The sequence below is a fragment of the Streptomyces sp. V1I1 genome (assembly GCF_030817355.1).
GTDB lineage: Bacteria > Actinomycetota > Actinomycetes > Streptomycetales > Streptomycetaceae > Streptomyces.
This window is the reverse complement of sequence record NZ_JAUSZH010000001.1, coordinates 5,415,436-5,530,778: the sequence shown is the minus strand read 5'-3', so window position 1 is coordinate 5,530,778 and position 115,343 is coordinate 5,415,436. Positions and strand designations below refer to the sequence as shown.

Genomic DNA, 115,343 nt, shown 5'->3' with positions numbered 1-115,343 from the left:
GCGACTGGCCGGGCACGGCCGTCCGCGGCCTGACGGAGGGTTTCTACGGACAGCCCTGGAGCCATCAACAGCGTCTGTCGCAGCTGGACTTCATGGGCCGTACCAAGCAGAACCGCTACCTCTACGCGCCCGGCGACGACCCCTTCCGGCAGGCCCGCTGGCGCGACCCGTACCCCGCCGCGCAGCGCGCCGAGTTCCGCGAACTCGCCGAGCGCGCCCGGCAGAACCACGTCACGCTCGCCTGGGCCGTCGCGCCCGCGCAGGAGATGTGTCTGGCCAAGAACGGCGACGTCAAGGCACTGACGCGCAAGATCGACGCGATGTGGGCGCTCGGTGTGCGCGCCTTCCAGCTGCAGTTCCAGGACGTCAGCTACAGCGAGTGGCACTGCGACAAGGACGCGGACGCCTTCGGCTCGGGCCCGGAGGCCGCGGCCAGGGCACACGCGCGGGTCGCGGGCGCGGTGGCACGGCATCTGGCGGACCGGTATCCGGGGGCCGAGCCGCTGTCGCTGATGCCGACGGAGTTCTACCAGGACGGCGCCACCGAATACCGGCAGGCGCTCGCGAGCGAGCTGGACAGCCGGGTCCAGGTGGCGTGGACGGGCGTGGGCGTGGTGCCGCGCACGATCACCGGGCGCGAACTGGTGGGTGCGCGGGACGTGTTCAAGCACCCGCTGGTCACCATGGACAACTACCCGGTCAACGACTACGCACAGGACCGGATGTTCCTCGGCCCCTACACGGGCCGCGAGCCTGCCGTGGCGAGCGGTTCGGCCGCCCTGCTCGCCAACGCGATGGAGCAGGCGTCCGCCTCCCGCATCCCGCTGTTCACGGCCGCCGACTACGCCTGGAACCCGAGGAGCTACCGCCCCCAGGAGTCCTGGCAGGCCGCGATAAACGACCTCGCGGGCGGCGACGCGTCAACCCGTGAGGCGCTGCGCGCGCTGGCCGGCAACCACGCCTCCTCGATCCTCAGCCCCGCCGAGTCCGGCTACCTGCAGCCGCTGCTGAAGGACTTCTGGTGGTCGCGTACGACGACGGACGTGGCGGCCAGGGACCGGGCCGCGGTCTCGCTGCGCGCCGCGTTCACCGTGATGCGCGAGGCCCCGCAGCGGCTGAAGCGGCCCGCCGACGGCCGTCTGGGCGACGAAGTACGGCCGTGGCTGGAGCAGTTGGCCCGGTACGGCCGGGCCGGCGAGCTGTCCGTCGACATGCTGCAGGCGCAGGCCCGCGGCGACGGCGAGACGGGCTGGCGGGCCTCGCTGGACCTGGAGCCGCTGCGCAAGAGGCTCGGGGCGAGCCGGGTGACGGTCGGCAAGGGCGTGCTGAACCCGTTCCTGGACCGGGCGGCGAAGGAGTCGGCGGCCTGGACGGGCGCGGACCGCGTCAAGGACACGGCGGGCGACGACACGGTGTGGCTGGACCGGGCGAGGCCGGTGGCGGCGGTGACGGTGATGTCGGAGCCGACGCGCGGGGCGGCGGTCTCCGGGGCCGCGAGCGGGACCCCGGGCGGTGGCGCGGGCTCCGGTGGCCGCCTTGAGGCACACGTCCCGGGCGAGGGCTGGCGCACGCTCGGCCCCCTCTCGGCGAGCGGCTGGACCCACGCCGACGCCAAGGGCCTGCGGATGGACGCGGTGCGGGTCGCGTCGGACGGGGACGAGCCCGTCGCCGTACGGTCCGTGGTGCCCTGGTTCGCCGACGAGCCGTCGGCCGGCCTCGATCTCGTACAGGGCGAGACGGACGCCGAGATCGGCGGCGGTCCGCAGCGGGCGGGCATCCGGCTGACCCCGCGCCGCCCCGCCGAGGTGCGCGGCGCGCTCACCGCGAAGGCTCCGGCGGGCATCAAGGTGTCGGTGCCGAAGGAGACGACGGTGCCGCGTGGACTGCGTACGACCGTGCCGGTCGAGGTCACCGTCCCGGCGGGCACTCCGGCCGGGGAGTACCGGGTGCCGCTGTCCTTCGGAGGCCAGGAGCGCACGCTCACGGTGCGTGCCTATCCGCGCACCGCGGGCCCCGACCTCGCACGCACCGCGGGCTCCGTCGCCTCCTCGTCCGGCGACGAGACGGCAGACTTCCCGGCGGCCTCGGCGATCGACGACGACCCGAAGACCCGCTGGTCCTCGCCCGCCGAGGACGGCGCCTGGTGGCAGCTGGAACTGAAGCGGCCCGCCCGGGTCGGCCAGGTGGTGCTGCACTGGCAGGACGCGTACGCGACGAAGTACCGCGTCCAGGTCTCCGCTGACGGCCGCATCTGGCGCACGGCCGCCACGGTGACCGACGGCAGGGGCGGGCGCGAGGCGGTCCGCATGGACAGCCGCGACACCCGCTTCATCCGCGTCCAGGGCGATGCGCGCGCGACGCAGTACGGCTACTCACTCTGGTCGGTGGAGGCATACGCCGTCGCAGAGTGAGCGAGCCGTTACAGCCCGGACAAGGGACGACGAAGGCCCGGATCTTAGGCAGAAATGCCGTCGATCCGGGCCATCGCGTCGTCCGCGCCGTACGGCTGCAGGTATGGCAGCCAGCGCGGATCCCTATGCCCGGTCCCGATGATGCGCCACGCGAGCCCGCTCGGCGGGGCGGGCTGATGGCGCAGCCGCCACCCCAGCTCCCGCAGATGCCGGTCCGCCTTGACGTGATTGCAGCGGCGGCAGGCCGCCACCACGTTGTCCCAGACGTGCTGTCCGCCGCGACTGCGCGGAATGACATGGTCGACGCTGGTTGCGACGCCACCGCAGTACATACAGCGCCCGCCGTCGCGGGCGAAGAGTGCTTTGCGGGTGAGAGGAACAGGCCCCCGGTAGGGGACCCGCACGAACCGTTTCAGACGTACGACGCTGGGGGCGGCGATGGCACGGGTCGCGCTGTGCATGAAGGCGCCGGATTCCTCGAGGCAGAGAGCCTTGTTCTCCAGGACGAGGATGAGCGCGCGGCGGAGCGGTACGACGCCGAGGGGCTCGTACGACGCATTGAGGACCAGGACGTGCGGCACGGTGGATGCCTCCTTGTACGCCGGCGGCGCGTGGCTCGCGCCGGGACGATCTGCTCTCAGTCTCTCCTCATGCCAGGTCCGAGCGCCACCACGTGCAGGTAACGGGCTCGAGGTGTTTTCGACCACATGCCTTCGACGTGCCGTGACGTGCCTCGACATGCCTTCGACAGGTTCATCCCCAGGTGAGCCTCGTCTCTCCCTCGAACAGCGCACCGGAACACACCGGATGCCCCGTTAGGGTGGTTGGTCTGCTACCGCAATGCCTGGAGGTTCCCCCCGTGTCCTGGTCCGTCCTATTGGCCGCCGATCCGTCACCCGAGCCCGTCTCGCTCGACGAGGCCGCCAAGCAGGCCGGCGACGCCGCGGGCTGGGTGGAGGAGAACTGGTCCACCTGGCTGAACACCAGTCTGCGCATCGCGCTGATCCTGGTGGTCGCGCTGGTGCTGCGCATGCTCCTCCGCCGTGCCCTGACCAAGCTGATAGAGCGGATGAACCGCTCCGCCCAGGCCGTGGAGGGCACGGCGCTCGGCGGTCTGCTGGTCAACGCCGAGAGACGCCGGCAACGCTCCGAGGCCATCGGATCCGTACTCCGCTCGGTCTCTTCCTTTGTGATTCTCGGCACCGCGGGCCTGATGATCCTCGGCGCTTTCAAGATCGACCTGGCCCCGCTGCTCGCCTCGGCGGGTGTCGCGGGCGTGGCGGTCGGCTTCGGCGCGCGGAATCTCGTGACGGACTTCCTCTCGGGCGTCTTCATGATCATGGAGGACCAGTACGGCGTCGGCGACAGCGTGGACGCGGGCGTCGCCTCCGGCGAGGTGATCGAGGTCGGCCTGCGCGTGACGAAGCTGCGCGGCGACAGCGGCGAGATCTGGTACGTACGCAACGGCGAGATCAAGCGCATCGGCAACCTCAGCCAGGGCTGGGCGACGGCGGCGGTCGACGTCATGGTCCGCTCCTCGGAGGACCTGGACCACGTCCGCTCGGTGATCGGCGAGGTCGCGGACGACCTGGCGAAGTCCGAGCCGTGGAACGAGCAGCTGTGGGGCCCGGTGGAGGTGCTGGGCCTGAACGAGGTGCTGCTGGACTCGATGACGATCCGGGTCTCGGCGAAGACGATGCCGGGCAAGGCGCTGGGCGTGGAGCGGGAACTGCGCTGGCGCATCAAGCAGGCCTTCGACACGGCGGGCATCCGCATCGTGGGCGGCTTGCCCCCGGCGATCGAGGAGGCGTCGGCGCTCGACCCGACGGCGGCGATGGCGGCACCGTCGGCGTACGCGTCGGCGACGTCGCCACAGTCGATTGCGGCGACGCCGATCGCGCCGCCGGCGAACCTGTCGAAGTAGCTGGCAGTGACAGGGCCCCTCCCGTGGCGGAGGGGCCCTGTCCTGTTTTCTGGTACTACGGACTCTCGTAGGTCGGGAACTGTCCGGTGTCGATAACCCAGGCTCCGGCGGTCATCGTGTCGCCGAAGACGTAGTCGTGCCTGGACCGGTACCGGAAGCCCTCCGCCCCGGGGCCGGGGTCAGTGAGAACCGCGGCCGTGCCCTTCCGGGGGTCGATGATCACGTAGACGGGGATCCCCATGGCCGGGTAGTCCCGAGCCTTGTCCTCGTAGTCATTATCGGGATTCGAGCGCGAAACGATCTCCGCCACCATCAGTACATCGGCGGGATCCACGTAGGCGTCGTCCTCGTCCAGGGCGGACTCGGGGAGCACAAGCAGGTCGGGCCGCCGCATGCGCTGTATGGCCGGCGACTCGATCTCCGGCCCACTGTGAGCGACGACCCCGGCGTGGGTGGCGAGCAGCTGGGCATCGAGTTGTCGGCGCAGCCGCAGGGTGATGAGCTCGTGCCGCTTACCCGGACTCCTCATCAACGTGATGCCCGCGTCATCGATCTCGATGGCCCAGACCGGGGGCTCGATGGGCAGTTCGTCGGCGACGGTGCGCAGACGACCGTAGGTCTTGGCGTCCATAGGGACTCCTCGCGGTCCGGCCTGCTGGGTCCCGACTTCGTGAGGGGCGACTCGGATGAGCCGCCCCCGGGGCCATCAGGTTTCGGATGACCGCACGGAAGCACGCTTCGGTAGTCGAGCGCCACGGCTCTCGGCGACGCGCAAGGCGTCCCGCAGCGCCTCAACCAGTCGGGACGAGAGAAAACGGAGCTCACTGCTGTCGGCCCGGGGCTCGTCGACCTGGCCGGCGGAACCGCCAGTATCAGACGCACTCTCCAGCGCACCAATTCCGGCGGCCTGACCGCCCTCCCGACGAAGACCAAGAGCTCGGAGCGGCGCATCATCCTGCCGACGCCGTGCCAGCGCTCCCTCGAACAGCACCGCGACCGGCAACTCCAGGGACGTGAGGCGCTGGGGATGGGCTGGAAGGACAGCGGCTGCGTGTGTACGTGAGCTACTGGCCCCCGATGGACTCGCGGCACCGCCGCACCTCAGAGATGGTCGTCGACCACTCAGAAATTTGGTTCCCGTCCTCGTCAACCAAACTTCGAGCCTCCGCATATCGCCAAGGCTCTTGCGGATTGAACTCTTCTTCGAGGCCATCCAGGAAGATGATCGAGTTTTGCACGTGGACAGCTTCCCCTTCCCGGTAAATGGGCCAGCAGAAGATGAAGTTAGCGGTCTCCGGGTCCGTGATCGAAGAGATGAGGCACGAGGTCGAATTCTCGCTCGCCTCAAGCTCCCTCAGGGCTCTCTCCCAACTTCGAGAGTAGTCAGCCACCGTCCAGAAGCTCAGGTCCATCGGGAATGATTCTGAGAAATCCCCGACCGTGACCCTACCGGCGACCTCGGAAGGCAACGAGACGCCACCCTCCGACGCGGGATCACCGATCACTTCGATCGCGAATCGGCTATTCCTTGAGATAGCCGCCGCTCCGCCTCGCCCCTCACCCCTCACCGGGGCTCTCCCATGGTGCTCTGACTACGCCGTCTGAATCCGGCACCACGGCGCACCACCCAGCCAAGACCACATCCGCCAGCATGAACGAAAATCCCCTGCCCGTTACTTCGGCGAGACTATCGGCCCCCCCTGGGTGGGCGCGGTAAATGAGCTGGCCAGGCGTGAGCGGGGCTTCGAACGCAGTGAAATCTTCGTCCAATAGCCCCGCGTCGAGCCGCAGGTCCGGGTTTGCGACAACGCAGAGGAGCGAGCGAGACCGTACAGCCTGTGCCACCTCCGCTACATTTCCCGCAGTCACCCGGAACCATCGGCAGCCGTAAGCGCCGTGCGCCCAGCGCTCACACAAGAGCACTAGCCCATCGGCCGCCGCTCGAACCGAGCCCCAAAACTCGTCATCCACGACGCCATCGACAAGTCTTGACTCCTCCTCAGGATCCGGTTCCGAGGCGCGCCACTCAAGAGACAGGTTGTCGCCAGCGAGCCCGGTAAGCGAATTGGCTACCGCTGGATCCATTGAGAGATGGATCGCCCCATCCCATCCCGACTCGACGCGAAGCCGCCCCGGTGTGATCAGTCGGCAGTACGGTCCGAACCCAGCCGCCATCCGCTCAGCGAGATCTATCGCCTCCGCCGGGTTGGCCTGCATCCCGTTGCGGAGCCTCCAGTACCGGTCAGGGAGCGGTTCGCTGACCAGCAGCTCACTGACCTCAAGACGGTCAGCTCCGCATTCCTCGATCACCACGTTGAGCAACCTCCGCAAATCCGCCGCGTAGGCACTCCAGGCCGGCGCCTCTGCCAGGGAGGCTCGCACATGCTGGTCGCTCGGGCTGACGACAAGCTCGGCTGTCATTTTGCTAGCCACTTGAGACCCAACACCTCTCCTGTCGGGGATACATCCAGCCCATACGTTCCATCCCGAGCCGAATCCTTCGTCGACTGGAAAGGATTACGGAAGCTGGCACCCTTGAATACCGCCTGCTTGTTATGCCCGGTCCGATCGTAGGTGATATACCGAGGTTGACCGCCTCCAGCCTTCTTGTTCTCCCAAATTGGGGCCCCGCCTGCAGACTTCATTTTGGTCTTCGTGTACCCCAAGAAATTCGCAACATCGTCAGACTGTGCACGCGTGAGCGACTGCCGTCAGCCGGTTCAACCCAGGTACGGCTTCTCGCGGTGTTCCAGGAAGTGCTGGAGCCTGAGCCGTTGGGTGTGGTGCATCGGCAACTGCTCGATCTCTTCGGGCGGCACGAACCGGAGTTCGGTGGACTCGTCGGAGATTGCCAGCCGGCCGCCGGTGATGCGGGCGGTGAAGCAGACGTTGAACTGGCGGCGGACCTCACCGTCGGTGTAGGCGATGATGTGTTTCGGGTCGGTGTAGGTGCCGACCAGGCCGGTGATCTCGACGTCGAGGCCAGTCTCTTCTTTGACTTCGCGGACGGCTGTGCTGGGCAGGGAGTCGGTGAGGTCCATGCCGCCGCCGGGCAGGGCCCACAGGTCGTTGTCGCGTCGGCGCTGGAGGAGGATGCGGCCGTGGTCGTCGGTGACGACGGCGGAGGCGGCGACGACCATGCTGTTCGGCTTGGGCGCGCTGGGGTCGTCGTAGTATTCGGTTCGCGCCACGGTCAGCCTTCCTCTCGTACGGGGGTTGCCGTCGCCCACACGGCGTCGAAGCTGTCGGCGTAGGTGTCGAACATGCCGCCCCTCTCGTGTCGGCGAAGGTGCCACACCGGGGCGGCGTAGGCGTTGACACCCCAGACGTGTGCATTGACGAGTTGCTGGTCGTCGGCGCGGTAGAGGGAGTTGTAGAGCGTGGTGGCGTGGGTGCGGACTTCGATGCCGGGGGTGCCGGCGAGAGGCCTGTAGTGCATGAGCGCGAGGCGACAGCGGGATTCGATGCCGTGGCCGAAGCGTTCTTCCCGCCCGCGGGCTTGGACGTTGTCGCTGTCGGGGTCCCCGATCGCGATGCGGACGGTGCAGCCTTCGGCGGCACGTTCGCTGAGGAGTTCGTTCAGCCTCGGGTAAGCCTCGTGGAGGAAGACGGCCGCGTAGACGAGGATGTCGATCCGTTCCCGGGCTTGAGCCATGAGGTCGGTGAACGCCGAGACGGGGATGTCGGCCCGCTGCTCGTAGAGCGCCACCAACTCAGGGCTGATGGCGCGGGCGGGGCGGGCCTGGCGGAGCGCCGGCCAGAGTGCGTGCACGTCTTCTCCCAGGGCCTTGGCCGCCTGGAGGGCGGTGGCACGACGTGGGATACGCCCGAGGTTCACCCAGCGCTCGACCGACTTGGGGTCGACCTCGACCTGCTGAGCGAGTACGGCGTACGTCCAGCCTCCCGCCGCCATGACGGCTCGTAGTCTCTCGTTCGGCACGAGTCTCCCCCTTCGTCTCAGGACGGCACTAGGGACGTTCTACACGGTGCGGAACGTCCCGAAGTGGGCTTTGGTGGAGGTTCCTTCGTCCCGGTGACCGGCGTGAGGATCGGTGCCGACCCTGCGGCACCAACAGGCCCAGGGGCGCGCATCAACGCCGCCGAGGAGCAATCAACGTGCGAAAGAGCGCCACCCCATGTGTTCCCGCCTTGCGACTGGACGCCCGCTCGCGCGCCGCCTCGCCGGGGTGGTCACGATGACGGTCCCCACCCCTGATGCCGACGGGCACACCGTCTCGCCCGATGCCGGCGCCCTGGTGGTCGACCGGCGGAGCGGCAAGGTGGGAGTGGTGATGGGGCATGTGGGGCCGTACGTGCAGCTTCGGCCGCCGCGCGGTGGCCGGGAGTGGGACGTGCCGCCCGAGGACGTACGTACGCCGACTCCGACGGAGGAGTTGAGCGCGAAGGTGGCCGTGGCCAACCGGAGGTGGGGACGGTGACCACTCGCTCGGTCCTGCGCTACGAGACCTGGACGCTCCAGCCCGACCGCGAGCCGGACGCGGAGCCGGTCCTGTACGCGATGCAGTGCGCCGTGGACGGCGAGACCTCACCGGCAAGCGAGGACTTCGCGGAACCGCAGGACTGGGTGCTGCGGCACTGCGGTCAGAACCCGTCCCACCACACCTACCGGGAGATCATCACCCGCCCGTGGCGGACCTGGCGCCAGACGTGACCCGCCTCGCTCGCCCAGGCGCCGCACCGCGCTGACCCACCCGACTCCCGTCCCTGACGGGCGCAGCCGATCGAGGCTCCCCCGCACTCGTCAGCCCCGGCAGGGACGGGCCCTCACGTGCGTGCCGGGCCCATGGTCATGAGTGCTCCGCCTAATACGCAAAGAGGGGGCCTGACATGGAAGCCGTGACGAAGTACGCGCCGGACGCGCTGCTGGTCGTGGTCGTGCTGGTGGGTGTGTGGCCGCTGTGGACGGTGGTGCGCTACGTGCGGGCCGACCGGGGCACGCAGGTCAGCATGCGGCAGGCCGTCCGGGTGCGTTGGGGCTGGGTACGCCTCGCGCGGATGGCCGGGCTGACGGTCACCGACAAGACCCCGGGCCTCTTCGCGCAGATCACTGCGTCTAAGGACGGCCCCACCCCCGCGCCTCGGGTGCTGACGCCGAAGATCAAGGTCAAGCCCGACCCGTTCGGCGTGATCGTCCAGGCGCGCACGCTGCCGCAGGTCGGGCTGGAGGAGTACCAGAAGTCGGCGCGGTTCTTGGCGGACGCCTGGCGGTGCACACGAGTCTCGGTGCTGCCGGACGGCCCCGGCCGGGTGGTGATTCGTGGCGTGCGCTCCGACCCGCTGACCACGCCCACCAGGCACCGGCCCACCGGCCTCCCGCCTGCGGATCTGACGCGCTGGGAGCTGGGGGTGGACGAGTATGCCGCCCGGGTGTGCGTGTCCCTGGCGAACGTGCCCGGGGTGACGGTGGCCGGCGTCCCCGGCGCGGGCAAGACCTCGGGGGTCAACAAGTTCGTCTGCGACTTCGCGCCGTCCCCGTCCGTGCAGCTCGCGACCGTAGACGGGAAGGTGTCGCGGGCTTCGGAGGGCGACTACGCCGACCTGGTCAAGCGGATGTTCGCATTCTGCGGCGACGACCTCGACGAGGCGAACGCGCTGTTCAAGCGCCTGGTGGAGTTGCGCAAGCGGCGCTCGGCGACCATCCGGGACGTGCTGGGCGTGAAGAACATGTGGCACGTCGGGCCCTCGCCGGAGTGGCCGCTCACGGTCCTGATCATCGATGAGGCGCACACGTTCTTCCGCGAGTACAAGGGCAGCGACCCGGCGACGAAGCGTCTTGCCGCGCTTACGGCGGAGAACGCCCGGTTGGTGGAGGACCTGGTCAAGAAGGGCCGCAGCGTCGGCATCCTGGTGATCCTGATCAGCCAGAAGACAACCGGCGACGCCATCCCCACCTTCATCCGCGACGTGTGCCCCATCGGGCTCTCCTTCGCGCAGAAGACGGTGGAGGCCGCGGTGGCCGCGCTGGGCGAGGACATCCGCAACTGGCCCGACGCCAGCCCGGTGACCTTGCAGGACCCCGCCTACGTCGGGGTCGCGGTGATGGCGATGCAGGGCCGTCCCGGCTACACCCGCATCCGCACCCCTTACGTCTCGGACGCCGACGCGGCCCGCGTCGCCGAGGAGACCTCGCACCTGACCGCTGACCCGGACCTGTGCCTGGACGCCCTCCTGCACTCGGCCGGCGGGACGGTAACGCCCGCGCCCTCGCTCACCAAGTGATCCTGAAACACCTGCACCGGAAGGGAGGTTGAGGTCATGGCGGAGGAACGGTTCACCCGGCGCACGGTAACCGTGGTCATGGCGGTCATCGCGGCTCTGGCCTTCGTCTTCTCCTTCGGCAACGTCTGGGCGCTTGCCCTGCGGCTCGGTGTCCCCCGTCCGATCGCGCCGTTGATCGCCCCCATGGTGGACCTGTCCGTCGTCGGGCTCCTGGTCGCGCTGCGATTCCTCGCCCTGCGCGGGGTGTCCAAGGCGGAGTTGCGGGCCGGTACCCGGCTGTTGCACCTGTGCGGCCTGCTCACTCTCGCCCTGAACACCGCCGAACCCCTGCTGGCCGGACGCTACGGACGGGCCTGTCTGGACACCGTCGCCCCACTCTTGCTCCTCGGCTGGGGCCACGTCGGCCCCACACTCCTCGCCCACTTCCACACCCCCACCGCCCCCACCCCGCACCTGGAGCGCACCAGCGCCCCTGTCTCCGAGCCGGTGCCCACCGAAGCACCCGCACCTCCTGCCACCGACCCGGTCGCCGTCGCCTCGCCGACCGAGGAACCACCGACCGCCACGGCTCCCACCGCCGTCGCCCAGACGGCCCGGCCTGCCTCCGGCCCGGCCCTGCCCGCCGCCCTGCTGGACGCGGCCCGGCGCATCTCGGACACCCACCGCGCCGAGTACGGAACCCCGATCACCGCCGCCCACCTGGGCGCGCGCATGGGCATCGCCCTGCTGGTGGCCACCGCCGCCCTCGCTCAGCTCTGAGCCCCGGCCCCCACCGGCCGCATCTCCCTCACGTCACTCCACGCCCATCCGATGGGCCTGGTTCGTCATGCCCCGAGCCGCACCAACACGCCTACCTGACGGGCTGGTTGCTGCTCGGGGCCACCCACCCGAACTGAAGGGACACGCCCCGAATGGTCACCCTGGACCTGCGTCACGTGGCAAGCCCCGCCGTACGGGACCTGCTCCACCTGGTCAACCACCCCGACTTCGACCGCGCACACCAGCAGATCGAACACCTCGGCGGCTGCACCGAACCCGTCCGCCTCACCGGCCGCACCACCACCGTCGACACCACGACGGGTGAAATCCTGCGCACCTACGCCTTCTCCGAGGAACCCACCGGCAGCCTGCTGACCACGTGCGGCAACCGCCGCGCCTCGCGCTGCCCGGCCTGCTCCCGCCTCTACGCCGCCGACACCTACCACCTCATCCGCGCCGGCCTCTCCGGCGGCAAGACCGTCCCCGACTCCGTCCGCACCCACCCCCGCGTCTACGTCACCCTCACCCCGCCGTCCTTCGGGCCCGTCCACAACCGCCCCACCACTCCCGGCGGCGACATCCGCCCCTGCCGCTGCCGCAAGCTCCACGAACCACACGACGCCCTGATCGGGACGCCGCTGAACCCGAAGACGTACGACTACACGGGCGCGGTCCTGTTCAACGCCCACGCCTCCGCACTGTGGGCCCGCTTCACCACCTACCTGCGCCGCGAGATCGCCGCCGGGCTCGGCATGACCCAGAAGGCCGCCCACACGGTGCTGCGGGTCTCCTTCGCGAAGGTCGCCGAGTACCAGCAGCGTGGCCTGGTCCACTTCCACGGCGTCATCCGGCTCGACGGCCCGGACGGCAACAGCTAGCCTCCACCGCCGTACGCCACGGTCACCATGCTCACCGACGCGGTCCGTGCCGCCGCCGCGCGGGTCCGCATCACCATCAAGTCGGATGCGGTCAACCGACGCGAACTCGGCTGGGGCGAACAGCTCGACGTATCCGAGATCACGGCCTTCGGCACCGACGCCGAATTCACCGACCAGGCCGTAGCCGCCTACGTGGCCAAGTACGCCACCAAGTCCGCCGACGCCTCCGGCGTCCTCGACCGCGCCCTGTTCTGCCGCCCCTGCCAGGGACGCGGCGCCACCCTCCTGCCCCACGGCACCCCGCTCCCGTGCACCGCATGCGGCGGTACCGGCCAGGCCCGGCCGCTGTCCCGCCTCGCCGTCGCCCGGCATGTGCGGCAGATGATCCGCACCTGCTGGGAACTGGGCCGCCTGCCGGAGTTCGCCGAACTCAAGCTCTGGAAGTGGGCGCACATGCTCGGCTTCCGCGGCCACTTCTCCACCAAGTCCCGCTCCTACTCGACCACCCTGGGCGCACTGCGTGACGCCCGCCGCACCTGGCGCACCGAACAGGCCCGCGCCCACGCCGGCCTACCGGAGCCCGACCCGACGACCACGCTCGTTGTCGGCCACTGGAGCTACCTCGGCTTGGGCTACAGCCCCGGCGCGGGACTCCTCGCGGCCAGCGTCTGGCATCCGCAGGGAACTGGGACGGCGCTTCGCGTCCGAAGGGGGCTGTTGATGGCCTCGCCCCCGCTCGCCGTCCTCCACCGCGCGGAGGCGGTGCAAGTGCTGGATCTGCTGACGGTGCCCCAGGTGATGGCCCGCCTCCAGCTCGGCCGCTCCGCCGTCTACGACCTGCTCCGCACCGGCCAGCTCGCCTCGATCACCCTCGGCCGCGCCCGCCGCATCCCCACCCACGCCCTCACCGACTTCATCCGCACCCGCCTGGAACAGGAAGCCGCCTGATGACTCAGCCCCGAGAAACCAGCCCCTCCCGCCGCGTACGCGCCAACGGCGACGGAACCGTCTACCAGCGCAAGGACAGCCGCTGGGAAGCCGCCGGATACGTCCTCGCCCCCGGCAACACCCGCAAACGCATCCGCGTCTACGGCACCACCCGCAAGGAAGCCCTGGCCAAGCTCACCGAGAAGATCGCCGCCAGCAACCGCGGCCTCCCCGCCCCATCCGCGCAGGGCAGCCTGGCCACGTACCTGACCTACTGGCTGGAGAACGTCGCCGTCCACCAGCTCCGCGAGAACACCCACACCCGCTACACCGCCGTCGCCCGGCTCTACCTCATCCCCGGCCTCGGACGGAAGAAGCTCGCCAAGCTCACCGCCAAGGACGTACGCACCTGGCTCAACCAGCTCCGCACCACCTGCCAGTGCTGCGCACGAGGCCTCGATGCGGCCCGTGATGAGCCCCGCTGCTGCTCTGCCGACAAGTGCTGCTCCAAGCGGCTCTCACCGCTGACCCTGGCCTACGTCCACTCCGTGCTCAAGTCCGCCCTGGAACACGCGGTACGCGAGGAGGAGATCCCGCGCAACGTCGCCCGCAACGTCCGTACCGGCGCACCACGGCCGCGCCGCTTCGAACCACTCACCACTGAAGAGGCCCGCGCGTTCCTCGCCGCGACCAGCAATCATTCGCTGAACGCACTGTTCGAACTCGCCCTGCGTACCGGGCTGCGCAAGGGCGAACTCCTCGGACTGCGCTGGGAAGATCTCGACCTGGTCGGCGGAATCGCCAGCATCCGCCGCACCCTCCAGCGCACCAACAGCAGCGGCCTGACTGCCCTACCGACGAAGACGCAAAGCTCGGAGCGGCGGATCGCACTGCCCACGCCGTGCCTGCGCTCTCTCGAACAGCACCGCAGCCGACAACTCCAGGAACGCGAAGCGGCAGGCGAAAGCTGGCAGAACAGCGGCTACGTCTTCACCCGGCCCAACGGTGCCCCAATCGAAGGAACCACGCTCACCCGGCACTTCACCGCCCTGCTCCGTCGTGCCAGGCTCCGCCGCATCCGGTTCCACGACCTCCGGCACTCGACCGCGACCCTCCTCCTGGAACAGGGAGTCGAACTCGTCGTGATCAAGGAACTCCTCGGCCACGCCCACATCGGCGTCACCGCCACCGTCTACGCCCACGTCCGACTCCGCCTCCAGCGCGACGCCATCGATCTCCTCGGCCGCTCCCTTCATAGCCCCGCCGAAGCCGTCAACCGGCCCGATGAAGGCGACGAATCGCCCCTCCGTGCCGCACCCGTCCGCTGACGTTGCCGTCAACTACTGCCGTCAAGAGCACCAGAGGCCCCGCCGGATTCAAGAATTTCCGGCGGGGCCTCTGGCTTGTTCAAACTGACAACTCCTGCTGCGCCTCGGCGTACGAATTAGCCGGGACAAGCTCGGACATCTTCCTGAAGAAGATCATCCCAGCCGCTTTGACAGCCTCCAGGAAATCCGCGGATGACGCATTTACTGTCTTAGTTTCTTCGCCAATTTTCGCGGTCACCAAGACGCGAGACCCTGCGACCCGGAAGGAGAGCTTGATCGGCTGATCCGGGAAATACGTCTCCGCATAACCCGACGACTGCATTTTCGCCACCATCTCGGCGATATAACACCAGAGCTGGTCAACGTAGTCCCACTCTTCAGTGCCGATGATTTCCAATCCATCAACGGATAGCCGAATGGCACCTTCGATGTAGTCAAGGTCGGGCGGCGGGGTACGGCAGGCTTCCACCTGCACGAACCCACCGTCCGCGCCCTTCAGGAACGTCTCAATCTCAACCACGTCTCAGGTCCTTCGATGATGGTTATTCCGGATAGAACTGGCCCACTCGACCTTTATTCATGCCGAGTACGTAATCGACGCCGTTGACGTTCCCGCGAATCTGATACATGCCTTGACTGCCTCGCTGAACCAGCGTATCGCGGTTCTGTCGCATGACTTGACCGATAGCACCTTGGACGTCATCAACACTCATGCTCGAATCGAAGAAGGATTGCGTCTTCTTCACCGAGCCATCCCAATACTTCGGGTGATGACGAGTGAGGATGTGCTCCATTCCCTTCTTATCCAGCAAGAGGGACTGATTCCCGAACTGGAACCGCTGACTGCTCCAGTCCCGGAGAGCGGGAAGGCATCCGCCACTGTTATGAACCAGAACCGGCGTCTGCCCAGCGAGTACATAGTACGTGTGGAGGTCGTCAACGGTGAGGTTGTATGTGCGGGCGTGCTTACTGAAGGGGCGGTTGGCCTGGACGGTAAGTGTGGTGCCGTCGTCCGTGAGGAGAGTCATGCCGGGTTTGAGCTCGCCGGCTTCGATCCATTGGCGTTCAGACGGGGACCAGAAGGGGTGCTCGTGGGTGGCGGTGAGGTTCTCGAGTCCTACGTCTGTCTCGATGGTGAGCTCGTTGAAGTGCTTGTCGTGCTCGGTGACGATGAGTTGGGTGACTTCCCGCGGACCGGTCTCACCCGTCTCCGGGTCGGTCGCCAGAACCTTCTCTCCCACCTTGATGTCTTCGATGTTCTTGGACGAGCCGTCGGCCATCTTGACGCCTGTGCCTGCCAGGAAGCACTTAGTGCAGGCGCCAAGCAGTCTCGACAATGCTCCATCGGCAGAGCCCTTGGCTCCGGAGGCTGAGACTGTTCCTGCGGCTCCCTTGCCGACCGGACCGGAGAGGAGTCGGCCTATTCCCCAGCCGAAGAGGGCTATGAAGTCTGAAACTACTGCTTCGACGCAGTCGCCCTTGCCTCTCACGCAGTTGATGTTTGCCTGAACGCCCCAGGGGTCGTTGCCTACCTCGAGGAGCCCTGCGCTCTTGGCGCTTGTGCACAGGCCCGCTGTCTGTCCAGTGCCTCCGCCCGCAGCGAAGCACTTGTCCTTGGCCCACCTCTGGACCAGCTGGTCGTAGGAGTCTCCTGGCCAGGCGTACGGCATGGCACGCAGTTCGTCTTCGGTGGGTACCGTGAATCCCGCCGAACTCGTAGGTGCAGTGCCCTGGCTGCCGCCACCACCGCCACCGCCTCCACCCGTGCCACGGGGGGTTCCGTCGTCGTTCTTTCCGCCGTCGGGGTCCCCTGCCGTTCCGCCGTCTGGGCGCGTCCAACCCGCGCCGTCGTTGCAGCTGTCGCACCACAGGCCAGTGGCATCGCTGGATGTGACGGGGGTGTTGTTGGCGTAGCTGTAGCCGTTGAGGGATTGGTGCTGGTCGAGGGCGAGGACGGGGTCAACGCTTATGAATTGGCCGATTCCGGGGTCGTATTCGCGGGCGCCGATGTGGGTGAGGCCGGTGGTGTTGTCGGCCGGCTTACCCAGGAATGCCTTGTCGTCGGGCCACGCCGTGGGCTTCGTGCCGCGAGGGGCGCCGAACGGCGTCGAGTAGCGCTTGGTCACCGCCAGAGTCGTCGCGTCGATCGCCAGGCTGGAGGTGCCGTGATGGTCGCCGGCGAGGAAGTTGAGCTTGGTGCCGGCAATCCCCACCGTTGCCGTGCGGACCGCGATGGTCTGGCCGGCCGCCGAGTAGTAACGGGTGCCGGAGAGTGTCTTGGTCGTGCCCTTCGTGGCGCGCCTTCGGTCGACAGGGTCAGACCTGGCCGTGCGTAGCCGCTCGCATCCTTGATCTCATTGCCGGTGGACGGGCCGGCGTTCCAGTCCGCCACGAGCGCGGTCGCCTGGCCTCCGGCCTGCGCAAGTGCCGAGACCTCCGCTACATCCACCGACCGAAGCGCTCGCTGCCAGACCGCTGCCTCATCCACGTAGCCGTGGAAGTACCACTGATAGAAGCCGTCATCCTTGGTCCGGCCGATCTGAAGGCCCTTGGCGGATGTCCACGGTTGGTACGCAGCAGCCTCGACGGAGAGATTCACGGGCTGCCCCTGGGATCGGCCGTTGACGAAGAGCTGGACGGTGTCATTCGTCCTGTCCGTGTCCCTCTTGGTGTCGAACACCCCGGCCAGATGCGTCCACACGCGGGCAGGCGGGTTCGCCGCATCGCCATAGGAGACGACGTCCACTGTGTCGCCGCGGTCCTGAGCACCGCGGCCGAAGGCCCACTTCTTCTGCTTGGCGGAGTAGTACAGCTCGAATGCCGCGTCCTGTGCCCCGGGTGCCGAGAGCACAACCTGATCCGACCCCGTACCGGCGAGATAGGCCCAGGCCGAGACCGTGAACGAATCCTTCGTGTCGACTGCCGGTCCGGCTGTGGCCGCGTACGCCTTGCGCTTGGCCGGGTTTGTGCTGTTCAGGTCGAGCGAGTAGTCACCGCTGCCACGCCTCGCCCGCTCCGACCAGGTCGCGCCACCCTTGAGCGTCGCGTCGTGGCGCACTGTGCCCTCGGTGGCGGTGTCCTTGGTGGTGCTTCGGGTCAGCCGGACGGTCGGCGAACTGCCAGTGCCCAACCGCGCCGGCCGCCGGCTTCACGTTGAACCTGAAGTACGCGGGGGCGCTCCACCGTTCTCCCCAGTCCTTGGCCCGCACTTCCAGAGTCTGAATGCCGGCTTCGGGCGGGACCACGGCGTGTGACGCTTCGGCTCCGCTGACCACTGTGGATCCATGCTCGCCCTGCAACCTCACGACGTACGCCGTGACATCCGTCGTCCCCGTCTCCGGGTCGACGTCCGCCTCATTGGGCCGGAACGTGAACGTCCCCGCCAGCCCGGGCTCGCCCCGCCCGACGCAGTCATTCGCCGTGCACTCCGTGTACGTGCCGTCGCTGGTGATCCGCGGCACCAGCGGCACCGGGTCGTCGACCGGGTCGTCCCCCGCCCCGAAAGCCGGAGTCGAAAGCACCCCCGCCATCAGCACGGCACCCACCAGCGCCCCCAGGCACGAGCGCCTCGCCATCTACGTAAACGCATGACTGATCCCCCCTCCAAGGGCCTCCCCAGACCCTTCACGGAACGGACGACTACTTGAAGTCCGTCGGCGCACCCTAGATCACAAGGCGGGTCCTGATCGACCACATATGCCGAGGGCGCAGGCTCCTGCGATCCGAGCTTCCGCTCAACCCAGGTAACGCTTTGGTTGCCTAGAACGCGCTGGCCATTGACGCCCGCCTGACGTGCGGCTTACTTTCCTCTCACCGAATAGGAAACTTTCCTAACAGTGCATTGGGGAAGTGGGCAGCCGAAGGGCAGGTGCACCCCGTCGTGGCCGGAACCACACCCAGTACCCCGGGTACTCCCGGAACCCCCGGAACACCGGGAACCCCGCGCGTCCTGCGCGCCATGAACGACCGGGCCGCGCTCGACCTGCTGCTCGAGCACGGGCCGCTCTCCCGGACGAAGATAGGGAAACTGACCGGCCTCTCCAAGCCCACCGCCTCCCAGCTGCTCGCCCGGCTCGAGGCCGCCGGGCTCGTCGTCGCCACCGGTACCACCGAGGGGCGGCCCGGGCCCAACGCCCAGTTGTACGCCGTCAATGCGCGAGCCGCCTTCGCCGCCGGGCTCGATGTGACTCCGCAGCGGATCCGCGCCGCCGTCGCCGACATCACCGGCGCCACCGTCGGCGAGTTCGAGCTGCAGACCCCCGGGCGGCGCGCCGAGAGTGTCGTACGGCAGGTCACCGAGGCGCTCGACGGGGCGGTGAAGGCCGCCGGGGTCACCCGCTCCGACGTGCACCGTCTGGTCATCGGGACGCCCGGCGCCTTCGACCCCTCCACCGGGCGGCTGCGTTACGCATCGCATCTCCCCGGCTGGCACTCCCCCACCCTCCTCGACGAGCTGGCCGCCGTGCTGCCGATGCCCGTCGAGTACGAGAACGACGTCAACCTGGCCGCTGTCGCCGAGCAGCGCCTCGGCGCCGCGCGCGGGCATGAGAACTTCGTGCTGCTGTGGAACGAGGAAGGCCTCGGCGCCGCCCTCGTCATAGGCGGCCGGCTGCACCGGGGCTTCACCGGCGGCGCCGGCGAGGTCGGTTTTCTGCCGGTACCCGGCACCCCCCTCGTACGCCAGGTGACCAAGGCGAACAGCGGCGGCTTCCAGGAACTGGCCGGTGCCCAGGCGCTGCCGCGGCTGGCCCGCGGGCTCGGGATCGAGGGCGTCGGGCACGGCCCGCACGCCGAGGTCGCCTCCGCGCTGGTCTCCCGGGCGATCGGCGCCGACTCGGGTCCGTACTGCGAGCTGCTCGACGCGTACGCGACGGGGCTTGCGACCGGTCTCGCCTCCATGGTCGCCGTGCTCGACCCCGAACTCGTCGTCCTGTCCGGCGATGTGATCACCGCCGGCGGGGAGCCGCTGCGCGAACGCGTACAGGCGGAGCTCACCGAACTCGCAGCGTCAAGGCCGCGGCTTGTGCTCGGTTCCGTACGTGAACACCCGGTCCTGCGCGGGGCGTTGGAGAGCGCCCTGGTCACCACGCGGGACGAGATCTTCGACACCTCCCGCTGAGAGACCACTGAGAGGCCGCTGAGCGACCGCTGAGCCACCGCCGAGAGACCGCTGAGCCACCGCCGAGACCGCCGAGACCGCCGACAGACCGCTGAGAGACCCGCGCAATCCCCTGCCACCTCGACCCGTCACAGGGAGACCCCGCCATGTCCACACGCACCCGGAACACGGCCGCCGCGCTCGCCGCGACCGCCGCGATATCCCTCCTCGCCTCGGCCTGCACGGGGTCGACCGACACCGCCGCGAACGACGACCCCAAAGCCAAGACCACCATCACCTTCTGGCACGGCTGGTCCGCGCCCAGCGAGGTCAAGGCGATCCAGGAGAACGTCGCGCGCTTCGAGAAGGAGCACGCGAACATCAAGGTCAAGGTCGTCGGCAATATGACCGACGACAAGATCAACCAGGCGCTGCGGGCGGGCGGTTCGAACGCCCCGGACGTCGTCTCGTCGTTCACGACCGACAGCGTCGGGAAGTTCTGCGCTTCCGGTGCGTTCGTGGATCTGAAGCCGTTCCTGGACAAGTCGAAGATCGACCCGGCCAAGGTCTTCCACAAGCCGCTGCTGGACTACACGCAGTTCGACGGCAATCAGTGCTCGCTGCCGCTCCTCAATGACGCGTACGGCCTCTACTACAACAAGGACGCGTTCAAGGCGGCCGGGATCACCGCCCCGCCGAAGACCTGGAGCGAGTTCGAGAAGGTCGCCGAGAAGCTGACCAAGTCCAAGGGTGACAGCTACTCGCAGCTCGGCTTCATGCCGAACTACCACGGCTACGAGACGACTCCGATGCACTACGTCTCGCAGTGGGGCCCGACGTACTTCGACGCCGACGGCAAGTCCAACATCGTCAAGGACCCGGCGTTCTCGAAGATGCTGACCTTCCAGAAGGGCCTGGTCGAGAAGTTGGGCGGCTTCGCCAAGCTGGAGAAGTACCGCAACACCTTCGGTGACGAGTGGGGCGCCAAGCACCCCTTCCACACCGGTCAGGTCGCCATGCAGCTCGACGGCGAATGGCGGCTCGGCATGGCCAAGGAAGCGAAGGCGAAGTTCGAGATCGGCACCGCGCCGCTGCCCGTCGCCGACGACCAGGCCGCCGACTACGGCAAGGGCTATCTCTCCGGCACGATCATGGGCATCGCCTCCACCAGCAAGAAGCAGAACGCCGCGTGGGAGCTGGTGAAGTACATGACCACGGACACCGCGGCGGTGGTGGCCTTCGCCAACGGCATCCACAACGTGCCTTCCACGATCGAGGCGCTCAAGTCGCCGCAGCTGAAGATCGACCCGGAGTTCAAGACCTTCATCGACATCGCGCAGCACCCGAAGTCCAGCACCACCCCGGCCAACGTCGACGGCGGCGCGTACCAGGTGACCTTCCAGGACTTCGGCTACCAGTACGAGGCGGGGAAGGTGAGCGACCTGAAGGCCGGTCTGGAGAAGACCGCGCAGCAGATCGACACGGACATCGCGAAGGCGAAGTAGCACCGTGACGACGCACACTCTGCGGTCGAAGCGCCGTCGCTCGACGCTTCGTACCGCGGCCTTCATGTCGCCCTGGCTGATCGGCTTCAGCGTCTTCTTCGCCTACCCGCTGATCTCCACCATCTACTTCTCCTTCATGAAGTACGACGGCTTCCGGCCGCCAGTCTTCAACGGCCTGGACAACTGGACGTACGTCTTCAGCGAGTACCGGATGTTCTGGCCGGCTCTGCAGAACACCCTGTGGCTGGTGCTGGTGATGGTCACCTGCCGGGTCGTCTTCGGCCTCGGTGTCGGGCTGCTGATCACCAGGATCAGGACGGGCGCGGGAGTCTTCCGCACCCTGTTCTATCTGCCGTATCTGGCGCCGCCGGTCGCGGCGACGCTCGCCTTCGTCTTCCTGCTCAACCCCGGTACCGGACCGGTCAATTCGATCCTCGACTCGATCGGGCTGCCCACCCCCGGCTGGTTCACCGACCCCGCCTGGTCCAAGCCGGCGCTCACCGCGCTCGCCCTGTGGGGCATCGGCGACCTGATGGTGATCTTCATGGCGGCGCTGCTGGATGTGCCGAAGGAGCAGTACGAGGCGGCGGAGCTGGACGGCGCGACCGCCTGGCAGCGCTTTCGGTTCGTCACCCTCCCGAACATCTCGCCGATCGTGATGTTCGCCATCGTCACCGGCGTGATCCAGACGATGCAGTACTACACACAGCCGCTGGTGGCCGGGAAGGTCGCCTCCGGAATCATCGGCGGCAGCGGGCAGCAGTTCGAGCCCGGCTACCCCGAGAAGTCGACGTTGACGCTGCCGCAGCTCATCTACAACCTCGGCTTCCAGCGCTTCGACTACGGCTCCGCCGCTGTCATCGCGCTCGTTCTGTTCGTGCTCTCCATGGTCTTCACCGCGTTTCTGATGCGACGGCGCGGCGGCCTGATGCAGGCAGGTGGGTGACCGCCATGACTCAAGTACTCGACAAGCCCGGCCGGCACGGAACGCCTGCCGCGCCGCCGACCGCCGCTTCTCAGGCCGGGCGCACGGCGCGCCGCAAGGCGCTGCTGCACTGGATCGCCGTGCACTCAGTGGGTATCGCGGCCGCGCTCTTCTTCGTGCTGCCGTTCGTCTTCGTCGTCCTCACCTCGCTGATGAGCGACCAGCAGACGCTCACCCGCGATCTCGTCCCGGCGACGTGGGAGTGGGACAACTACACCCGGGTCCTGGACACCCCCGGCTTCCTGACCTGGTGGAAGAACACCCTGCTGTACGCGGGTCTCGGCACCGTCCTGACCGTCGTGTCGTCCATCCCGGTGGCCTACGCGCTCGCCAAGTTCCGCTTCCGCGGCCGCAATCTGTCGATGATGCTCGTCATCTCGATGATGATGCTGCCGCCCCAGGTGATCATCATCCCGATGTATCTGTTCTGGGCGAAGCAGCTGGACCTGGCCGGCACGCTCTGGCCGCTGATCATCCCGATGGCGTTCGGCGACGCGTTCTCGATCTTCCTCCTGCGGCAGTTCCTGCTCACCATTCCCAATGAGTACCTGGACGCGGCGAAGGTCGACGGCTGCGGTGAACTCCGCACGCTGATCAAGGTGGTGCTGCCGATGGCCAAGCCGGGCATCGCCGCCGTCGCGCTCTTCCAGTTCTTCTACGCCTGGAACGACTACTTCGGCCCGCAGATCTACGCATCGGAGAACCCGGCGGCGTGGACTCTGAGCTACGGCCTGGAGTCGTTCAAGGGCGCGCACCACACGGACTGGAATCTGACCATGGCCGCGACCGTCCTGGTCATGGCCCCCGTGATCCTCGTCTTCTTCTTCGCCCAGAAGGCGTTCGTCGAGGGCGTCACACTGACCGGAGTGAAGGGCTGATGCACATATGAAGCTCGCAGTCGTGGGTGGCGGATCCACCTACACCCCTGAGTTGATCGACGGCTTCGCCCGGCTGAGGGACACCCTCCCGATCAGCGAACTGGTGCTCATCGACCCCGCGGCCGACCGCCTCGAGCTGGTCGGCGGCCTGGCGCGGCGGATCTTCGCCAAGCAGGGTCACGACGGGAAGATCGTCACCACCTCCGACGTGGACGCGGGCGTCGCGGACGCCGACGCGGTGCTGCTGCAGTTGCGCGTGGGCGGACAGGCGGCCCGGAACGAGGACGAGACCTGGCCGCTGGAGTGCTGCTGCGTCGGGCAGGAGACGACGGGCGCGGGCGGGCTCGCCAAGGCTCTGCGGACCGTCCCGGTCGTCCTCGACATCGCCGAGCGGGTGCGGCGTACCAACCCTGATGCCTGGATCATCGACTTCACCAACCCGGTGGGCATCGTGACCCGGGCGCTGCTGCAGGCCGGGCACAAGGCCGTCGGGCTGTGCAATGTCGCCATCGGCTTCCAGCGCAAGTTCGCGAAGCTCCTCGAAGTAGCCCCGTCCGACGTCCACTTGAACCATGTGGGCCTCAACCACCTGACGTGGGAGACGGGTGTGCGCATCGGCGGGCCCGACGGCGTGGATCTGCTCCCGAAGCTGCTGGCCGAGCACGGCGACGCGATCGCGGACGATCTGCGGCTGCCGCGCCAGTTGCTGGACCGGCTCGGTGTCGTCCCCTCGTACTACCTGCGCTACTTCTACGCGCACGACGACGTCGTACGCGAGCTGAGGACCAAGCCGTCGCGGGCCGCCGAGGTCGCGCAGATGGAGAGGCAACTGCTCGAGATGTACGGCGACCCGGCGCTGGACAGCAAGCCGGAGCTGCTCGCCAAGCGCGGCGGCGCCTTCTACTCGGAGGCGGCCGTGGACCTCGCGGCCTCGCTGCTGGCCGGGGGCGGCAGCTCGGTGCAGGTGGTGAACACGTACAACAAGGGCACGCTGTCCTTCCTGCCGGACGACGCTGTGATCGAGGTGCAGGCGCGCGTCGACGGCAGCGGCACCACACCGCTCGCCGTGCCCGAACTCGACCCGCTGTACGCGGGGTTGATCGCCAATGTGACGGCGTACGAGGACCTGGCGCTGGAGGCCGCCCTGCGCGGCGGCCGCGACCGCGTCTTCAAGGCGCTGCTGTCGCATCCGCTGATCGGCCAGTACGAGTACGCCGAGCCGCTCACCGACAAGCTGATCGCGCACAACCGGGAGCACCTCGCGTGGGCATGACCGCACGTGGCGTCCTGGCCATCGACGCCGGCAACAGCAAGACCGACGTCGCGGTGGTCGCGGCCGACGGGACCGTCCTCGGCAAGGCCCGCGGCGGGGGGTTCCAGCCGCCGGCCGTCGGCATCGAGGCGGCTGTCGACGCCCTGGGCCATACGGTCGCGGCCGCCGCGACCGCGGCCGGTGTCACCGCGGCCGGTGTCACCACGGCCGATGTCACCACGGGCGGTGTCACCACGCTCTCCGAGCCGTTCGTCGCGCATGTCTCGGCCTGCCTGGCCAACGCCGATCTTCCAGTCGAGGAACTGGAGTTGGCGGCCGCGGTGCAGGCTCGCGGCTGGGGGCTCACGACCGAGGTACGCAACGACACGTTCGCCATCCTGCGGGCGGGCGTGGATGAGCCACGGGGGGTCGCGGTGGTGTGCGGCGCGGGCATCAACTGCGTCGGCATGCTGCCGGACGGCCGTACCGCGCGCTTCCCCGCGATCGGCCGGATCTCCGGTGACTGGGGCGGCGGCGCGGGGCTCGCGGAGGAGGCGCTGTGGTTCGCGGCGCGGGCGGAGGACGGACGCGGCGAGCCGACGGCCCTGGCCCGTACGCTGCCCGCGCACTTCGGCCTGGACTCCATGTACGCCCTGATCGAGGCGCTGCACCGGGGGCGGATCCCCGCGGCGCGCAAGCACGAGCTGACGCCGGTCCTCTTCGCCACCAGCGCGGAGGGCGATGCGGTCGCCCGCTCGGTGGTGCACCGGCTGGCCGAGGAGGTCGTCGCCCTGTCCACGGTGGCACTGGCGCGGTTGGATCTGCTCGACGAGGAGGCGCCGGTGCTGCTGGGCGGCAGCGTGCTCGCGGCCAGGCACCCGGAGTTGGACGAGCACATCGGCAAGCTGCTCGCGGCCAAGGCGCCCAAAGCGGTGATCGAGGTGGTGACGGCACCGCCGGTGCTCGGCGCGGCCCTGTTGGGCATGGACCACATCGGGGCCTCGCCCGAGGTCCGCGCCGGGCTGCGCGCGCACTACGCGTAGCCGCTACGTCTCCAATCGCCGGACGGGCTGACGTCACGCCCGTCCGGCGATTGGCCATGCCCGACATCCGTGCTGCCCAACGTCCGTGCTGCCGAACATCCGTGCTGCCCAACGTCCCTGCTGCCCAACATGCCTGCAACGGGAACCGATCAAGGTCCTGAAGCGTATTCATGGTGGGGAGAATGGCGGGGGAGACGGGGCCTGACGGATCCTGAATTGCTGCGACAGGACAAGATCCAGTCAATCCTGCTGTGTATGTCAGTCACTGCGGCCATACTGCTGGCCGGGGGACGTCCCCCGACCCGCCGGGGGCGGGCCGACGTCAGCGACCGAGGGGGAGGTCACGTGACATACCCGCCGACTGTGCGCACCGCGCCCCAATCGGCTCCGACGCATGCGCCGGCACAGCCGCCGGCCACGCCGCCCGCCCACCGCGGCGCCTGGGCCGAGGGCAAGAAACGGCTGCGCACTGCGGCGACGACCGAGCCGGGGCGGCTGCAGATCATCGGGGCCGTTCTGGCGGCGCTGGTGGTGGCGTTCGGCGCGGTGACGGCGTTCGAGATCTCCGACCGGGCATCCGCGGCCGACGACGTGGTGAGCCGGAGCCAGCCACTGAGCGCGGACGCCGCGTCCATCTACCGCTCGCTGGCCGACGCGGACACTGCGGCCTCCAGTGGCTTCCTGGCCGGCGCCGAGGAGCCCCGCGCTGCCCGTGAGCGGTATCAGAAGGACATCGCGCTCGCTTCCCGGCTGCTGGTCAAGGCTGCGGCGAACACAGACAGTTCGAGCGAGTCGGGCCGCCAGATAGCCGCCCTCAACGAGCAGCTCCCCCGCTACACCGGCGTGATCGAGACGGCCCGCTCCTACAACCGGCAGGGCCTGCCCCTCGGCGGCGCGTATCTGCGGTTCGCGAACGAGCAGATGACCCGGGATCTGCTGCCCGCCGCCCAGAAGCTGTACGACGCGGAGACGGCCCGGCTCGACCGGGATGACGACAACGCCCGCTTCTGGCCGGTCTTCTCGCTCGCCGTGGGTGTGGTCGCGCTGGCCGCCCTGGTGTGGGCGCAGCGCCGCAACTACCAGCGGACGAACAGGGTGTTCAACCACGGCCTGCTCGCCGCCACGGCGGCCGCCACCGTCGTGCTGCTGTGGCTTGCCGTGGGACACACGGTGGCCCGCGCCGAGCTGAACGCCGCCGAGGCGCACGGCCAGAAGTCACTCAAGGTGCTCAACGACGCCCGGATCAGCTCCCTGAAGGCGCGGGCGAATGAGAACCTGACGCTCGTCGCCCGGGGCGCGGTGCTCACCGACGACGGCAAGAGCGACAAGTACGAAACGGACTACACCACGGGCATGAAGAAGCTCGGCGACCGGCTGAGCGAGGCGCAGAAGCTCGCCGACGACAAGGAAGGCCTCGGCCCCGTCGAGGCCGCCGTCAAGGGCGTGTCCGAGTGGAAGGTCCGGCACGCCAGCGCCAGCACCACCGACAAGGCCGGTGACTACGAAGGCGCGCTGGACAAGGTCATCGGGCCCAAGGTCTCCACCGGCCAGTCCTTCGACCAGGTGGACGGCGCGCTGGCGACAGCGCTCGCGCACGAGCAGCGCGAGTTCACCCGCGCCGCCGAGGACGGGCGCGGCGCGCTGACCGGGCTGCCGGTCGGCGCCGCGGCACTGGCAGTGCTGGGTGCGGCGGGCGCCGTGCTCGGCATCAACCGCAGGCTTTCGGAGTACCGGTGAGAGGAGGAGCGATGACGGACCTGAGGACCAGGTTCCGCGGCTGGGGCGGCGTCGCGGGGATGGCCGCTGCCTGTGCGCTGACCGCCGCCGTCACGCTGCTGCCGCTGTCCCATGGCGGCGCGGACGCCCTCGGCTCCGGCCTGGACGGCCAGAGCGCCGCCTCGGCGACGCCCGCCAAGGCCGACAGCTGTACGGAACCGGAGCGCTCCCTGTCGCCGTCAGCGGCGAACGGACCGAACATCGACGCGATCGTGGCGCGGGGCAAGCTGATCGTCGGCGTCGACCAGAACAGCTACCGCTGGGGCTACCGCAATCCGGCCACCGGCGGCCTCGAAGGCTTCGACATCGATCTCGCCCGGGCCATCGCCCAGGACATCCTCGGCAAGCCGGACGCCATCATCTTCCGTGCCATCCCGACCAATCAGCGCATACCCGCACTGAACAACGGCACGGTGGACATCGTCGTCCGCACGATGACGATCAACTGCGCACGGATCAAGCAGGTCGCCTTCTCCACCGCGTACTTCCAGGCGGGCCAGCAGGTCCTCGCCTCCAAGGGTTCGTCCATAACCGGATACGACAAGTCCCTCGCCGGGAAGAAGGTCTGCACGGCGGAGGGCTCGACGGCGTACGACGCGCTGGAGAAGGACTCCTTCGGCGCCACGTTCAAGGACAAGCACGACGGGCAGCCGGGAGACGAGGACGTGCTCACCGTGTCCAACCAGCTGGACTGCCTGGTGCGGCTCCAGCAGGGCCTCGTCGACGCGATCGTGACGGACAACGCCCTCGCGGCCGGCCAGGCGGCGCAGGACCCGGCGGTCGAGCTCAAGGGCGGCAAGCCCTTCACCACCGAGTACTACGGCGTGGCCACCAAGCTCGGCAAGGACGACCTGGTGCGCCGGGTGAACAAGGTGCTTGACGAGTACCGCAAGGGCGCCTGGACGCAGGCGTACAACAAATGGCTGGTGGCCGATCTCCCCGGGATAACCGGGCCGCCGGCGCCGAAGTACCGCGCCGGCTGACACAGCCGGCGCTGAACGAGCTGAACGAGCTGAACAACTAGTCCTGCAAGGAACACAGGAAGAGCAGAGAGGTGATCGATGGCCGCGGCGGGACCCTCCCCCAGCTCCGCGGGGGGACCCCCAGGCCCGGTGATGGACCGGGACGAGGTGGACCGTGCGCTGGCGCGGCTCGGCGCGGAGCACGAGGCGATCGAGACCTCGCTCCTCGCCCTGCAGGACCATGCCGGCCGCAGACTCCTCGAAGGCGCCGAGCTGACGGGCGTCACCAAGGACCGCTGGGCCTCTGCCGAGCAGGCGATCAGCCTGCTGTGGGAGTACTTCGACGCGTACACCGCCGCCCTGAACGACACCCGTGAGCTGCGCGCCAGGCGTCGCTGGCCGAACCGCGAGGACCTGGTGGAGCTGACCGACCGGCTGCGCGGCCGCAGTGTCACGATCGCCGGCTCGGCCACCCACACCGCACCCTCGATCACCGGACCCGCCAAGCTCTCCCAGCAGTTCACGCTCGAAGAGCTGGTCGCCAGGATGAACGAGCTGTACGCGGGCTCGCTGGACATGGTGGTGACGGCCGACTCGGTGTGGTCGGCGCTGCCCGCCCGGATAGATCTGCTCTCCGCCGAGCTGCAGCGCACCCGCTCGCTCGCGCACTCCGTCGGCGTACGGCCCGGGGAGCACCCGGCCGGCGACGAGCTGGAGTCGATCACCCACGAACTGTCCACGCTGCGCGCCCAGGTGATCTCCGACCCGCTCGCCTTCTGGCGGCCCGCGCTCGGCAGTTCGGCACCCGGCGGCGGCCGCCCCGACACCGACCGCTACGACCGTGCGGCGCGCGCACTCGAAGACATCCGCCGGGAGATCGAGGCCGTGCTCCGGGTCCGGCAGGACTCCGAGGAGCGGCTGATCCGGCTGCGCGACGTGCTGTCGCGCGCCGACCGTACGCTGACCGAGGCGCGGTCAGCGCGCGGCGAGGTGCTGGCCAAGATCGCCGCCTCCGAGGTGCCCGCGGTCAGCGGCCCGCCGACCGCGCTGCAGGAGCGGCTCGCCACCGCAGCCGAGTACCGCAGGCACTCACAGTGGCACCGTCTCTCGCCGCTGCTCGAATCCCTGGAGCGCGAGGCGGAGGACGAACTGCTGCGCGCCCGTGAGTCTTTGACGGCCGTCACCGCCCCGCTCGCGGTCCGCGCCGAGCTGCGCGGCCGTCTCGACGCGTACAAGGCGAAAGTGGCCCGGCACGGGATGGCGGAGGATCCGCTGCTGATCGAGCGGTACGACGCGGCCCGCCGGATGCTGTGGAGCGCGCCGTGCGATCTGCGCGTCGCCGAGCAGGCGGTGCTGCGCTATCAGCAGGCCGCCGCCGAAGTCCTTGTCCCGAGACAGCCGGGACCGTCCGGGCTCAATGACCGCAGGGGGGATTCGTGAGCGAGACCAAGAACTGCCAGCGCCCCGGCTGTGAGGGCTCGTACGAGGACATGGGCGGCGGTGAGCTGTACTGCAACATCTGCGGCCTCGCGCCCGTCGTCGCGTCCAACGGGATGGTGTCCTCGCAGCCCACCGGCATCACGGGCGGCGGCCGGGACTCCGGCTCCGGGCGGAGCAGTTCGCGCTCGTCGCGGGCCTCGTCGCGCTCGTCGACGTCGCGCCGTTCCGTGTCCGGGCGGCTTTCGCGCTCGCTGTCCGGGAGCAGCACCTCGTCCCGGTCGGTCTCGGTGCGCAGCTCCGGCAGCTCCACAGGCGCGTCGGGGCGCAACCGGCTGGGCGCGGGCCTGGTCTCGGTGCCGGACGTACCGCGCCCCGAGCCGCGTACCGCGGTGATGGAGAACCCCGAGGTCCCCGAGCGCAAGCGGTTCTGTTCGCGCTCCGACTGCGGGGCCCCGGTGGGGCGTTCGCGCGGGGAGCGTCCGGGGCGTACGGAAGGGTTCTGCACCAAGTGCGGCCACCCGTACTCCTTCGTGCCCAAGCTCACCGGCGGCGACATCGTGCACGGGCAGTACGAAGTGGTGGGCTGCCTCGCCCACGGCGGCCTGGGCTGGGTCTATCTGGCGGTGGACCGCGCGGTATCCGACCGGTGGGTGGTGCTCAAGGGCCTGCTGGACACGGGCGACCAGGACGCGATGGCCGCGGCGATCTCGGAGCGCCGCTTCCTCGCGGAGATCGAGCACTCCAACATCGTCCGGATCTACAACTTCGTGGAGCATCTCGACCAGCGCACCGGCTCGCTCGACGGCTACATCGTCATGGAGTACGTCGGCGGCAAATCGCTGAAGGAGCTCGCCAACGAACGGCGCGACCCGGCGGGCAAGCGCGATCCGCTGCCGGTCGATCAGGCGTGTGCGTACGGCATCGAGGCGCTGGAGGCGCTCGGGCATCTGCACAGCAGGAACCTGCTGTACTGCGACTTCAAGGTCGACAACGCCATCCAGCAGCAGGACCAGCTCAAGCTCATCGACATGGGCGCGGTCCGCAGGATGGACGACGACGAGTCCGCGATCTACGGCACGGTCGGGTACCAGGCCCCGGAGGTCGGCGAGGTCGGCCCATCGGTCGCCTCCGACCTGTACACCGTCGCGCGCACGCTGGCCGTGCTGACCTTCGACTTCCAGGGCTACACGAATGTGTTCGTGGACTCCCTGCCGGACCCGGAGAACATCAAGGTCTTCCAGACGTACGAATCCTTCTACCGGCTGCTGGTACGGGCGACGGACCCGGATCCGGCGCGTCGGTTCGCCTCGGCGCAGGAGATGGCGGAGCAGCTGACGGGGGTGCTCAGAGAGGTCGTCGCGATCCAGACGGGCCGCCCGCGCCCTGCGCTTTCGACGCTCTTCGGGCCTGAACTGCGCGTCACGGACACGCAGTTGTTCGCGGAACTGACGGAGGACGTCTCGCGGCTGGGCTGGCGTACGACGGCGCCCTCGGGCCGCGGCCGCGGCAAACGCTCCGCGGCGGCAAACGGCCCGGCTGCGGTGGGTGGCACGGCGGTGGGCGGCGGTCCGGCCGCGCACCCCTGGGGCGCCGGGAATCCGGCCGGCGGAGCCGGGAACGCGGGTGGCATGCCGGTACCGGGGGCGGGTCCGGGGCAACCGGGCGCCGGATACGCCGGATACCCCGGCGGCGGAGCGGCCAATGCCTACGCCGCACCGATCCCCGCCCCCCGCTCCGCCGAGCTCTCCTCCGCTCCCCCGAACCTCGCCCTCGCCCCGCATGTCGCCGTGCTCGACTCCCGGGCGACCTCGCTCGCCCTGCCCGTGCCGCGCGTCGACCCGGACGACCCCAACGCCGGTTTCCTCGCCGGTCTGATGGCCTCCGCGCCCGCCGAGCTCATCGCCGCGCTGCACTCCGCGTCCGCGGCCTCCCCGGAGACCCGGCTGCGCGAGCTGCGCGCCCGCCTGGAGATGGGTGAACTGGACTCCGCCACCAGGGCTCTCGCCACCCTGGAGAGCCAGCACCCCGACGACTGGCGGGTCGTCTGGTACCGCGGCCTCACCTCGCTGGTGACCGGGGACAACGAGGTCGCGGCGCTCTCCTTCGACGCGATCTACGACGCGTTCCCCGGCGAGCCGGCGCCCAAGCTGGCGCTCGGCGTCTGCGCCGAGGTGCTCGGCCAGCTGGACAACGCCGGTGAGTACTACCGCCTGGTGTGGACGACCGACCCGAGCTATGTCAGCGCCGCGTTCGGCCTGGCCCGGGTGCAGCTCGCGGCGGGCGACCGGCCCGGAGCCGTACGGACGCTGGAGTCGGTGCCGGAGTCGTCGATCCACTACACGGCCGCGCGGGTGGCTGCCGTACGGGCGAGGCTGCGGCGACGCGCCGCGCACGACCCGCTGATCGACGACCTGTCGGCGGCCGCCGCGCAGGTGGACGCCCTGAAGGACTTCGGTCTGGACGCGGTGCGCCGCGCGCAGTTGTCCACAGAAGTACTCGGCACGGCCCTCGACTGGGTACTCTCCGGTAGTCCCGGAGCCCCGCCGTCCGGACAGAGCGTGCTGCTCGGCAGCGAACTGGACGAGCGCGGCCTGCGCTTCGGGCTGGAACGCTCCTACCGGGTGCTCGCCCGGCTCGCCCAGCGTGGCGAGGAGCGGATAGACCTGGTGGAGCGGGCGAACCGCTTCCGCCCCAGGACGTGGGTGTGATTGATGGCCTCGCAGATTGACCAGCCGGCCGCCGGGTCGACATGCCCAAGCTGCGCCGAGCCGCTGGAAACGGGTGACCTTTTCTGCGGTGCGTGCGGGTACGACCTTTCCGTCGTGCCCGCGCCGCCGGACGACCACCCGACCATGGCCATCGGCACGCCCGTCGAGTGGCCGTCGGCGACCGGGACGGACAGCTCGGGCACGCCCGCGTCGGCGCATCTGCCCGGAGATCTGCCGGGCACGGACTCGGGCGGCGGCCCGCTGCCCGCCTCCGCCGTGCGCTACGACGACCCGCCCGCCTCACCGAACGACTCACCACCCGTCTCGCCCGCGGACCCGCCCAGCGCCTCCTCCAGCGGCGACTTCGAGCTGCCCGCGCCCGACGCGGGCACCGCCGTCGCCGCCGACCCACGCGCCGTGGACCCGATCACCACCCCCGAATCCGGCACCAAACTCTGTGTGGCCTGCCGCGCCGGCCATGTCGACACCGACGGCTACTGCGAGAACTGCGGCCACGCCCAGCCCCGCGAGCGCGACCACATGGAGCAGGAGCTCGGCTCGGTCGCCGCCGTCAGCGACCGCGGGCTGCGCCACCACCGCAACGAGGACTCGTTCGCGGTGTCGTCCACCGCCCTGCCCGACGGCTCGCCCGCCGTCGTCGCGATCGTCTGCGACGGGGTGTCGTCGGCGACCCGCCCAGACGAGGCCTCCGAGGCCGCCGCGAGCGCCGCCAATGAACTGCTGCTCGAGACGCTGCCACGCGGCACCCACCCCCAGCAGGCCATGCACGAGGCGATCGTCGCGGCCTCCGAGGCGGTCAACTCCCTTGCCAGGGAACCCGGTGAGGGCGAGGCGATGGAGCACGACCCGCACCGCCACCAGAACGCGCCGGCCTGCACGATCGTCGGCGCCGTGGCGGCCGGCGGTCTGCTGGTCGTCGGCTGGGTCGGCGACAGCCGCGCCTACTGGGTGCCGGACGACCGCAGCGGCCCGCCCGCCCGGCTCACCGAGGACGACTCCTGGGCCGCCCAGATGGTGGCGGCCGGCCTGATGAGCGAGGCGGAGGCGTACGCCGACGAGCGCGCCCACGCCATCACGGGCTGGCTCGGGGCCGACGCGTACGAACTGGAGCCGCACACCGCCTCGTTCAAGCCGGACCGTTCCGGCGTGGTCGTGGTCTGCACGGACGGCCTGTGGAACTACGCGGAGGGCGCCGAGGACATGGCCCAGGCGATCCCGGTCGATGCGGCGGGCCGCCCGCTGCACAGCGCGCAGGTTCTGGTCGGCCACGCACTCGACGGCGGGGGCCACGACAACGTAACAGTGGCCGTCCTGCCGTTCGCCGTGCCGCACCAAGGGGCAGGATCGGCCTACAACAGGGCTTGAGCCCCCTTATGTCCGCCGAGTGGCCGCTTGTCGCCGCCTGTCACCGCCTGTTGCCGCTCGCGGACCTTCGTGTCATTTCTCTGCCCGAGTGGAGCCTCAAGGAGCAAATCAGATGGCCAATTTCGCCAAGTCACAAGTGCCGCAGTTCTCCGTCGAGGTGTACCAGAACGAATATCTGCCGGAGGGCGGCCGCGAGGTGAACGCGATCGTCACCGTCACCTCCACCGGAGGCGGCACCAGCGGCCGGGCTCCGCTCGCGGGCGCTACGCGCTCACCTGCCTACATACCGGGACAGGCGCCGGGCGCCGCCGTTGTGATCATGGTCGACTGTTCCGGCTCGATGGACTATCCGCCGACCAAGATGCGCAACGCCCGTGATGCCACGGCGGCCGCCATCGACACGCTGCGCGACGGCGTCGCCTTCGCGGTGGTCGCGGGCACGCATGTGGCGAACGAGGTCTATCCGGGCGACGGCCGGCTCGCGGTCGCCGATCCGGGGACCCGCGGCCAGGCCAAGGAGGCGCTGCGGCGTCTCACCGCGGGCGGCGGCACCGCGATCGGCACCTGGCTCCGTCTCGCCGACCGGCTCCTCGCAAGCTCCGATGTCACCATCCGGCACGGCATCCTGCTCACCGACGGCCGTAACGAGCACGAGTCGCCGGAGGATCTGCGGGCCACCCTCGAAGCCGGCGCGGGCCGCTTCACCTGCGACGCCCGCGGCGTCGGCACCGACTGGGAGGTCAAGGAGGTCACCGGCATCGCCTCCGCGCTGCTCGGCACGGCGGACATCGTCGCCAACCCGGCCGAGCTGGCCGCCGACTTCACCAGCATGATGGAGAACGCGATGGGCAAGGAGGTCGCGGACGTGGCGCTGCGGCTGTGGACGCCCGTCGGCGTGGAGATCAAGTTCGTCAAGCAAGTGGCGCCGACGGTCGAGGAGTTGACCGGACGGCGTACGGAAGCCGGCCCGCGGGCCGGCGACTATCCGACCGGTTCCTGGGGCGACGAGTCCCGCGACTACCACGTGTGCGTGCAGGTCCCGGAGGCCGGGATCGGCCAGGAGATGCTGGCGGCCCGGGTCTCGCTGATCATTCCGGCCGCGGACGGCGGGGCTCCGCAGGTGCTGTCGCAGGGTCTTGTACGGGCGGTGTGGACGGACGACATGGTGGCGTCCACCTCGATCAACCCGCAGGTCGCGCACTACACAGGCCAGGCCGAACTGGCGCAAGTCATCCAACAGGGGCTTGATGCCCGCAAGTCGGGTGATTACGACGGCGCGACCGCGAAGCTCGGCCGTGCGGTGCAGCTCGCGGCGGACTCGGGCAACGAGGACACGGCGAAGCTCCTTTCGAAGGTGGTGGACGTCGTCGATGCCGCGACAGGTACTGTGCGACTGAAGGCGAAGGTCGCGGAGGCTGACGAGATGACGCTCGAAACGCGCTCCACCAAGACGGTTCGTGTGAAGAAGTAGCCGGCACAAAGGCCGACAGAAACACAGAAGTGAAACGGCCCTCGGGCCGGACGAGGAGAGGGGGAAGCGCCGACATGCCGACCTGCCCGAACGGACACCAGTCGGGTTCCGACGACTGGTGCGAGATCTGTGGCCACCGCATGGCCGGTCCTGGCGCTCCCGCGGGTGCCGTTCCGCCGCCCCCTCCCCCGCCGCCGGCCTACGGCTACCCAGGCCCCGGCGACCCGAACGCCACCGCCCAGGCCGAGATCTGCCCGCAGTGCCGCACCCCGCGCGAGGCCATGGCCCCGTTCTGCGAGGAGTGCCGGTACAACTTCCTCACGCACACGGCGACGTCGTACACCCCGGTGGCCCCGTCCCAGCAGCAGCCGTCCGGGCTGAACCTCCCGCCAGGCTTCCAGTCGCAGCCGGCGCCCGCGCCCGTGCCGCCGCCTACTTCTGTCCCGCAGCAGCCTGATCCGTACGACTACCAGGGCTCGCGGCCCTCGCAGATGAACCGGCCGGCCGAGCCGCTGATGAGCGACCCGTCGGAGCAGCAGCAGCCTCCGCAGGCGTTCCTGCAGCAGGGGCCGCCGCCCCCGCCGCCGTCGTTCCAGCAGCCGCAGCAGAGCCCGCACAGCCCGCCCCCGCCGTCCTTCCAGCAGCCATCGGCGCCGCCCGTGCCGCAGCAGCCCCAGCAGACGGGCGGCGGGGACGACTGGATGTTGTCCCCGCCCTCGCAGCAGCCGCAGGCACCCCAGGCACCGCAGCAGCCGCAGGCGTTCCAGCAGCCCCAGGCACCGCAGCAGCCGCAGGCGTTCCAGCAGCAGATGCCGCAGCAGTACGCCCAGCAGCCCGGCCCGCCTCCTGGCCCGCAGCAGGGGCAGCCGGGTCAGCCCCAGGGGCAGCCGGGGCCGCAGCAGCCGCCCCAGTACCAGACTCAGGCCCCGGCGGGCTGGACGGCCGTCATAGCGCCCGACCGTGAGTACTTCCTCGCGATGATGCAGCGCAGCGGCCCCGACGCCACCGGCCTCAACCTGCCCGCGTACTCCCCCGAGCAGCACCTCCCGCTCGGCGGCAACCAGATCACGATCGGCCGCCGCCGGCACTCCACCGGCGAGTCCCCCGACATCGACCTGTCCGTCCCGCCGGAGGACCCGGGCGTCTCGCACCAGCACGCGGTGCTGGTCCAGCAGCCCGATGGCTCCTGGGCGGTTGTCGACCAGAACTCCACCAACGGCACCACGCTCAACGGCGCCGAGGAGCCGATCCAGCCCTATGTCCCGATCCCGCTGAACGACGGCGACCGGGTCCACGTCGGCGCCTGGACGACCATCACCATCCGTCGCGGCTAGCTCTGCCCGTAAAGCGGCTGGCCCCGCCCGTACAAACAGGTCAGCAAAAACAGTCAGCCGGACGGACGCCCGAGCGGCCATGCGTAGGGCCCCTCGGGGTCGTCCAGCCAGGCCCACTGGTGCTGTCCGCTGACTGTGACCCCGAACCGGTCCCGCTGCGGGCGCCGCTCCCGCTCCCACAGCGAGAGCGCCTCGTGCGGATCGAGGCTGCCCGCGGTCAGTGTCAGCAGGAAGCGGAAGAGATCGTTCTCGACCGCGCGCCTCGGCAGCCCGCCGGTGTGCCCCTCCTGGGCGAGCCCGCCGCCGCGTAGCGGCACGAAGTACGCGGACGTCCGCAGGAAGTGCCCCTCCGCGGTCCGGCCGCGGCTGTCGTCGCGCACCCGCAGCGCGATCAGCCCGGTGGAGAGCGGGGCCAGGATCCGCGCGCCCGGTCGGCACTGCGGCAGCCAGTCGAACGGCACGGACGCCAGCGTGCAGGTCGCGATGACGCGGTCGAAGGGCGCGCGCTGCGGGCAGCCGCGCACCCCGTCGCCGGTGATCACAGTCGGTTGGTAGCCCGCGGCCGCCAGATGTGTACGCGCGGACTCGGTGATCTCCGGGTCCACGTCGACGGTCGTCACCAGCTCGTCGCCGAGCCGGTGCGCGAGCAGCGCCGCGTTGTAGCCGGTGCCCGCGCCGATCTCGAGGACGGTGTGCCCATCCCGTAGCTCCAGCTCCTCGAGCATCATGGCCATCAGCGAGGGCTGGCTGCTGGAGGAGATCAGCTCGCCGTCGCGCACCCGGGTGGCGAGTGGCCCGTCCGTGTAAGCGCCGCGCAGCCACTGGTTCCGCCGCACGGGATCGGGGTCCTCGCACCACAGACGCTCGTACGCGCCGCCCCGGCCCACGAAGTAGTACGGCACGAACAGATGCCGCGGCACCTCCTCGAACGCCGCCCGCCAGGCCGGATCGGTAAGCCCGCCCTCGGCCACGATCACCCGCACCAGCGACCGCCGCGCCTCGGCGGCCGGCTCGGCATACTGCTCCAGATCAACACCCATGCATCCACTGTCCTGCGGCGCAGCGCCTGAGGCGAGCACCCGATCGTGGATGGTCCTAGGGCCTCGGTCCTCGGCCGGTGAATCTGAGACGATGGTCAGGTGAAAGAGATTCCGCGCGGCACGCTTCAGGAGCAGACCTTCTACGAACAGGTCGGCGGCGAGGAGACCTTCCGGCGCCTCGTCCACCGCTTCTACCAGGGCGTCGCCGAGGATCCGGTGCTGCGGCCGATGTACCCGGAGGAGGACCTGGGTCCGGCCGAGGAGCGGCTCACGCTGTTCCTGATCCAGTACTGGGGTGGGCCCCGCACCTACAGCGACAACCGCGGCCACCCGCGGCTGCGGATGCGGCACGCGCCGTTCACCGTCGACCGGGCCGCGCACGACGCATGGCTGAAGCACATGCGTACCGCCGTCGACGAGCTGGGCCTGTCCGAGGAGCACGAGCGGACACTCTGGAACTACCTCACGTACGCCGCGGCCTCCATGCTGAACACCGCGGACTGATCAGCGTCGGAACCTGGGCGATCTGCCCGGTCACGCACGCGTGCGAGCGGGTCAGCCGGGCCTGGTGGGGGTGACGCTCAGCCCGCCGAGGCCGTTCTTGCGTACGGCGATCGACCCGAAGGGCGTACGCAGTCTGAGCCACGCGCCCGTGGACAGCAGCGCGACCGGGACTCCGGGACGCAGAAAGCCGAGCGACTGGGCGGCGTGCACGGCACGCAGCGGCAGCCCGGTTCCGCCGACGGTGCGCGACCATATCTCGCGCCCGATCCGGTCCCGCTCGGCGCGCGTACGCCGCTCGGCGGGCAACTGCTCGTCGCGGGTGCGGAATTCAGCCACGGCCGCGGCCACCGCGCCCCGCATCGCGGTCACTTCGGGCAGCCCGGGCAGTTCCCGCCAGCCGCCGCGCGGCGGCAGCATGCCCGCCCAGGGCGGCCCGGTGACGGCGGCGGGCACGGTGAACTCCGCCCCGCCGAGGGACTCCAGCAGCTCACCGGCGGAGACGGTGACATCCAGCTCGACTCGGTCACCGAGCCTGGCCGTACGGATCGCGAGCACCTCGAAGGAGGGCGGACGCCCGAAAACGGCGAGCGCGCCACCGCCGGCCTGGAGCCGGACGGCGGCGGCGCGGTCGTAATGGATCAGCCGGGCGAGGAAGGCTGCGAGATCTTCAGCCTCCCCCGCGTCGGCGAAGTGCAGACTCTGCACGGGCACGCTCATACCGCGAGAGCACCCTCGTCGGCGTCGGCGTTTTCGTTGGCGTCGTCGAGGTACTTCTGGAGGAAGGACTTCTCCTCCGCGCTGATCCGGCGCGGACGCGCCGCGCCCAAGTCGTACGGCACGACGATGGTCGAGGCCCGCACATACACCTGCGAGGCCCCTTCCGCGTCCTTGACCTCGTACGCGATGGTCAGCGACGCCGCGCTTATGTTCGTCACCCACGACTCGATGATCACCGGCTCGTGCCGGTGGACCAGCGGCCGCTTGTAGTCGATCTCGTGCCGGGCAACGACGGACCCGCCGGAGAACGACGGGGAGCCGTCCCCCGGCGCCAGCCGGAACATGAAGTCAATGCGCGCCTCTTCCAGGTACCGCAGGAAGACGACGTTGTTGACATGCCCGAAGGCATCCATGTCCGACCAGCGAAGGGGGCAGCGGTAGATGTGCCGGGCCATGTGTGAACCTCAGCCCCGGGTCAGCTTCTTGTACGTGGCACGGTGCGGACGGGCGGCGTCCGGGCCGAGCCGCTCGACCTTGTTCTTCTCGTACGAATCGAAGTTGCCCTCGAACCAGAACCACTTGGAGTCGCCCTCGTACGCCAGGATGTGCGTGGCGACGCGGTCGAGGAACCAGCGGTCGTGGGAGACGACCACGGCCGCACCGGGGAACTCGAGCAGGGCGTTCTCCAGGGAGGAGAGCGTCTCGACGTCGAGGTCGTTGGTGGGCTCGTCGAGGAGCAGCAGGTTGCCGCCCTGCTTCAGGGTCAGCGCCAGGTTGAGGCGGTTGCGCTCACCGCCGGACAGCACGCCGGCCGGCTTCTGCTGGTCCGGGCCCTTGAAGCCGAACGCCGAGACATAGGCGCGGGACGGCATCTCGACGTGGCCGACATTGATGTAGTCGAGCTCGTCGGAGACGACGGCCCACAGGGACTTCTTGGGGTCGATGTTGGCGCGGCTCTGGTCGACGTAACTGATCTTGACGGTCTCGCCGACCTTGATCACACCGGAGTCGGGCTCCTCCAGCCCCTGGATCATCTTGAACAGCGTGGTCTTGCCCGCGCCGTTCGGACCGATGACGCCGACGATGCCGTTGCGCGGCAGCGTGAAGCTGAGGTCGTCGATGAGGACCTTGTCACCGAAGGCCTTGGAGAGCTTCTCGACCTCGACGACGACACTGCCGAGCCGCGGGCCCGGCGGGATCTGGATCTCCTCGAAGTCCAGCTTCCGCATCTTGTCGGCCTCGGCCGCCATCTCCTCGTAACGGGCAAGACGAGCCTTGGACTTGGCCTGCCGCCCCTTCGCGTTGGAGCGGACCCACTCGAGCTCCTCCTTGAGCCGCTTGGCGCGCTTGGCGTCCTTCTGGCCCTCGACCTTGAGACGCGTCTGCTTGGTCTCGAGGTACGTGGAGTAGTTGCCCTCGTAGCCGATCGCGCGGCCGCGGTCGAGCTCCAGGATCCAGCCCGCGACATTGTCGAGGAAGTACCGGTCGTGGGTGATGGCGACGACGGTGCCGGCGTACTTGGCGAGATGCGCCTCAAGCCACTGCACGGACTCGGCGTCCAGGTGGTTGGTGGGCTCGTCGAGGAGCAGCAGGTCGGGGGCTTCGAGCAGCAGCTTGCACAGGGCGACGCGACGCTTCTCACCACCGGAGAGGTTGGTGACGGGCCAGTCACCGGGCGGGCAGCCGAGCGCGTCCATGGCCTGCTCGAGCTGAGCGTCCAGGTCCCAGGCGTTGGAGTGGTCGAGCTCCTCCTGGAGCTTGCCCATCTCTTCCATCAGGGCGTCGGTGTACTCGGTCGCCATCTGCTCGGCGATCTCGTTGAACCGGTCGAGCTTGCCCTTGACCTCGGCGACGCCGAGCTGGACGTTCTCCAGCACGGTCTTCGACTCGTCCAGCGGCGGCTCCTGCAACAGGATGCCGACGGTGTAGCCGGGCGAGAGGAAGGCGTCGCCGTTGGAGGGCTGCTCCAGACCGGCCATGATCTTCAGCACGGTGGACTTACCGGCGCCGTTGGGGCCGACCACACCGATCTTCGCACCGGGCAGGAAGCTCAGCGTCACGTCATCGAGGATGACCTTGTCGCCGTGCGCCTTGCGCGTCTTGCGCATCGTGTAGATGTACTCAGCCAAGAGAAACCGTCCGGCAAGAAGTGGGTGGGCAGATACACCCCATCTTGCCGTACGTCCATCCCCCGACGGAAACCGGTGGCCGGCTCCGCCCCCGGAGATCACCCCACGGTGAGGCCGTGGCCCTGCTCCACCGTCACCCACCACAGCGGGTCGATCATGGCGCTTCCCGACCGCACGACGACGCGTCGATCGGCGCCCACGCCGCCAAGGTCTGGGTGACCTCCCACCCCACCCCCGCGATCCGGCCGAACAGCAGGCAGCTCAACGCGACGGCCCCGGTGCGCGCTTCGCACCGGGGCTGTCGTCAGCGCAGTGTGAATCAGCGCTTACGCATGGTCACTACTCGCCGGCCGTCGCCCTCTTCCTGCGGAGGAAGAAGACCGCGCCGCCGCCGATCACGACGAGCGCGATCGCGATGCCCGCGATCATCGGGGTGGCGCTGGAGCTGCCCGTCTCGGCGAGGTCGCCGCCCCCGGAACCCGAGGACGTGCCGCCGGCCGAGGCCGGGCTGGGCTGGGACGACGGGGTGTCCGTGCCCGGGCTCGGGGTGCCGGTGGTCTTGCAGTCCAGCACACCCTTGAAGTTCTTCTTGAAGCCGTCGGGCCCGGTGATGGTGAAGTCGTACGCCTGGTCCTCGGCGACCGGAACGGTGACCGTCTTGGACTCCCCGGCCGGGATCGTGTGCTTCAAGCCCGCCAGCTCGAAGGTGAACGGAGCGTCGCCCTTGTTCTCCGCGGTGATGTCCACGCCGCCCTTGGCGCAGTTCTTCTTCGCCGAGAGCGCCGGTATCGCGCCCGCCTTGGCCCAGGTGGCCGTCGCGTTCGCGGTGACCGTGGACTCGCTGGAACCGGCGAGGATCTGGGTCTGGCTCTTGGTCACTCCGGCGAACGCCCGGCCGACCGGCACGGAGGTGGTCGCCTGCGCGGTCAGCGTCGCCGAACCGTCCGCGGCACCGGCCGGCACGTCGAAGTACAGCTGAGTGCCGTCGACGGCGGAGGTGACGGGCTTGCCGGCCGCGTCGGTGACCTTGATCCCACTGGCGGCCGCGTCGGCCGGCGGGGTCACGGAGACCTGCCCGGCGTCCGTGCGGACCGTCACGGGACCGAGCCGCCCGCCCGCCTTGCCGGAGACCGCGTTCGGCTCCAGGCTGAGCGAGGCCTTCGGCTCCGCGACGTCCTGGGCCTGCTTCTCCAGCCAGTCCGCGAGCTTCTCAGCCGCGGGGTCGAGCGCCTCGACGTCCGCCTTGTCCGAGTAGCGCCAGATGGCGACCTGAGTACCGGCCGCCGCGGTGCGCTCGCTGAGCGGGCCGCTGTCCGCGTCCTTGGCCAGCGCGCCCAGATCGTCGACCTGGGGGTAGGAGTGCTGCAGGATCCAGCGGATCTTGCCCGCGTTCTCGTTGCCGCCCAGCGACGTCTGGTTCCAGGGGGTCTCCAGGTACTTCGCCTGGTCCTGGGTCGGGTTGTGGATGTCGATGCAGTACGTCTTCAGCCGACCGCCGCCGTCGACAGTCATCTCGAAGAGCCCGGCGGCGATTTCGCGATTCTTGCCGTCCGCGTGGAGCACGGCACGGTCAAAGGTCTTCAGCCCATCGAGAGTGGCGACCGCGCCACCCTGGTGCTGGACACCGTCGTCGGCGGCTGCCGCACCCACGCCGGCTATGGAGCCGGTCGCGATGAGGCCCGACATCAAAGCCGCGGCTGTGAGACGACGAACAGCGCCCCGCCTGCGTACAACTGACGCAGAGAACAAAGCAAACACAGAATTCCCCTCCGAGCGAGGTCCTTAGTTCGCGTACGAGCACGTGTTCACGTCGGATCACGTGCGCGTGTGACGCGTGGGGGGAGTGCCTCGCCTGCAGACTCAAGTGCCCCGTGAGTACGCGGGAATCCTATGGACGCCGCGCACCCCAGTCCCCCGTCATACCGTCAGACAACCATTCCGACTCGGAATCGTTATCGACGAACGTCATCGACGCTCGCACCGAACACGGTCGTACCCCCGTTTCTGAATCGACAAATCCACCCAACTCCAGGTCAGGCCACAGGCGTCGGCGTCGCCTGCACCTCCTCGGGCGTGGGACGGTGCGCGAGATTCGGTTCCGCCTTCACCACCCGCCGGAATGCCGCCGTCCCGCGCGTCAGATCGTGTCCCACCGCCACCGCGTCGATCTCGACGGACGTCCTGCGCTGCCCGTCCCGCTCTTCCTCGCGCACCTTCAACCGCCCATGGACGAGAAGAGGTTCACCGACAGAGACCGACCCGGCCAGATTTATGGCGAGGGACCGCCAGGCGAAGACCGTGTAGAAGCTGGTGTGCCCGTCCGTCCAGCTTCCGCTCTGCCGGTCGTACCGCCTCGGTGTCACCGCGAAACGGAATCGCGCCATCCCTCCGGCCGCCGATTCCCGGTACTCCACATTCGTGGCGACATTGCCCACCACCGTCACCATCGTGTCGTTCACGACGGCCACCTCCCCCTCCGGTTGCCTGGCCCGGTCTGTCCTGAACCGATCTCCATGCTGGACCGGCCGGGAAGATCCCGCCGACGCCTGTGGACCACCGCTCCGTTGTGGAAAACCCCGTCACCCCAGAAGCCGGACCGTCCCGCCCCCGCCAATCCCCGAACCGCCACCGGCCCTGCCGGCCCCCGCCTTCCCCGACACGGTCGCGTACTGCTCCCGCACTTCCCGGTAGCGCATGAGCTCCCCGGCGATCGGGTCGAGCACCTTCGCCCGACCACACCCGGACGCCGCCTCCCGCAGCCGCCGCTGCGCGTCCTGCCCGTACCGCCGCGCCGGCCCTCGTACAGCCGCCGCACACGCCCACTCCACCAGCGGCCCGCCCACGATCCCGGCGACCATCAGCAACACCGGCGGCAGCAGCCCCGGCTTCAGTACGCCGATGATCTGGCCCACCAGCCACAGTCCCCCGAAGATCTGAACCAGCGTCATCGACGCCTGCGCCAGCACCGCGGCCGGCCACCACGCGGGCCGCAGCGGCCGCCCGTTCGTCGCCGCCGCCTCGCGCGCGGCCAGTTCGTCCAGGGCCTCCGGCAGCCCATCGGCCCCGCGCACCGCCGCCTCGCGCACCGCCTGCGCCCACGGCGCGGGCAGCCCGGCCGCCGCCTCGTCCGCGACCGTACGCACCGCCTGCTCGACCCGCTGCCGTGCCGTGAGCTCGTCCTCGACCGGAGCCGCGGGCTCCGGCAGCCCGCTCCCCGGCGTACGCATGCGCTCGTACCAGCGCCACAGCCGCAGCCACGGCGTCCCGCACGCCCGGCTGGCGTTTCTGCGCCACTCGCGCTCCGCCGCCTCACCGGCCGCGTTCGCGCCGATCGCCTCCGCCAGCCGGGCCGCGAAGTCCTCGCGCGAGCGTTCATGGAGGCCGGTGTGCCCGTCGGCGAGGTACACCGAACGGAGCTTCGCCGCCGCCGCGTCGACATCGGCGGACAGCCGGCGCGCTGCGGCATTGCGGTCCTGTACGAACTTCCCGATCAGCTCGCGCAGTTCGCCGACCCCCTCCCCGGTCAGGGCGGAGAGCGCGAGCACGGTGGCGCCCGGCTCGCCGTGTTCGCCAAGGGCCATGCCGTCCTCGTCGAGGAGCCGGCGCAGATCGTCGAGCACCTGGTCGGCGGCCTCGCCGGGCAGCCGGTCGATCTGGTTGAGCACGACGAACGTGATCTCCGCATGCCCGGCGAGCGGCCGCAGATACCGCTCGTGCAGGGCGGCGTCCGCGTACTTCTCCGGGTCGACGACCCAGATCACCGCGTCCACCAGTGCCACGACCCGGTCCACCTGCTCCCGGTGTCTGACCAGGGCCGAGTCATGGTCGGGCAGATCGACCAGCACCAGCCCGTACAGCTCCTCGTCGCCGCCCGCCAGGGGCCTGCGCCGCAGCCGTGGCGGGATGGCGAGCCGGTCCAGCAGCCCGGCCGCGCCCTCCGACCAGGTGCAGGCGATCGGCGCGGCGGTGGTGGGTCTGCGCAGCCCGGTCTCCGAGAGCGGCACTTCGGCGAGCGCGTTGAAGAGCGTCGACTTCCCACTCCCTGTCGCGCCCGCGATGGCGACGACGGTGTGCCGCGAGGAGAGCCGTTGCCGGGCTGCGGCCTCGTCGAGGACGCGTCCCGCCTCGGCGAGGGTCTTCCCGTCCAGCCGGGTCCGCGAGAGGCCGATCAGTTCGCGCAGGGCGTCCAGGCGTACCCGCAGCGGCCCTACGTACGGCCCGCCGATCGGCACATGCACCTCGCCCCACGGGTCCTCCTCGGAGTCCGTCCCGTCCTCCCCCGCTTCGTCCCAGCCGTCCGCGCGCCGGGCGATCAGCCCGTCGTCCCAGCGGCCGCCGTCCCCGTTCTCGTCGTCAGTGTTCTCGTCGTCAGCGCGTTCGTCCGTGATGGCGGTCACCGCCGTCACCTCTCCTTCTGCAGTACGGAAAGCGCGGCGATCAGCTCGGCCTGCGGCTCAGGGGTCACTTCGAGTGCGTCGAGGGGTGCGAGGCGGCGGTCTCGTTCGCTGTGCAGTACGCCGTCGATGTACGTCGCCATCAGCTCGCCGCCCTTGTCGCGCAGCTTCAGCGCGCCCTGCGCCCCGATTCGTTCGGCGAGCCGCTCCCCCGCGCCGCGGGCCCTCCGCCCGCCGAGCAGCGCGGCCGCGACCAGTGCGGCCACCGCCTCGGGGTCGGGTGACACACTCATCTCCAGACGACGCACCTCCTCCTCGGCGAGCTCCTCCAACTCCCGCCGCCAGCGGCGTACGGCGATCCCGATCCGCTCGGCCGTCTCCAGATCCAGCCGCCCCTGGACGACAACCGCCCGCGCGGCCGGCTCGCGCCGCCACGCCTCCTGGACGCGCTCGTCGGCGGCGGCGACGGCGCACTGCAGCAGCGCGGACAGGCTTCCGACCAGCGAGTCCAGCAGTTCGCCCGCGGAGCTGTCGCGCGGATAGCCACGCCAGCGGGTCCGCGCGTCCCCGGCGAGCACCGCCCCGCCCCGGAGCTGCTTGCGTACCCGCTCGCGCTCCTTCTCGTACGCCTCCTCGACCGCGCCCGTGAGCCGTACGGCCGCCGCGTACTGCCCCGCCACCGCCGCCGCGAGCTCGGGCATCCGTGCGTTGAGCGAGTCGATCACACCCGCCGCCGTACGCCCCAAGGTCTGCTGTCTGGCCGCCGGGTCCTGCGCCCGGTGGGCCAGCCAGGCGTAGAGGGGAGCCACGGCGGTGGTGGGCAGCAGCCCGCGGCCGGCGCCCGCCGACTCGGGCAGCTCCGGGATGGTGAACCGCGGCACCTCCCCGAGACCGGCCTTGGTCAGCAGCGCCGCGTACTGCCGCGAGACATCCGTGATCACCTGGTGCGGCACCCGGTCGAGCACGGTCACCAGCGTGGCGTTGTACTCCTTGGCCGTACGCAGCAGATGCCACGGCACGGCGTCCGCGTACCGCGATGCCGTCGTCACCAGCACCCACACATCGGCGGCGCAGATCAACTCGGCGGCCAGCAGCCGGTTCTCGACGACGAGCGAGTCGATGTCGGGTGCGTCGAGGAGCGCGAGCCCGCGGGGCAGGGTGGCGGCTGTCTCGATCCGCAGGGAGTTCTCCTCCTCCCCCTCCCGCCCGCCGTCCTCCGCCCCCTCGGCCTCGTCCTGCTGCGGCAGCCATACACGCGTCAGCTGCGGCAGCACCCGCATCCCCGCGAACCAGTGATGATCGTCGGGGTGGCACACGAGCACCGGCGTACGCGTGGTGGGCCGCAGCACCCCCGCCTCGCTGACCCGCCGCCCCACCAGCGAGTTGACGAGCGTCGACTTCCCGGCCCCGGTGGATCCGCCGACTACCACGAGCATCGGTGCTTCGGGCTCCTTGAGCCGGGGCACGAGATAATCGTCGAGCTGCGCAAGAAGCTCTGCGCGCGTCTGCCGGGCGCGCGGGGCACCGGGAAGGGGAAGAGGAAGACGCACGGCGGCGACACGGTCGCGGAGGGCGGAGAGTGCGTCGATCAGCTGAGGCCGTGCATCCAAGGTCACCACATGCGAAGAATGCCCAATTTTGGCGGCTTTTTGAAGCGTATGGACCTCTCTGCGCGCCGGTCGGACAGACGGGACAGACGGGACGAGTGGGGCGCAGGCATAACGAGTGCACAACACCCGAGACGTGAGACGTCAAAAGCGCTGCAGGAATCGCACCTGCCTGCGATTATCGGTTCGCTTCACCGAACCTCCACATCGTGCCACGCAGGTGAAGCAACCGGGTCAAGGCGATCGGAGCCCTATCCTTGTCCCCGGCAAGGTTCACGGACGACCCACCAGGGGCTCCAGGCCACCGAGGCCACGATCCGGCCCCCGTAGCTCAGTGGATAGAGCAGGCGCCTTCTAAGCGCTTGGCCGCAGGTTCGAGTCCTGCCGGGGGCGCTCTTCCCGACCAATGCCCGGCCCTCCTCCACGGAGGGCTTTTTTTGCAGGTCAGGGCAGTGTAACGAGACAGGCGCAGCCGGGACGTAAGCAGCGGGCCCACCCCGAGTGATCACGGAGTGGGTCCGGGGTGTCCGGCTGGTCCCGGGTTTCTGCGGTTCGCTCAGTCGAACCTCTGTCGAACTCTGTCGAATACGTGTCGAAGGTCCGTGGGACGGCTCAGTTCCCTTGGAACAGGCCGGGGGATCTCCTCGGGTGCTGGTGGCTAGGCACTGAGACCTCACCGACCGTCCCGCCGGTTGTTTGCATCGAGGGGGTCGCTGTCCGCCCGGGGAAATACCCGCCGGGTGCCGATCCGATGTGGCCATGCATCCTGGCGGGATGACGGAGGGCCGAGAGCAGTACGTGAAGGTTCACTTCCACCTTGAGATCGAGGACGACTGGCCTCCCGCCTCGGTGGAGAGTCTGTGGGCAGTCGACCAGGGCGACGGCACGGTGAAGTTGGACAATGTCCCGTGGTTCGTCCGTGGAGTGGCATGCGGTGACGTCGTCGCGACCCAGACTGATTTGGATGGCCTGCGATGGGCCGGTGACGTGGTCCGTCGTTCGGAGAACTGCACCATCCGTCTGATCGTGTTTCGCGATGGCGGTTCGGGCGCCGCGCGGCAGAGCGTGCTCAACGCCTTTCACCAGTTGGGCGTCTTCGGCGAGGGAATCGAGAAGTTCGGCATGGTCTCTCTGGACGTCCCTCCCACTGCGGACCTCGCCAAGGTTCAACGGCTGCTCAACCACGGCGTGGCGGAAGAGTGGTGGGACATGGAAGAGGGGAGTATCACCGCAGCGTGGCGTGCGGCCGCATCCAACTGGCAGCCGGCCCAACCCTGAGCCGTCTCTGGGCCGTCCGAGGTCGCTCGACAGCGGCCAAGGATGACCTATGACGAACAATCAGGAACCGTCGGCCCACTCCCGGAACACCGAAAGCGGTGGCGGCCAAGCTCGCCCGTAAGACCCAGGGCATTGAAGAAAGGCCTCAGGAGAGACGTGCAGGAAGGCGACAGCAGCGACCGCATCAGGGTGCACTTGTGAGTAGGAGGCGGTACGTGGCCAGAGGTGTACCGGGCGGCTACCGAATCTGGGACAACAGGGGGCGTCGGTGGTGGGGTGACCACTACCAACTCTGTCCTGATGATCTCCTCGTCGAGCTGAACGGCGATGCGAACTACGAGAAGATCACCGACCTTCTCAAGCGATACAGGGCTCAGAAGCGATAGACGCTGGTCGTGGCACCCCACATTGGCAGGCGCGGCCGTTTTTCGGCGATCGTGACTGACACCCAAGGCGCGGGGTGCGCGGAATGTGAACCTGAATGCTGATGTTGTCGTCTTGATGAGTGATTCGTCCCCTGATGCCGATTTCCCCCCGATCGAGCGCGAGTCCGTCCGCGAGCGGCTGGCGGCCGACCGTGCCAGCACGAGCGCGCAGATCGCGGCATTGAGGCGTGACTTCGACGGGATCGTCGAGGCCAATGCCCTGGTGGCGATCGACGACGAGCACGACCCGGAGGGGTCGAGCACCGCCTTCGAGCGGGCCCATGTCGCCGCGTTGCTGGCACAGACGCGCGACCACCTGGCGGATCTGGATCGGGCACTGGAACGGCTGGAGCGAGGCGACTACGGGCGTTGCGAGGGGTGCGGCGAGCCGATCCCGGCGGAACGTCTGGAGGTGCGCCCGGCGGCGAGCACCTGCGTGCGCTGTGCCGCGGCCCGCCCTCGCTGACCGGGGCCGACGTAGCGGACACCGTAGGCGCCGGACCGCTCCCGATGATCACGAGGTGGGTCCAGCACTGTCTGGCTGTCACCGGGTTTCTGCGGGGCCGCGGAGAATACGCGGTGAAGTCTCGCGGGGCCTCGGCCGGCTCTACCTCACGGGGATCCGGCAGGTCGTTCCGGCCTCGATGAGCGCCTTCAGGTCCGAGATGCGCCCGGGCACCCGCGCGCAAGACCGGACCTGGCACTTGTCCCACAGCCTGTGTCGGCGGCGCTCCGTTTCGTTGAGCCACTTCGTGATGCAGGCGCGAGGCAGGCCGTACACCTCCCGGCATTCCCGCCCGGGACCCTCGCACTCCTTGGGAGGCGTTTCGCAAGGCCCCAGGACCTAGTTCGGCGAGCCGCTCGGCGCCGGTCTTCTAATGCGGCGTCGGCGTCTTTGTCGTCTTCTTCGTCGTCGTCGACGTCGGCTTCTTCGTCGTCTTCTTCGTCATCGTTGACGTCGGCCTCTTCGTCGTCTTCTTCGTCATCGTTGACGTCGGCCTCTTTGTCGTCTTCTTCGTCATCGTCGACGTCGGCCTCTTTGTCGTCTTCTTCGTCATCGTCGACGTCGGCTTCTTCGTCGTCTTCTTCGTCGTCGTCGACGTCGGCTTCTTCGTTATCTTCTTCGTTGGCGTCGGCGCCGGCGTCAGCGCGAGCTGCGCACTTCCCGCCGTCAGCGCCCTATCCTGTTCCGCGGTCACTGAAGGATGGTTGGCAGCCACTCCCTGCGCCATCACCGCCGGCGCGAGTGTCAGGGTTGCCGCTGCGACCATGGGGCTTAGGGCTAGTGCGAGATATCGTGTCGCGCGCATAGTTGTCCCATTTCCCGGAGAGAGGTGTGCGCAGGGGGCGCTCGTCTGGGTCGGGTGAGATTGCGATGCCGCAGTGGAGCAGGCTGGAATTCTCACTAGCAAGAGTGAGGCGCCCTTGCGACCGTTGCATTCTGCCGTGGCGCCAGCTGCTCTGCTTGGCGAGCCCCTGGCAGGGGCGCCAGCAATTCGACCGTATCGAGCCGCGGGCGACATGTCTACTTTTGGGCTAGTCTCCGGAATTTGACAGTCGGCGCACGGGGGGAACTCGGCAGCGCGCCGCCGCGGCGCCTTGAACCCCTGGCAGCGTCTCCGGTTCCACCTCGAACCCGCCGAGGCGAGGGCGCGGCCGAGTTGACCAGGGCTCCTCATGACTGGGGGCGCGGGCGATTCGCCGTGCGGAACCTTCCGTTCGCATTGGGAAGCAACGCAAAGAGCACGATCGACGTCTTGATCAACGGCAAGCGTTGGAGCGGGTGTCTGCAGGCACCCCTTCAGGCCCCCGTAGGCAGCGAAGCGGGGTGCCGGCAGGGGTTTCCGCCTCCCGTACCAGTCGTCTATACACTGCATGTATAGACGCTGTGTATAGTCGCCTGCCTCATCAAGTCCTCTGCAACGACCACCCCCTTCTGACCTGCTCGCTCACGAACTCTCATGCCCCCTGGCCAGAGCCCGGAAAGCAGAAAGGCACCCATGTACAGCAAGGCCTTCGCCGCCGAATATCAAGGCGCCCTCCAATCAATGTCGGTGAACGCCTCCTTGGCCGACGTACTGGCCAAGGGGACCGAGCAGTTGCGGGAGGCCAAGCTCTCGGGTTCCCTGCAGGAGGTCGCGCGGTCCGGGCTTGCCGTCGCGGAAGCACATCGCCGCCTGGGTCACGTCAAGGAGGCCGATCGGGCATGGAAGGCGAGTTACCGCACCGCGCGCTCGGTCGGTGACCTGGGGGCGATGGCATGGGCGCTGTGGAGCGGCGGCACGCTGGCCCGTCAGCGGGGCGCCCTGGCTCTGGCCCGCCGCCTGCTCGGGCTCGCCGCCGAAATGGGCGAGCGCGGTGGTGACGTCGTAGCCCGGGGCTACTCGCTCGCGGGGATGGCGGAGACCGGCCGGATCCAGGGTGACTACGAGGCCGTCCGCGTCCTTCACGAGCAGTTGCTCGCCGAGGCCCGGCGGCGCGGCGAGGCCCGGCACACAGTGTGGGCACTGGAGGGCATCGCGCAAATACACCGGAACACCGGCTCGTACGACACCGCACTCGCCATGTTCGAAGAAGCGGCTGAGATAGCCGAGAAGGCAGACGACAGGCGGGGCCGGGCGTGGGCACTGCGCGGCATCGCCGACATCGTGTCCGCACGGGACGACGAGCCCGATCGCGCCCTGGGTCTGCTCTCCGAAGCGGAACTCATCTGCCAGGAGATGCACTTGACCAGTGCTCTGGCCTACAACCACAAGATGCGCGGCAACGTGCTCTTCCGCGCCCGCCGTTACGAGGAGGCTCAGCAGGCGTACGAACAGACCTTGGCGGAGTTCCGCGCCATCAGCGAGCCGCGTGGCGAGGCGCTGGCCCGACTGGGGCTGGTCAAGACACTCGCCCATCTAGGGCGGGACCAGGCGGAGACGGCCGCGGATCTGGACGAGTTGCGCCTCGACCTCGACCGGATCGGTCTGCACCATGCCCGCGACATGGCCGACAAGGCCCGGGCCGACCTCGGAATACCGCCCACATCCCCCGGGATGGGCAAGAGGGGCGGTCTGCGATGACCCTGCCAATGGCGGCCAGCGACGTGAAGGCAGCACCGCAGTCGACGGCACCGCACTCGACGGCACCGCGGTCGACCGCACCGCACCCGACCGCGCCACAGCCGACAGCACCGCAGATCCTCGCCCGCTGCCGGGAACTCGTGCGGCCGGCCCTGGCCGCGGCCATTGAACGCCTCCACCCCTGGCCCCGCGAGATGGCCGCGTTCTCCCTGGGCTGGTGCGAGGTGGGCGGCAAGCCCGGATCCGGTGCTCATGGCAAAGGCGTTCGCCAGGCCCTCACCGTGCTCTGCGCCGAAGCCGCAGGCTCGCCCGGCGAGAGCGCCGTCGCCGGCGCGGTGGCCGTAGAGCTGATCCACACCTTCTCGCTCCTGCACGACGACATCATGGACGGCGACGAAACGCGTCGGCAGCGGGAGACCGTATGGAAGGCGTACGGCACCGGGCCTGCGGTTCTCGCAGGAGACGCGTTGTTCGCCCTCGCCCTGGAAACGCTGGCCACATCGCAGAACGCCAACAGTGGCGCCGCGATACGGAAGTTGTCCGAGGCATTGAACAATCTGGTACACGGTCAGGCGGAGGACCTGCTCTTCGAAGCCCGCCCCTGGACAGGCCCGCATGCCGTGCAGTTGCACGAGTATCGGTCCATGGCGGACCACAAGACCGGTGCCCTCCTGGGCTGCGCCGCCGCCTTGGGCGCCGTACTCGCCGGAGCTCCGTCGTCCACCGTCACCGCCCTCGCCCAGGCAGGGCAGCACCTCGGCGTGGCATTCCAGGCGGTCGACGACCTGCTCGGCATGTGGGGAGACCCCGAAGTCACCGGCAAACCTGTTCACAGTGATCTGCGCCGGAGGAAGAAGACCTTCCCCGTCCTCGCCGCACTGACCACGAACAGCCCTGCCGCCCCGCGCCTCACCGCGCTCCTGGAATCTCCGTCTGCGCTGGACGAGGTCACTGTCCGCCACGCCGCGGAACTCATCGAGGAAGCCGGCGGGCGCTCCGCCACCCTGGACGAGGCCAGTCGCCACCTTGACATTGCCTCCGCCTGCTTGCACAGCGTCCCGCTGGCGCCGACGGCTGTCGGCGAAATCCTCACGCTGCTTCCCTTTCTCATCACACGAAGAATGTGAGGGGCTGCCGCCCGGAACGCTCCGACCACCCGTCAGTCGATCCACCCTCTGGCGGAAATCCGGGAGGTGGTCTCCCCGGCCTCTTGGCTGCCGGTATGGCCGGCGGTCTCTCGGCCGGGGTGACCACCCATCGGGTGGGGGGCGGCGAACGCGGACGCTGTCGCGGTGGAGACGGCGCTAACCGCGCTCATCGGCCGCCCCTTCTCCGCAGACGCGGGAAGAACCAGCAGCGCGATGGCTACCGCGAGGCCCTCGCCCGCCCCCGATTTGTCATGCATCTGGACAGAGGCTGAGGCCTGTGCTGTCATGCCAACTGCCCCTCCCTTCAACGTTGCAGACGGCTCATCGGCGTACACGCGCAAGCCCAAGCCCCCGTCCCCCCGAGGTCAACGGCAGGAGCGCCCCCCCATGCCGCTCAACCGACGCCACTTCCTCCAGACGGCCGCCCTCGCCCTCGGCCCCGTCGCGCTCACCGGCCACGCCGCCCTCGACGCCGCCGCGGTGCCGAAGCGAGCGGCTCTCATACCTCCCGTCTCCCTGCTGGCGCCCGGCAGCATCACGGCTCGCGGCTGGCCGGCCAGGCAGCTCCATCCATCTTGACAACGTTGCCAAGACGCAGGGCCAGTTCCCACCCATGGTGGCTCCTCCGATGGAGTCTCCACCGTCCCTGCCGGGGGTCTAACAGCCCCTACGAGCAGCCTCTACGGGGTGCGTCGCGCAGCGTTCTGAGAGCGCTCTCGGAAGACTGACTTGCCATCAACCCACAGGAAACGACAGAAGGGTTCACCACAGTGATACGCACATCAGTGAGACGCACCTTCGGATTACGCATCGGCATGACCGCGCTGCTCGTCCTCGGCGCGTGGGGCGGGGCGTCGCTCACCCCCGCCGCCGCGGCCCCCCAGCCCCGGCTCTCGGCCGGTCTGCTGACCGCCATGCAGCGGGACTTGGGCCTCACCGAGCCGCAGGCACGCGAGCGGCTCGCGCAGGAGCGGGCAGCAACCGCCCTCCAGGGAAAGGCGGAACGGGCCGCGGGCGCCGCGTACGGCGGCTCCTGGTTCGACGCGACCACCGGCAGACTGACTGTCGCCGTCACCAGTCGCGGCAGTGCTTCGGCCGTACGGAGGACAGGCGCGGCGGTCCGGCTCGTACAGCACAGCGCGAAGGAGCTGGACGCGGCCAAGGAGCGCATCGACCAGCAGGCGGCGCACTCCGCGCAGGGCGCGCCGCGCGGGGTGAGCGGCTGGCACGTCGACCCGCGGGCCAACCAGATCGTCGTCGGCGTCGTCGCATCCCGCCGCGACGACGCCGATGTCCGGGCCTTCGTCGACCGCGCCCGCTGGGCCGGGCCGGTGCGGGTCGAAGCGGCCATTGGCCAGGCACCGGCCACCTTCGCCGCCGGAACCGTGGGCGGCGACCCGTACTACACGGGCAACGTCCGCTGCTCCATCGGCTTCTCGGTCCACGGCGGCTTCGTCATGGCCGGGCACTGCGGCAGGCCCGGCGACTTCGTCCGCGGCTGGGACGGCTCCGGCATGGGCACCTTCCAGGGCTCGTCCTTCCCCGGTGACGACTACGCCTACGTCGGCATCGGCCACGGCTGGTGGACCGTGCCGGTGGTGCTGGGCTGGGGCACCGTCCCCGACCAGCTCGTACGCGGCTCGGCGGAGGCCCCGGTAGGCGCCTCGATCTGCCGCTCCGGGTCCACCACCCACTGGCACTGCGGCACGGTGCTGGGCAAGAACGAGACCGTCAACTACAGCCAGGGCGCGGTCCATCAGATGACCAGGACCAACGTCTGCGCCGAACCCGGCGACTCCGGGGGCTCGTTCATCAGCGGCGACCAGGCACAGGGCGTGACCTCCGGCGGCTGGGGCAACTGCGGCAGCGGCGGCGAGATCTGGTTCCAGCCTGTGAACGAGATCCTCTGGCGGTACGGGCTGACGCTGCACACCGCCTGACGCACGGCTGAGAGCTCTCGACGTACGAGGGTTCTCGGGGGCTTGACCAGGTCGCCGCCCGGCCTGGTCAAGCCCACAGGCCGGTAACGCCGGTCAGCTCATGAGGAACACCGCGTCCCAGGCGTCCTTGCCCAGCAGGCGGCCCCGGCGGGCATCGGCGTAGGAGGTCAGGACGAGAGCGACGCCGGCTGCGCCGTCGATCACGCCGGGGCTGTCCAGGCGGGTCAATTCGGCGCCGGATCGGACCACTTGGCGGTAGCCGAAGGCGGAATCGGGGCGCAGAGCGGACACGAGTGCGTCCGCCGCGCGGTCGGCGCCCTGCCACAGCTCCGGGTCACTCGTCTCCACTGCCAGGCGCACGACCGCCTGGAGCACACCGGCCAGGCCGTGGCAGAAGCCCGGGTCCTCTCCCGTCAGCTCGTCCAGCGGCCGGCGCAGGATGCCCTTCATGGCGGTGACGGCCAGGCTGGAAGCCTCACGGTCCGCGAGGACCTGTCCCGCCAGGTAGAGGGTCCAGGCGATGCCTGACGTCCCGTAGCACCAGCCCGGCCGGGCACTCGCCTGGGCAGCGGACCCGGCAGGCCGCGCGGTCGAGGTCTCCTCGTCGAAGGCGACGCGCCCCGGCCAGGACACGCCCCGGTCGTCCACGCGCGCCCACTCCCGGAGCCAGTCCGTGATCCGGCGGACGGCGTCGAGGGTGCCCGGCACGCGATAGCCGGCGAGGTGGGCGAGGGACAGCAGGGCCAGCGGACCGCAGATGCCGTGGGCGGCGCCGACGTTGAAGTCGCCGCCGGGGAAGGCTTCCCGGTCCCGGGGGACCACATAGCCTTCCGGGGCGCACCACCAGCCGGGCACCTCACTGCCGTTGACGTCAAGCGGGTGGGTCAGCGCGACAAGGAAGCCGAGTACGTCCGTCAGTACCCGCGCGCACTGCTCGTCCCCGTGGTCGGCGGCCAGCATGAGGGCGCGGCCCTGGCCTGCGAGGCCTGCTATCACGTCGTAGTCCAGGTACGACAGGCCGGGTCGCTCGTTCCGGCGTTGCCGGAGGCGGGCGAGGCGGTGCTCGGTGAAGTCGGCGTGCAGTGCGGCGCTGCGAGCCAGCAGACGTGCGTAGCCCCCGGTGTCGGCGGCGCGCAGCAGGGCGGGGAGGATGAGGTTCCCGGCCGCGGCGGGTCCCGTCTGCGGGGCCGCTGCGACAGCCGCGGCCAGGTGAGCGTGGGCGACCGGGGACCACCGGGCGTCGTCGCGGGCGCAGCGGGTGTGCAGCATGCTGATCCCGGCGTGGCCGAGCAGCACGGATGCCGGCTGCCAGCCGGGGAGCATCAGCGCGCTGGGCACATCGGCGAATGCCCGGCCGCTGGTACGGGCCACCCGGCCCGGGTCGCTGAGCAGTTCGGCGACGGTGTGCACGGTTTCGCGCGCCGTGTCGCACCGGTCCTGCAGACGGGTCATCGGCCGTGCCTCTTCCTGCTCAGGCGGAGCGCGAGGCCCTCCCGGGCAGTCACATGCGCGAGGACCTCCTCTTCGCGACGGGGGCCGAGGAGCCGGTTGCAGTGCATGTGCGCCAGGCTCATCGCGACCGACGCGCGGCGCCCGGGCCCGGGCGGGACGGTGGCCAGGACATCGCGCAGCCGGGTCAGCGCGGCATCGCGGGCGGCCCATGCCCCGGCGAGATCGGGCGTCCCCGGCATCGGGGGGCGTGGCCTGTCGTACTGGTCGAGTGAATCGGCCACCACTTCCTTCGTGAGGCGTGGCACATCGGAGCGCCGGGCCAGGAAACGCTCGTCGCCGAGCCATTCCAGGGCCTCATCGGCCGAGCCGAGTCGCGTGAGGATGTCGAGGATGCCGAGCGCCGCCAGGGTGACCGGGGCGATTTCGGAGCCGCCGGCCGGCGGGGTGGCCAGGTGACCGAGCACGGCGGCGCTGTCCGCGTGGAAGACCCGCTCGGCATGCCCCATGGCGGCTGGTCCGCCGTACCGTTCGATCTCGGGGTCATAGGTGTCCAGCACCAGCCGGTCGGCCAGTCCCGCGTCCCGCAGTTCCTCTGCCCAGTCCCGCAGCGCGGGCAGGAGGACCGGCCACAACCCGTCGGGTTTGCCGTGGAAGCGAAGGCGCAGATGCGGGTCGGGGTCCGCGTACCGCAGGAAGAACCAGGTGTCGGCGTTGGCGGCGCACAGCTCTGAGGAGCCGGTGAGCTGCGGGAAGTGCTGGGAGAGCACCTGTTGCTGGAGGGCGTCGGGGACGTAGATCTTGGCGTACAGCCACTCCCCTCCCGGCATGCTGGCGCACAGCGCGCGGTCACGGGCGGGAGCGGACCGAACCGCCGCGGGGGCCTGAACCGGCGTCGGCGCCTCAGCCGATGGGGTTGCCTGAACCGGCGTCGGCGCCTGAACCGGCGTCGGCGCCTGAACCGGCGTCGGCGCCTCAGCCGATGGGGCTGCCTGAACCCGCGGGGCGGATACGGGCCGCCGGGCGAAGAGCGGGAAGACGAACTCGCAGGCGTGGGCGCCGTCCGGGCCCGCGAACCACCCGGTGGCCCGGGGACCGCCGTACCGTTCGACGACCAGCAGGCCCTGCGGGCGCTTCAACTCCTCGTGCAGGACCAGGAGATGAAGCGGATCGTCGAGATCGACGGCGACGCGGTTGTCCGCCCTGGTGAGCAGGGTGTGCCTGGGGATGCCCCAGCGCTGCCGCCACCGCGCGACCTCCTCGCGCCAGGCCTCGGCTCCCCCTTCGGTCCGTGCGGCCGCGTCCCGCAGTGCCCGGTCGGAGAGCCAGCGGGCGGGCGACAGTACGGTCCTGCCGTACCGCACGCGGGGCAAGGCGGGGGCGGAGGCCCAGGCGCCCCAGTTCCAGGGAGTGCACCAGTCCTGCCCTTCGTGGCCGATGTCGAGCAGGAAACGTGCCACGTGCGGGAGGTGGCCGCTGCTGGGGTTGAGCATCGAATACGACACCGGGCGCACCGGCAGGCCGGTCGCGGTGTGCACCATCCTCAGGCCGTCCAGGTCGGCGTGGACGGCGAGGTCCTCCAGTCGCAGGTCCGTCACACCGTCCGCGGCGGCGGGAGCTGTGCCCAGCGGTATGCGGTGGGGCAGCCACTGGGGAACGGTGGCCACGTTCGCGGAACGGGCGACCCGGGGGCGGTAGGCGACGGTCGCGGTCAGCTCCCCCTCGGCAGGGGCCCCTTGGCCCTGCCGGATCACGTCCCGGACACGCACGGCATGCTCGCCGAGCACCGGAGCGAACCGGCTGAAGGTGGCGCCGGCCAGTGGTGAGCCGGGGTTCGCTCCGAGGACGAGCCGGAAGTCGCCCGCGCACAGGGCCTGCCAGCTGTCGGCGACGACCTCGGCGCCCAGCTCCAGGGATGGCGGGGTCCGCCGTGGGTCGGTCGGGGCCAGGTCGGTCAGCGTCTCTTCGTCGAGCTCGACCTCTGCGGTGTTCCGCCGGCCGGCGGCCAGCAGCAGTTCACCCAGCACCTGGTCGCGGTGGAGGGCCCGCGGGTGCGGCTCGGGTGTGGCGGCGGCGTCGGCGAGACCCCGGCGGTAGGCCTCGGGCAGTCCGAGACCGCGTCCTTCGTCGAGGAGTTCGAGCACCGGTACGGCCCGGTCGGTGCCGTACCGCTCGAGGAAGGCGAGGTGGTAGTCACGCAGCTGCGGGCTGCCCGCCCGGATGAGCGAGGTCCGCCACAGTGCGGTGGCCGCCCGCTCGGCCTCCCGGCCGACCTCCGGCGGCAGGACGAGCCGCGCGTCCAGCCCGAGATCCGACTGAACGAAGTCGTCCGCCGGATGCAGCGCCCGCATACGGGCGGTCACCGCGCCCAGCGTCGGACCGCGTTCGGCCGGCGACGCGGCGTCCAGCTCGGACAGCGCTGCCCGGATGCCGGCCAGCGCATGCGGCACGGGGTGGTCCAGGCCGTGGAGGCGGTCGAGCACATGGTCCAGCGGGGTGGTGCAGTCCGGCGGCGGCACAAGGTCGCTGAGCAGGAAGCCGTTCTGCACGAGCTGCGCTACGGTGCGCACCACGGTGTCCCTGGACGCTTCGGGGAAGCGGTCCGACAGCCGCTGGACCAGCTCGCTCCAGGCGAGGGGATCGGCAGCGCACTCCAGGACGTACTGGACGACCGCGGTGAGGCGCACCGAGTGGGCCAGCCGCCGGGATCCGGTGGCGTCGTGGTGGTCGACGAGCACCAGTCGGCCGTCCCGGACCGTACGCAGCGGATTGGCGGCGAGCCGGGACCGTTCCCGGATGCCCGGTGCGGTGAGCACGGTGGCGAGGACGCCGTCCAGCCAGGCCGCGTCCGGCCGGCTCAGAGTCCGGTGGCCGGTGCCCACTTCCCGTACGGGCGACGGGCCGACCCCGGCGAGGGCCACTCCCGCGAAGAAGCCGAAGGGCGTGGGCCGGTGCGTCATGCGGAGGCGGTACTTGACCAGGGAGATCACGACGCGGCGGAGTCTCTTGCGCTTGAGCGGTTCACCCGCGAGCAGCTTGCTCACGTCATCGGCGAGGCTGGGGCTGGCCAGCCGCACGGCCGCCATGAACGCCGGGTCGGCGGCGAGGCGTTCGGCCTCCGCCCGCAAAGTGGCCTCGTCACCGGGACCCGCCCCGGCGGGGACGCGCGGCCTCGAGGGGTTGTCCTCGGGGTGGTCTTCGAGGTTGTCCTCGGGGTTGTCTTCGGGCACGTCGTCGCAGGGCAGTGGCAGAACGGCCGCCCGCAGCAATGCCGTCCCGGCGGCCTCGAATTCGGTGTGGCTGCTCATCCGCACGTGTCTGTCCCCGGTCCGTCTGCGCGATTCGCTGGGCATGGTGGTGGCGCGCCGGGCGGCACGGCGGTGTCCCGCCGTGCCGCCCGGCTCCGGCCAACTGCTCAGCAGTGCCAGGAGGTCACCGGACAGGAGAGACAGGTGCCCGTTCCCGTGAAGGACTTCGCCTCCATCGCCGGAGAGTCCTGAACCATGGCCTCAAGGTCCAGGTCGAGGTCGAACTCCACCTCTGCGGTGATGGCATTCGCCATGTTTTCCTCCCAAGGGATCGCGGTCGTCCCGGTGGTTCCTGTTCGTCGAACCACCGGTCACGCCGTTGTGCGAGGCCAAGGTCTAGGCGGGCGGTCCAAACCGCCCCTTAAGACTCCCTAATGGTGCGGCGCGCAGGGTCGGAAGAGTTCGACGATCACGCTTGGAGGCTCTTCGATGATCCGTACGTTGGTGCCGGATGCCGTCAGCTGCATGGAGGCGTTCGACGACCGGGAGCCGGCTCCGCTCCATCCGCAGGAGGCGGCGCTGGTCGTGCGCGCCGTGCCGTCCCGGCGCAACGAGTTCGCCACCGCGCGGCAGTGTGCGCGACGCGCGCTGACGCGGCTGGGCGTGCCGCCGGGGCCGCTGCTTCAGGATCACCGAGGGGCACCCTTGTGGCCGCAGGGAGTGGTCGGCAGCATCACACATTGCGACGGGTACCGGGCCGCCGTGGTCGCCCGCGCAGCCGATGTCGCCTCGCTGGGCATCGACGCGGAACCGGCTCTGCCGCTCCCGCCGGGTCTGCTCGAAGCGGTCGCGCGTCCCGAGGAGCGCGCGATGGTGCGGTCACTGATCGCGCGCCGTCCACAGGTGAGGTGGGAGCGGCTGCTGTTCAGCGCCAAGGAGGCGGTGTACAAGGCCACGTATCCACACCTCGGGCTGGCGCTCGAATTCACCGACGCCGTCGTGCGTTTCACCGAGCACGGCCGTTTCGAGGCACGGCTTGTCGTGGGCCGGGACGGTACGCCGGAAGGAGATCCGGTCGGGGCGTTCCACGGCAGGTGGTACGCCGGTGCGGGGCTGGTGGCCACCGCGGTCACGGTTCCGCTGTCTCACGACGTACGGCAGGACGTACGGCAGGACGTACGCGGCACGAAGCCGACCGCCGACGCCGCAGGCAGCCGCTAGACCGCTGTTAGGGCCGCTTTAGACAGCTCCCCAACGATGACCCGCGTCGTACCCGACGTACGGGGAGAGCTGGGGATGGTCGAGAAGACGGACGACACGTTGCAGTCGCTGCACGCACGGGGCCTGATTGCCGCCGAGTACCCGCGGGTGCGGGCGCTGGTCGACGCGATCGCCGGGGAAGGCGGTCCGGACGAGCTGCGCCGGGCGGGAAATCTGCTGGCCCGTGTCGGCGCGGATGCCGTGCTCGACGAGCACCCGGACGCCCCGGCCGTGTCGGTGGCGTTCACCGGGCACGGCACGGTGTCCGGCCTGGTGGCGCCCCTGACCGCCGAACTGGCCAGACACGGCCTGCTGCTGAAGTCCCACGTTGCCGACTTCGACAGCTATGTCTTCGACCTCTCGGCCTCCGGGAGCGAGCTGTACGCGGCGAAGCCGGACGCGGTGGTGTGCCTGCTGGATGCCTCGGTGGTGTTCGACGAGGTGCCGGTGCCGTGGACACCGGACGACGTGCGCCTGGTCTTCACTCAGAAGCTGGAACTGCTCGACAAGCTCGCCACCGTCTTCGAGAGCGTGGGTCACGGCACCTTGGTGTTCAACACGCTCCCACTGCCCCGCAGTTGGTCGGCCCAACTGGTCGGTCTGCACGACCGGGCCCGCCTCGGCGCCCTGTGGCGTGAGGCGAACGCGCGACTGCTGCGTCTGATGGACGAGCATCCGGCGCTGGCCGTCCTCGACCTGGACCCGGTGATCGGCGGGGACCTGCCGCTGCGCGACGCCCGGCTCGGGGTCTACACCAAGACGCAGCTGTCCGGGCAGGCGCAGGCGGAGTACGCCCGTGAGGTGGCGCACCTGCTGCGCGGGACGTCGGGGCGCGCGAAGAAGTGCCTGGTGCTGGACCTGGACAACACGGTCTGGGGCGGGATCCTCGGCGACGACGGCATCGAGGGGATCGAGGTCGCCGAGAGCTACCGCGGCGAGGCGTTCCGCGGGCTGCAGAAGGCCGCGAAGCAGATCGCCTCGCAAGGGGTGCTGCTCGCCGCGGTCAGCAAGAACGACCTCGACCCGGTTCGCGAGGTGCTCCGTACGCACCCGGACATGACGCTGCGCGAGGAGGACTTCGTACGCGTCATCGCCAACTGGCGTCCCAAGCACGACAATCTGCAGGAACTCGCCAAGGAGCTCAACCTCGGCGTCGACAGCTTCGTGTTCGCCGACGACAGCCCGTACGAGTGCGGTCTGGTCGCGCGTGAGCTGCCGGACGTGGCCGTCCTGAGACTGGACGACGACCCGGCGCTGCACGTCGAAAAGCTGCTGCGGGACGGCTGGTTCGACGTACGGGACATCACCGCCGACGATCTGAAGCGGCCCGAGCGCTACCGCGAGGAGCTGGACCGCAAGGACTTCCTGCACAGCTTCTCGTCGCTGGACGACTATCTGCTGGAGCTGGACGTCCAGGTGCGCCTCGCGGACGCCACCGGTCCCGAGATCCCTCGGGTGTCCCAACTGACCTTGCGCACCAACCAGTTCAACCTCACCACCCAGCGGCTGCAGCCGGCCGAGGTGAGCGAGCGGGCGGCCGCCCCGGGCTCGCTGGTGCTCACCATCCGCGCAGGCGACCGTTTCGGCGACAACGGGATCGTCGGTGCCGTACTCGCCCACCGGGAGGGTGAGGAACTCCTCATCGACAACTTCCTGCTCAGCTGCCGGGTGTTCGCCCGCGGCATCGAGCAGGCCTGTCTCTCCGCGGTACTGCTGCACGCCCGGGAGCAGGGCCTGCGCGCCGTGCGCGCCAGTTACCGGCCGACGGCCAAGAACGGCAAGGTCAAGGACTTCTACCCCGGCAACGGCTTCCGGCCGGAGGCTGAAGGGACCGACGGCGCCGCGACCACGTTCCGCCACGACCTGGCGGAGATCGCCGAGCCGCCGGAGCACATCCGGCTGACCCAGAGCCTGGGAGGGCTGCACCAGTGAAGACCATCGAAGAATTCCTCTCTCTCGTCCACGGCGAGATCGGGCTGTCCCTGACGCCCCAGAGCGTGGGCAGCGGCTTCGACGAGCTGCCCGGCTGGGACTCGTTGCACCTGCTGACACTGCTCACGGCCATCGAGCGGGAGACCGGGCAGCGGGTATCCATGCCGGAGGTGCTCGAGGCGACCAGCCTGCGCGACATCTACGAGCTCTCCGTGCGGAAGGTGGAGACATGAGGGGCGGCACGGGCGGGGCGGCCGGCGCCGTCGCACCGCCCAGCCCCTCGCCGTATCTGCTGCCCCGGCAGCCGGATCCTGGTTCCGCGCCGTTGCGTCTCTTCTGCTTCCACCATGCGGGGGGAGCGGCTTCGTCGTTCGCCGACTGGCAGCCCCGGCTGGGCGGTTCGGTCGCGGTGGTGCCGATTCAGCTGCCGGGGCGCGAGCACCGCACACGCGAGCCGAGGCTGCACGACTTCGGCAGGCTGCTCGACGAACTGGACGAGGCGCTCGACCCGCTGATGAACCAGCCGTACGCGCTGTACGGGCACAGCATGGGTGGCCTGATCGCCTACGAGCTGACGCGGCGGCGGCTCGCCCGCGGCCGGCCGCTGCCGAAGCAGCTGCTGGTGGGCGCCTGCCCGCCGCCGCACGCCCCGCGCGCTGAGACCGCGCCTGAGCAGCTGTCGGACGACGAGCTGACCGCATGGATGACCGGTCTGGGCGGGATTCCGGAGCTGGTGCTGCGCTACCCGGACTGGCTGCGGCTCTCCGTCGCGCTGCTGCGCGACGATCTGCGGCTGGCGCACAGCCGCCTCGGCCCGGGCGAAGAGCCGGCCGTTGGTCATCGGCCGCTGTCGGTTCCGATCCAGGTGCTTGCGGGAGCCGGAGACTTGCTGGTGACGCCGCGTCTGGCAAAGGAGTGGGCGCGCCACACCACCGCCGACTGCCGGGTGTTCACACTGCCCGGCGGCCACTTCTTCCACCGGTCGTCCCCCGCCATCGTGCTCCGGTTGCTCTCCTCGCTGCTCACCGCCGGCGGCGCCGTCCGGCTCTGAAGGCGTTCTGCCGGCTTGCCGAACCTGCTGCTTGCTTGCGGACTCTTCTGCTTGCTTGCCGACCCTTCTGCTTCTGACCCCTGTGACTTCTCCGACCTCTGCGACTTCTGCGACTTCTGCGATCTCTGCGATCTCTGCGATCTCTGCGACTTCTGTGACTCCTGCGGAACCGAAATTCGGACGGTAGACGATGACTGCTGTACCCAATCCCGTCGTACTGTGGCCGGTATCGGCGCCCGGACCCGCTTCGCTGCGTGCGCGTGCCGCGGCCGCGGCGGAGCTGCTGGACTCTGTCCCCGCCCTGTCGCCCGCGGCGGCGTCCGCTGCTCTGGTGGCCGCGGACCGGGCCGCCGGACAGCGGGCCGTGCTTCTCGGTCGGGACCGCGCCGAACTGCTGGCGGGGCTGCGCGCGCTGGCGGCCGGCGGGGCCGAGGAGGCCGCCGCCGAGGGGCTGCGCGAGGGCCGGGCGGCGGACTCCGGCGGCGCCGACGGCGCCGTCTTCGTCTATCCGGGCTTCGGCGCGCACTGGGACGGGATGGCGGTCGACCTGCTCGACGGCTCCAAGGTTTTCAGGGAGAGCATCGAGGCGTGCTCCGAGGCGCTGGCATCCCTGGTCGACTGGGACCTGGTCGATGCGCTGCGGGGGGCGAAGGATGCGCCGCCGCTGGAGTCCGCCGCGGTGGTGATGCCCGCCCTGGTCGCCGTGATGGTCTCGCTCACCGCGGTATGGCGGTCCCGTGGCGTCGAACCGGTCGCGGTGGTCGGGCACAGCATCGGCGAGATGGCCGCGGCGCACGCCTGCGGAGCGCTGTCGCTGCCGGACGCGCTGCGGATCGCGGCGGTGTGGGGCACTGCCCTCACCGAGGAGCGCTCGGGCCGGTGGGGCATCGTCGCCGTTCTGCTGCCCGCCGATGAGATGCGGACCCGGCTGGCTCCCTGGGGGGACCGCCTGGGCATCGCCGCGGTCAACGGTCCCGGCTCGGTGACCGTCTCGGGCGACGAGGACGCCCTGGTCGAACTGCTGGAGACGCTGGGCGCGGAGGGGATACGGGCCCGCCGTATCCGCGCCGACTTCCCCGTCCACGTACAGCAGGTGGACCCGATCATGGACCGGCTCGTCGAGGGCCTGCGGACGGTACGCCCGGAAGAATCCCGTATTCCGTTCTACTCGACGGCACGCGGCGAGCGGCTGGACACCCGGGAGCTGGACGGCGGGTACTGGGCACACCAGCTGCGCAGCCCCGTGCTCTTCGAGTCCGCCGTGCGCGCGCTTCTCGCCGACGGCCACGGGGCCTTCCTGGAGGCGAGCCCGCATCCGGTGCTCAAGATGGCGGTCGAGGACATTCTGGAGGACTCGGGCCGGGCGGACAGCGCGGTGGTGACCGGTTCGCTGGTGCGGGGGCGGGACGGGCAGACGGCTCTGCTGACCGCGTTCGCCGAACTGTACGTACACGGCGTGCCGGTCGACCTGGCAAAGCCGGCTGAGGACTCGGCTTCCGGCGACGTTCCGGGCGGCACTCCGGATGGCGGGGAAGCGGTACGTCTGGAGCTGCCCGAGTACGAGACCGGGGGCGACGACATCGACGGCGTGAAGCCGCTCACCGCACTGCGCGCGGAACTGGACTCCCTGTCCACGGAGCGCCGGCGGCAGGTGCTGCTGGATGTCGTACGGGAGCAGACCGCGGGAGTGCTCACGGCCGCACCTGGCAACCCGGTCCAACCCCGGCAGACCTTCCGCGACCTGGGTCTGGAGTCGGCCTCCGCCGTCGAGTTGCGCAACCGGCTGGCGCGGCTGCTCGGCGTGAGCCTGCCGGTCGCCGTCGCATTCGACCGCCCTACGCCAGAGGCGCTCGCCGCACACCTTCACACCCTGCTCTACGACGCGGCCGCGGCGCAGAAGACCGGACGGCCGGTGACGGCTGCCCCTGGCGAGCCGATCGCGATCGTGGGTATGGCATGCCGCTATCCGGGAGGCGTCACCTCACCCGACGACTTGTGGCAGCTGGTCGCCGAGGGCACCGACGCCATCGGCGCCTTCCCCGAGAACCGGGGCTGGGACGAGAACCTGTACGACCCGGACCCGGCGGCGGTCGGCAAGTCCCTGACCGACCACGGTGGATTCCTGTACGAAGCCGGCCAGTTCGACCCCGCGTTCTTCGGCATCAGCCCGCGCGAGGCCCTGGCGATGGACCCGCAGCAGCGGCTGCTGCTCGAGACCGCCTGGGAGACCTTCGAACGGGCGGGTATCGACCCCGCCGCGCTGCGCGGCAGCGACACCGGCGTTTTCGCCGGTACGTACGGGCTCGAGTACGGCCCGCGGCTCACCGACGCGACGGCAGGCGTCGACGGCTATCTGCTCACCGGGCAGCTCGGCAGCGTGGCCTCGGGCCGTATCGCGTACACCCTGGGCCTTGAGGGACCTGCGCTCACCGTGGACACGGCATGCTCCTCGTCGCTGGTGGCCCTGCATCTGGCCGTCCAGGCGCTGCGGCAGGGCGAGTGCTCGCTGGCACTGGCGGGCGGGGCCGCGGTCATGGCCAGCCCGGGCATGTTCGTCGAGTTCAGCCGTCAGCGGGGTCTTTCTCCCGACGGACGGTGCAAGGCGTTCTCCGCCACCGCCGACGGCACCGGCTGGAGCGAGGGCGTCGGCCTGCTCCTCGTCGAGCGCCTGTCGGACGCCGAACGGAACGGTCACCCGGTTCTCGCGGTCATCCGCGGCACCGCCACCAACCAGGACGGCGCCAGCAACGGCCTGACCGCCCCCAACGGCCCCTCCCAGGAGGCCGTCATCCAGCAGGCGCTCGTTGCGGCACGGCTGACTCCGGACCAGGTGGACGCCGTGGAGGCGCACGGCACCGGCACGACGCTGGGCGACCCGATCGAGGCGCAGGCCCTGATCAATACGTACGGCCGCGAGCGGGACGCCGAACAGCCGTTGTGGCTGGGCTCGTTGAAGTCGAACATCGGACACGCGCAAGCCGCGGCCGGTGTCGGCGGTGTCATCAAGATGGTGATGGCCATGCGACATGGGGTACTGCCGCGGACGCTGCACGTCGACCGGCCCACGGACCACGTCGACTGGTCCGACGGCACCGTCAGGCTCCTCACCGAGGCGCAGCCGTGGGAGCCGGACGGGGACCGGCCGCGGCGGGCGGGCATCTCGTCGTTCGGGATCAGCGGCACGAATGCGCACGTCATCATCGAGCAGGCACCTGAAGTGGCTGAGCCGGTACGGGAGTCGGCCTACCTGCCGTGGCTGCTGTCGGGGAAGACCGAGGACGCGCTGCGCGAGCAGGCACGGCAGCTTGCCGCGTACGTCACCGAGCACCCCGACACCGAACCGGCCGGGGCACTCGCGGCTCGTACCCGCTTCGACCATCGCGCCGTCATCCCCACGGACGACCGCGGCACCCTGCTGGCCGGACTGCACGCTCTCGCCTCAGGGACCGACGCACCGGGCCTCGTCACCGGCACCGCGACCACCGGCAAGACCGCGTTCCTCTTCACCGGCCAGGGCAGCCAGCGCCTGGGCATGGGACGCGAACTCTACGAATCACACGTAGAGTTCGCGGACGCGCTGGACGAGATCTGCGCACTCTTCGACTCCCACCTCGACCGGCCGCTGCGCGAGGTGATGTGGGGCGAGGACGCGGATCTGCTGAACCAGACCCAGTACACCCAACCCGCCCTCTTCTCCCTCCAGACGGCCCTGTACCGGGCGCTGGAACACCACGGGCTGACGCCGGACTTCCTGATCGGCCACTCGATCGGTGAGATCGCCGCCGCCCATGTCGCGGGTGTCTTCTCGGTGGACGACGCCGTCGCTCTGGTCGCCGCCCGCGGCCGTCTCATGCAGTCCGCCCGCAACGACGGCGCCATGATCGCGCTCCAGGCAACCGAGGACGAGGTACTGCCCCACCTCACTCCGCAGGTCGGCATCGCGGGCCTCAACGCCCCCGGATCGCTGGTCGTCTCCGGTGACGCGGCGGACGCGCTGAAGATCCAGGAACACTTCGCCGCGCAGGGGCGTAAGACGACCCGCCTCAAGGTCAGCCACGCCTTCCACTCCCCCCACATGGACGACGTACTGGAGGAGTTCCGCGCAGCAGTGTCGGGACTGGCCTTCAGTCCCCCGGCCATTCCGGTCATCTCGAACGTCACCGGACTGCCCGCCACCGGCGACGACCTCACCACCCCCGACTACTGGGTACGCCACATCCGCCAGGCCGTCCGCTTCCACCCCGGCATCCAGCATCTCGAACAGGCCGGTGTCACCCGCTACCTCGAACTCGGACCCGACGGCACCCTCACCGCCCTCGCCCAGCAAACCCTCACCACGACGGCCACCCTCACCCCCGCCCTGCGCAAGAACGCCCCAGAACCACGCACGTTCACGGACGCCTTCGCCCGCCTCCACACCAGCGGCCACACCCCCACCACCTGGAACCCGGACCGCACGCCGAGTGATCCGGGCAGCCTGCCCACCTACCCCTTCCAACGGCAGCACTACTGGCTCGCCCCCACCACCGCCGCATCCGACGTCACCTCGGCCGGCCTGGTAGCCCCCGGCCACCCCCTCCTCGGCGCCCTCATCACCCTCGCCGACACCGACCAACTCGTCTTCACCGGCCGGATCTCGACCCGTACGCACCCCTGGCTCGCCGACCACACCATCGCCGGCACCACCCTCCTCCCCGCCACCGCCTTCATCGACCTCGCACTCCACGCCGCAAGCCACACAGAAACAGGCACGGTGGGGGACCTCACCCTTCAGACCCCTCTCCCCCTGTACCCCGGCACGGCCGTCTCGCTCCAAGTGACCGTGGACGCGCCGGACGTGAACGGCCGGCGGGCCATGGCCATCCACTCCCGTACCGACGACACCGAGCCCTGGACCCAGCACGCCACCGGCACACTCACCCACAGCCAGGCCACCCAGGAGCCCATCGCCTGGCCACCGCCCGGCGACCCCATCGACCTCACCGACATCTACGACCGCCTCGACACCAACGGCTACACCTACGGCCCCACCTTCCAAGGCCTCACCGCCGCCTGGCGCGACGACGACACCCTCTACGCCGAAATCACCCTCCCCCAGGGAACCGACCCCGCCGGCCACACCCTCCACCCCGCACTCCTCGACACCGCCCTCCACCCGCTCGTCGACGGTGCCGAGGGGCTGCTCCCCTTCAGCTTCGGCGGTGTCACTCTGCACTCCGTCGGCGCCACCCGGCTGCGCGTCAGCGCGGTGCCGTCCGCAGAGGGCGGCGTGACACTGCGGCTCGACGACCCCACGGGCGCACCGGTCGCGAAGATCGAGTCGTTGGTGCTGCGTGAGGCCTCTGCCGAGCAGCTGCGTGGCACCGGCCGGCGGAATCCGCTGTTCACCGTCGCCTGGCAGGCGTCCGAGGTGGATCCGACGGCCGCGGAGGAGGGCCGCTGGGCAGTGCTCGGCGCCGGTCCGGAGGCCGGGGAACTGGCCGCCGTGCTCGATGCCGACGCGTACGAGAACGTTGCCGCGCTGCGTGCCGCGCTGGACGCGGGCGCGGCAGCTCCGGATGTCGCGGTGTACGCGCCCGGCGCCGTACCGTCGCCGTCCTCCCTCGACGACGGCCTGCTCGTCGCCGTACGTCATGCCGCGCACGACGCCCTCGCCACCGTCCAGGCGTTGCTGGACGACCAGCGGCTTGCGGACTCCCGTCTGCTGGTGCCGACGCGGAACGCCGTACCCGCCGGCGCGCTGCCCGTGTCCGGTCAACCGGATACGGCGGCAGCCGGGCTGGTCGCGTCCCCCCTCTGGGGACTCCTGCGCACGGCACAGTCGGAGTATCCGGGCCGCTTCGTGCTCGTCGACCACGACGGCACACCCGAGTCGCTGCGTCTGATGCGTGCCGTCACCGCGTCCGGCGAACCTCAGTCCGCGGTGCGCGGGGGCGAGGTGCGGACACCTCGTCTGGTCAGGGTCGAGGATGATCCCCGGGAAGTGCGGCCGCTCGCGCCGGAGGGGACAGTACTGATCACCGGCGCGTTCGGCCGGCTGGGGAAGCTGCTGGCCGAACATCTGGTCGCGGAGCACGGCGTACGGCATCTGCTGCTCACCAGCCGCCGCGGCACCGACGCCCCAGGTGCGGCCGAACTGGCCGCGCAGCTGGCTCAGTCGGGTGCGTCTGTACGTATCGAAGCCTGTGACACCGCGGACCGCGACGCTGTCGCGGCCCTGCTGGCGACCGTCTCCGAGGCGCATCCGCTGACCGCCGTCGTGCACACGGCCGGTGTGCTCGACGACGGCGTGGTCACCGCGCTCACTCCGGAGCGGCTGGACGCCGTGCTGCGCCCGAAGGCCGAGGCGGCGCTCCATCTGCATGAGCTGACCCTGGATCTCGACCTGTCCGCCTTCGTCGTGTATTCCTCCGTGTCCGGGCTGATCGGCGCGGCCGGACAGGCCAACTACGCGGCCGCGAACACGTTCCTCGACGCACTCGCCCACCACCGCCACATCCTCGGCCTGCCCGCCACCTCCCTCGCCTGGGGGCTCTGGGGCGAGGGAGGCATGGGCGAGAAGCTCAGCGGCTCCGACCTGGCGCGGATGGCCCGCTCCGGTGTTGCCGCGATGTCCGAGGACGACGGTCTGGCGCTGTTCGACAGGGCCTTCGGCCGTCCTGAGCCGCTGCTCGTACCGGCCCGGCTGGATCTGGCCTCGGTGCGCGCCCGCGCGGAGGCCGGGGCAGTGCCACCGCTGCTGCGTGGTCTGGTCCGTGCGCCGCTGCGCCGGGCAGGCGCCTCCGCCGCGGGCGCAGACGGCGGCATCGCCGAGCGGCTGGCCGGACTCGGCGAGGCCGAGCAGGACAGCGCCGTCATGGAAGTGGTCCGTGCGGAAGCTGCCGCCGTGCTCGGCCATGCCTCTGCGGACGGGGTCGACGTCTCGGCCAGTTTCAAGGATCTCGGCTTCGACTCGCTGAGCGGGGTGGAACTGCGGAACCGGATCAACTCCGCGGCCGGGCTTAGGCTGTCGGCCACGCTGGTCTTCGACTACCCCACTCCGCGGGCTCTGGTGAGCCATCTGCGGGAACGGCTGACAGACGGCGGCGCCCGGAAGAGGGCTGCGGCACCGGCCGTACGGGCCACCACGGCCACGGACTACGAGCCCATCGCGATCGTGGGTATGGCCTGCCGCTATCCGGGCGGGGTCGCCTCGCCAGAGGACCTGTGGCGACTGGTCGCCGAGGGCACCGACGCCATCGGCCGGTTCCCCGAGGACCGCGGCTGGGACCTGGACAACCTCTACGACCCCGACCCCGAGGCCATCGGCAGGTCCAGCACGAACCAGGGTGGATTCCTCTACCGGGCGGGCCAGTTCGATCCCGCGTTCTTCGGCATCAGCCCGCGCGAGGCCCTGGCGATGGACCCGCAACAGCGGCTGCTCCTCGAGACCGCCTGGGAGACCTTCGAACGGGCCGGCATCGACCCGGCCGAGGTGCGCGGCAGCGACACGGGCGTCTTCACCGGCACCATGTACCACGACTACGCGCCGCCCGTGCAGCTGATGCCGAAGGAGCTGGAGGGCATCCTGCTGACGGGCAACACCGGCAGTGTGGTGTCCGGCCGGATCGCGTACACGTACGGGCTCGAGGGCCCGGCGATCACGGTGGACACGGCGTGCTCGTCGTCGCTGGTGGCCCTGCATCTGGCGGCCCACGCGCTGCGGCAGGGCGAGTGCTCGCTGGCCCTGGCGGGCGGCGCGACAGTGATGGCGACGCCGGGCACGTTCGTGGAGTTCAGCCGTCAGCGGGGCCTTTCCCCGGACGGACGGTGCAAGGCGTTCTCCGCCACCGCCGACGGCACCGGCTGGAGCGAAGGCGTCGGCCTGCTCCTCGTCGAGCGACTGTCGGAGGCCGAGCGCAACGGCCACCCCGTTCTCGCGGTCATCCGCGGCACCGCCACCAACCAGGACGGCGCCAGCAACGGCCTGACCGCCCCCAACGGCCCCTCCCAGGAACGCGTCATCCGGCAGGCCCTCGCCAACGCCCGGCTGACCGCCGACCAGGTGGACGCGGTGGAAGCACACGGCACCGGTACCCGCCTCGGCGACCCCATCGAGGCACAGGCCCTGATCAACACGTACGGACAGCACCACGACGCCGAACACCCGCTGTGGCTCGGCTCGTTGAAGTCGAACATCGGACACGCGCAAGCCGCGGCCGGTGTCGGCGGTGTCATCAAGATGGTGATGGCCATGCGCCACGGCGTACTGCCACAGACCCTGCACGCCGAGCAGCCCACCGACCACGTCGACTGGTCCGACGGCACCGTCGAACTCCTCACCGAGAACCGGCCGTGGCACAGTACCGGCGGGGGACCACGCCGCGCCGCTGTGTCCTCCTTCGGAATCAGCGGCACCAACGCGCACGTCATCATCGAGCAGGCCCCCGAAGCGGCTGAGCCGGTACGGGAGCCTGCGGACCTGCCCTGGCTGCTGTCGGCGAAGACCGAGGACGCGCTGCGCGATCAGGCACGGCAGTTGGCCGCGTACGTCACCGAGCACCCGCAGACGGAACCGGCGCAGGTCGCCGACGTACTGGCCACCCGTGCCCGTTTCGACCACCGCGCCGTCATCACCGCGGCCGACCATGACAACCTGCTGGGCGGACTGGACGCTCTCGCGAAGGGGGCCGACACCCCCGGCCTCGTCACCGGCACCGCGACCACCGGCAAGACCGCGTTCCTCTTCACCGGCCAGGGCAGCCAGCGCCTGGGCATGGGACGCGAACTCTACGAGTCACACCCGGTGTTCGCGGAAGCGCTCGACGCCGCCTTCGACGCCCTCACCCCCCACGTCGACCGGCCGCTGCGCGACGTGGTGTGGGGCGAGGACGCGGATCTGCTGAACCAGACCCAGTACACCCAACCCGCCCTCTTCGCCCTCCAGACGGCCCTGTACCGCACGCTGGAACACCACGGCCTCACGCCCGACCAGTTGGCCGGCCACTCGATCGGTGAGATCGCGGCCGCCCACGCGGCGGGCATTCTCTCTCTCGATGACGCCGCCCGGCTCGTCTCCACGCGGGGCCGTCTGATGCAGTCACTGCCCGTCGGCGGCGCCATGATCGCCCTCCAGGCAACCGAGGACGAGGTACGCCCGCACCTGACCTCTCAGCTCGCGATCGCGGCGCTCAACTCTCCCGACAGCACCGTCATCTCGGGCGACGAGGCGGACGCGCTCGTGGTCCAGGAGCACTTCACCGCCCAGGGGCGCCGCACCAGTCGTCTGAAGGTCAGCCACGCCTTCCACTCTCCGCTGATGGAGCCCGTGCTCGACGAGTTCCGCGAGGCCATCGCCGATGTGACGTTCCAAGCCCCGGCGATCCCCCTGATCACCACCGGAGATCCGACAACGCCCGGCTACTGGACCGGCCACATCCGCGACACCGTCCGCTTCACCGACAACCTGCGCACCCTGCACACCAACGGCGTCACCCGCTACCTCGAACTCGGGCCCGACGGCATCCTCACCGCCCTGGCCCAGCAGACCCTCACCACCCCCGCCACTCTCACCGCCGCGCTCCGCAAGAACACACCCGAATCGCGCACGTTCACCGACGCACTCGCTCGCCTCCACACCACCGGCCACACACCCGCCGCCTGGACGCCCGCGCACACCCCCGCCCACCCCGACGGCCTGCCGACCTATCCCTTCCAGCACGGGCACTTCTGGCTCACGCCGCGTCAGTCGCCCGTCGGCCAGGCCGGTGCGGATCACGGGCTGCTCGACACGGTCGTACGGCTGGCCGAGGGCGACCGCCTTGTGCTGGCCGGCCGTATCTCGCTGCGTACGCACCCGTGGCTGTCGGATCACGCCGTCGCGGGAACGACCCTGCTCCCCGGCGCCGCTTTTGTGGACCTCGCCCTCCACGCCGCGGACCACACCGGCACCACCACTGTCGAGGACTTCACCCTTGAAGCACCGCTCGTGCTGACCGGGCAGGCGTCCGTGGACCTCCAGCTGACGGTCGACTCCGCCGACGAGTCGGGCCGCCGTCCGTTCACCGCGCACTCCCGCCCGGCGGACGCACACGATGACCAGCCGTGGACGCGGCATGCCGCCGGTGCTCTCGTCAGCACCCCTGTTCCCGCCGAGGAGATCGCCTGGCCACCGCCCGGCGAACCCGTCGACCTCACCGGCTCCTACGACGAACTCGCCGCCAGAGGCTACGCGTACGGACCACTCTTCCAAGGCCTCACCGCCCTCTGGCACGACGGCAACGACCTCTACGCCGAAATCACCCTCCCCGAAGGAACCGACACCACCCACCACACCCTCCACCCCGCACTCCTCGACGCAGCCCTGCACCCACTGCTCGTCGCCGATCCGGACGCGCCGCTGCGGGTGCCGTTCAGCTGGTCGGGAATCGCTCTGCACTCCGGCGGTGCCACTCAGCTGCGGGTACGGCTGCGCCGTACCGGCGAGGACACCGCAACCCTGACCTTCGCCGACCCCGCGGGTGCGCCCGTTGCCACAGTCGGTGAACTGGTGCTGCGTGCCGTGGACTTCAGCAGTCTGGCTGCCACCGCGCCTGCCCGTGATCCGCTGTACGTACTTGAATGGCTGGCCCTGCCTGCCGAGCGGGCGGACGACGGCGCCGTCGCGCCCACGTCCTCGTGGGCGGTTATCGGCGACGACGCTCCCGGTCCTGGTCCCAGCACCGGCATCGCCGATGAGCTCGGCGCCGGTGCGGTCTACGCCGACCTGTCCGGTCTGCGGGCCGCGCTCGACACGGGCGTACAGCCGCCCCCGGTGGTCGTCCTGCCCTGGCCCGCAGCGGACGGCGAACTTCCGGCGGCCGCCCATGAATCGGCTCACGCCGCCCTCGCGGTGCTCCAGGAGTGGCTGGCCGACGAACGGCTGGCCGATGCGCGTCTGCTGGTGGTGACGAGGGGCGCGGTCGCCGCCGGGCCCGAGCCGCAGGCTCTGTCGCTCGCCGAGTCACCGGTGTGGGGACTGCTGCGCACCGCCCAGTCGGAGAGCCCGGGGCTGTTCACCGTGGTCGACCTGGCGCCGGATTCCGGCTCCGGCGTCCCTGACGGCCTCGCGCTGCTGCCTGCGGCCGTGGCGACCGGTCGCGGACAACTCGCCGTACGGGGTGGAGCACTTCACGTGCCCGTGCTGACCCGTGCGGTGGTGACGTCGGGCGAGGAAGACGTAGAGAGCACTCTGGATCCGGAGGGGACGGTGCTGATCACCGGCGCGACCGGCACCCTCGGCAGCCTCCTCGCCCGCCACCTCATCACCCAGCACAGCACGCGCCACCTGCTGTTGATCAGCCGCCGCGGACCCCAAGCCCCCGGCGCCACCGAACTCACCGCCGAACTCACCGCACTGGGCGCCCACGTACGCATCGAAGCCTGCGACGCAAGCGACCCGGACGCCCTCACCACCCTCCTCGACACCATCCCCCACACCCACCCCCTCACCGCCGTCATCCACACCGCCGGCGTACTCGACGACGCAACCCTCACCGCCCAGACACCCCAACACCTCGACACCACCCTCCGCCCCAAAACCGACGCAGCCTGGAACCTCCACCACCTCACCACCCACCACAACCTCACCAACTTCGTCCTCTACTCCTCCATCTCCGGCCTCACCGGCACCCCAGGACAAGCCAACTACGCCGCCGCCAACACCTTCCTCGACGCACTCGCCCACCACCGCCACACCCTCGGACTCCCCGCCACCTCCCTCGCCTGGGGACTCTGGGACGAGGGAGGCATGGGCGAGAAACTGAGCGATGCGGACCTGTCGCGGCTGCGCCGCTCCGGGATCACGCCCATGGCGCCGGCCGAGGCTCTGCGGATGTTCGACGCCTCGCTCCGGCACGGCGCGCCGGTGCTCTACCCGGCACGCATCGACATCCCCGCGCTGCGGGCCCAGGCGGCCTCCGGCACGGTGCCGGAACCGCTGCTCGGGCTGGTGCCCGGACCTGTGCGGCGGACCGCGGCGGCAGCGACCGGAACCGGCTCCGCGGCGGCGGGTGGGCTGTCGCTTGCCGGGAAGCTGGCCGTCGCTCCGGTGGAGGAGCGCGAGAACCTGCTGCTGGAGCTGGTGCGGGAGCACGTCGCCGCGGTACTCGGCCACGGCTCGCCGGCCCGTATCGAGGCCGAACGCGGGCTGCTGGACCTGGGATTCGACTCGCTGACCGCCGTGGAGTTCCGCAACCGGCTCAACTCCGTCACCGGACTGCGGCTGCCGACCACGGTCGTCTTCGACCATCCGACGCCGCTTGCCCTCGCCCGGCATCTGCTGACGGAACTGGCTCCGGCCGGGCCCGCCGAAGCGGCCGGCCCGTTGGAGGCGATCGACCGGCTGGACGCGCTGCTCAAGCAGCACTCGGCCGACGCCGACAGTGCAGCGGACGCGGCGGAGATCGCCCAGCGATTGCAGTACGTCCTGCAGAGCTGGCACAGCCTGACCGCGTCGCGGCAGAACGCAGACGACAGCGACCTGGACTCCGCGACGGACGACGAGCTCTTCGACGCGCTCGACAAGGAGCTCGGCCTGTCCTGACACCGCGGCGCCCGCCCCGGACGCCGCCGCAAGTCCGCTCCGCTCCGCCATTCCGGCGCCCTGACGCCGCCGGGCCTCCCGACCATCGCCGAATTCCCCAGCAGTAAAGGTTGATCTCCCGTGGCGAACACCGAAGACAAGCTCCGCGAATATCTCAAGCGGGCGACCACTGATCTGCGCCAGGCCAGGCGCCGCCTGACGGAGATCGAGGAGGCACAGCAGGAGCCGATCGCAATCGTGGGTATGGCATGCCGCTATCCGGGCGGCGTCGCCTCACCCGACGACTTGTGGCAGCTGGTCGCCGAGGGCACCGACGCCATCGGCACCTTCCCCGAGGACCGCGGCTGGGACGAGGACCTGTACGACCCGGACCCGGCGGCGGTCGGCAAGTCCCTGACCGAGCACGGTGGATTCCTGTACGGGGCGGCGGAGTCCGACCCCGAATTCTTCGGGCTGAGCCCGCGGGAGGCCATGGCCACCGACCCGCAGCAGCGGCTGCTGCTCGAGACCGCCTGGGAGACCTTCGAACGGGCTGGTATCGACCCCACGACGCTGCGCGGCAGCGACACCGGCGTCTTCGCCGGCGTGATGTACAACGACTACGCGTCGCGACTGCGTCCCGCACCGGAGGAGTACGAGGGGTACCTCGCCAGCGGAAGCCTGGGCAGTGTGGCGTCGGGACGCCTCGCCTACGTCTACGGCCTGGAGGGCCCGGCGGTATCGGTGGACACCGCGTGCTCCTCGTCGCTGGTGGCCCTGCATCTGGCCGCCCAGGCGCTGCGCCAGGGCGAGTGCTCACTCGCGCTTGCGGGCGGCGTGACGGTGATGGCGACGCCCAACACCTTCGTGGAGTTCAGCCGTCAGCGTGGTCTGTCCCCGGACGGACGGTGCAAGGCGTTCTCCGCCTCTGCCGACGGCACCGGCTGGAGCGAGGGCGTGGGTCTGCTCCTCGTCGAGCGACTGTCGGACGCCGAACGGAACGGTCACCCGGTTCTCGCGGTCATCCGCGGCACCGCCACCAACCAGGACGGCGCCAGCGGGAGGCTGACGGCTCCGAACGGCCCTTCCCAGGAACGCGTCATCCGGCAGGCGCTCGCTGCGGCACGGCTGACTCCGGACCAGGTGCACGCCGTGGAGGCACACGGCACCGGCACGACGCTGGGCGACCCGATCGAAGCGCAGGCCCTGATCAATACGTACGGCCGCGGGCGGGACGCCGAGCACCCCTTGTGGCTCGGGTCGTTGAAGTCGAACATCGGCCACACACAGGCCGCGGCGGGCGTGGCAGGCGTCATCAAGATGGTGATGGCCATGCGCCACGGCGTACTGCCGCGGACGCTGCACGCCGACCGGCCCACCGACCACGTCGACTGGTCCGACGGCACCGTCAGACTCCTCACCGAGGCCCGCCCCTGGAACGCCTCCGGCGACGTGCCTCTCCGCGCCGCCGTGTCGTCGTTCGGAATCAGCGGCACGAATGCGCACGTCATCATCGAACAGGCGGCCGAGCAGCCCGAGACGGCCGACGAGTCCGCCCTGGCCCCGGAGATTCCTTGGCTGCTGTCGGGGAAGACCGAGGACGCGCTGCGCGATCAGGCACGGCAGTTGGCCGCGTACGTCACCGAGCACCCCGACACAGAACCGGCCGGCATAGCCCCCGCACTGGCGGCTCGTACCCGCTTCGACCATCGCGCCGTCATCCCCACGGACGACCGCGGCACCCTGCTGGCCGGACTGCACGCTCTCGCCTCAGGGACCGACGCACCGGGCCTCGTCACCGGCACCGCGACCACCGGCAAGACCGCGTTCCTCTTCACCGGCCAGGGCAGCCAGCGCCTGGGCATGGGACGCGAACTCTACGAATCACACCCGGTGTTCGCCACCGCCTTCGACGAGGTCTGCGACCGGTTCGACGAGATCCTCGACCGCCCGCTGCACGAGGTGATGTGGGGGGTGGACGCGGATCAGCTCAACCAGACCCAGTACACCCAGGCCGCCCTCTTCACCCTGCAGACCGCGCTCTACCGCACGCTGGAACACCACGGGCTCACGCCGGACTTCCTGATCGGCCACTCGATCGGTGAGATCGCCGCCGCCCATGTCGGGGGCGTCTTCTCGCTGGACGACGCCGTGGCTCTGGTCGCCGCCCGCGGCTGCTACATGCAGTCCGCCCGCAAGGACGGCACCATGATCGCCCTCCAGGCAACCGAGGACGAGGTGCTTACGCTGCTCGACGCGCTCGGCCGAGACCTGGCCGTCGCCACGGTCAACGGTCCTGAGGCCACCGTCATCTCGGGCGACGCGGACGCGGCGGAAGCCGTCGCGACCCATTTCGCCGCGCAGGGCCGTAAGACGACCCGCCTCAAGGTCAGCCACGCCTTCCACTCCCCCCACATGGACGGCGTACTCGAAGAGTTCCGCACAGCGATCTCCAAACTCGCGTTCAACTCCCCGGCCATTCCGGTCGTCTCGAACGTCACCGGACTGCCCGCCACCGGCGACGACCTCACCACCCCGGACTACTGGGTACGTCACATCCGCCAGGCCGTCCGCTTCCACCCCGGCATCCAGCATCTCGAACAGGCCGGTGTCACCCGCTACCTCGAACTCGGACCCGACGGCACCCTCACCGCCCTCGCCCAGCAAACCCTCACCACGGCGGCCATGCTCGCCCCCACCCTGCGCAAGAACGCCCCAGAAGCAGAGTCGTTCGCCGGGGGGCTGGCACGGCTGCACACCAGCGGCCACACGCCCACCACCTGGAACCCGGACCGTACGCCCAGTGATCCGGGCAGCCTGCCCACCTACCCCTTCCAACGGCAGCACTACTGGCTCGCCCCCACCACCGCCGCATCCGACGTCACCTCGGCCGGCCTGGTAGCCCCCGGCCACCCCCTCCTCGGCGCCCTCATCACCCTCGCCGACACCGACCAACTCGTCTTCACCGGCCGGATCTCGACCCGTACGCACCCCTGGCTCGCCGACCACACCATCGCCGGCACCACCCTCCTCCCCGCCACCGCCTTCATCGACCTCGCCCTGCATGCCGCAAGCCACACAGACACCCCCACCATCGAAGACCTCACCCTCCAAACCCCCCTCACGCTGCCTCCCGAACAGGCCGTGACCCTTCACCTCACAGTCGGCCCGCCCTCGGACGACAGCAGCCGTCCCTTCACCATCCACTCCCGTACCGACGACACCGAGCCCTGGACCCAGCACGCCACCGGCACACTCACCCACAGCCAGGCCACCCAGGAGCCCATCGCCTGGCCACCGCCCGGCGACCCCATCGACCTCACCGACATCTACGACCGCCTCGCCGAGCGTGGCTACAGCTACGGCCCCACCTTCCAAGGCCTCACCGCCGCCTGGCGCGACGGCGACACCCTCTACGCCGAAATCGCCCTCCCCCAGGGAACCGACCCCGCCGGCCACACCCTCCACCCCGCACTCCTCGACACCGCCCTCCACCCATGGGCCCTGGCACGCGGCGTGCTCGACGCGGCCGACCCCGGCAGGGAGCAGCAGATCCTGCTTCCCTTCAGCTGGCAGGGCGTCCAGCTGCACGCGGTGGACGCGACCGCGCTGCGGGTGCGGCTTGCCCCCGAGGGCGAAGACACGATGCGACTGGACCTGGCCGATCCGACAGGTGCCCCCGTCGCCACGGTGACGGCACTCACCGCCCGGGCCGGCGCTCTCGCCGAGTTCGCCGCCGCAGCCGCGGGTGGCAACAGCTCCGCCCTGTCGCGTACGCCGCTCCACCTGCTGGAGTGGAAGCCGCTGCAGGCCACCGACGCCGCGGCGGCGCCGGGCAGCGTTGTCGTCCTGGGGCCCGACCCGCTCGGGCTCGCCGAGGCGCTCGGCGTGCCTGCCCACGCCGATCTGGCGTCGCTGCGCGCAGCGGTGGAGGCCGGTTCGCCCGCGCCCGGGATGGTGCTGGCGAGCTTCGTCGGCGACGAGACGGACGGTACGGTCCCCGACCGGGCTCGCGCTCTGAGCACCCGCGCGCTCGAACTGGCCCAGGGCTGGCTGGCGCAGGACTGGCCGGCCGACGACGGCTCGGACGACGCGCGTCTGGTGCTGGTCACACAGGGGGCGGTGGCCGCCCGGCCCGGCCCGGAGATCCAGGATCTCGCGGCGTCCACCGTGTGGGGTCTGGGCCGTAGCGCGCGGTCCGAACACCCGGGCCGGTTCGCGCTGCTGGACCTGGACAGGGCTCTCGGGGACCGGGCAGATGTGGCGGAGACAGTCGTGTCCGCGCTCCTCGCCGGCGACGAGTACCAACTGGCCGTGCGGGACGGCGGGGTCTACGCGCCCAGGATCGTGCGCGCGGACTCCGCGTCCGAGGTGCTGGTGCCGCCGGTGGACACCGAGCACTGGCGGCTCGACGTGCACAGCACCGGCACGCTCGGCAACCTGGCTCTGCTGCCCGCGCCCGAGGCGGGCGCGCCGTTGGGCCCGGGCGAGGTGCGGGTGGCGGTGCGCGCCGGCGGACTGAATTTCCGCGATGTGCTGGTCGGTCTCGGCATGTACCCGGGCGACGAGGCGCGCATCGGCGGCGAGGCGGCCGGTGTGGTCCTGGAGACGGGTCCGGAGGTCACCTCGGTCTCGCCCGGCGACCGTGTGATGGGTCTGTTCCCGCTGGGCGCGATCGGCCCGGTGGCGGTCACGGACCACCGATGGGTGGCGCGGATGCCGGTGGGCTGGAGCTTCACCGACGCCGCGGTGATCCCGGTCGTCTTCCTCACGGCGTACTACGGTCTGGTCGATCTCGCGAAGGCGCGCCGGGGCGAGTCTCTGCTGGTGCACGCAGCGACCGGCGGCGTGGGCATGGCCGCGCTGCAACTCGCCCAGCACTGGGGCCTGGAGGTGTACGGCACGGCGAGTCGGCCCAAGTGGGAGGTGCTGCGGTCACTCGGTGTCGACGAGGCCAGGATCGCCTCGACCCGCGCCCTCGATTTCGAGGAGCATTACCGGTCGGCCACCGAAGGCCGGGGATTCGACGTGGTGCTCAACTCGCTCGCCCAGGAGTATGTGGACGCCTCACTGCGGCTGCTGGCGCCCGGCGGCCGTTTCCTCGAGATGGGCAAGACGGACATCCGGGATGCGGCGGAGGTGGAGGAGCGGTTCAAGGGCGTGACGTATACGGCGTACGACCTGATGCGGGTGCCCCCTGAGCGCGTCCAGGAGATGCTGACCGAGCTGGTGCGGCTCTTCGAGTCGGGGGCACTTCGGCCACTGCCGGTGACGGCGTGGGACGTCAGCCACGCGCCGGAGGCGCTGCGCCATCTCAGCCAGGCACGGCACACCGGCAAGGCGCTGCTGACGCTGCCTGCACCGCTGGATCCGGAGGGGACGGTGCTGATCACCGGCGCGACCGGCACCCTCGGCAGCCTCCTCGCCCGCCACCTCATCACCCAGCACAGCACGCGCCACCTGCTGTTGATCAGCCGCCGCGGACCCCAAGCCCCCGGCGCCACCGAACTCACCGCCGAACTCACCGCACTGGGCGCCCACGTACGCATCGAAGCCTGCGACGCAAGCGACCCGGACGCCCTCACCACCCTCCTCGACACCATCCCCCACACCCACGCCCTCACCGCCGTCATCCACACCGCCGGCGTACTCGACGACGCAACCCTCACCGCCCAGACACCCCAACACCTCGACACCACCCTCCGCCCCAAAACCGACGCAGCCTGGAACCTCCACCACCTCACCACCCACCACAACCTCACCAACTTCGTCCTCTACTCCTCCATCTCCGGCCTCACCGGCACCCCAGGACAAGCCAACTACGCCGCCGCCAACACCTTCCTCGACGCACTCGCCCACCACCGCCACACCCTCGGACTCCCCGCCACCTCCCTCGCCTGGGGACTCTGGGACGAGAGCAGTTCCATGACGGAAGGCCTCGGCGACGCCGACCTTGCCCGCATGGCCCGGGACGGCATCCTTCCGCTGGAGTCCGAGCAGGGCCTCGCGCTCTTCGACGCGGCGCTGTCTGGTCGTCAGCCGCTTGCCGTCGGCGTCGGCCTGGATCTCGTGGCCCTGCGTAGCCGGGCACGCGCCGGCATGCTCCCGGCGCTCTTCGGTGAGCTGGCGGGCGAGACCCGGGGGGCGGTACGCAAGGCTGCGGGCGGTTCCGCGGGTCCGGCGGGGGGGCCGACGGTTCAGGAGCGGCTTGGCGCGCTGGGTGCCGGGGAGCGGCTGGAACTGCTGCTCGACCTGGTGCGTGGTCATGTAGCCACGGTGCTCGGGCACACCGACGCCAACGGGGTCGGCACGAAACGTCCGTTCAAGGATCTGGGCTTCGATTCGCTCACCTCGGTGGAGCTGCGCAACCGGCTCAACTCGGCCTTCGGGCTCCGGCTGCCCAGCACGCTCGTCTTCGACCATCCGACGCCGCTCTCACTCGCCCAGCATCTGCTGACCGCGCTCGCGCCCGCCGAGGCCGACGCCGTGACGTCCGTACTGGCGGATCTGGACCGGATCGAGGCTCGGCTGTCCTCCCTGTCCGCGGCGGACGGTGGGCGCACCAGGCTGACCGGCCGGGTGCGGGACCTGCTTCTGCGCCTGGAGTCGGACGGCCGGGAGCCGGAGGCGAACGGGACGGAGGCGGTGTCGCTGACCGCCGCTTCGGACGACGAGATCTTCGACTTCATCGACCGGGAACTTGGCGTCAACTGACCGAAACATGCGGGTGATTGATAAACGGGGACCCTCCCTGTATCTTCCTGATACGAAGCGAGGAAGGTCCCCGTTTACCTTTCGAGGAGATGTCCGAACCATGAGTGAAGAGACCGTCACGAGCACTGCGGGCCAGAGCCCCCCACCCAAGGGCGACGATGCCGCAACCCGCCGTCCCGGCATGGTGCTCGTCATCGTCCTCGCCCTCCAGACAATGCTGATCCTCGACGTCAACGTGGTGAACATCGCCCTTCCCGAGGTCAAGGAAGCGCTCGACTTCACCCCGACGGGCCTCTCCTGGGTGCTGAGCTCCTATCTGCTCACCTTCGGAGGACTGCTGCTCCTCGGCGGCCGGGCCGGAGACGTGCTGGGACACCGCCGTGGACTGCTCATCGGTGTCACGGTGTTCACCGCCGCCTCCCTGCTCGGCGGGCTGTCCAACTCCGCGGCGATGCTGCTCATCGCCCGGGCCCTGCAAGGCGTGGGCGCGGCGATCGCGGCACCCACCGTGCTCGCGCTGATCGCGACCCACTTCACCGACGAGAAGTCCAGGGCCCGCGCGCTCGGCGCGTATGCCGCGGTCTCCGGCTCCGGCGCCGCGATCGGCCTGATCGGCGGCGGCCTGCTGACCGACTGGCTCTCCTGGCGCTGGGTGCTCTTCATCAATGTGCCCATCGGTGTGGTGCTGCTGATCGTCGCGCCGATGTTCATTCACGAGACCGACCGGACACCGGCCCGCTTCGACCTGGGCGGCGCGCTCACGTCCACGGTCGGTATGACCGCGCTGGTGTACGGCTTCATCCGGGCCGCGGAGAGCGGCTGGGGTGACGCACTCACGCTGGGTTCCTTCGCCCTGGCCGTCCTACTGCTCGTCGTCTTCTTCTTCATCGAGACCAACGCACGGCAGCCGATCACCCCGCTGCGGCTGTTCGCCGACCGCAACCGCGCGACCGGATACCTGTCGCTGCTGTTCGTCATGGCGGCCGGCAACGCCATGTTCTTCTTCCTCACCCAGTTCCTCCAGGAGGTCAGGGGCTTCACCCCGATCCAGGCGGGCATGGCGTTCGTACCGCTGGCGCTGCTGATCCTGGCCACCTCCAGCATTGCGGCGAAGCTGCTGCCGCGCTTCGGCCCGAGGGTGCTCACCGCGGTCGGCGCGGCCGCCATCAGCGTCGGCCTGGTGTGGTTCGCCCAGATCACCCCGACCTCCGACTACGTTTCGGCGCTGCTCGGCCCGATGCTGGTCGCCGGCCTGGGCATGGGCACGCTGCTGGTCGGAGTTACCACCATCCTGATGTCCGGCATCGAACCGGAAGAGACCGGTGCCGCGTCGGGCCTGCTGAACGTCATGCAGCAGATCGGCGGCGCGCTCGGCCTGGCCATCATGGTCACCGTCTTCGGCTCCGCGAGCCGCAGCGCCGCGGACGACGTCCCCGCGGGCCTCGACACCAAGGGTGTCGCGGACTTCATCCTCACCGAGGGTGTGACCACGGCCTTCGCCTGGGGAGCCGGATTCACCGCGGCAACCATCCTGCTCACCCTCATCATGCGCACAGTCCCGTCGGCAGCCGGCGGCGAACCGGCGCAGGAGCAAACCGAAAACGCTTCGCGCGAGGTCAGGGCCCAGTAGGCCGGACACCCCGCAGGCTCCCTGGGAAGCCCTGGCCGGCGACAGCCGGCCAGGGCACGCCCATATCACTTTCACATGCTTCTTGTTGGTTTAGACCACCGTAACAACCGACACGTACCATGGACAGTGAGTGATCGTTATCGTTTCGCACGAGACGTCTAACCTCGAGGGGGAAGGTATCGTCATCGTGAATACGCCGTTGATCATAGAGAGTTCATCACGAATATCCTCGGTGCGCTGCGAGGAGTCGCTTCAGCTCTTACGCGCACTCAAGCGTCTGGAAGACGGCCACGGCGGCATCGTCGAGCTGCTGGGTGAGCCCGGCTCGGGAAAGAGCAGGTTGCTCGCGCAATTGGCCTCCTCGGCGCGGGACCGTGGCATCACGGTGCTCGACGGCCGCTGCTATCCAGCCGAACAGCACGACGTATTGCATGTATTCACCCGGGCGCTGAACGGCCTCATGACACAGGAACGCCTTGCCGCCCTCTCTCCCGAACACGCCGAGTTACTGCGAGCCGGACTGTGTGCCCGGCTCGGCGGCCGGGGCAGTGGGCTCCAACCGCTCCCGCTGTCACAGGCTGTGCATGCCCTGCTCACCCAGTCCGCAGGCAGCGGACTGCTCCTGGTGCTCGACGACTTCCACTGGGCCGACCCGAAGTCCCTGGAGCTCGCCGACCATCTGGCACGCTGGTCGGTCCGGGCGCCGATACTGATCGTGATCGCGCACCGGCCCCGGCAGGCCGCCCCGTCCCTCCTGAGCACCCTCGCCCAGGGGGTGGAGCAGGAGCACGTCAGCCGCATCGAGCTGGAGCCGATGAACCTCGATCAGGCAGCCCGGCTGCTCGGGGTGCGGACCGACACGAGCTGGCTGCCGTCCGTTCTCCATGAGAGCCGCGGCAATCCGCTGTATCTGCTGGTGCTGGGCGAGTCCGCCCCGCTCAGCCCGGCGTTACGGACCAGTCTGCTCACCGGACGGCTGGCCCCGCTGGCGGCCGAACTGGCCGTGCTCGATCCCGGCGAGCGGCTGGTGGCCGAGTCGGGAGCGGTGCTCGGTGACCGGTTCAGCCGGGAAGAGCTGTCAGCGGTGTCCGAGCTGCCGATCGACGAGGTGTGCTCGATCGTCAGCGGTCTCATCCAGCTCGACGTACTGCGCCCGTTGAGCTGCTCCGCCGCGCAACTCGCCTTCCGTCACCCGGTGCTGCGCAGGCTTCTGCACGACCAGGCCGACCGCTGCTGGCGGTCCCAGGCCCACCGCAGGGCGCTGACCGTGCTCAACCGCCGTGCGGCTTCCGCCTCCGAGCGCGCCGTCCATATCGAGCTGTCCACCAACAGCTTCACCCCGGAAGACCTGGAGACGCTGGCCCGGGCCGGCGAGGAGACCGCGCTGAGCTCGCCCGTCGACGCTGTCCGCTGGCTGTTGTTCGCGCTGCACGGGCTGTCGGAGGAGTCGACAGGCAGGCTCCTCGGTCTGATTCCGCCGCTGGCACGGGCGCTGCGCGCGGCCAATTATCTGGCCGACGACCAAGCGCTTCAGCAGCAGCTGACGCAGGGCTCCGCGATGGGGCCGAACGAGGCGCACCGCGCGGCGATCCGGCTCTGTGTAATCGTCGAATGCCTGCACGGCCGGTTCGCCGAGGCGGACGCTCTGCTCAGAACCGAACTCGCCGCGCTCTCGGCGATCGGCGACGCCGACAACGATCTGCTCGCCCGGCTCGTGATCTACCGGGGCATCGTCTCCTCGCTGCGCGGGAGCGACGACCTGCCGGACCTGGCGGCCGAGGCCCTGCTGCTGGCCCGCGCGGGCGGTCAACCGGTGACCAGGGCCGGGGCGATGGCGCTGCACGCGCTGGGCGAACTCACCGTTGGCCGTACCAAGCAGTGCCTGGCGTCGTACGACGCGGCTGTGCGTCAGATGGACGAGCTGAGCAACTCGGAGGTGTACTTCCACACCGAGTACTTCGCTCTCCTCGGCTGGTGCGCATCAGGGCTGGGGCGGCCGCGAGAAGCGGAATCCTTCTACGAGCGCGGCATCGCGGTGGTCCGGGACTGCTCGCACAACGCGATGCTGCCCGTGCTGCTGAGCGGACTCGCCGAGGCCCAGCTGCGCCAAGGCCGGCTCGAGAGCGCGCGACGGTCCGCCGCCGAAGCGACAGATCTGGCCGGCTACCTCGGCGCCGAGCAGTTGCGCGCCTTCACCCTGGCCCAGGAGGCGCTGTGTGTCACCTATGCGGAACCGCCCGGCAGCAGCCGGGCCTCGGCACTGACGGAGGAGGCGCTGCGCGCGCTGAGGCCCTCGTCGGGAAGCTGGCACTGCGCCGCGGTGCTCACGCTCGGCGAGTCGCTGCTGCTGCAGGGCAGCCCCGAACGGTGTCTGAGCCTGGTCCTGGAGCTCGGCCCCTCGGACCTGAAGGCACTTGAGCTGCCGCAGCGCACGCGGGGCTACGAACTGCTCACCCTCGCCTCGCTGTCCAGCGGCACCGGAAGCGCCCCATGGTGGGCCGACCGCGCGGCACATGCGGCCCAGGCATGCCGTCTGCCGCACACCCGGGCATACGCACTGCTGGCACGCGGGCATGTGCTCAGCCAGCAGGACGACCCGGACTCCGCGGTGGCCGCGTACCAGCAGGCGGAACGTGCCTTCGACAACGCGCAGTTGAGGCTTCTGAGGCTGACGGCACACATCCGCGCCGCGCGGGCGGCGAGCGTCAGCAGCCGCCCGGAGAGAGCGGCGGGACTGTGGGCGTCGGCGCAGGAGCTGGCCGAGCAGTGGAGCGTGCTTCTCTTCGCGCGACTGAGCCCTGACGCTCCGCTGGAGAGCTCATTGGGCAGGGGCTGCCATGCCCTGTCGCCCGCCCCCATACCGGCGGTGCCCGATCTCGGTCTGCTGACCCAGCGGGAGCTGGAGGTGGCGCGGTTCGCCGGCACCGGCCAGCGGACCCGTGAGATCGCGGAGGCACTGAAAGTGAGCCCGCGCACAGTGGAAGTCCATCTCTCACGTATCTACCGCAAATTGGAGATCGGATCACGGGCCGAGCTGGCCCGGCTCATGGCCGTACGTATTTCCACTGATGTAAGTACGTGAGCCCTCTGAAAACCTGAAGTCAGCGCGATGAACGAGGCATTGGACCGCTGGTCCGATGCCGGCGCCGTTCCTTCAGGGGGTTGATGTGAGTCAAGGTGGGATCGCCCATCATCACGTATGGTCCGCGTCCAGCAAATGTCCGTCCGCGAGATCTACGGACGCACAGCCGATAGCCGAAGAGGCGTTCCGTCGGGTTTTCCGCAAACACCCTGCCGGTGTGGCAATTGTCACAGCGGCGGGAGAGGGCGGGCCCGTCGGGTTCACCGCGACCTCACTTGCCTCACTTTCCTCCGCACCGCCTCTGGTGTCCTTCGGAGTGGGCCGTCGCGCCTCTTCCTGGGCCACGGTGTGCGCGGCGGAGTTCGTGGCCGTACACCTTCTGGAGACAGACCAGCAGCAGCTGGCCACTGTCTTCGCCCGCAGTGGCGCCGACCGATTCGCGCCACCGACCAGCTGGCGAACGGGCCCGCACGGCGTGCCGCTGCTCGATGACGTAACTGCCGTGATGGTCTGCCGCAAGGTCTACGACCTGCCGGCCGGTGATCACACCTTGGTGATCGGCCAGCCGGTTTACGCGCGCGAAGGCGCTGCGGCACGTCCTCTCGTGTACCTCGACGGTCGCTACGGCTCAGTGTCGCGCTGAGCGCCGTCGGTCACCGCGATCCCCGGAAGGGCAACAAGAAAATGCGATTCGAACTCTTGGGAAGCCTGCGCATGACTGACGGTGACGAGATCTTCGCCATCAGCGCGCCAAAAGTGGAATCCCTCCTCGCGGCCATGCTGGTGCGCGCCGAGGATGTCGTTTCCACGGACCAGCTGTGCAACGAGATCTGGGGCGAGCACCCACCTCGACGGGCCACCGCAACGCTCCACGTCTACATATCGCAGCTACGTAAACTCCTGAAACGCAACGACCGGGCGAAGAGCCCTATCGTGACCCACTATCCCGGCTACGTACTCCAGCTCGGCGACAGCACCCTGGACGCCCACGAGTTCCAGCAGCTGGCACAGCAGGGCCGTACCGCCATCAGGGCCCGGCGCCATGCGGAGGCATCCGCGATCTGCGGCCAGGCCCTCTCGCTGTGGCGCGGCACCGTGCTCGGCGAGCTGCGCGGCGGCTCCATCGTGGACGAATTCGCCACCTGGGCGGAGGAGACGCGGCTGGAGTGCATCGAGATGCGCAACGAGGCGGAACTGACGCTGGGGCGCCACCGTGAGCTGGTAGGGCCGCTGTACACACTGGTGGCCAAGCACCCGTTGATCGAGGCGTTCCACCGGCAGCTGATGCTCGCCCTGTACCGCTCCGACCGGCGGCCCGATGCCCTGCAGGCGTACCACAACGTGCGTTCCGTGCTCGACCGCGAGCTGGGAATCGCTCCGTGCCGGCAGCTGCACGAACTGCACCAGGCGATCCTGCTGGACAGCGAACTGGGCGTGCCCACCGCTGCCTGAACCAATGCCTGAACCCCGCACTGGCCAGGCCGTATTGAAAAGTGGGGACAGTCCCCATATTCTCGATGCATGACCACAGCATTGGGAATCAAACTGTCGGCCCTGGACACCGCACCTGTGTGGCAGGGGTCGACAGCGACGGCATCACTGCGCAACACCATTCGCCTGGCTCGCGCCGTGGACCGGCTCGGCTACCACCGCTTCTGGCTGGCCGAGCACCACAACATGCCGTCGCTGTCGACCTCTTCACCCGCGATCCTCGCCGGACAGATCGCCGGCGTCACGAAGCATCTGCGTGTCGGCGCCGGCGGCGTCATGCTGCCCAACCACCCGCCTCTCGTGGTCGCCGAGCAGTTCGGCACCCTGGCCGCGCTGCACCCCGGACGCGTCGACCTCGGCCTCGGCCGGGCGCCCGGCACCGACGCCCTCACCGCCAGGGCGCTGCGCCGCCAGACCGGACCGCTCGGCGGCAGCGACTTCCCGGCCCAGGTAGCGGAGTTGCTGCAGTACTTCGCACCACCGCCGGGCGCCGGGCGGGGCGTGCCGGCCGGGGAGCCAGGCCTGGTCTCCGCGGTCCCGGCCGGGGAGCAGACCGTGCCGGTCTGGCTGCTCGGCTCCAGCGGCTACAGCGCGCAGCTGGCCGCCGCGCTCGGGCTGCCCTTCGCCTATGCCCACCACTTCTCACCGCACGGGACCATGGCCGCGCTGGACGCCTACCGCTCGGAGTTCCGCCCTTCGCAGTATCTGAGCGAGCCGTACTCGATGGTGGCCGTCTTCGGCGCGGTGGCCGAGGACGACGCGCGGGGCGAACTGCTCAGCGCTCCGCTGCGTATGATCACCGCCCAGTCCCTGCGCGGCCAGAATCCGTACTTCCCGCCCGCCGAGGAGGCCGCCCGCTTCCACTTCGCACCGGAGGAGCGGGCCGTGGTGGACCAGATGTACGATCTGCAGATCTTCGGCGGTCCTGAGACCGTGCGACAGCGGATCACGGAGCTCACCAAGGCCTCCGGCGTCAACGAGTTGATGGTGCTCAGCGTGGTGCAGGACCATGAAGAGCGCGTGCGCTCCTACGAGTTGCTCGCCGAACTGGCCGGACTGAGGGCACCGGAGGACGCCGTCACAAGCGGCTGATCCACGGCCTCGGCAAGCAGCTCGAACGAACGCACCCGGGCTTCGAGTCCGAACACGGGCGTCGCCGCCAGGAGTTCATCCGCGCCGGTACGGGACCGGAACTCGGCCAGGCGGCGACGCACCTCTTGGGGACCGCCCACGATCTGCGTCGCGAAGTGTCCGTCCAGGTAGCTCCGCTGAGAATCGGTGAGTTCGTACTGGGCCGCCTGGCCGGGCGTACGGAAGAGGGTCAGCGGATTGATCCGCCCCTCCACATGGGCGATCCTGATCGGTCCCGCCAGCCAGTCGGCCTCCTCGTCGGTGTCCGCCGCGACCACCTGGGACGAAACGGCGACGTAGGGGTGCGCCAGGTGCTCCGAGGGCTGGAACTCCTCCCGGTACCGCGCCAGCGCGGCATCCGTGCCCGCAGGGTTGAGATGGTGCGCGAAGGCGTACGGCAGCCCGAGCCGGGCCGCGAGCGAGGCGCTGGAGGCACTGGTACCCAGCAGCCAGACCGGCACACGACGCTCGGGGGGCGGCGAAACGGCCACCGCCGGGCGGTCACCAGACTCCGTCGGAGTCAGATAGCCGATCAGCTCTTCCAGCTGCTCTCCGAAGCTTCCCTCGTGGGCCGGGTCGCCGGTGCGGCGCAGCGCTCGCGCGGTGGCCGGCTCGCCGCCCGGGGCGCGGCCGATACCGAGGTCGATCCGGCCGGGGTGGAAGACGTCGAGGGTGGCGAACTGCTCGGCCACCACCAGCGGAACGTGGTTCGGCAGCATCACTCCGCCCGATCCGATCCGCAGCGTGGAGGTGACGGCGGCGAGCTGACCGATCAGCACCGGGGGGGTGGACGTGCCGAAGGCAGGCATGTTGTGGTGCTCGGCGAGCCAGTAGCGGCGGTAACCGAGACCCTCCACCTCGGGTGCCAGCTCCAGGAGTTCATGCAGAGAACGTGAAGCGGGGACTCCGTTCCACACCGGCACGGTGTCCAGGACGGACAGGGCAAAGCCAGCTTTCTCGTTCATAGGGCGACTCACCATCAGGAGACACGGCCGGGCACGGAAGGCCCGGCCAGGGCGGTTGAGGAATCGGCCGGCCGACGACTCGCATCGCCCGACCACAAAAGCGCGTCCAGTAGCTGCCTGGTCCAGGGGTCTTCGGGCCGGGTGAAGACCCGCTCCACAGGGCCGCTCTCGACGATGCGGCCCGCCCGCATCACCGCGACCCGGTCGCTGACGTGGCGTACCACCCCGAGATCGTGCGAGATGAACAGCAGGGCCACGCCCAGCCGTTCCTGCACCTGCGCGAAGACGTCCAGCACCTGTGCCTGCACCGATACGTCCAGGGCGGAAACCGGCTCGTCGCAGACGATGACGTCCGGATCGGGCGCCAGGGCCCGCGCGATCGCCACCCGCTGCCGCTGACCGCCGGACAACTGGCGGGGTCTGCGGTCCAGCAGCTCCTCCTCCAGGCCGACCAGACCCAGCAGTTCAGCGGTACGGGAACGGTGCCGGCGCGCTGCGCGACGGCCACCGCCACCGAGAGCCTCGGCCACGATCCGCTCCACGGTCCACCGCGGGTCGAAGGAGGACAGCGGATCCTGCTGCACCAGCTGGATCCGGCCCCGCAGCGGCGCGCGGGCCGACTCGCTACGGCCGGACCAGGGGCGGCCCAGCAGGGTCACCGAGCCCGAGTCCGGTTCCAGCAGCCCCAGTACGACCTGGGCGAGCGTGGACTTGCCGGAGCCGGATTCGCCGAGGATGCCCAGCGTCTCCCCCGCGTGCAGGGTGCAGGACACATCGCGCAGCGCGTCGGTGGCGGTGCCCCCCGGACCCGGGTAGGTCTTCGTCAGTCCCTCGGCCCGCAGCACCACGGTGTCGTCCGCGGCGGTCGTGGCATCCGCCCGCCGGCCGGGCCGGGCCGCGGGCACGGCGTCCAGCAGCCTGCGGGTGTACGGATGCGTCGGAGCGCCCAGCACCTGCTCCGCGGAGCCGGTCTCCACGAGGCGCCCGCCGTGCATCACGGCGATCCGGTCGGCAAGCCGGGCCACGACCGACAGATCGTGGCTGATCAGCAGCAGCGCGGTGCCGGAATCCTTGCGGGCCGCGAGGAGTTCGAGGATCTGCGCCTGCACGGTCATGTCCAGAGCGGTGGTGGGCTCGTCGGCGATCAGCACCCGCGGCTGCGCGGCGATGGCGGAGGCGATCAGGGCCCGCTGCCGCTGACCTCCCGAGAGCTGGTGCGGAAACTGCCGGGCGCGCCACTCGGGTTCGGGCACCGCGACCTCGCGCAGCAACTCCACAGCCCGGCCCGGCCGGTCGCGTCGTGTGCCGATGCCGTGGTTGGCGAGCGACTCGGCAATTTCTTCGCCGACCCTGCGCAGCGGGTCGAGGGAGACCAGCGCGTCCTGGAGCACCAGGCCCAGCTCCGCGCCGCGGACCCGGCGCCACTCGCGCTCGCTCAGCGCGGTCAGGTCTTGGCCGTCGAACTCGAGTCTGCGCGCGGTCACCGTGGCACCCGGCCCGGTCAGGCCGGCCAGGGTCCGGCCGGTGACGGTCTTGCCCGAACCGGACTCGCCGACGATCGCGAGGCACTCGCCGGCCCGCACGGTGAGATCGACGCCGTGCACGACCTCCGTTCGCCGCCGGCCGTGACCGAAGGCGATCCGCAGGTCCTCGACGGTGATGAGCGCCTCGGCGGCGCCAGTGTCATGACCGGCCATGGCCGTCCCTTCCGTCCAGGCGCCGCTGGAGGTCCCGGCCCACGACCGTCACCGCGACGACCGTGGCCGTGATGGCCAGGCCGGGAAAGACGGCGGCGGCCCATGCGGTGTCCAGGTGGTCACGCCCCTCGGAGAGCATGGCGCCCCACTCCGGTGACGGCGGCTGCGGCCCCAGTCCGAGGAAGCTGAGCGTGGAGCCTGCGATGACGGCGCTGCCGATGTTGACGGTGGCCAGCACCAGCAGCGGCGGAAGGGCGTTGGGCAGCAGGTGGCGCAGGAAGATGCTGCGCCGGCCGCGCCCGATCACCACGGCCGCGCGCACATAGTCGCTGTCGCGGATGGCCAGGGCCTGGCCGCGCGCGAGCCGGAGAAATCCGGGCAGCAGCGAAGCGCCGATGGCCAGCGTCGCATTGCCGCTGCCCGGACCGAGCACGGCCACCACCACTAGCGAGAGCATCAGTCCGGGGAAGGCCAGCAGCACATCGGTGGCCCGCATCAGAAGCTGGTCGACGGCCCGGCCCGCGGCGGCGGCGAGCACGCCGAGGAGCGCCCCGGCGACCACGGCGAACGCGGTCGCACCGAAGCCGATCAGCAAAGACGTACGGGCCCCGTGCACCATGCGGCTCAGCACGTCGCGCCCCAGCCGGTCGGTGCCCAGCCAGTGCTCGGCGCCGGGCCCGGCCAGGGCATTGACGGGGTCGATGGCGTCCGGCTCCTGACCGGCCAGCAGCCCGGGCGCGGCGGCTGCCAGCACGGCCAGCACGAGGACGGCCCAGGCGAGCGCCATACCGGGGCGGAACCGGCGCGGGGTGCGTAAGGAACGGACCCGCGCGGCCGTCAGGGCCTCGGTCGGGCCGGCGGGCGCGGGGGTGCCAGTGGACGTGGGAGTGCCAGTCGACACGGGGGTGCCGTTGGATGTGGAAGTGCCGTTGGATGTGGAGACCTCGGAGGCCGTCACCCGATGCTCCTCTCGTCGATCCGCGGGTCGATCAGCCGGTACAGCACGTCCACCGCGAGATTGATGAGAGCGAAGGCCACGGCGGACACCAGAACCACCCCGGTCACCACCGGAAGGTCCCGGCCCGCCACCGCGCCTGCGGTGACCTGGCCCAGGCCCTGGCGGCTGAAGACGCTCTCCACCACCACCGCCCCGCCGAACAGAGCGCCCACCGCCCAGCCGGCCAGCGTCACCAGCGGGATCAGTCCGTGCCGCAGTGCGTGCCGCAGGCGTATGGCGGTTTCACCGCTGCCGCGAGCCCGCGCGGTGAGCACGAACGGCTGCTCCAGCGCACGCTCCATCTCCTCCCGCAGCACCTGCGTGAAGACACCGGCCATCCCGGCCGCGAGCGTGATGGCGGGCAGCACCAGACCGGCCGCCCCGCTGCCGCCCATCGCGGGAAACCACTTGAGCCTGAAGGACAGCAGCGCCAGCAGCAGCATCCCGATCCAGAAGGCGGGCGTGGAGGCGGCCACCAGCTCCAGGGTGGACGAGACCCGCCGGGCCCGCGGCCTGTTCGCGGTCAGCACCGCCACCGTCATCGCGGTCAGCAGCGCCAGGACGAAGGAAGCGGCGGCGAGTTGAACGGTCGGCCACAGCTGACTGCTGATCACCTCGCCCACGGGCTGTTGCAGTTGGTAGGAGTCGCCGAGGTCACCGGTGAACAGCCGCCCCATGAACCTCCCGTACTGCACGGCGAGCGGCTGGTCGAAGGCCAGTTCGTGCCGGACCTGCTCGACCAGCTCCGGCGTGGGATTGGTGGAGCCGAGCACGCTGCGCACCGGGTCGCCGGGCAGCAGACGGAAGGCGAAGAACACGGCGTTGGCCGCGCCGAAGACGACCATCAGGGCAAGCAGCAGGCGGCGCGCGAGCCAGCGCAGCGGGGTGCCCATCACTCCTCCAGCCGGGCGTCGTAGAAGCGCGGGTACGCCTGGACGTCGAAGGTCACACCGCGCACCCGCTCGGCGGCGCCGAGCAGCGTGGCGGGGGCGTACACGGGAAGGGCGAGGGCCTCACTGTTCACCAGCGCCTGGGCCTTCGCGTACAGCGCGTCGCGCCTCTCGCGGTCGCGGGTGGCGGAGGCTTCGTGCAGCCAGCCGTCCAGCTGGGCGTTCTTGACACCGAAGGCGTTGGAACCGCCCTGCTTCGCGGTCTGGTCGGAGGCGAAATAGCTGCGCATGATGTCCGGTTCGGCACGGTTCCAGCTGAAGGCGAGGATGTCGGCGTCGCGGCCGATGGCCTTCTCCAGATAGGCGCCCGGCTCCAGGGCGGTGAAGCGGATCTCGATGCCTGCCCGCTTGGCCTCCGCCTGGATGCCCTGCCCGACCAGCGCGCGCTGGTCGCGCATCAGGCCGTTCATGTACGGCCAGTGCAGGGTGAGGCGCTTGCCGTCCTTGGTGCGGTAACCGGCCTCGTCACGTCCGGTCCAGCCGGCGCTGTCGAGCAGACGGGCCGCCGTCTCGGCGTCGTACGGCCATGACCCCTCGGCCTTCGCGTCGTATGCGGCGGTGGCGGGCGTCAGCACGCTCCAGGCCCGGTCGTACTGACCCGAGTACAGGGCCTTCACCAGGTCGTCCAGTCGGACGGCGTGCTGGAGGGCCTGGCGCACCCGCCGGTCGTCGAGGGGTGCGCGGTACGGATTGAGCAGCAGGGTGTACGGGGCGCCGGGCTGCGGCGCCCGCAGGAACCGGAAGCCGTCGGCCTGCCGCAGCCGGCTGATGTGGCTGGGCGGCACGGCGGCGGCGATGTCGATCTGCCCGGAGCTGAGCGCGCCGAAGCGGGAGGCCGACTCGGGGATGAACTCGACGGTGAGTCCCGCGACATGGGCGGGGCCGCGGTGCCCGGCGCCCTTGGGGGCCCAGGCGTAGTCCGGATTGCGGTCCAGGTCGATCCGCCGGTTGCGGGCCCATCCGGCGAAGACGAACGGTCCGCTGCCGACGGGGTGGAGGCAGGTCTTTCCCCGGTTTGTGCGCAGGGCGGCCGGCGACTGGATGCCGAACGTGGCGGTGGAAAGGACCTGGAGCAGGGGCGTGTACGGGCGGGAGAGCCGCACCTTCACCGTGTGGTCGTCGACGACGGTCGCGCTCTCGTACATGGAGATGAGCCCGGCGGCGTACTGCGACTTGGTCTCCGGCGCGACGGTGTGGTCGAGGGTGGCCTTCACCGCCGTGGCGGTGAAGGGCGTGCCGTCGTGGAAGCGGACGCCCTCGCGCAGCCGGAAGGTGTAGGTGCGTCCGTCCCCGGAGATCGTCCACGATGTCGCCAGCCAGGGACCGATCTGTCCCCTGGCATCCATCGTCACCAGTGAGTCGAAGACGTTCCGGCTGAGGGCGGCTGTGATGTCGTACGGGCTGATCTGCGGGTCCATGCAGTCCGGTTGGCTGTCGACGGCGTAGGTGATCCGGCCGTCGCGTCCGCCACCGGCGGCGCCGGAGCCGCATCCGGTCGCGACGCACCCCAGCGCCAGCGCCAGCGCCACGGCGCGCCGGACTCCGGTGGGATACCTCATGCGCCCTGCTGCCCCGGTGGGCCGGTAGTGCCGTCCGTGTCCGGTGCCACCGTGAGTGCGGCGGCCGGGCACAGATGCTCGGCCTCGCGCACCCGCGCCACGTCGTCGCCGGAGACGACTCCGTCGGTGAGCAGCTCCACGATGCCGTTCTCGTCCTGGTCGAAGAGGTCGGCGGCGGTGAGCACACACTGTCCGGCGCCGATGCAGCGGCCGGTGTCGGCGACGATCCGCACGGCACTCACCAGGCCACGGGGAGTTCGTAGATGCCCTGCACTCCACTCTGCGCGGGCTTGATCTCCACCTGCTCGGCGGGCACGGCGAGGCGCAGGCCGGGGATGCGGGTGAAGAGGGTGGTGAGCGCGCTCTCCATCTCGGCGCGGGCCAGGTTCTGGCCGATGCACTGGTGCACGCCGTAGCCGAAGCCGAGGTGGTGGCGGGCGCCACGCTCGAGATCCAGCACATCGGCGTCCTCGAACGCCGCCGGGTCGCGGTTGATCTCCGAGGTGGAGAGCATCACGCTGTCGCCCTCGCGGATGGTGACATCGCCAACGGTGATGTCGGCGGCGGCGATCCGCATGGCCACGTCGCCGATGGACAGGTACCGCAGGAGTTCCTCCACGGCGAGGGCGGCCTTGCCCGGGTCGGCACGGAACACGGCCAGCTGCGCCGGGTTCTGGAGCAGGGTGAAGGTACTCAGCGTGATCATGCTGGCGGTGGTCTCGTGACCGGCCATCAGCAGAATGATCCCCAGCCGGATCACATCGTCGCGGGAGAGCGAACCGTCGGCCAGATCCTCGGACACCAGGGTGTCGAGCAGCCCGTCACCGGGCTCGGCCTCCTTCTCCTTGCGGTCCACCAAGGTCGTCAGATACGTACGCAGGTTCATCAGAGCCTGCGTGGCATCGTCCTCGGTCACCTGCGGGGACACCAGCAGGGCCGACTGCTCCTCGAAGTAGTCGTGGTCCTCGTAGGGCACGCCGAGAATGCGGCAGATGGTGTGCGAGGACAGCGGCAGGGCGAGCCCGCCGAGGATGTCCGCGGGCGGTCCCTTCTCCAGCATGGCCTCGACGAGTTCGTCGGCGCGCCGCTGGATCGACACACTCAGCTCGCGTGTCCGCCGCACCGAGAAGGCGGAGATCAGCCGGCGCCGGTACGCGGAGTGCTCGGGCGGGTCCATCCCGACGAGGATGGTCGCCTTCTGGATGGCTTTGCGGCGCGGGCTGGGCGAGGGGAAGTCGGGCCGGCTCCAGTCGGAGGACAGCCGTGGGTCGATGAGCAGTTCGCGGGCCTGGGCGTGCCCGAGCACCACCCAGGTGGGGCGTCCGTCGTAGAGCCGGGCCCGTACCACCGGCCCCTGGTTCTCGCGCAGTTCGCGATAGCCGGGCGGGGGCTGGTAGGGGCACTGCCGCAGCTGGGGGAAGTCGGGCAGCGGCTCAGTGCCGTTGGTGAGGCCCACTGCGCTGGGATGTGACATGCGATATCTCCTGCGAGCGGCGACGTGCTGGACGCCGGCAAGCCTGGAACCGCCGTCTAGCGCGGTTCTAAAGGACGTCTAGCGGGTGTGCCGTTCGGGGTGTGTCTTTAGCGCGCGCTAGGAGGTGCTTAAGCCGCCGTCAGGAGATTGACGGGATGCAGATCGCAGCCATCGCCCGGGAACGGCGTCACACGCTCTTCTTCCTCGACGAGATTCGTCCCTTCGCCCCGGTACATCTGGACACCGAGGTGGACATGTCCGGGGTGCTCGCCCACCGTGAGGCGCACCGCGGCGACAGCCGGCTGTCCGTCGTGACCTATGTACTCCACTCCGCTGCCAGGGTGCTGGCCGCCCACCCGGAGGCCAACGCCGCGATCCGCGGCCGGCGGCGCCCGAAGGTGGCCCGCTTCGGTGAGGTCTCCGGGAAGATCGCCCTGGACAAGCAGATCGGCGGCCGGCGGGTGGTGGTCTCCGCGGTACTTCCGGATCTGGACCGGGCGGATCTGAAAGGCATCCAGCACGAGGTGGAGCGCTACCGCGACGGCGATCCGGAGACGATGCCTCAGTTCGCCTCGATGCTGATGCTGCACCGGCTGCCCGCTCCGGTGGCCCGCGTCCTCTACCGCCGGGCCGTACGTCCGTTGCTCCAGCATCCCCGGTTCTTCGGCACCTTCTCGGTCACCTCTCTCGGGCACCGGGCCGTGGACGGCTTCCACTCGGTGGGCGGCACCACAGTCACCTTCGGCGTGGGGCGGATCACGGACCGGCCGGTGGTACGGGACGGCGAAGTGACCAGCGCGCCGGTGATGCGGCTGAACCTCACCTTCGACCACCGGGTCATCGACGGCGCGGAGGCCGCCGACATCCTCACCGAGGTCAAGGAACTGCTGGAGGGTTACTCGGGCGAGGAGGGCCTGCGGTGAACGACATCGCGGAGCTGAAGCAGTTCGTCGAAGTGCACGGCCGCATTCTCGGCATCCCGCGGGAGCGGCTGCGGCAGGTGCTGAGGCGCATCCGGCACGACCAGGACGGCGAACCCGGCTCCTGGGCACGGGAGTGGACGGAGGCCGGTGTCGAACTGGAGCGCCGGGGCCGGGAGCTGGAGGCGGGACGCCACTTCAACATCGCCCGCTTCCCGTTCGTGGACGGCCCCGCTCGCGCGCAGGCCCAGGAGCGTAACGTCGCCTCCTTCAACCGGTGGCGGTCCGGGCAGAGTTCCGGCATCCGCCGGCTCGATCTCGATCTGCCGGCCGGCCGGGTCCGCTGCTGGGCGGCGGGCCTTGACGCCAAGGGCGGCGAGCTGCGGCCCGTACTGCTGCTCAGCGGCGGGATCGTCAGTGTCAAGGAGCAGTTCGGGCCCATCCTCGCCCGGGCCTCCCGGCTGGGCGTGGCCATCGTGGCGACCGAGATGCCCGGGGTCGGCGAGAACGCGCAGCGCTACACGGCGGACAGCCACCGAATGGTTCCGGATCTCCTCGACGCCCTCGGCGACCGCGCCGATGTCTCCCGGACGTACGCGCTGATGATGAGCTTCAGCGGGCATCTGGCGCTGCGTGCCGCACTGCACGACAAGCGGCTGCGCGGGGTGATCACCGCCGGGGCTCCGATACGGGAGTTCTTCACCGACACCGTCTGGCGCCAGAACATCCCTCGCGTCACGGTCGACACCCTCGCCCATCTCACCGGCGAAGAGCCGGCAACCGTACTGCAGCACATGACCGACTGGGCTCTGACGCCGCAGGAACTGGCGTCCCTGGAAGTGCCGGTGGCGTACACGGCCAGCGGCCGGGACGAGATCATCCCGCCCGGCGACCGGCTGCTGCTGGAGCAACAGGTACGCGAGCTGAGGATGTTGGTGCACGACGATGTGCACGGCTCGCCGTCGCACGTGGCCGAGTCCCGCCTGTGGAGCCTGCGGTCCGCACTGGAGATGCTGGGCGGATACGCGCCGCAGCGCGCGGCGCTGGGCGCAGCCCTCTCCGTGCTGCGCACCCGCCAGCGCGCGGCCGAGGCCTTCGCACGGCGCGCTGCCGTACGCGAGAGCAGCGGGTGAGCGGCGTGCCGGGCTCCTGGTTCCGCGTCGGCGTCAGTGTCATCGCCCACGACGCGGACTGGCCGGCGGTGAGCCGCGAGGCCGAGCGGCTGGGCTACGACACGATCGCGACCACCGACCATCTGGGCATCACGGCGCCGTTCCCCTCGCTGGTGGCCGCCGCGGCGGCCACCAGCCGGCCGAGGGTCGCCACCTATCTCACCAACACCTCGCTGTGGGACCCGGAGGTGCTCGCCCGGGAGATCGCCGGCACCGACCGGCTGACCGGCGGCCGGCTCGATGTGGGGCTGCACGCCGGACAGACCGGCACGACGGCGACCGCCGGCCTCACGCCCAAGGACAAAGTGGCCCGCCTCGCCGCCACGGTGGACGTTCTGGACCGGCTGCTGACCGACCCGGAACACACTCCGCGGCCTGTGCAGCGGCCACGGCCGAGGCTGATGATCGGCGCCAATGAGCCGGCCGAACTGGAACTCGCGGCCCTGCGCGCCGACACGGTCTGTTTCGTCGGGGCCCACCTGCCTGAGGGCGGTGGATTCACGCTGGTCTCACCCGACGAGTTCGCCCGGCAGGTGGAGACCGTGCGGGTGCGCGCGGCGGAGCACGGCCGCGCCCCCGAGCTCAACACCGGTGTGAAGAAAGTCGTGATCACCGACGACCGACGCGCCGCGGCCCAGGCCCTTCGCCCCATCGCGCCCCATCTGTCCGCCGCACAGCTGCTGGAGCTGCCGACCCTGCTGATCGGCACCCATCAGGAGATCGCCGATCAGATCCGCGGGATCCACGACCGGTACGGAGTGACCTCCTTCATGATCCTCGCCGCACATCTGCATGACTTCGCCCCTGTGATCCCGTTGCTCCGGGAAGGATGAACCCCAGTGACCGATCCCGTCATTGTGGTGGGTTCCGGCCCCACCGGCCTGATGCTCGCCTGCGAACTCGGCCTCGCCGGCATACCCGTCGTCGTCATCGACCGGCGTGCGGCTCCCGACAGCCACTCCCCAGGTCAGGCGGTCAACGCGGCCGTCATCGAACTCCTCGACCAGCGAGGGCTGGCGGACGAGCTCCGCGAGTCGGGGCTGCCGCTGCCCGGCGCCCACTTCTCCCTGCTCTGGCTGCGCCCCGAACTGCTGCCCGGACCGCAGCCGGCCCGCGGCCTGCTGGTCCCGCAGCCCCGTCTGGAGGCGGTGCTGGAACGGCGCGCCAGGGAACTGGGCGTGGACATCCGCCGCGGGCAGGAACTGACAGATCTGCGCCAGTCCGCCGACTCGGTGAGCATGCGGCTGCGCACCGCGGAGGGCGAACACCACCTGCGCGGGTCGTACGTCGTCGCAGCCGACGGCACCCGCAGCACCGTCCGGGAGCTGGTCGGTATCGGCTTCCCGGGCAGCGGCTGGACCGTCTCGGGCACCGTGGGGGACGTCGAGGCCGACTTCTCCACCCTTGCGGTCAACCACCTGGGCGCCCACTACGTCGGCTCCGGAGGCGTGTACTCGGGTGCCCCGGCCGGCCCTGACGTCCTGCGGGTGATCACCACGTCCTTCGCGGAGGTCTCCACAGGCGGCGAGCCGGTGGCGCTGGAGCAACTACAGGCCGACGTGCACGCACTGACCGGCCGGGAGCTGCCGGCCCGGCGGCTGCTGTGGGCCGAGCGGTTCACCAGCGTCAGCGGAAACGCGGAGCGCTACCGCGAGGGCCGGGTCTTCCTCGCCGGCGACGCCGCGCACTCCTTCTTCCCGCTCGGCGGGCTGCGGCTGAGCACGTGCCTCCAGGACGCGGTGAACCTCGGCTGGAAGCTGGCCGCCGACCTCCAGGGGTGGGCGCCGCCGGGGCTGCTCGACACGTATCACTCCGAGCGGCACCCGGAGGGAGAGCGAGCCCGTCTGGCCCTGGACGCCCAGCTGGCGCTGATGCACCCGCCGTCCCGTACCGCAGGAGTACGTTCCCTGCTGGCGAGCCTCGCCCAATTCGAGGACGTCAACCGGTACTTGGTGGAGCTGGTGACCGGCGTCGACCTCCGCTACCCCGTCGGGGAGGGCCAGGCCGCGGGACCGGACTCCGCGCTGGGAGGCCGGATAGCCGGGGCCGCACCTCTGCTGCGCGGCGGCAAGGGCCTCCTGCTCGTCCCGGACGACACGTCCCTCGACCTCGCGGGCACGGCGGCCGGCTGGGCGGACCGGGTGGAGACGGAGTCCGCTTCGGCTGCCGGGGAAGCGGGCCCCGCACTGCTGCGCCCGGACGGACATGTCGTGTGGGCCGGCGGGGATGGGGAGCTGGAAGGGGCGCTCAAGAACTGGTTCGGCGATCCCCGCTGAGAAGACACGCCGAGGAGATGAGGAAGCGCCCGCAGAGTGCGGGCGCTTTTCTCGTACAGGCGGGCGATACATCTCGTACAGGCAGGCGGTACGGCAGCGCGTCAGGCCATTTCCAGCGCGAAGCCGGCCTTGAGCCACTTGCTGGACTCGACGGAGATGCCGAGCACCCGGTCACCCTCCACCAACTGCGGCAGGGTCTGCTCCAGTTGGAAGAAAGGCATCGCATTGCCCGTGTTGGCGATGGTGTCGACCCGGGTTATCTCCTCGGCCACCGGCATGTCGAGGCCCTCGACGATCCGCTGCGTCATGCGTCCGGAGAGCTGGGGCGGCAGCAGGTAGTCCACGTCCGTGGACGCCCAGCCCAGGTCCGCCAGCAGCTCCGCCGCGATCTCCCGGGACATCGCGGGTACGGACTCCTCGATCGCCTTGTAGTCCTCCTTGATGTGCGCCCGGTCGGCGTTGTCCCGGTCGAGCGCGCCCGTCCACTCCACGACCTGGCCGGGCTCACGGTTCAGACCGGTGAGCCGGTTGAGCACCCGGCGGATCACGGGCGTGCCGGACGCCGGCTCGGCGCTGAGCACCGCGGCACCCGCGCCGTCGCCGAACAGCACGAAGTTCACCAGCTCGGCGGAGTCCAGCTTCGCCAGGTCCACGCCCGGGTCGTAGTGGCGCGAGCAGAGCTCCCCGCCGATCACCAGCGCGGTGCGAAGGCCGCCCGCCCGCAGCATCTGACGGCCGACGTCGAGGGCCTGGAAGGCGCCCGCGCAGCCGGACTGGAGCTGGTAGGTCGGCACCCCGTCGATGCCGAGCCGGTCCGCGACGACATTCACCGTGGCCGGCATCAACTGGTCCGGGGTGGCCGTGCCGAGCACGACGACATCGATGTCGCCCGGACCCACACCCGCGGCATCCATGGCCCGCGCAGCGGCGCGAGTGCTCAAGTCGGCGAGGGAGGACCGGAGTTGCCGTGTGCTCAGGTCCACCGACAGATGCCTGGCCCGGGTGCCGACGAACGCGTCGACCCACTGCTCCCAGATCGCGTCCATGCCGAAGTGCCGGGCCAGCCCGGCATTGTCCAGCGGATCACCGGGAAGTGCCGTGCCGACCGACAGGATGTGGATTTCCGAGGCTTCCATACCGCCACTTTCAGCCGCCCTCCTAAAGGCCTTCTTAGGGCCTGTGGCGGATCTCGGCGGCCGCCGGTTCGGCTTTAGGTCACGCTAAGCAGCCCGTAAGCCGCTTCGGCGACGTTGCCCACGACCGTCTGGCACGTACGAGGGATGGGTTCATGGCGAACGAGGCGAACGAAGCAAAACTCCGGGACTACCTCAAGCGGGTCACGACCGACCTGCAGCAGACCCGGCAGAGGCTGACCGACGCCGAGGCCGCGGCACACGAGCCCATCGCGATCGTCGGCATCGGCTGCCGCTTCCCCGCCGATGTGCAGAGCCCCGAGGATCTTTGGCAGCTGCTCGCCACGGGGGGCGACGCCATCTCGGACTTCCCCCAGGGCCGGGGCTGGGACCTCGAGACGCTCCACGTGCCGGACCTGGACGCCGACGCCCCGGCCACCACCTATGTCGCCAAGGGCGGCTTCCTGCACGACGCGGACCAGTTCGACGCCGAGTTCTTCGGCATCAGCCCGCGCGAGGCCGAGGCCATGGAGCCGCAGCAACGAGTACTCCTGGAGACCGCCTGGGAGGCTCTGGAGCGCTCCGCAATCAGCCCGGACACACTGCGCGGCAGCGACACCGGTGTGTTCGTCGGCGCCATCGCACAGGACTATGCGCGGCCGGAGGAGGTACGGCCCGAGCTGGAGGGCTACCTCGTCACCAACACCACAAGTGTCGCCTCCGGCCGTATCGCCTACACGCTGGGTTTCGAGGGTCCGGCCATCACGGTGGACACCGCATGCTCGGCCTCACTGGTGGCCCTGCATCTCGCCGTCCAGTCACTGCGGCAGGGCGAGTGCTCGCTCGCGCTTGCGGGTGGCGCGACAGTCATGTCGTCGCCCGTGCTCTTCACCGAGTTCAGCCGGCAGCGGGGGCTCGCGCCCGACGGCCGCTGCAAGGCCTTCGCCTCCGGGGCCGACGGCACCGGCTTCAGCGAGGGGGCCGCCCTTCTCGTACTGGAGCGGCTGTCCGACGCCCGGCGCAACGGCCACTCGGTGGTGGCGGTCATCCGCGGTACGGCAGCGAACCAGGACGGCGCCAGCAACGGCCTGACCGCGCCCAACGGCCCCGCGCAGGAGGCCGTCATCCGGCAGGCTCTGGCCAACGCGCGACTGACCGCCGAGCAGGTGGACGCGGTGGAGGCGCACGGCACGGGCACGACGCTGGGCGACCCGATCGAGGCGCAGGCCCTGCTCAACACATACGGGCAGGGGCGGAACGCCGAACAGCCCCTGTGGCTCGGGTCGATCAAGTCCAACATCGGCCACACACAGGCCGCCGCGGGTGTCGCCGGTGTCATCAAGATGGCGCTGGCCATGCGCCATGGGGTGTTGCCGCGGACCCTGCACGTCGACGCGCCGTCGGACCACGTCGACTGGGAGAGCGGCGCGATGCGCCTGCTCGAGGAGGCGCAGCCGTGGGAGTCGGACGGGGACCGGCCGCGGCGGGCGGGCATCTCGTCGTTCGGGATCAGCGGCACGAATGCGCACGTCATCATCGAGCAGGCACCTGAAGTGGCTGAGCCGGTACGGGAGTCGGCGGGGCTGCTGCCCTGGCTGCTGTCGGCGAAGACCGAGGACGCGCTGCGCGATCAGGGACGCCAGCTTGCCGCGTACGTCACTGAGCGCCCCGACACCGAACCGGCGCAGGTCGCCGACGTACTGGCCACCCGTGCTCGCTTCGACCACCGCGCCGTCATCACCGCGGCCGACCGCGGCACCCTGCTGGGCGGACTGAAGGCTCTCGCCTCAGGGACCGACGCACCGGGCCTCGTGACCGGCACCGCGACCACCGGCAAGACCGCGTTCCTCTTCACCGGACAGGGCAGCCAGCGCCTGGGCATGGGACGCGAACTGTTCACGTCCGAGCCGCTGTTCGCGGAGACGCTCAACGAGATCAGCTCGCTCTTCGACTCCCACCTCGACCGGCCGCTGCGCGAGGTGATGTGGGGCGAGGACGCGGATCTGCTGAACCAGACCCAGTACACCCAGGCGGCCTTGTTCGCTCTTCAGACGGCCCTTTACCGGGTCGTCGAGCGCCGTGGTCTCACGCCGGACTTCCTGATCGGGCACTCGATCGGTGAGATCGCCGCCGCTCATGTCGCGGGTGTCTTCTCGCTGGACGACGCCGTGACTCTGGTCGCAGCCCGCGGCCGCCTCATGCAGTCCGCCCGCAACGACGGCGCCATGCTTTCCGTCGAAGCCGCCGAAGACGAGGTCCAGGACTTCCTGGCCGACTTCGAGGGCCGACTTGCGATAGCCGCGGTCAACGGCCCCCGGTCAACGGTCGTCTCCGGCGACGGCAATGCCATCGCCGAGGCCGCCGCACACTGGAGCGAACTGGGCCGTCGCACCAAGCGCCTCGCGGTCAGTCACGCCTTCCACTCCCCCCACATGGACGACGTGCTCGAAGAGTTCCGCACAGCCGTCTCCGGCCTGACCTTCAACCCCCCGGCCATCCCGGTCATCTCGAACGTCACCGGCCTGCCCGCCACCGCAGACGACCTCGCCACCCCCGACTACTGGGTACGCCACATCCGCCAGGCCGTCCGCTTCCACCCCGGCATCCAGCATCTGGAAACCTCCGGCGTCACCCGCTACCTCGAACTCGGACCCGACGGCACCCTCACCGCCCTCGCCCAGCAAACCCTCACCACCCCCGCCACCCTCACCCCCACCCTGCGCAAGAACACCCCAGAAACAGAGTCATTCGCCGGGGGGCTGGCACGGCTGCACACCAGCGGCCACACCCCCACCACCTGGAACCCGGACCGCACCCCCGCCCACCCAGACGACCTGCCGACCTACCCCTTCCAGCGTGAGCACTTCTGGGTCGAACGCACCAGCACAGCAGCCTCCGACGTCGCCTCGGCCGGGCTCGTCTCCCCCGGCCACCCACTCCTCGGCGCCCTCATCACCCTCGCCGACACCGACCAACTCGTCTTCACCGGCCGGATCTCGCTACGCACCCACCCCTGGCTCGCCGACCACACCATCGCCGGCACCACCCTCCTCCCCGCCACCGCCTTCATCGACCTCGCACTCCACGCCGCAAGCCACACAGAAACAGGCACGGTGGAGGACCTCACTCTCCAGACCCCGCTCGTACTGCCCGAGCAGGGGTCCGTGGACCTGCAGTTGGTAGTCGATTCCGTCGACGAGGCAGGCCGCCGCCCGTTCACCGTGCACTCCCGCCCGGCCGATGCTGCCGACGAACAACCGTGGATCCGGCACGCCGCCGGTGCACTCGCCCCCGCCCCCGCACCCGCGCCCGCGCCCGCGCCCGCGCCCGCCGAGCAGATCGCCTGGCCGCCCCCCGGCGATCGCGTGGACCTCACGGGTCTCTACGACCGTCTCGCCGAGCGTGACTACACCTACGGCCCGGTCTTCCAGGGCCTCACCGCCGCCTGGCGCGACGACGACACCCTCTACGCCGAAATCACCCTCCCCCAGGGAACCGACCCCGCCGGCCACACCCTCCACCCCGCACTCCTCGACACCCGCCCTCCACCCGCTGCTCCTCGACCTCGCGGGCGGCGAACCCGGCCCGGTGCGGCTGCCGTTCAGCTGGTCGGACGTGACTCTGCACGCCACCGGCGCCACCCGGCTGAGGGTGCGCCTGACACCGGCCGGGTCCGACACCGTCGCGCTCACCGCCACCGACCCCGAGGGGGGAACGGTGGTGTCGATCGGCTCACTGCTCATCCGCCCGGCCGACCTCAAGGCGGCGGCCGGCGCCGCGGACCCGGCCCACGGTCTGTTCCGCGTGGAATGGCAGCCGGTGCCCGTCGCCGCGCCCGGTGAGCAGCCGCGGACCGGGACACCGAGCCGGGCCGTTGTGGGCCGGGACGTCATCGGCATCAGCGCCGCACTGGGGGACGGCGTCGCCCGGTACGCGGACCTCGACGCACTCGCCGCCGCCGAGGGTCCGGTACCGGACGAGGTGCTGATGCCGTTCACGCCGGGGCGCCCCGCCAAGGGCACGTACAACCCTGTGGAGATCGCGCGCGAGGCGCCGCACCGGATGCTGGGCCTGCTGCAACAGTGGCTGGCCGACGACCGGTTCGCCGGGTCCCGGCTGGTCGTGGTGACCCGTAACGCCGTCTCCACCCGTTACGACGAGCCCATCCGGGACCAGAGCCTGGCGGTCTGGGGGCTGGTGCGCTCCGCGCAGACCGAGCACCCCGGCCGTTTCCTCCTGATCGACGTCGATCGTGACGAGAGCTCACACCAGGCTGTCGAGGAGGCGTTGGCGGCGACGGGTGAAACCCAGCTCGCCATCCGGCGCGGCACCGTTCATGCGGCACGGTTGAGCCGCGGTGCGCCCCCGGGCAGGCTGACCGCCCCCGAGGACGCTCCGAACTGGCGGCTCGGCGCGAACGACCGCGGCACCCTGGAGCACCTCGCGCTGCTTCCCGCCGAGGCCCCCGACACTCCGCTGGGCCCCGGCCGAGTGCGGGTCGGCGTCCGGGCCGCCGGTCTGAACTTCCGCGATGTTCTGATCACCCTCGGCCAGTACCCGGGCGAGGCCCCGATCGCCAGTGAGGGCGCCGGATACGTCCTTGAGACCGGTCCCGGGGTCGACTCCTTCGCGCCCGGCGACCGGGTGATGGGCCTGTTCACCGAGGGGGCGGCCGGGCCGGTCGCCGTCACCGACCACCGGCTGCTGAGCGAGGTGCCCGAGGGCTGGTCGTTCGCCCAGGCCGCCGCCACGCCCGTGGTGTTCCTCACCGCCCTGTACGCGCTCAGCGATCTGGCGCAGGCGAGCGAGGGCCAGACCGTACTGATCCATTCGGCGGCCGGCGGCGTCGGCATGGCCGCGGCCCAGCTCGCCCGTGCCCGGGGCATGGAGGTGTACGGCACTGCCAGCCCCGCCAAGTGGGACGCGCTGCGCTACCACGGCTTCGACGACGCGCATCTGGCCAACTCCCGCACCCTGGCCTTCGAACAGGACATCCTCGCCGCCACCGATGGGCGCGGCGTGGATGTCGTACTGGACGCACTGGTCGGCGAGTTCGTGGACGCCTCACTGCGGCTGCTGCCGCGCGGCGGCCGCTTCGTGGAGATGGGCAAAGCCGACATCCGCGATCCGCGGCAGGTCGCCGAGGAGTACCCGGGCGTCGGCTACCGCGCCTTCGACCTGATGGAGGCCGGTCCTGAGCGCATCCAGGAGATGCTGGCCGAACTCAAGGAGCTCTTCGCGGCGGGCCGGCTGACGCCGCTGCCCGTGGAGGCGTGGGACATTCACCGCGCCACGGACGCCTTCCGCCACCTGGGCCAGGCACGGCACATCGGCAAGGTCGTGCTGACCCTGCCGCGCACGCTGGACCCCGAAGGAACGGTGCTGGTCACCGGAGGCACCGGCACCCTCGGCCGGCGTCTGGCCCGGCATCTCGCCGCCGAACACGGCGTACGCCACCTGCTGCTGGCCGGCCGCCGTGGCCCCGACGCACCGGGTGCCGGCGAACTGGTCGCCGACCTCGCCGCGTTGGGCGCCAGTGCCACCGTGGTCGCCTGCGACACGGCCGACGGCGTCGCGGTGTCCGAGCTGATCGACTCGGTCCCGCGGGAGCACCCCCTCACCGCCGTCGTCCACACCGCCGGTGTACTGGACGACGGGACCATCGAGTCCATGACCCCGGAGCGGCTCGACATCGTCGGGCGGCCCAAGCAGGACGCGGCCTGGCACCTCACCGACGCCACACGCCACCTGGACCTGGCCGCCTTCGTGGTCTTCTCCTCCTTCGCCGGCATCATCGGCAACGCGGGCCAGTCCAACTACGCGGCCACCAACTCCTTCCTGGACGGGCTCACCGCCTACCACCGCAGCACCGGCCTGCCGGGGCTCTCCCTGGCCTGGGGCCTGTGGGGCGGCGACGACGACGGCAGCGGCATGGCCGGGGCGCTCGGCAGCGGTGACCTCGCCAGGCTGTCCGGAGCGGGCTTCGCGCCGCTCACCCCGGAGCGCGGCCTCGCCCTCTTCGACGAGGCTCTGACCTCGGACGAGCCGCTGCTCGTCCCCCTCCGGCTGGATCTGCCCGCGCTGCGCGCCCGCGCAGAGAACGGCACACTCGCACCGCTGCTGCGCGGTCTGGTCCGTACTCCCACCCGGCGGGCCGCCGCGGGCCGCACGAGCTCCGCGGGCGATGCGCCACTCGCCGAGCGGCTCGCCGCACTGGACGACGCGGAGCGCGACCGGCAACTGCTCGGCCTGGTACGGGCGCAGGCCGCGGCGGTCCTCGGGCACGGCACGGCCGATTCCCTGGCCCCCGAGCGGGCGTTCAAGGACATCGGCTTCGATTCGCTGACCGCGGTCGAGCTGCGCAACCGCCTCAACTCCGCCACCGGTCTGCGGCTGCCGTCCTCGCTGGTCTTCGACCATCCCACTCCGGCGGCGCTCGCCGCCCATCTGCGCACCGGTCTGCTCGGTGACGGGCCGGCGCCGGCAAGTGCCCGTACGCCTGCCGCTCCCGCCGTGGCCGGGGCACTCGACGACGATCCGATCGCGATCGTCGGAATGGCCTGCCGGTACGCGGGCGGGGTCGCCTCTCCCGAGGACCTGTGGCGGCTGGTGGCCTCCGGCGCCGACGCGGTGACGGACTTCCCCGAGAACCGCGGCTGGGACACCAGCGGCCTGTACGACCCCGACCCCGACCGGCCCGGCACCTCGTACACGAAGCGAGGAGCCTTCCTGACCGGGGCCGACCGGTTCGACGCGGCGTTCTTCGGAATCAACCCGCGTGAGGCGACCGCGATGGACCCGCAGCAGCGGCTCCTCCTCGAGACCGCCTGGGAGGCCGTCGAGCGGGCCGGTATCGACCCCACAGAACTGCGCGGCAGCGACACCGGCGTCTTCGCCGGTGTGGTCGCCGGGGACTACGTCACCCGGCTCGGTCAGGCCCCCGAGTCCGTCGAGGGGTATCTGGCGACGGGCACCACAGCCAGCGTCGCCTCCGGCCGTATCGCCTACACCTTCGGCCTGGAGGGCCCCGCGGTGTCGGTAGACACGGCGTGCTCGTCGTCGCTGGTGGCCCTGCATCTGGCGGCCCAGTCGCTGCGGCAGGGCGAGTGCTCGCTCGCGCTGGCCGGCGGTGCGACCGTACTGGCGGGACCCACCAGCTTCATCGAGTTCAGCCGTCAGCGCGCGCTGTCACCGGACGGGCTGTGCAAGGCCTTCTCCGCCTCCGCGGACGGCACCGGCTGGGGCGAGGGTGCGGGGCTGCTGCTTCTGGAGCGGCTCTCGGACGCCCGGCGCAACGGCCACCCGGTGGTCGCCGTCATCCGCGGCACCGCCACCAACCAGGACGGCGCCAGCAACGGCCTTTCCGCCCCCAACGGCCCCTCCCAGGAACGCGTCATCCGGCAGGCCCTCGCCAACGCACGGCTGACCGCGGGCCAGGTGGACGCGGTCGAGGCGCACGGCACCGGTACCCGCCTCGGCGACCCGATCGAGGCACAGGCGCTGATCAGCACGTACGGACAGGACCGCGACACCGAACACCCGCTGTGGCTCGGCTCCTTGAAGTCCAACGTCGGCCACACCATGGCCGCGGCCGGCGTGGGCGGCATCATCAAGATGGTGATGGCCATGCACCACGGCCGTCTGCCGAAGACGCTGCATGTCGACGCGCCCACCGACCACGTCGACTGGTCCACGGGGACGGTCCGGCTGCTGACCGAGGACCGGCCGTGGGAGACAACCGGCGACGCACCGCGGCGGGCCGGGGTCTCCTCCTTCGGGATCAGCGGAACCAACGCCCACGTCATCATCGAAGAGCCCACTCCCGGGCCGGAGGACGGCGGGAAGACCGCCGAACTCCCCACGCTTCCCTGGCTGCTGTCGGCGAAGACCGAGGAAGCACTGCGGGAGCAGGCCGGTCTGCTCCAGGCGTACGCCGTCGAGCACCCCGGCACCGAGCCGGCCGGGGTCGCGCACGCGCTCGCCTTCCGTACCCGTTTCGACCACCGGGCCGTCGTCCCCGCGGGCGACCGTGACACGTTGCTGGCCGGACTGGACGCCCTCGCCCGCGGCAAGGAGTTCCCCGGCCTCGTCACCGGCACCACTGTCGGCCACGGGCCCGGCCGACCCGTCTTCGTCTTCCCCGGCCAGGGCAGCCAGTGGGCGGCCATGGGCCGTGAACTCATAGAGAGCAGCCCGGAGTTCGCCGGCTATCTGCGGGAGTGCGCCGAGGCGCTGGCGCCGCACACCGACTGGGACCTGATGCAGGTGCTCTCCGGGGACCCGAAGGCCCCCGGTCTGGACCGCGTCGACGTGGTGCAGCCCGCGCTGTTCGCCATGATGGTGTCGCTCGCCCGGCTGTGGAGGCACCACGGCGTCGAACCCGCCGCCGTCATCGGGCACTCCCAGGGCGAGATCGCCGCGGCTCATCTCGCGGGCGCGCTCAGCCTCGCCGACGCCGCGCGGATCGCCGCGCTGCGCAGCAAGGCCATCACCAGACTGGCCGGGACCGGCGGCATGCTCTCGGTCCAGCTGCCCGCCGACCGCACCAGGGACCACCTCATCGACGGCACGTACATCGCCGCCGTGAACGGGCCGGGGGCGACCGTCGTCTCCGGTGCGCAGGGAGCCCTGGAATCGCTGCGGGACCAGCTCACCGCCCAGAAGGTGCGGGCCCGGATGATCCCCGTCGACTACGCCTCGCACTCCCCGCACGTCGACGCGCTGGAGGACGAACTGCGCGAGGTGCTGGGCGGGATCAAGCCCGGTGCGGCCGACGTCCCCTTCTACTCCGCCGTGACCCACGCGCCGCTGGAGGGGACGGCACTGACCGGCGACTACTGGTTCCGCAACCTCCGCGAGCCGGTGCTGTTCGACGCAACGGTGCGCAGGCTGCTGGCGGACGGGCACACCGCCTTCATCGAGGTCAGCCCGCACCCCGTACTGATCACAGCCATCCAGGAAACGATCGAGGAGACCGGCGCCCCGGCCGTCGCGCTGGGCACCCTCCGCCGCGACCAGGGTGACCTCCAGCGCTTCGGCACCTCGCTCGCCGAGGCCCATGTCGCGGGCACCTCGCCCGGCGTCTGGCGCCCCGCGCAGCCCCCGGCCCGGCCGAGCGGGCTGCCCACCTACCCCTTCCAGCAGCGGCGTTACTGGCTGGAGGCTTCCCGGACGGCCGTCGACGCCGACGGACTCGGACTGGACACCGCCGGCCATGCGCTGCTCGGTGCCAGCGTCCCGCTCGCCGACGGCGACCAGCTGGTGCTCACCGGCCGTATCTCTCTGCGCACCCATCCCTGGCTCGCCGACCACGCGGTGGAGGGCACTGTGCTGCTTCCCGGCACGGCCTTTGTGGACCTGGCGCTGCACGCCGCGGGGCTCACGGACGCGGGCACGGTGGAGGATCTCACCCTCGAAGCGCCCCTCACCCTGCCCGAGCAGGGCTCGGTGGCGCTTCAGGTCACCGTCGGCACCCCGGACGACGAGGGGCGGCGCACCCTCGCCATCCACTCCCGCAGCGACGACATCCCGTCCTGGACGCGGCATGCCGCCGGTGCTCTCGTCAGCACCCCTGTTCCCGCCGAGGAGATCGCCTGGCCACCGCCCGGCGAACCCGTCGACCTCACCGGCTCCTACGACGAACTCGCCGCCAGAGGCTACGAGTACGGACCACTCTTCCAAGGCCTCACCGCCCTCTGGCACGACGGCAACGACCTCTACGCCGAAATCACCCTCCCCGAAGGAACCGACACCACCCACCACACCCTCCACCCCGCACTCCTCGACGCAGCCCTGCACCCACTGGCGCTGGGCACACCGGGCGAGCGGGACGACAGCGTCCAACTTCCCTTCTCCTTCAGCGGGGTCAGCCTGTACGCCCAAGGCGCCACGGCTCTGCGGGTGCGGCTGACCAGGGCCCAGAACGGCACGGTGGGACTTCGTATCGCCGACTCGGGCGGCACGCCCGTCGCCGCCTGCGAAGCGCTCACCCTGCGTCCCGTACCGGCTGAGCAACTGGCCGCGCTGCGGGCCCGAGGCGCGGGGAGCCTTCCGCTGCACACGGTGGAGTGGTCCGCCCTGCCCGCCGCTCCGGCCACCGCCGCTCCGGCCCCCGCCGAGAGTGCCTGGGCCGTGCTCGGCGACGACGCCGAGCGGATCGCCGGGGTGCTGGACGTCACCGCGCACACTGGGCTCGACGCGCTCCATGCGGCTGTCGAGGGCTCCGCGGCGGGGCTGCCGGACACCGTCGTGGCATGCCTGCCGCTGCCGTCCGGATCCGTCGGGGCCCACTCGGCTGAGGGCGTACGGGCCGCGCTGGGTTCACTGCTCGCTCTTCTGCAGTCCTGGCTGGACGACGAGCGGTTCGCCGGCAGCCGGCTGGTGACGGCCGTGCGCCGGTCAGTGGCCGTCACTGACGCGGAGTCCACCGAACCGGCCGCCGCCGCGCTGTGGGGGCTGCTGCGCTCGGCCCGCACCGAGAACCCCGACCGGATCGTGCTGGTGGACCTGGACGAGGACGAGTCCTCGCTGCGGGCGCTGCCCGCGGCCGTGGCCTCCGGCGAAAGCGAACTCGCCGTACGCGGAGGTGTCTTGTACACGCCGCGGCTGGCCGTCTCGCCGGAACCCACGTCCCGGGAACGGCCGCTGGACCCCGACGGAACGGTGCTGATCACCGGTGCGACCGGCACCCTCGGCGGCCTGCTCGCCCGCCACCTCGTCACCGAACACAGCGCGCGCCACCTCCTGTTGATCAGCCGCCGCGGCCCCCAGGCCCCCGGCGCCGCCGAACTGGAGGCCGAGCTGACCGCGCTGGGCGCCGAGGTACGTATCGAGTCCTGCGACGCGAGCGACCGCGAAGCCCTCGCCGGGCTGCTTGCCTCCATTGGGTCGGAGCGGCCGCTGACGGCGGTGGTGCATGCGGCCGGAGCCCTCGACGACGGCGTCGTCCAGTCGCTGTCCCCCGAGCGGTTCGACGCGGTGCTGGCCGCCAAGGCCGACGCCGCCTGGAACCTGCACGACCTCACCCGCGACACCGCTCTGTCGGCCTTCCTGCTGTTCTCCTCGCTCGCGGGCGTGGTGGGCAACGCGGGGCAGGGCAACTATGCGGCGGCGAACGCCTACCTGGACGGGCTGGCCCAGCACCGCCGCTCCCTCGGACTGCCCGCCGCCTCCATCGCCTGGGGCCTGTGGGCGAAAAGCAGCGGCCTCACGGGCCACCTGGGCGATCGCGAACGGGACCGGCTCGGCCGCGACGGCATCGTCCCGCTGTCCGCCGACGACGGTCTGGCGCTGCTCGACCAGGTGCTGGCCGGACAGCAGGCCACGGCGGTCGCGGCCCGGCTGGACCACGCGGAGCTGCGCCGCCGGGCGGCGGGCGGGCTGCTGCCCCCGCTGTTCCGCGGGCTGGTGCGGGTCCCGGAGCGCAGGTCCTCAGGACCGGCGGGCGCCAAGTCCCTGGCCGAGCGACTGGCTTCAGTGCCGGAGAGCGAGCGGGACCGGCTGGTGCTCGACCTCGTACGCGAGACGGCGGCCGTGGTTCTCGGTCACACGGACACGGCGCTGATCGACGACGACCACTCCTTCAAGGAGCTCGGCTTCGACTCCCTGACCGCGGTGGAGTTCCGTAACCGCCTCACCGCCGCGACCGGTCTGCGACTGCCCGCGACCGTGGTCTTCGACCATCCTTCGCCGGCCGCGCTCGCCGCACGCCTGCGTGCGGATGCCGAACCGGCCGAGCCGGAGTCGGCGGCCGTCACCGATCCGCTCGCCGGACTGGACGCCCTGGAACGGGCGTTGGCACTGACGCCGCGCGAGGACACGGGAACGCGGACCGAGGTGGGCAGGCGGCTGCGCGAACTGCTGCACGCCTGGGAGACGGAACAGCCCGCAACCGGCCCGGAATCGGATGTGGCTTCACGCATCCAGACCGCGTCGGCCACCGAGATCCTCGATCTCATCGACAGCGAATTCGGCAGGAAGGCCCGGTCGAAGTGACGAAGCCGACGAGCACGCAGAGCACGGCGAGCGCCACAAGCGCCGCGAGCCCTACGAGCCCCGCAGGCCCCGCAGGCCCCGCAGGCCCCGCAGGCCCCGCGAGCAACGAAGAGAAGCTGGTCGAG

The 115,343-nt window shown here is 70.4% G+C and carries 75 protein-coding genes, 1 tRNA gene and 5 pseudogenes (2 of these 81 only partly in view); 49 read left to right on the top strand and 32 right to left on the bottom strand.

Going from position 1 to position 115,343, the window contains the following annotated elements:
- Positions 1-2,411: the 3' portion of a beta-N-acetylglucosaminidase domain-containing protein gene (locus QFZ67_RS26005; protein WP_307665970.1), read on the top strand. It extends 592 nt beyond the left edge of the window; only the last 2,411 of its 3,003 coding nucleotides appear in the window; its start codon lies off the left edge, out of view; its stop codon occupies positions 2,409-2,411.
- Positions 2,412-2,455: 44 nt separating this feature from the next.
- Here QFZ67_RS26005 and QFZ67_RS26000 read toward each other — a convergent pair whose 3' ends face one another.
- Positions 2,456-2,992 carry an HNH endonuclease gene (locus QFZ67_RS26000; RefSeq protein WP_307663482.1) on the bottom strand — a complete coding sequence of 179 codons (537 nt, stop codon included), beginning with the start codon at positions 2,990-2,992 and terminating at the stop codon, positions 2,456-2,458.
- A 278-nt stretch (positions 2,993-3,270) separates the two neighbouring features.
- Between QFZ67_RS26000 and QFZ67_RS25995 the strand changes: the two genes are divergently transcribed.
- Entirely contained in the window at positions 3,271-4,335 is a 1,065-nt protein-coding gene (locus tag QFZ67_RS25995) for a mechanosensitive ion channel family protein (RefSeq protein WP_307663481.1), read from the top strand.
- A 55-nt stretch (positions 4,336-4,390) separates the two neighbouring features.
- Here QFZ67_RS25995 and QFZ67_RS25990 read toward each other — a convergent pair whose 3' ends face one another.
- The 6 genes and pseudogenes from QFZ67_RS25990 to QFZ67_RS25970 all read right to left on the bottom strand — a co-directional run bounded on the left by QFZ67_RS25990 (position 4,391) and on the right by QFZ67_RS25970 (position 8,248).
- Entirely contained in the window at positions 4,391-4,966 is a 576-nt protein-coding gene (locus QFZ67_RS25990) for a Uma2 family endonuclease (RefSeq protein ID WP_307663480.1), read from the bottom strand.
- A 433-nt stretch (positions 4,967-5,399) separates the two neighbouring features.
- Positions 5,400-5,747: a hypothetical protein gene (locus QFZ67_RS25985; protein WP_307663479.1), complete on the bottom strand. Its 348-nt coding sequence runs from the start codon at positions 5,745-5,747 to the stop codon at positions 5,400-5,402.
- Between the two features lie 145 nt (positions 5,748-5,892).
- Positions 5,893-6,648 (bottom strand): hypothetical protein, encoded by a 756-nt coding sequence (locus QFZ67_RS25980; protein ID WP_307663478.1) that lies wholly within the window; start codon positions 6,646-6,648, stop codon positions 5,893-5,895.
- A 104-nt stretch (positions 6,649-6,752) separates the two neighbouring features.
- A pseudogene (locus QFZ67_RS39160) lies at positions 6,753-7,004 on the bottom strand (toxin C-terminal domain-containing protein); the annotation flags it as partial.
- A gap of 51 nt (positions 7,005-7,055) precedes the next feature.
- On the bottom strand, positions 7,056-7,526 hold the full coding sequence (locus QFZ67_RS25975; protein WP_307663477.1) for an NUDIX domain-containing protein: 471 nt from the start codon (positions 7,524-7,526) through the stop codon (positions 7,056-7,058).
- A 2-nt stretch (positions 7,527-7,528) separates the two neighbouring features.
- The gene (locus QFZ67_RS25970; protein WP_307665969.1) at positions 7,529-8,248 is read right to left on the bottom strand and encodes an XRE family transcriptional regulator; all 720 of its coding nucleotides are present in this window, start codon (positions 8,246-8,248) and stop codon (positions 7,529-7,531) included.
- Between the two features lie 274 nt (positions 8,249-8,522).
- On the opposite strand from QFZ67_RS25970, the gene QFZ67_RS25965 reads away from it, so the two are divergent.
- From QFZ67_RS25965 to QFZ67_RS25935, 7 genes and pseudogenes are all read left to right on the top strand, one after another.
- Entirely contained in the window at positions 8,523-8,774 is a 252-nt protein-coding gene (locus QFZ67_RS25965; protein WP_307665968.1) for a hypothetical protein, read from the top strand.
- Complete coding sequence (locus QFZ67_RS25960) at positions 8,762-9,007, top strand: hypothetical protein (RefSeq protein ID WP_307663476.1); 246 nt, start codon at positions 8,762-8,764, stop codon at positions 9,005-9,007. The genes QFZ67_RS25965 and QFZ67_RS25960 overlap by 13 nt, the downstream gene beginning before the upstream one ends.
- Before the next feature lie 176 nt (positions 9,008-9,183).
- Complete coding sequence (locus QFZ67_RS25955; protein WP_307663475.1) at positions 9,184-10,575, top strand: FtsK/SpoIIIE domain-containing protein; 1,392 nt, start codon at positions 9,184-9,186, stop codon at positions 10,573-10,575.
- A gap of 36 nt (positions 10,576-10,611) precedes the next feature.
- Positions 10,612-11,334 (top strand): DUF2637 domain-containing protein, encoded by a 723-nt coding sequence (locus QFZ67_RS25950; RefSeq protein ID WP_307663474.1) that lies wholly within the window; start codon positions 10,612-10,614, stop codon positions 11,332-11,334.
- A gap of 152 nt (positions 11,335-11,486) precedes the next feature.
- Positions 11,487-12,933: pseudogene (locus QFZ67_RS25945) on the top strand (replication initiator).
- The gene (locus QFZ67_RS25940) at positions 12,933-13,160 is read left to right on the top strand and encodes a helix-turn-helix domain-containing protein (protein ID WP_307663473.1); all 228 of its coding nucleotides are present in this window, start codon (positions 12,933-12,935) and stop codon (positions 13,158-13,160) included. Before QFZ67_RS25945 ends, QFZ67_RS25940 begins: the two are co-directional and overlap by 1 nt.
- On the top strand, positions 13,160-14,467 hold the full coding sequence (locus QFZ67_RS25935) for a site-specific integrase (RefSeq protein ID WP_307663472.1): 1,308 nt from the start codon (positions 13,160-13,162) through the stop codon (positions 14,465-14,467). Before QFZ67_RS25940 ends, QFZ67_RS25935 begins: the two co-directional genes overlap by 1 nt.
- Before the next feature lie 79 nt (positions 14,468-14,546).
- On the opposite strand, the gene QFZ67_RS25930 is transcribed toward QFZ67_RS25935, so the two are convergent.
- From QFZ67_RS25930 to QFZ67_RS25915, 4 genes are read right to left on the bottom strand one after another with little or no spacing between them, the layout of a single operon-like run.
- Entirely contained in the window at positions 14,547-14,987 is a 441-nt protein-coding gene (locus QFZ67_RS25930; protein WP_307663471.1) for a hypothetical protein, read from the bottom strand.
- 22 nt (positions 14,988-15,009) lie between these two features.
- A complete protein-coding gene (locus QFZ67_RS25925) occupies positions 15,010-16,680 on the bottom strand; it encodes a polymorphic toxin-type HINT domain-containing protein (RefSeq protein WP_307663470.1) in 1,671 nt (556 codons plus the stop codon).
- Entirely contained in the window at positions 16,590-17,525 is a 936-nt protein-coding gene (locus QFZ67_RS25920) for a LamG domain-containing protein (RefSeq protein WP_307663469.1), read from the bottom strand. The genes QFZ67_RS25925 and QFZ67_RS25920 overlap by 91 nt, the downstream gene beginning before the upstream one ends.
- Complete coding sequence (locus tag QFZ67_RS25915; RefSeq protein ID WP_307663468.1) at positions 17,458-18,042, bottom strand: hypothetical protein; 585 nt, start codon at positions 18,040-18,042, stop codon at positions 17,458-17,460. Before QFZ67_RS25915 ends, QFZ67_RS25920 begins: the two co-directional genes overlap by 68 nt.
- A 383-nt stretch (positions 18,043-18,425) precedes the next feature.
- On the opposite strand from QFZ67_RS25915, the gene QFZ67_RS25910 reads away from it, so the two are divergent.
- The 13 genes from QFZ67_RS25910 (at position 18,426) to QFZ67_RS25850 (ending at position 36,305) form a co-directional block, all read left to right on the top strand.
- Positions 18,426-19,586, top strand: a complete 1,161-nt coding sequence (locus QFZ67_RS25910) for an ROK family transcriptional regulator (RefSeq protein ID WP_307663467.1) — start codon at positions 18,426-18,428, stop codon at positions 19,584-19,586.
- Between the two features lie 146 nt (positions 19,587-19,732).
- The gene (locus QFZ67_RS25905) at positions 19,733-21,070 is read left to right on the top strand and encodes an ABC transporter substrate-binding protein (protein WP_307663466.1); all 1,338 of its coding nucleotides are present in this window, start codon (positions 19,733-19,735) and stop codon (positions 21,068-21,070) included.
- A gap of 4 nt (positions 21,071-21,074) precedes the next feature.
- A complete protein-coding gene (locus QFZ67_RS25900; protein WP_307663465.1) occupies positions 21,075-22,016 on the top strand; it encodes a carbohydrate ABC transporter permease in 942 nt (313 codons plus the stop codon).
- Between the two features lie 5 nt (positions 22,017-22,021).
- A complete protein-coding gene (locus QFZ67_RS25895; protein ID WP_307663464.1) occupies positions 22,022-22,933 on the top strand; it encodes a carbohydrate ABC transporter permease in 912 nt (303 codons plus the stop codon).
- Positions 22,934-22,940: 7 nt separating this feature from the next.
- A complete protein-coding gene (locus tag QFZ67_RS25890) occupies positions 22,941-24,206 on the top strand; it encodes a 6-phospho-beta-glucosidase (protein ID WP_307663463.1) in 1,266 nt (421 codons plus the stop codon).
- Positions 24,203-25,228, top strand: coding sequence for an N-acetylglucosamine kinase (locus QFZ67_RS25885; RefSeq protein ID WP_307663462.1), 1,026 nt, complete (start codon positions 24,203-24,205; stop codon positions 25,226-25,228). The genes QFZ67_RS25890 and QFZ67_RS25885 overlap by 4 nt, the downstream gene beginning before the upstream one ends.
- Before the next feature lie 345 nt (positions 25,229-25,573).
- Positions 25,574-26,965: a hypothetical protein gene (locus tag QFZ67_RS25880; RefSeq protein WP_373430128.1), complete on the top strand. Its 1,392-nt coding sequence runs from the start codon at positions 25,574-25,576 to the stop codon at positions 26,963-26,965.
- A gap of 11 nt (positions 26,966-26,976) precedes the next feature.
- Positions 26,977-27,987 (top strand): glutamate ABC transporter substrate-binding protein, encoded by a 1,011-nt coding sequence (locus QFZ67_RS25875; RefSeq protein ID WP_307663461.1) that lies wholly within the window; start codon positions 26,977-26,979, stop codon positions 27,985-27,987.
- 78 nt (positions 27,988-28,065) lie between these two features.
- Entirely contained in the window at positions 28,066-29,406 is a 1,341-nt protein-coding gene (locus tag QFZ67_RS25870; RefSeq protein WP_373430127.1) for a hypothetical protein, read from the top strand.
- A gap of 50 nt (positions 29,407-29,456) precedes the next feature.
- Positions 29,457-32,114 (top strand): serine/threonine-protein kinase, encoded by a 2,658-nt coding sequence (locus tag QFZ67_RS25865; protein ID WP_307665966.1) that lies wholly within the window; start codon positions 29,457-29,459, stop codon positions 32,112-32,114.
- Between the two features lie 3 nt (positions 32,115-32,117).
- Complete coding sequence (locus QFZ67_RS25860; protein ID WP_307663459.1) at positions 32,118-33,500, top strand: PP2C family serine/threonine-protein phosphatase; 1,383 nt, start codon at positions 32,118-32,120, stop codon at positions 33,498-33,500.
- A 112-nt stretch (positions 33,501-33,612) separates the two neighbouring features.
- A complete protein-coding gene (locus QFZ67_RS25855) occupies positions 33,613-34,971 on the top strand; it encodes a VWA domain-containing protein (RefSeq protein ID WP_307663458.1) in 1,359 nt (452 codons plus the stop codon).
- A 74-nt stretch (positions 34,972-35,045) separates the two neighbouring features.
- A complete protein-coding gene (locus QFZ67_RS25850) occupies positions 35,046-36,305 on the top strand; it encodes an FHA domain-containing protein (RefSeq protein ID WP_307663457.1) in 1,260 nt (419 codons plus the stop codon).
- A gap of 53 nt (positions 36,306-36,358) precedes the next feature.
- Here QFZ67_RS25850 and QFZ67_RS25845 read toward each other — a convergent pair whose 3' ends face one another.
- Positions 36,359-37,345, bottom strand: coding sequence for a methyltransferase domain-containing protein (locus tag QFZ67_RS25845; RefSeq protein WP_307663456.1), 987 nt, complete (start codon positions 37,343-37,345; stop codon positions 36,359-36,361).
- A 99-nt stretch (positions 37,346-37,444) separates the two neighbouring features.
- Between QFZ67_RS25845 and QFZ67_RS25840 the strand changes: the two genes are divergently transcribed.
- On the top strand, positions 37,445-37,849 hold the full coding sequence (locus tag QFZ67_RS25840; protein WP_307663455.1) for a globin: 405 nt from the start codon (positions 37,445-37,447) through the stop codon (positions 37,847-37,849).
- 51 nt (positions 37,850-37,900) lie between these two features.
- Here QFZ67_RS25840 and QFZ67_RS25835 read toward each other — a convergent pair whose 3' ends face one another.
- The 7 genes from QFZ67_RS25835 to QFZ67_RS25805 form a co-directional block, all read right to left on the bottom strand.
- Complete coding sequence (locus QFZ67_RS25835; protein WP_307663454.1) at positions 37,901-38,566, bottom strand: hypothetical protein; 666 nt, start codon at positions 38,564-38,566, stop codon at positions 37,901-37,903.
- Entirely contained in the window at positions 38,563-39,021 is a 459-nt protein-coding gene (locus tag QFZ67_RS25830) for a thioesterase family protein (protein ID WP_307663453.1), read from the bottom strand. The genes QFZ67_RS25835 and QFZ67_RS25830 overlap by 4 nt, the downstream gene beginning before the upstream one ends.
- 9 nt (positions 39,022-39,030) lie before the next feature.
- Complete coding sequence (ettA, locus tag QFZ67_RS25825) at positions 39,031-40,695, bottom strand: energy-dependent translational throttle protein EttA (protein ID WP_307663452.1); 1,665 nt, start codon at positions 40,693-40,695, stop codon at positions 39,031-39,033.
- A 339-nt stretch (positions 40,696-41,034) separates the two neighbouring features.
- Positions 41,035-42,381 (bottom strand): LAETG motif-containing sortase-dependent surface protein, encoded by a 1,347-nt coding sequence (locus tag QFZ67_RS25820; protein ID WP_307663451.1) that lies wholly within the window; start codon positions 42,379-42,381, stop codon positions 41,035-41,037.
- Positions 42,382-42,728: 347 nt separating this feature from the next.
- Positions 42,729-43,154 (bottom strand): single-stranded DNA-binding protein, encoded by a 426-nt coding sequence (locus QFZ67_RS25815; RefSeq protein ID WP_307663450.1) that lies wholly within the window; start codon positions 43,152-43,154, stop codon positions 42,729-42,731.
- Between the two features lie 120 nt (positions 43,155-43,274).
- The gene (locus QFZ67_RS25810) at positions 43,275-45,101 is read right to left on the bottom strand and encodes a GTP-binding protein (protein WP_373430126.1); all 1,827 of its coding nucleotides are present in this window, start codon (positions 45,099-45,101) and stop codon (positions 43,275-43,277) included.
- Positions 45,098-46,699 (bottom strand): dynamin family protein, encoded by a 1,602-nt coding sequence (locus QFZ67_RS25805; protein ID WP_307663449.1) that lies wholly within the window; start codon positions 46,697-46,699, stop codon positions 45,098-45,100. Before QFZ67_RS25805 ends, QFZ67_RS25810 begins: the two co-directional genes overlap by 4 nt.
- Positions 46,700-47,016: 317 nt before the next feature.
- Here QFZ67_RS25805 and QFZ67_RS25800 point away from each other — a divergent pair.
- The 4 genes from QFZ67_RS25800 (at position 47,017) to QFZ67_RS25785 (ending at position 48,865) form a co-directional block, all read left to right on the top strand.
- A tRNA-Arg gene (locus tag QFZ67_RS25800) sits at positions 47,017-47,089 on the top strand.
- Between the two features lie 381 nt (positions 47,090-47,470).
- Entirely contained in the window at positions 47,471-47,974 is a 504-nt protein-coding gene (locus QFZ67_RS25795) for a DUF4265 domain-containing protein (protein WP_307663448.1), read from the top strand.
- A gap of 197 nt (positions 47,975-48,171) precedes the next feature.
- Entirely contained in the window at positions 48,172-48,360 is a 189-nt protein-coding gene (locus tag QFZ67_RS25790) for a hypothetical protein (protein ID WP_307665964.1), read from the top strand.
- A gap of 115 nt (positions 48,361-48,475) precedes the next feature.
- Entirely contained in the window at positions 48,476-48,865 is a 390-nt protein-coding gene (locus QFZ67_RS25785) for a TraR/DksA C4-type zinc finger protein (protein WP_307665963.1), read from the top strand.
- A gap of 409 nt (positions 48,866-49,274) precedes the next feature.
- On the opposite strand, the gene QFZ67_RS25780 is transcribed toward QFZ67_RS25785, so the two are convergent.
- Positions 49,275-49,670, bottom strand: coding sequence for a hypothetical protein (locus tag QFZ67_RS25780; protein ID WP_307663447.1), 396 nt, complete (start codon positions 49,668-49,670; stop codon positions 49,275-49,277).
- A gap of 729 nt (positions 49,671-50,399) precedes the next feature.
- Here QFZ67_RS25780 and QFZ67_RS25775 point away from each other — a divergent pair.
- Positions 50,400-51,464 carry a tetratricopeptide repeat protein gene (locus QFZ67_RS25775; RefSeq protein ID WP_307663446.1) on the top strand — a complete coding sequence of 355 codons (1,065 nt, stop codon included), beginning with the start codon at positions 50,400-50,402 and terminating at the stop codon, positions 51,462-51,464.
- Complete coding sequence (locus tag QFZ67_RS25770) at positions 51,461-52,591, top strand: polyprenyl synthetase family protein (protein WP_307663445.1); 1,131 nt, start codon at positions 51,461-51,463, stop codon at positions 52,589-52,591. The genes QFZ67_RS25775 and QFZ67_RS25770 overlap by 4 nt, the downstream gene beginning before the upstream one ends.
- A 32-nt stretch (positions 52,592-52,623) precedes the next feature.
- Here QFZ67_RS25770 and QFZ67_RS25765 read toward each other — a convergent pair whose 3' ends face one another.
- Entirely contained in the window at positions 52,624-52,869 is a 246-nt protein-coding gene (locus QFZ67_RS25765; RefSeq protein WP_307663444.1) for a hypothetical protein, read from the bottom strand.
- A 130-nt stretch (positions 52,870-52,999) separates the two neighbouring features.
- On the opposite strand from QFZ67_RS25765, the gene QFZ67_RS25760 reads away from it, so the two are divergent.
- Positions 53,000-53,191: a hypothetical protein gene (locus tag QFZ67_RS25760; RefSeq protein ID WP_307663443.1), complete on the top strand. Its 192-nt coding sequence runs from the start codon at positions 53,000-53,002 to the stop codon at positions 53,189-53,191.
- A 236-nt stretch (positions 53,192-53,427) separates the two neighbouring features.
- Entirely contained in the window at positions 53,428-54,552 is a 1,125-nt protein-coding gene (locus tag QFZ67_RS25755) for a S1 family peptidase (protein ID WP_307665962.1), read from the top strand.
- Between the two features lie 93 nt (positions 54,553-54,645).
- Here the strand turns inward: QFZ67_RS25755 and QFZ67_RS25750 are convergent, their stop codons facing one another.
- The 3 genes from QFZ67_RS25750 to QFZ67_RS25740 form a co-directional block, all read right to left on the bottom strand.
- Positions 54,646-56,004 carry a lanthionine synthetase C family protein gene (locus QFZ67_RS25750; RefSeq protein WP_307663442.1) on the bottom strand — a complete coding sequence of 453 codons (1,359 nt, stop codon included), beginning with the start codon at positions 56,002-56,004 and terminating at the stop codon, positions 54,646-54,648.
- The gene (locus tag QFZ67_RS25745; RefSeq protein WP_307663441.1) at positions 56,001-59,309 is read right to left on the bottom strand and encodes a thiopeptide-type bacteriocin biosynthesis protein; all 3,309 of its coding nucleotides are present in this window, start codon (positions 59,307-59,309) and stop codon (positions 56,001-56,003) included. The genes QFZ67_RS25750 and QFZ67_RS25745 overlap by 4 nt, the downstream gene beginning before the upstream one ends.
- A 107-nt stretch (positions 59,310-59,416) precedes the next feature.
- Positions 59,417-59,563, bottom strand: a complete 147-nt coding sequence (locus QFZ67_RS25740) for a hypothetical protein (protein ID WP_307663440.1) — start codon at positions 59,561-59,563, stop codon at positions 59,417-59,419.
- Between the two features lie 175 nt (positions 59,564-59,738).
- Between QFZ67_RS25740 and QFZ67_RS25735 the strand changes: the two genes are divergently transcribed.
- From QFZ67_RS25735 to QFZ67_RS25685, 11 genes and pseudogenes are all read left to right on the top strand, one after another.
- Complete coding sequence (locus QFZ67_RS25735) at positions 59,739-60,470, top strand: 4'-phosphopantetheinyl transferase (protein WP_307663439.1); 732 nt, start codon at positions 59,739-59,741, stop codon at positions 60,468-60,470.
- A gap of 36 nt (positions 60,471-60,506) precedes the next feature.
- A complete protein-coding gene (locus tag QFZ67_RS25730) occupies positions 60,507-62,441 on the top strand; it encodes an HAD-IIIC family phosphatase (protein WP_373430125.1) in 1,935 nt (644 codons plus the stop codon).
- Positions 62,438-62,674 (top strand): acyl carrier protein, encoded by a 237-nt coding sequence (locus QFZ67_RS25725; RefSeq protein ID WP_307663438.1) that lies wholly within the window; start codon positions 62,438-62,440, stop codon positions 62,672-62,674. The genes QFZ67_RS25730 and QFZ67_RS25725 overlap by 4 nt, the downstream gene beginning before the upstream one ends.
- On the top strand, positions 62,671-63,492 hold the full coding sequence (locus QFZ67_RS25720) for a thioesterase II family protein (protein ID WP_307663437.1): 822 nt from the start codon (positions 62,671-62,673) through the stop codon (positions 63,490-63,492). The genes QFZ67_RS25725 and QFZ67_RS25720 overlap by 4 nt, the downstream gene beginning before the upstream one ends.
- A 190-nt stretch (positions 63,493-63,682) precedes the next feature.
- Positions 63,683-76,054, top strand: a complete 12,372-nt coding sequence (locus tag QFZ67_RS25715; protein WP_307663436.1) for an SDR family NAD(P)-dependent oxidoreductase — start codon at positions 63,683-63,685, stop codon at positions 76,052-76,054.
- Between the two features lie 129 nt (positions 76,055-76,183).
- Positions 76,184-82,747, top strand: a pseudogene (locus QFZ67_RS25710) (SDR family NAD(P)-dependent oxidoreductase); the annotation flags it as partial.
- A 100-nt stretch (positions 82,748-82,847) separates the two neighbouring features.
- Positions 82,848-84,377: an MFS transporter gene (locus tag QFZ67_RS25705; RefSeq protein ID WP_307663434.1), complete on the top strand. Its 1,530-nt coding sequence runs from the start codon at positions 82,848-82,850 to the stop codon at positions 84,375-84,377.
- Between the two features lie 187 nt (positions 84,378-84,564).
- Positions 84,565-87,459 (top strand): LuxR family transcriptional regulator, encoded by a 2,895-nt coding sequence (locus QFZ67_RS25700; protein WP_307663433.1) that lies wholly within the window; start codon positions 84,565-84,567, stop codon positions 87,457-87,459.
- Between the two features lie 169 nt (positions 87,460-87,628).
- Positions 87,629-88,102, top strand: a complete 474-nt coding sequence (locus tag QFZ67_RS25695; RefSeq protein ID WP_307665960.1) for a flavin reductase family protein — start codon at positions 87,629-87,631, stop codon at positions 88,100-88,102.
- A 71-nt stretch (positions 88,103-88,173) separates the two neighbouring features.
- Positions 88,174-88,911 (top strand): AfsR/SARP family transcriptional regulator, encoded by a 738-nt coding sequence (locus QFZ67_RS25690; protein ID WP_307663432.1) that lies wholly within the window; start codon positions 88,174-88,176, stop codon positions 88,909-88,911.
- 69 nt (positions 88,912-88,980) lie between these two features.
- Complete coding sequence (locus tag QFZ67_RS25685) at positions 88,981-90,042, top strand: LLM class flavin-dependent oxidoreductase (protein WP_307663431.1); 1,062 nt, start codon at positions 88,981-88,983, stop codon at positions 90,040-90,042.
- Here the strand turns inward: QFZ67_RS25685 and QFZ67_RS25680 are convergent.
- From QFZ67_RS25680 to QFZ67_RS25650, 7 genes are read right to left on the bottom strand one after another with little or no spacing between them, the layout of a single operon-like run.
- Positions 89,979-91,046, bottom strand: a complete 1,068-nt coding sequence (locus tag QFZ67_RS25680; RefSeq protein ID WP_307663430.1) for an LLM class flavin-dependent oxidoreductase — start codon at positions 91,044-91,046, stop codon at positions 89,979-89,981. The genes QFZ67_RS25685 and QFZ67_RS25680 overlap by 64 nt on opposite strands.
- A 14-nt stretch (positions 91,047-91,060) precedes the next feature.
- On the bottom strand, positions 91,061-92,743 hold the full coding sequence (locus QFZ67_RS25675) for an ABC transporter ATP-binding protein (RefSeq protein ID WP_307663429.1): 1,683 nt from the start codon (positions 92,741-92,743) through the stop codon (positions 91,061-91,063).
- Entirely contained in the window at positions 92,730-93,701 is a 972-nt protein-coding gene (locus tag QFZ67_RS25670; RefSeq protein WP_307663428.1) for an ABC transporter permease, read from the bottom strand. The genes QFZ67_RS25675 and QFZ67_RS25670 overlap by 14 nt, the downstream gene beginning before the upstream one ends.
- Entirely contained in the window at positions 93,698-94,633 is a 936-nt protein-coding gene (locus QFZ67_RS25665; protein ID WP_307663427.1) for an ABC transporter permease, read from the bottom strand. Before QFZ67_RS25665 ends, QFZ67_RS25670 begins: the two co-directional genes overlap by 4 nt.
- Positions 94,633-96,249, bottom strand: coding sequence for an ABC transporter substrate-binding protein (locus QFZ67_RS25660; protein ID WP_307663426.1), 1,617 nt, complete (start codon positions 96,247-96,249; stop codon positions 94,633-94,635). Before QFZ67_RS25660 ends, QFZ67_RS25665 begins: the two co-directional genes overlap by 1 nt.
- Positions 96,246-96,491 carry a ferredoxin gene (locus QFZ67_RS25655; RefSeq protein WP_307663425.1) on the bottom strand — a complete coding sequence of 82 codons (246 nt, stop codon included), beginning with the start codon at positions 96,489-96,491 and terminating at the stop codon, positions 96,246-96,248. Before QFZ67_RS25655 ends, QFZ67_RS25660 begins: the two co-directional genes overlap by 4 nt.
- On the bottom strand, positions 96,488-97,723 hold the full coding sequence (locus QFZ67_RS25650) for a cytochrome P450 (protein ID WP_307663424.1): 1,236 nt from the start codon (positions 97,721-97,723) through the stop codon (positions 96,488-96,490). The genes QFZ67_RS25655 and QFZ67_RS25650 overlap by 4 nt, the downstream gene beginning before the upstream one ends.
- Positions 97,724-97,878: 155 nt before the next feature.
- Between QFZ67_RS25650 and QFZ67_RS25645 the strand changes: the two genes are divergently transcribed.
- Genes QFZ67_RS25645 through QFZ67_RS25630 form a run of 4 tightly spaced genes read left to right on the top strand, consistent with a single transcriptional unit; the run spans position 97,879 to position 102,091 of the window.
- Entirely contained in the window at positions 97,879-98,646 is a 768-nt protein-coding gene (locus QFZ67_RS25645) for a 2-oxo acid dehydrogenase subunit E2 (RefSeq protein WP_307663423.1), read from the top strand.
- Positions 98,643-99,776, top strand: a complete 1,134-nt coding sequence (locus tag QFZ67_RS25640) for an alpha/beta hydrolase (protein WP_307663422.1) — start codon at positions 98,643-98,645, stop codon at positions 99,774-99,776. Before QFZ67_RS25645 ends, QFZ67_RS25640 begins: the two co-directional genes overlap by 4 nt.
- A complete protein-coding gene (locus QFZ67_RS25635) occupies positions 99,773-100,648 on the top strand; it encodes a TIGR03621 family F420-dependent LLM class oxidoreductase (RefSeq protein WP_307663421.1) in 876 nt (291 codons plus the stop codon). The genes QFZ67_RS25640 and QFZ67_RS25635 overlap by 4 nt, the downstream gene beginning before the upstream one ends.
- A 6-nt stretch (positions 100,649-100,654) precedes the next feature.
- Positions 100,655-102,091: an FAD-dependent monooxygenase gene (locus QFZ67_RS25630; protein WP_307663420.1), complete on the top strand. Its 1,437-nt coding sequence runs from the start codon at positions 100,655-100,657 to the stop codon at positions 102,089-102,091.
- A 101-nt stretch (positions 102,092-102,192) separates the two neighbouring features.
- Here the strand turns inward: QFZ67_RS25630 and QFZ67_RS25625 are convergent, their stop codons facing one another.
- Positions 102,193-103,227, bottom strand: coding sequence for a 3-oxoacyl-ACP synthase III family protein (locus QFZ67_RS25625; protein WP_307663419.1), 1,035 nt, complete (start codon positions 103,225-103,227; stop codon positions 102,193-102,195).
- 152 nt (positions 103,228-103,379) lie between these two features.
- On the opposite strand from QFZ67_RS25625, the pseudogene QFZ67_RS25620 reads away from it, so the two are divergent.
- The 3 genes and pseudogenes from QFZ67_RS25620 to QFZ67_RS25610 form a co-directional block, all read left to right on the top strand.
- Positions 103,380-106,703: pseudogene (locus QFZ67_RS25620) on the top strand (type I polyketide synthase); the annotation flags it as partial.
- Positions 106,704-106,839: 136 nt separating this feature from the next.
- A complete protein-coding gene (locus QFZ67_RS25615) occupies positions 106,840-115,218 on the top strand; it encodes an SDR family NAD(P)-dependent oxidoreductase (RefSeq protein WP_307663418.1) in 8,379 nt (2,792 codons plus the stop codon).
- A gap of 110 nt (positions 115,219-115,328) precedes the next feature.
- Positions 115,329-115,343, top strand: a pseudogene (locus QFZ67_RS25610) (type I polyketide synthase); its annotated part runs 3,105 nt beyond the window's last position; the annotation flags it as partial.

Bases quoted from the DNA above. Each gene is read 5' to 3' on its own strand.
- QFZ67_RS25990 (WP_307663480.1), bottom strand. From the start codon at position 4,966: ATGGACGCCAAGACCTACGGTCGTCTGCGCACCGTCGCCGACGAACTG.
- QFZ67_RS25985 (WP_307663479.1), bottom strand. From the start codon at position 5,747: ATGGACCTGAGCTTCTGGACGGTGGCTGACTACTCTCGAAGTTGGGAG.
- QFZ67_RS25970 (WP_307665969.1), bottom strand. From the start codon at position 8,248: ATGGCGGCGGGAGGCTGGACGTACGCCGTACTCGCTCAGCAGGTCGAG.
- QFZ67_RS25955 (WP_307663475.1), top strand. From the start codon at position 9,184: ATGGAAGCCGTGACGAAGTACGCGCCGGACGCGCTGCTGGTCGTGGTC.
- QFZ67_RS25950 (WP_307663474.1), top strand. From the start codon at position 10,612: ATGGCGGAGGAACGGTTCACCCGGCGCACGGTAACCGTGGTCATGGCG.
- QFZ67_RS25940 (WP_307663473.1), top strand. From the start codon at position 12,933: ATGGCCTCGCCCCCGCTCGCCGTCCTCCACCGCGCGGAGGCGGTGCAA.
- QFZ67_RS25935 (WP_307663472.1), top strand. From the start codon at position 13,160: ATGACTCAGCCCCGAGAAACCAGCCCCTCCCGCCGCGTACGCGCCAAC.
- QFZ67_RS25915 (WP_307663468.1), bottom strand. From the start codon at position 18,042: ATGGCGAGGCGCTCGTGCCTGGGGGCGCTGGTGGGTGCCGTGCTGATG.
- QFZ67_RS25910 (WP_307663467.1), top strand. From the start codon at position 18,426: ATGAACGACCGGGCCGCGCTCGACCTGCTGCTCGAGCACGGGCCGCTC.
- QFZ67_RS25905 (WP_307663466.1), top strand. From the start codon at position 19,733: ATGTCCACACGCACCCGGAACACGGCCGCCGCGCTCGCCGCGACCGCC.
- QFZ67_RS25895 (WP_307663464.1), top strand. From the start codon at position 22,022: ATGACTCAAGTACTCGACAAGCCCGGCCGGCACGGAACGCCTGCCGCG.
- QFZ67_RS25890 (WP_307663463.1), top strand. From the start codon at position 22,941: ATGAAGCTCGCAGTCGTGGGTGGCGGATCCACCTACACCCCTGAGTTG.
- QFZ67_RS25885 (WP_307663462.1), top strand. From the start codon at position 24,203: ATGACCGCACGTGGCGTCCTGGCCATCGACGCCGGCAACAGCAAGACC.
- QFZ67_RS25875 (WP_307663461.1), top strand. From the start codon at position 26,977: ATGACGGACCTGAGGACCAGGTTCCGCGGCTGGGGCGGCGTCGCGGGG.
- QFZ67_RS25870 (WP_373430127.1), top strand. From the start codon at position 28,066: ATGGCCGCGGCGGGACCCTCCCCCAGCTCCGCGGGGGGACCCCCAGGC.
- QFZ67_RS25865 (WP_307665966.1), top strand. From the start codon at position 29,457: ATGGGCGGCGGTGAGCTGTACTGCAACATCTGCGGCCTCGCGCCCGTC.
- QFZ67_RS25860 (WP_307663459.1), top strand. From the start codon at position 32,118: ATGGCCTCGCAGATTGACCAGCCGGCCGCCGGGTCGACATGCCCAAGC.
- QFZ67_RS25855 (WP_307663458.1), top strand. From the start codon at position 33,613: ATGGCCAATTTCGCCAAGTCACAAGTGCCGCAGTTCTCCGTCGAGGTG.
- QFZ67_RS25850 (WP_307663457.1), top strand. From the start codon at position 35,046: ATGCCGACCTGCCCGAACGGACACCAGTCGGGTTCCGACGACTGGTGC.
- QFZ67_RS25845 (WP_307663456.1), bottom strand. From the start codon at position 37,345: ATGGGTGTTGATCTGGAGCAGTATGCCGAGCCGGCCGCCGAGGCGCGG.
- QFZ67_RS25835 (WP_307663454.1), bottom strand. From the start codon at position 38,566: ATGAGCGTGCCCGTGCAGAGTCTGCACTTCGCCGACGCGGGGGAGGCT.
- QFZ67_RS25830 (WP_307663453.1), bottom strand. From the start codon at position 39,021: ATGGCCCGGCACATCTACCGCTGCCCCCTTCGCTGGTCGGACATGGAT.
- QFZ67_RS25820 (WP_307663451.1), bottom strand. From the start codon at position 42,381: ATGTCGGGCCTCATCGCGACCGGCTCCATAGCCGGCGTGGGTGCGGCA.
- QFZ67_RS25795 (WP_307663448.1), top strand. From the start codon at position 47,471: ATGACGGAGGGCCGAGAGCAGTACGTGAAGGTTCACTTCCACCTTGAG.
- QFZ67_RS25785 (WP_307665963.1), top strand. From the start codon at position 48,476: ATGAGTGATTCGTCCCCTGATGCCGATTTCCCCCCGATCGAGCGCGAG.
- QFZ67_RS25780 (WP_307663447.1), bottom strand. From the start codon at position 49,670: ATGGTCGCAGCGGCAACCCTGACACTCGCGCCGGCGGTGATGGCGCAG.
- QFZ67_RS25775 (WP_307663446.1), top strand. From the start codon at position 50,400: ATGTACAGCAAGGCCTTCGCCGCCGAATATCAAGGCGCCCTCCAATCA.
- QFZ67_RS25770 (WP_307663445.1), top strand. From the start codon at position 51,461: ATGACCCTGCCAATGGCGGCCAGCGACGTGAAGGCAGCACCGCAGTCG.
- QFZ67_RS25765 (WP_307663444.1), bottom strand. From the start codon at position 52,869: ATGCATGACAAATCGGGGGCGGGCGAGGGCCTCGCGGTAGCCATCGCG.
- QFZ67_RS25760 (WP_307663443.1), top strand. From the start codon at position 53,000: ATGCCGCTCAACCGACGCCACTTCCTCCAGACGGCCGCCCTCGCCCTC.
- QFZ67_RS25755 (WP_307665962.1), top strand. From the start codon at position 53,428: ATGACCGCGCTGCTCGTCCTCGGCGCGTGGGGCGGGGCGTCGCTCACC.
- QFZ67_RS25750 (WP_307663442.1), bottom strand. From the start codon at position 56,004: ATGACCCGTCTGCAGGACCGGTGCGACACGGCGCGCGAAACCGTGCAC.
- QFZ67_RS25745 (WP_307663441.1), bottom strand. From the start codon at position 59,309: ATGAGCAGCCACACCGAATTCGAGGCCGCCGGGACGGCATTGCTGCGG.
- QFZ67_RS25740 (WP_307663440.1), bottom strand. From the start codon at position 59,563: ATGGCGAATGCCATCACCGCAGAGGTGGAGTTCGACCTCGACCTGGAC.
- QFZ67_RS25735 (WP_307663439.1), top strand. From the start codon at position 59,739: ATGATCCGTACGTTGGTGCCGGATGCCGTCAGCTGCATGGAGGCGTTC.
- QFZ67_RS25730 (WP_373430125.1), top strand. From the start codon at position 60,507: ATGACCCGCGTCGTACCCGACGTACGGGGAGAGCTGGGGATGGTCGAG.
- QFZ67_RS25720 (WP_307663437.1), top strand. From the start codon at position 62,671: ATGAGGGGCGGCACGGGCGGGGCGGCCGGCGCCGTCGCACCGCCCAGC.
- QFZ67_RS25715 (WP_307663436.1), top strand. From the start codon at position 63,683: ATGACTGCTGTACCCAATCCCGTCGTACTGTGGCCGGTATCGGCGCCC.
- QFZ67_RS25705 (WP_307663434.1), top strand. From the start codon at position 82,848: ATGAGTGAAGAGACCGTCACGAGCACTGCGGGCCAGAGCCCCCCACCC.
- QFZ67_RS25690 (WP_307663432.1), top strand. From the start codon at position 88,174: ATGACTGACGGTGACGAGATCTTCGCCATCAGCGCGCCAAAAGTGGAA.
- QFZ67_RS25685 (WP_307663431.1), top strand. From the start codon at position 88,981: ATGACCACAGCATTGGGAATCAAACTGTCGGCCCTGGACACCGCACCT.
- QFZ67_RS25680 (WP_307663430.1), bottom strand. From the start codon at position 91,046: ATGAACGAGAAAGCTGGCTTTGCCCTGTCCGTCCTGGACACCGTGCCG.
- QFZ67_RS25675 (WP_307663429.1), bottom strand. From the start codon at position 92,743: ATGGCCGGTCATGACACTGGCGCCGCCGAGGCGCTCATCACCGTCGAG.
- QFZ67_RS25665 (WP_307663427.1), bottom strand. From the start codon at position 94,633: ATGGGCACCCCGCTGCGCTGGCTCGCGCGCCGCCTGCTGCTTGCCCTG.
- QFZ67_RS25660 (WP_307663426.1), bottom strand. From the start codon at position 96,249: ATGAGGTATCCCACCGGAGTCCGGCGCGCCGTGGCGCTGGCGCTGGCG.
- QFZ67_RS25650 (WP_307663424.1), bottom strand. From the start codon at position 97,723: ATGTCACATCCCAGCGCAGTGGGCCTCACCAACGGCACTGAGCCGCTG.
- QFZ67_RS25645 (WP_307663423.1), top strand. From the start codon at position 97,879: ATGCAGATCGCAGCCATCGCCCGGGAACGGCGTCACACGCTCTTCTTC.
- QFZ67_RS25625 (WP_307663419.1), bottom strand. From the start codon at position 103,227: ATGGAAGCCTCGGAAATCCACATCCTGTCGGTCGGCACGGCACTTCCC.